Origin of the sequence: Paenibacillus sp. KS1, from assembly GCF_001680695.1 — a bacterium.
Lineage (GTDB): Bacteria > Bacillota > Bacilli > Paenibacillales > Paenibacillaceae > Paenibacillus_B > Paenibacillus_B suaedae.
The window spans coordinates 1-81,591 of record NZ_MAIS01000019.1 but is presented as its reverse complement, the minus strand read 5'-3'; the positions used below and the strand labels follow the sequence as shown (position 1 = coordinate 81,591).

Here is an 81,591-nt window from a genome sequence, read left to right as displayed (position 1 = left end):
AGTTCTTGCAACCTTCTCGGTGCTGAAAAGCGATCTTTTTGAGGTCAAAAAAATGATTTTAGAGCCAATAATGTATTGACTATTATGCAAGAAGAAAGACGGAGGATAAGACTATGTCCAAAGTGAAAGTAATGACGGTATTCGGTGTTCGTCCAGAAGCAATTAAGATGGCGCCGCTTATTCTGGAATTACAGAAGCATCCGGAACACATCGAATCCATCGTATGCGTCACGGCCCAACATCGTCAGATGTTGGACCAGGTGCTCGATGTGTTCAATATTAAGCCAGACTATGATCTGGACATTATGCAGGCGCGTCAGACGCTGAATGATATTTCCGTGCGTGTCCTTCAAGGATTGGAGCCTGTATTGCGTGAAGCGAAGCCAGATATTGTGCTTGTACATGGTGACACATTGACGACGTTCCTCGCCAGCTACGCGGCATTCATGCAGCAGATTAAGGTAGGGCACGTTGAAGCGGGACTTCGTACATGGAATAAGCTTTCTCCGTTCCCGGAAGAAATGAATCGCCAATTGACAGGCGTTTTGGCTGATTTGCACTTTGCGCCTACCGATTGGTCGGCAAGCAATTTGCGTAAAGAAAATAAGCAAGATGCATCGATATTTGTCACAGGCAACACGGTTACAGATGTGTTTCAATATACAGTACGATCTGACTACAAGCATGAGGTGCTCGATTGGGCGCAAGGCAAACGTCTAGTATTGATGACTGCACATCGCCGCGAATCACAAGGTGAGCCGCATCGCAACATTTTCCGTGCTGTTCGCCGTATTGCAGACGAATTTGAAGACATCGCTATCGTATATCCGGTACATCCAAGTCCGGCTGTACGTGAACCGGCTCATGAGATGCTGGGAGATCACCCGCGCATTAAGCTGATAGAACCGCTTGATGTGGTTGACCTCCACAACTTCTATCCGCACACGCACCTCATCCTTACCGATTCAGGCGGTCTTCAGGAGGAAGCACCGTCATTTGGCATTCCTGTGCTTGTCCTCCGCGAAACTACCGAACGACCGGAAGGCATTGATGCAGGAACACTGGAGTTGGTCGGCACGGATGAAGAGAAAGTGTATGCGCGTGCGAAGGCGCTGTTGTCGGACGAAGCGACATATGCACGTATGAGCAAGGCTGCAAACCCTTATGGGGATGGCAAAGCGTCCCAAAGGATCGTCAGTGCGATTCTTCACAGTTTTGGGGTTCAAGAAGAGCGTCCGGAGCCATTTCACACAAAGTTCACAAATTGATAGATGACACTCTTCTATGAGGGAAGGCACCAGCATACAGTGATACTGTACGGTTTACGCGGATTTTCAAAGCTTGAAAGCGAATGTATATCGTTTTCATCCTTGTTGTTACGCGGTTTTTATCAATTGACAAAGACTCGTAATCTTAAGTAAAATGAATGGGAATTATAGGCTATGAAAATGTCGAATCGTAACGATCGCCCATGGCTGGTCGCCCTCTCTATTAGTGGAGCGGGTGTCTTGCTTGCCTTGTACATACTCTTAGGCTTTTACGCGGGGAAGTGGATCGCGAATGCGTCTAATGGGTCCAAGCTCTGGCTTGGAGTAGGGAGTATCGTCGGGCTATGCCTTGGCATCGTCAATATCATCTACTTAGTAAAGAAGTTCATGGGGGAACAAAATGAATGATATGGCTTCCATGGTTCGTGCCGTTACGAGAGTAACGCTTCTCTTATTGTCTGCGTTCATCCTCGGTTGGGCTGTAGCACCGGAATATCGGACGTATACGGCTGGGCTGACACTGGGAACTGCGGCAGGGCTGGCCTATGCTCACTATTTGTCTATCAAAGTTAGACAGATTGCAGAGATGGCTGCTAGTCTAGAGAAGAGGCGGTACAGCTTTGGATTTGTAACTCGGATGTGCATCGTACTCTTGGCAGTCATGTTCGCCATTAAGTTCGAACAGCACATATCCCTTGTGGCGACAATTGTCGGATTTTTCATTACTCAGTTATTGTCGATTTTCGTTAGTATAATTTGGGCAAGCAAAAAGAAAGCGTAAGCAGTCTATTGGAAAGGGGTGAACACATTTATGCACTCAGCACCGATTATCGAGGTTATGGGACTGCACCTGGATTTGTCCATCATCTTCACGCTACTTCTTAGCGGAATCATTACCTTTATTATTGCCCGGCTCGCTGTTCGCAATCTTTCGGTTGAAAAGCCTTCCAAGATGCAGAACTTCTTGGAGTGGGTTGTCGAATTCGTGCACGGCATTATCGGTAGTGCGATGCCACTGAAGAAGGGGAAGGCATTCATCTCATTAGGGATGACGCTTATCTTGTTTATTTTCGTATCTAACGTACTAGGATTGCCGTTCGCAGTGATTACCGAAGCGCACCATCCGGTGTCTATCTTCGGTCACGAGATTGTAGCAACTAGTCAGGCGGCATTCGATGAGCTTGCAGCTAAGGGTAAACCTGAACACGTCCACTTGTTGTGGTATAAGTCGCCAACGGCTGACGTATCCGTAACATTCGGTCTGGCGTTCTTGGTCTTCATTATCGTGAACTTCCTAGGCCTCAAGAACAATCGGAAGCACTACTTGAAGCACTATATCGAGCCATTCCCAATCTTCCTTCCATTGAATATCGTGGAGAACTTGGCGAAGCCAATTGCGCTTGGTATCCGGTTGTACGCGAACATCTTCGCGGGTGAGGTACTGATATCCACGCTCATTGGAGCAGGGGTATTCGGTCTACCGTTCCTCGCGGCATGGCAAGGCTTCAGTATATTTATCGGCGCGCTCCAAGCCTTCATCTTCACGATGTTGACAATGGTATACATCGCGCAGGCATCTGTACATGAAGAACATTAACAAACTCTGCCGAGACCCATACTCGTATGGGCAACTTCGGGTGAGACATATAAACAAAGCAATTCAATAATACATGAATTTTGAGGAGGACTTTTCTAATGAATTTGATCGCAGCAGCAATTGCAGTAGGTTTGGGCGCTTTGGGCGCAGGTCTTGGTAACGGTATGATCGTTAGCCGCACAGTTGAGTCGATTGCTCGTCAACCAGAAGCTCGTAACATGTTGCAAACGACAATGTTTATCGGTGTTGGTATCGTCGAGGTTATTCCGCTCGCCGCTACAGTTATCGCGTTCTTGGCAATGTTCTCTTAATGAATAGACAAACGGTTTGGCGGGGAAGGCCGATGCCATCCGCGCCTTCGTTTTGTTAGCACGTCATGTTAACGGAAAGGAGTGACTGTAGTGAGTTTTGTTTGGGAAAATTTCGTGTGGGCGATCCTTGCTTTCTTAATCCTATATTTCTTACTTCAAAAGTACGCGTTCGGACCATTGTTCGACGTGATGGAGAAACGCCGCGAGCTCGTGCAGCAGCAATTGGATGAAGCGGCGAATAGCCGTTCACAGGCACAAGTATACGTAGAAGAACAGAAGGAAGCTCTTGCTACAGCGCGCAAAGATGCGTATGACATCATCGAACAAGCGAAACAAACGAGCGTTCGTCAAGCAGACGAGATTATCGGCGGCGCGAAGAGCGAGGCTGTTCGTCTGAAGGAAGAAGCAGCTCGCGATATCGAGAGCGAGAAGAACAAGGCAGTTGCCGCTCTTCGCGAAGAAGTGGGCAACATGTCCGTGGCAATCGCATCGAAGATCTTGGAGAAGCAAGTTGACGAGAAAGATCAAGAGCAATTGGTCGGCCAATACCTGAAAGAGGTAGGAGGCAAACAATGAGCCAGAACATCGTAATCGCCAAGCGTTATGCCAAAGCGTTGTTCGAACTTGCTCAGGAGCGTCAACTGGTCTCAGAAACGGAACAGCAGTTGAAAGATACTGCGGAATTGGTGAAAGCCAATCATGAATTGTACCTTATTCTGACGTCGCCGAATATTGGTCATGCCGAGAAGTCAGCAGTACTTAGCAAAGTACTGGACGGTCACGTATCTGATATCGTGTTGAACATGGTTCAGCTGCTTATCGAACGTGGGCGCATTGATGCACTGCGCGAGATCGCGGACAGCTATGTTCGCATTGCTGGCGAAGCACTCGGCATCCTGGATGCAACAGTGACATCCGCTTATCCGCTTGATGAATCGGAGAAGGAAGCTGTCGCTGCTGAATTCGGTCAGAAACTAGGCAAGACGATTCGCGTTCATAACGTTGTTGACGCAGCCGTAATCGGAGGCTTGCAAGTCCGCATTCGGGATCACCTGTATGACGGCAGCTTGTCCGGCAAGTTGGAACGCCTAAATAGATCATTGAAATCGCAAGCACGTTAGTTCTTATCGAGACTGTTCAAGAAGTCCGTTTTTGAACACTCATTTACTATTTAGCACGGAAGAATGGGGTGAAGCGAGTTGAGCATCAGACCTGATGAAATCAGTACACTGATTAAAAGTCAAATCGAACAATATAAATCGGAGATCGAAGTGGCGGAAGTTGGTACAGTCATTAATGTTGGTGACGGTATTGCCCGTGTACACGGACTAGAGCAATGTATGTCCGGCGAGTTGCTCGAATTCTCTAACGGCGTTATGGGTATGGCCCTCAACTTGGAGGAGAATAACGTTGGTATCGTAATTCTTGGACCTTACAAAGACATTCGCGAAGGTGACCAAGTAAAGCGTACAGGCCGCATCATGGAAGTTCCAGTCGGTGAAGCGCTGCTTGGACGCGTTGTCAATCCGCTCGGCCAGCCAGTAGACGGCAAAGGCCCAATCGCTACGACGGAATTCCGTCCAGTCGAATCCAATGCACCAGGCGTTATCGACCGTAAATCGGTACATGAGCCGATGCAAACGGGTATTAAAGCGATTGACTCCATGGTTCCAATCGGCCGCGGTCAGCGTGAGCTGATCATCGGTGACCGTCAAACAGGTAAGACAACGATCGCAATCGATACGATCATTAACCAAAAAGGCAACGGCGTGAAATGTATTTACGTCGCAATCGGCCAAAAGCAATCTACAGTTGCACAAGTTGTAGAAACACTTCGTCGTCATGGCGCATTGGAGTACACAATCGTGGTTACAGCATCGGCATCCGAGCCAGCACCGCTTCTGTTCTTGGCTCCATATGCAGGCGTCTCCATGGGCGAGTACTTCATGTACAAAGGCGAGCACGTGCTCGTAATCTATGATGACTTGTCGAAGCAAGCTGCGGCTTACCGCGAATTGTCCTTGCTCCTTCGCCGTCCTCCAGGCCGTGAGGCATATCCTGGTGACGTATTCTACTTGCACTCCCGCTTGCTGGAGCGCGCTGCGAAGCTGAGCGACGAGAATGGCGGCGGTTCTTTGACTGCATTGCCATTTATCGAAACACAAGCATCTGACGTATCGGCTTACATTCCGACGAACGTAATCTCGATTACCGATGGACAAATTTTCTTGGAAGCTGACCTGTTCTATTCCGGTCAACGTCCAGCGATTAACGTAGGTATTTCCGTATCCCGTGTTGGTGGTTCCGCACAGATCAAGGCGATGAAGAAGGTAGCAGGTACACTTCGTCTCGACTTGGCACAATATCGTGAATTGCAAGCCTTCTCCCAATTCGGATCCGATTTGGATAAGTCAACGCTTGCCCGCTTGAACCGTGGTGAGCGCTTGATGGAAATTCTGAAGCAAGGTGTCAACCAGCCGCTTCCAGTAGAGAAGCAAGTTGTCAGCTTGTATATAGCGACGAGAGGGCACCTGGATGAAATTCCAGTTGCAGATATTCAACGCTTCGAGAATGAATTCCATGCTTACTTGGCAAGTAACCAAGATAGCATCTACCAATCGATCAGCGATACGAAAGACTTGGTAAAAGAAAACGAAGACGCACTGGTTGAAGCGGTAACGAAATTCAAAAAGAGCTTCGCCGTGTCCGTGTAATAGATAGAAGTTGACTGCAACTGGGAAGCCTCAGGGCTCCCGGTGCGCATTCGAAGAAGTCCGCTTTGCCCTGCGCAAAGCGCTAAAGGCAGGTGAGATGGAAGTGGCTAAAGGAATTCTCGAGATTAAGCGCCAGATCAAGAGCGTGCAGAGCACGAAGCAGATCACGAAGGCGATGGAGATGGTTGGTGCGGCGAAGCTGCGCCGCGCACAATCGAAGGCTGAGGCAGCTCGTCCTTATGCGGATAAGCTGAAGGAGGTCGTCTCCAGCATTGCGGCTGGTACGCAAGGGATTTCCCACCCGATGCTAGAGAAGCGTCCTGTGAAGAAGACGGGATATCTCGTTATCACATCCGACGGTGGCTTGAAGGGCGGCTACAATGCCAACGTGCTTCGTAAGGTCATGGTGACGATGCAGGAAAACAAGCTGACGAAGGATGATATCGTATTATTCGTCATCGGACGCAAGGGTCGTGATTACTTCCGCAGAAGAGGATTTAATATCGTGGAGGCTGTTACGGAGTTGCCGGACACGCCTACATTTGCAGATATTAAGTCTATCGCATACAACGCCGTGAAATATTTCGAAGAGCACAAGTATGATGAACTGATTCTGTTCTATAACGAATTCGTGAACGCAATCACACAGGTGCCGGTAGAGAAAAAACTCTTGCCGCTTGATGATGAAGCGTTTAACGGTCCAGTAACATCGTATGAATATGAGCCTTCTGCTGAAGAAGTGCTCGGGCAGTTGCTGCCGAAGTATGCGGAGACACTTATTTATAGTGCGCTCCTCGATGCGAAGGCAAGTGAGTTCGGCGCGCAGATGACCGCGATGGGCAGTGCGACGAAGAACGCAACGAAGATGATCAACTCGCTGACGCTCGTGTACAACCGTGCACGCCAAGCGGCGATTACGCAGGAAATTTCGGAAATTGTAGCAGGGGCAAACGCTCAGGCTTAATCGGAAATGCATGTTTGACAGTAGGAGGGAACGAGATGAGTAAAGGACGCGTGATTAGCGTAATGGGTCCGGTTGTCGACATTGAGTTCGAACGTGGACAACTGCCTGAAATTTTGAACGCGATCAAGATTGAGCAGAAGTCGACAACTGCCGGCGCGCCTGACATCAACTTGACGTTGGAGGCATCGGTTCACTTGGGTGACAACGTAGTTCGCTGCGTTGCGATGTCTTCTACAGACGGCTTGATTCGCGGCATGGAAGCGTCAGATCTTGGCGCTCCAATTACAGTACCGGTAGGCGAAGTGACGTTGGGTCGTGTATTCAACGTGCTTGGAGAAGCAATTGATAATGCGGGCGAGGTTGTGAAAGAAACAGTTAGCCCGATTCATAAAGAAGCTCCTAAGTTTGACGAGCTTTCCACGCAAGCGGAAATTCTCGAAACAGGGATCAAAGTAATCGACTTGTTGGCTCCTTATGTGAAGGGCGGTAAGATCGGTCTGTTCGGCGGTGCCGGCGTAGGTAAGACGGTAACGATCCAGGAGCTGATCAACAACATCGCGCAGGAGCACGGCGGTATTTCCGTATTTGCGGGTGTCGGCGAGCGTACGCGCGAAGGTAACGACTTGTACCATGAAATGAAGGATTCCGGCGTTATCAGCAAAACGGCGATGGTATTCGGTCAGATGAATGAGCCGCCAGGAGCACGTTTGCGCGTTGCCTTGACGGGTCTGACAATGGCTGAACATTTCCGTGATGAAGAAGGCAAGGACGTTCTCTTGTTCATCGATAACATCTTCCGCTTTACACAAGCGGGTTCCGAAGTATCCGCCTTGCTTGGCCGCATGCCTTCCGCGGTAGGTTACCAACCTACATTGGCTACGGAAATGGGTCAATTGCAAGAACGTATTACTTCAACGAAAAAAGGTTCTGTTACATCCATCCAGGCGATCTACGTTCCTGCGGATGACTACACAGACCCGGCTCCAGCTACGACGTTTGCTCACTTGGATGCAACGACGAACTTGGAGCGTAAAATTTCCGAGATGGGTATCTTCCCTGCGGTTGATCCGCTTGCATCTTCATCCCGGATTTTGACACCTGAAATTGTCGGCGAAGAGCACTACCAAGTTGCACAAGGCGTTAAACGTATTTTGCAGCGCTATAAAGAACTGCAAGATATTATTGCAATTCTTGGTATGGATGAGTTATCCGAAGAAGACAAGCTGACGGTTGCTCGTGCGCGCAAAATTCAGCGCTTTTTATCGCAAGCACTCCATGTGGCAGAACAGTTTACGGGCATCAAGGGCAAATACGTGCCTATTAAAGAAACGGTACGCAGCTTCAAGGAAATTTTGGACGGCAAGCACGATGACCTTCCAGAAGCAGCTTTCTATTTCGTTGGTACGATTGAAGATGCTGTGGAAAAAGCAAAGACGCTGTAAGCGGCTTGACGTGAAACGGGCTGTCTATTGCTAAGGCATGGACAGAACGGAAGGAGGAAACCGCAGTTGAGCACCTTTTTGTTGGAAATCGTTACACCGGAGCACAAAGTGTTCGAACAGCAGGTGGACATGATTAGCGTCAAGGGCGTCGAAGGAGATCTCGGTATTTTGGCGAACCATATTCCGATGGTTACGCCGCTTCGCATTGGTCCAATGAAGATCAAAGAAGGCGGCAAGGAGCATTGGATTGCGGTTCATGGCGGATTTGTTGAAGTACGTAAGGACAAAGTCGTTGTGCTTGCAGAAAGCGCAGAAATGCCGGAAGACATCGATGTGGAACGTGCCAAGGCAGCGAAAGCCCGGGCGGAGCAACGTCTGGCGATGGCTGCACGGAGCAAGCAGGATTCCCTGGACTTCCGTCGTGCGGAATTGTCGCTCCAACGTGCCGTGACGCGGATTAAAGTCTCGCAAAAAGAATGGTAATCATGATATAAATCGAAGAAGAGCTGTTCCAGAACCCCTCAGGTTTTGGAACAGCTCTTTTTTCATAAGGATTATTTTTTCATCATTCATATGAACTTGATTATGGCTTCAACATAACCTCAGCCTCAGAGCGCTTCGTATGCATGCTGTAGAAGGCTTCTCCGACCAATTGTGGGTCAAAGGAGGTATTTGGCTGGACGAAGCCGCAGACGGTCAATGTGCCAGCATAGAGACCGTATTGCTTGAACTCATCATGTAGGCTGAGGGCAAGGCTGCGCAGACCAGATTTCCCGACACCGAGAGATACCAGTGATGCTGTCGGCTGCAGTGCTTGTCCACCACCCGTCAGCAGGTATGAACCTGTACCGCGCGTTTTCATGCCCGGAAGAATACATTGGGCAGTCGTCAACGCTCCTACTACGTTTACCTTGAAGTCTTCGATCATATCAGAAGGCTGTACTTCAGAGGGAAGTCCAGGTGCATGGGCAGAGGCGTTGTATACGACGGCCTCAGGCGTGCCGTACTCTGTTTCAAGTGCTGACAGTGTTTGACGAATAGCAGTTTCGTCGCTAGTAAGTGCGACAGCCCCTGTCGCTTCAATATTCATATCATGCAGGATGTCTTTCATTTGCTCTAGCGTATCCGATTCTCGCGTAATGAGAACAGGAAGGTAACCACGTTGTCCAAATGACTTGGCAATGCCAAGTCCGATGCCGCAGCCGGCGCCGACGATCCAAATCATCGGTTGTGTCATATTATCGTTCAACCCCTTGTTGTATGATCCGATGTATGGATATTGTAAACCGAATATGTAGCAGAGTTCAAAACCATTTTTCACATAGCCCGTCATTCATCGGAAAATAAATTTTGGAAAATATCATTTTATTGCTTGACGCATGTATGGGGTCTGATTATAATAAAGACAGTTAATATTGATAATCATTCTCAAATGAAGGTTATCAATTAACCTCATCAAGTGAACGTTCGGGAAGGCTGCTTCTTGGACCGTCACATCAAGTGAAATATCCTTCTTCTTGGTTCTTTTGATTTTCAGTAGGTTGGTTAATTGTAGGTAGTTTCCTCATCCTCCGTGAGCTGTGGCCGGATCGCAGCTCTCTTTTTTTTGCCCTCATTTCCACGCCCAGCTAAATGGATGGTCACTGCTCAATAGAGTGAATCTAGGTTAGGGCTGAGCTGAATTGAAAATGAGTTATATGAGTTGAATATAAGTTGGATATAAGTTGAATGTAACTTGTACTGGAATACGTCGAAGCTGGCCCGTGGAATACGGGCATTCATTGGCCCCTTTTTTGATCTGAGGATCAAAAAGGGGCTTTATTGTTTCTCTGTTTTTACTTTTGTAATGAACGAATCAAAAAGGAAAATCGTACTAACTACAGATTCGCAATAAGGAGGAATTTGTAATGAAAAAAAGATTCCCTAGGATACTTGCACTAACCCTTGCGCTGTCGATGATTGTGCCGTCAGCAGTAATGGCGTCCCCAACAGGCAATAGTAATGTCGCAGCAGTCACTCAGAGACTAGAACAGATCGCGGCGGAGAAAGCTGCTCTTCTCACTAAAATGGGGACAGTCAGTGTACAATATGCACTGATTGACAACGGCAAGATTACGGTGTCCGGCCAGGCTGGCATCAACGATAGAGAAGGGAAGGAGCCGTTGACCAAGGATACGATGTATGGCATCGGCTCAACGAGCAAAGTGTTCACGGCCGCAGCCGTCATGAAGCTGGCAGACGAGGGAAAGATTGACCTCGATGCGCCCTTGATTAACTATATCACCGACTTCACAATGAAGGATGAACGGTACAAGCAGATTACTCCGCGCATGCTGCTAAACCATTCCTCCGGCCTGCAAGGCACCAGCATGGGCAACGCCTTCCTGTTCGAGGATAATGACACTTACTCGCATGATACGCTGTTGAAACAATTATCAACACAAAGCTTAAAAGCGAACCCAGGCGCGTTTTCTGTTTACTGTAACGATGGCTTCACATTGGCTGAGATTCTGGTAGAGAGAGTTAGCGGCATGAGCTTTACAGCATTTATACATAACAATTTTACGGAACCATTGAAGTTGAGCCATACGAAGACATCGCAGGACGTACTGGAACAAGACAAGTTGGCGGGGCTCTATTTCCCTTTCTACCCAGGTCAGCTTCCTAATGAAACTGTGAATATGATTGGTACAGGGGGGATATACTCCACGGCGGAAGATTTGGTGCGATTCTCGCAACTCTTTACAGGTGAGACGAAGGGTATCCTATCTGATAAAGCGGTGCAGGCGATGGCAAATGAGGAATACAAGAAAGGTTTATGGCCAGAAGATACAGACAATAGTTTCAACTACGGACTTGGCTGGGACAGCGTGAAGCTGTTCCCATTCAATGAATATGGATTGAAGGGATTAGCTAAAGGCGGCGATACGATGCTGTATCATGCTTCCCTCGTCGTGCTTCCAGAACTGAAGATGGCAGCAGCAGTGTTGACTTCTGGCGGTTCTAGCATGACTAATGAGATGCTGGCGAACGACTTGCTGCTGCAAGCGCTGAAGGAGAAGGGGGCAATTAAAACGATAAAACCGGAGAAATCCTTCGGCAAGCCGGTAAAGGCGGGAATGCCTGCTGAGGTGGCGAATCAGACTGGTTATTATGGTACTAGAAATCAGCAAGTGAAGGTTGAGATCAAGAAGGACGGTGAATTGACTTTGCCGTTAATGACTCTCATTGATCATTCGAAAGAAAAGTATGTGTACACATCGGATGGAAGCTTCATCAATGAGAATGGAACTTCCAAGGTCAGTTTTGTAACCGAGAAGAATGGCCGCACATACATCTGGGTGAGAGAATATATGACAATGCCAGGTCTGGGACAGTTTGTACTGTCGCACTATGCAGCAGAAAAATTGGAAGAGAACAAGCTCTCTAAGGAGACTGCTGAGACTTGGGAGAAGCGAAAAGGCATTACGTTCTATCAAGTAAACGAGAAATATACCTCCATTCTGTATTTCTTGATGAAACCGACGATACAAATAGCCCTTACTGATGAACTGCCGGGTTATCTGGGGGACAAAAAAATTACAGGTCCAAACACGGCCGAAAGCGAGCTTAATATTCCGGGCATGCTAGGCGGTCGGGATCTGGCGGAATCTATATTCTTCAGGCAAGACGGAGTCGAATACATGGAGGAAGCCGGCAAATTGTATATCAGCGGTGCGAACGTTAATCCCCTCTATGCAGGAAAAAGCTCAACTGCCACGCTGCAAGCGAACGGGCACGCTAGATGGTATACAGTTCCGGATGTAGCCGTGGGCAAGACGATGACTGTTGCGCTACCGGCGAAGGGTGGATTCGTGGTCTATAACGAGCAAGGCCTACCAGTTAACTTTACAGTTGTCAGCGGCAAAAACGAAGTGACGCTGCCTAAGAATGGCACAATCGTCTTTGCTGGTACACCGGGCTCGGAATTTGGCATTACATTGAAATAAACCAAACGATAGATAATGGAACGGCGACAGCAGCATGCACGCGATAGTTGAAGTAAGCTGAGCCGCTTCTTGGATCTGCTAATCTGAAGTGCACTCTTTATAGTAGTCATTCGGTAGACAGCTCTGTGTCATATCTAATGAATTTCTATAAGGAGTGCATTTTTGGTTTTTACAAGATATAATTCCATAGCTCAGCCAGTGGTCGCATTTAGTGAGAGGAAAGAAGCACAACCGCTGATTGGTTACTCTCCTGAGACTCCAGAGCTGCTCGAGCTCCCAGATGTTCATAAAACATTCACCAGCTGATCTTCTATCGTTCTCCTTATGTGAATATGTATATAACCAAAACCGAACAACTTTTCATAAAACTGTCCAAAAGGTGGTATTAATTGCATAGACGGAGTTGGTAGGTTTTGTTATAATTGTGGCGGGTTTATTACAAAATTCTCTATTTTTTTGCAAAATGGCAGTTGCTGCGGCGGAGGGGATGACTTTTGGAACAGTACATCAACAATTACGTCATTGTGGCCATTTTTATTGCACTCGGTATTTTATTGCCGGTTGTCGCACTGACGGTAGGGAGATGGCTTAGACCAAAGAAGCCGACAGATATGAAGCAAACAACTTATGAAAGCGGTAACGAACCTGTTGGTGTCGGACAAGTCCGATTCAACGTACGGTACTATTTGTTTGCGCTCATGTTTGTCATTTTTGATGTCGAAACCGTTTTCTTGTATCCATGGGCGGTTGCATACAATCAGCTTGGATTGTTTGCACTTGTCGAAATGTTGATTTTCGTCGGATTGCTGTTGGTAGGATTAATTTACGCCTGGAAAAAGAAGGTGCTTCAATGGGACTCACTTTAGAATCAATTACGCCGGAAGAACGGCAGGAGTTGGAACGCAATGTGTTCTTTGGCACGCTTGAACAGTTGAAGGCATGGGCTCGCAGTAATTCATTATGGCCGCTTACGTTCGGTCTTGCCTGCTGCGCAATCGAGATGATGGGGACGGGAGCGTCGCACTACGACTTGGATCGCTTCGGCGTTATCTTTCGAACGTCTCCAAGACAATCGGATGTTATGATCGTATCTGGTACAGTCACGAAGAAGATGGGGCCGCTCTTGAAGCGTCTGTATGATCAAATGCCTGAGCCGAAATGGGTCATCGCAATGGGATCATGCGCGACGGCTGGAGGGCCGTACGTGAAGTCGTATTCAGTCGTCAAAGGCGTGGATCAGATAGTGCCTGTTGATGTTTATATTCCAGGCTGCCCGCCGAATCCTGCGGCCCTTATCTACGGCATCAACAAGCTGCAAGAGAAAATCCGCTATGAGGCGAAAACCGGAAAGCGGGTGACGAATCGATGAGCGAGGAACAAGAGAAGGACAAGACAGCTGAAGAACAATCCTCTGAGCAACGATCGAAGCAAGAATCAAATACGGAATCTAATACGATTCCAGAATCGAAACCAGAATCGAATCTAGGTTCAAAACCGGATTTAGATGAAGCAACAGCAAGTGAAGGAATCAAGACCGCAGCAGGAGAAAAGTCCGAAGTGAAAGCGGATGAACCGCAAGTGCCAGTTCAGGCGGCATCAGATGTGGAGACCGTCCCTAAAGTGCCAGCGCAGAAGCTAGAGACGGTCGAAGGGACAGTAGAAGAGCAGAAGGAAGCGGCAGCACTACAAGATGATCCAGTGGCTCCTGCATCTGCTGAATCCCAGGAGCATGCGGATGCGACGAAGGAGGTTTCCGTAACAGCGGAAACGGAGAAGCCGAAGCGTGCCCCTTTGACGGAAGAGGAGAAGGCTGCGCGAATTCAAGCGGCTGCTGAGGCGCGCGCGGCGCGGGCGAAGGCAGCAGAAGGCGGTGGTGAAACATCGACTACAGCCGATGCAGCAGCTCGTCCACCAAGAGCACGTGCGAAGGAAGACGGTGCAGGGGATGCTGCGGAGAATCCAGAACGGCCCGCACGAGCGCCTCGGGTTAAGGCAGATGAAGAACCGACAAAGCCGAAAGAGCCCTCACCCAAACAGCCAGTTCTTGATCAGCTCATAGTCCTGCTTAAGGCCGAAGTCGCAGAGGATGCGGTTGAAGAGGCGGCTATCAATGGAGTCAATGATCATTTGCCAACGGTAACGGTGAAAAATGAACATTGGCTGGTAGCAGCTCAGCTGCTTCGTGAACATAAAGATTGGTCGTGTGACTATTTGCGTAATTTATCCGGCATTGACCAGGAAACTCATTTAGAAGTAATCTATCATCTTATCAATTTAAGCACGAAAGCAGAGGTTGCTGTTCGTGTAAAGACAGATCGCGAGGTGCCTTCCATCGCATCGGTAACGCCTATATGGCCTACTGCGAACTGGAATGAGCGCGAAGTTTACGACTTGTTGGGCATTTCGTTTCCGGGACATCCCGACTTGCGTCGCATCATGATGCCGGATGACTGGGTTGGACATCCGCTTCGCAAAGACTACGTGCCGTTAGATTCGGAGGTGTAACCCTGTGATTCGTACAGAAGAACTATTGCTTAATGTTGGACCGCAGCACCCGAGTACTCACGGTGTATTCCGCATCGTCGTCAAGATTGATGGCGAGGTGATCAAGGAAGCGACCCCGGTAATGGGATATTTGCACCGCGGAACGGAGAAGCTTGCGGAAAACTTGAACTATACGCAAATTATTCCTTATACCGATCGTATGGATTATGTGTCCGCCATGACGAACAACTATGTACTCGTGCATGCCGTTGAGAAGCTGATGCAGCTGGAAGTTCCGGAGAGAGCAGAGTTTCTCCGACTTATCGTTATGGAATTGCAACGCGTAGCAAGCCATTTGGTATGGTGGGGGACGTATTTGCTTGATATTGGGGCGATGAGCCCGTTCTTATTTGCGTTCCGCGACCGGGAGATCATTATCGATTTGTTCAACGAACTATGCGGGGCACGACTGACATACAACTACATGCGGGTCGGCGGCGTCAAGTGGGATGCGCCTCCAGGCTGGATCGACAAAGTCCGCGAGTTTGTTCCATACATGCGCAAAAGGCTGGATGAATACAACAAGCTCGTAAGCGGCAACGAAATTTTCCTGACCCGCATTAAAGGAATCGGTACTTATGATGCGGAAACGGCAATCGCATATGGACTTAGCGGTGCCAATCTACGCTGCACGGGAGTGAATTGGGATTTGAGGAAGCAGGAGCCTTACAGCCTGTACGATCGATTCGAATTCGATGTTCCACTTGGAACCCGTGGGGACTGCTATGAACGGTATTTAATTCGTGTTGAAGAGATACGGCAAAGCTTACGCATTTTGGAGCAGGCTGTGGAGCAATTCCCGAGCGAGGGAGAGACAATGGGCAAAGTGCCGCGCGTCATACGTCCGCCTGCTGGTGAAGTATACGCTCGTATTGAATCTCCGCGCGGAGAGATTGGCTGCTATATCGTATCCAAGGGCAAGGCGGAGCCGTTCCGGTTGAAGTTCCGTCGGCCGTCCTTCGTTAATTTGCAAATACTGCCGAAGCTGCTCGTAGGCGAAACGATGACGAATATGATTACTATACTGGGCGGGATCGATATCGTCGTCGGGGAGGTGGATGCATAGTGGGGGACTTGTTGAATCAGACGCTCACGTGGCAGAATGGTCTAATTTTTATTGCATGGGGAGTTGTTCTTCTTTTCGTCGTCCTTGGCTTCGTAACCTATGCGATTTACTTCGAACGCAAGGTCATCGGCTGGATGCAGCTGCGTCATGGTCCTACACGGGTAGGTCCGCTGGGACTGCTGCAGACGGTTGCTGATATATTGAAACTACTACTCAAGGAAGACACAATACCTCGCAAGGCTGATAAAGCACTATTCATCTTGGCTCCAGTCATCACGTATGTACCGGCATTTGCGGTCATTGCGACGATTCCTTATGCCGCTAATCTAGGCTTTGCTGATCTAAATGTAGGATTGTTATATTATGCCGCATTGTCCAGCATCTCTACCATTGGTATTATTTTAGGAGGGTGGGCGTCCAACAACAAATACTCTCTGCTTGGCGGAATGCGCTCAGCGGCGCAAATGATTAGCTATGAAATTCCGCTCGTTATCTCAGTCGCGGGTATAATCATGTTGAACGGATCGCTCAGCTTGCGTACCATTGTAGAAGGGCAAGGCAACTATTTTTGGGAATGGAACTTTATCCCGCAAATTATCGGATTCATTGTCTTCATTATCGCGGGGGTATCTGAGTTGAATCGTACCCCATTTGATTTGCCAGAAGCAGAATCAGAGCTTGTTGCGGGTTATCATGTTGAATATAGCGGCTTCCGATTCGCCTTCTTCATGTTGGCGGAATACGTGTATGTATTCGCACTCTCGGCACTGACGACGGTCTTGTTCCTAGGCGGTTGGCATCCACCGCTTCCGTTCCTCGATTTCATTCCGGGGCTGCTGTGGTTCATCCTGAAATTTTCATTCTGCGTCTTCTTCCTATTCTGGCTGCGTGCAACGATGCCACGTATACGCGTAGACCAATTGATGGGCTTTGGGTGGAAGGTGCTGCTGCCGCTTGCCCTGCTTAACGTCTTCTTGACGGCGTTTTACATCGAAATTTTCAACAAATAGGCTAGGGGTGAGATCCGTGAAAGGACTGTTGAAGGGTCTAGGCGTTACATTCAAGGCGATGACGTCGAAGAAGGTCACCTACAAATACCCAGATGTTCCGCTTGAAATGCCTGACCGTTTTCGCGGCATACAGCATTTCGATCCGGATAAGTGCATCGTATGCAATCAATGTGCCCGTATCTGTCCAACGGAATGCATTACGTTGACAGGCAAACCGAATCCAGATCCAGAGAAGAAGGGCAAAGTGATCGACACGTACGATATTAACTTTGAGATTTGCATTTTGTGCGATCTTTGTACGGAAGTATGTCCGACCGAAGCGATTGTCATGACCAACAATTTTGAACTGGCGACATACAGTCGCGATGACTTGTTCAAAAATTTGAACTGGCTGAACGACAATAATGTCAATGTTCGTCAAGAGAACAACTCCGCCATGCCGAAGGGGGGCGCGAAGAAAAGTGTTTAACTTCTCTTTGGATTGGACGGGGGGGACGATAGTCTTCTTCGTGTTGGCCATCTGCATTATTTCCGGCGCGGTATTGATGCTTAACTTTACGAAGGTTGTACATATGGTCGTCTCTGTTGCCTTCTCCTTCCTAGGGTTGGCAGGGATGTACGTGCTGTTGGATGCTGAATTTGTTGCTTTTGTACAGGTACTTGTTTATACAGGCGCGATATCGATACTCATGATTTTCGGAATTATGATGACCAAGCACGATAAGCAGGATGAGGCATTGGTCAAGCCGTGGAAGGAAGCGTTAGCCGCGATAGGCTGTATTGCCCTGTTTGGAGTGCTATTCTTCTCTATTCGCAGCTCTGAGTTTCCTGTACATCAAGACGCTGCATTGGTTCAGGATAATACGCTGAATATCGGGAAGCAACTGTTCACAGAGCATGTCATTCCGTTCGAGCTGCTGTCTGTTCTGTTGACGGTGGCCTTTATCGGAGCAATTGTGCTGGCTAAGAAGGAGGCGGATGAAGGATGAGTACGATGCTTGCTTCCTTTTTAACACTTGCTGCTATATTGTTCTGTATTGGTTTATATGGTGTATTAACAAAGCGCAATGCAGTTATTGTGCTGCTGTCCATTGAGTTGATGCTCAATGCGGCGAACTTGAACTTGATTGCCTTTTCGAAATACGGGGTCGTACCGAGCCTGAAGGGGCAAATTTTCTCTCTTTTTACAATTGCGATTGCAGCTGCAGAAGCGGCAATTGGTGTCGCCATCCTTATCGCGTTGTACCGGAATCGCGGAACGGCCAACGTGGACGAATTTGACGACTTGAAGAGATAATCGGTAGGGAGGATACGACAATGGAATCCGTCTTTTCGCAATTCGCATGGGCTATCCCGGTCATTCCGCTGCTCGCGTTCCTCATACTGACGGCATTTGGCCGCCAGATGAAAGGCGCAGCCGTTCTGCTCGGTGTCATCAGCTCTCTTGCTGCGTTCATTCTGTCTGCGCTCCTCTTGTGGGAGCGGGTGTCCGGAACGATGGAGGACTATACCCGGAGCTTTGATTGGATTCGCTTCGGTGACATCCGCCTGGAGTTCGGATTCGATGTGACGAACTTGAACGCGCTAATGCTCGTCATTGTCACGCTGGTCAGCTTACTAGTAAATGTATATTCCAAAGGCTACATGCATGGTGATGAGCGGCAAACGGTGTTCTACGCCTATATTGCGCTCTTTACCAGCTCGATGCTTGGACTTGTGCTGTCTCCAAACTTACTCCAGCTCTATATCTTTTGGGAGCTTGTAGGGGTATGCTCATTCCTCCTCGTTGGATTCTGGTATGAGCGTCCTGCAGCACGTGCTGCGGCTAAGAAGGCCTTCATCGTCACACGGATCGGAGACGTTGGTTTATTTATAGCACTGCTGCTTCTGTTCTGGTACATGCCGGGTCATGCGCTTGACTTCGGATCGATCAGCAATGTGTTCAGCAATGCAGATACACTTGCACAGAGCGGCATATCTGCCGGACTGACGACATGGATTGCATCTCTCATATTCGTAGGAGCGGTTGGCAAGTCGGGTCAATTCCCGCTGCATACCTGGCTCCCAGATGCCATGGAAGGGCCGACACCGATCTCAGCACTCATCCATGCAGCTACGATGGTTGCGGCAGGGGTATATCTCGTTGCACGTACGTTTGATATTTTCCACATGTCGCCTACGGCAATGACGATTGTCGCGAGTGTTGGAGGATTTACTGCGATCTTTGCAGCGACGATTGCAATCGCACAGCGCGATTTGAAGCGCATCCTTGCATACTCAACGGTTAGTCAGCTCGGCTACATGATGATGGCGCTTGGTCTTGGGGCTGTGACCGCAGGGGTGTTCCACCTGTTTACGCACGCCTTCTTTAAGGCGCTTCTGTTCCTCGGAGCGGGAAGCGTCATTCATGCTGTACATACACAAGATATATTCAAGATGGGCGGCGTTGGCCGCAATATGAAGGTTACAGCTTGGACATTCGGTATTGGCGCACTGGCACTGTCTGGTATTCCGCCTCTGTCCGGCTTCTGGTCTAAGGATGCGATCTTGACAGCGGCTTGGGATCAGAATAATTGGCTCTTATTTATTATTGGTGCAGTTGCTGCATTCTTTACCGCTTTTTATATGGCGCGTTTGTTCTTTCTCGTATTTACGGGGGCTCCATCAGCAGACAGCGAGGCTTCCAGTGCGCATGAATCGCCATTGTCTATGACAGTGCCATTGATCGTGCTCAGTGTACTGGCTGTGGTTGCAGGATTCGTCAACACTCCGTTCGGGGGCAGCTTCGGCACCTGGCTCACAGGCGAAGAAGTAGGTGAGCACGCAAATATCATGGTGATGATTGTATCGGCGCTTATCGGTGTATTGGGTATTGGACTTGGATATGTCATGTACGGACCTGGTAGCAAGCGTCAAGATACGCTCGAACATACGGCAGCACCTGTCTATCGTCTGCTTGCCAACAAATATTATATTGATGAACTATATCAAATCGTATTTGTTCGTAGCCTATCGGGTATTGGGCAACTGCTGAAGGCAATCGATAAATGGGTAATTGATGGTCTGGTACGCTTGGTAGCATGGTTTACAGTCAGTGTTGGCCGAACATCGCTGCGTGTGCAGAACGGTCAACTGCAAACTTATGGCCTGGTATCCCTGTTTGGCTTTGTCGGATTGATTCTGCTCGTGCTGGCACTTGGAAGGAGGTTCTGGTAGATGCTGAATATACTTTCTTCGATGCCGCTGCTAACGCTGCTGACCTTCTCTCCGCTTCTTGGAGTCATTGTGCTTCTGTGCATTCCGCAGGGGCGTACACGTGCGATTCAGGTGACAGGCATTGTAACGACATTCGTGCCTCTTCTACTGGCGCTTATCATTTATGGCAATTACGATGCACTCGAGCAAGGCAAAACCATAGCAGAGCAATGGTCATGGATATCGATTCCGCTCAATTCAGAATTGATTGAAGGGCTAAGCTCATGGGCATTTACGATTCAATATCATTTGTCGATAGATTCCCTATCGTTGCCGCTCGTGGTAATGACCACGATCATAGCTTCGATGGCGGCGTTTGCTTCCTTGTATGTGAAGAAACGCTGGAAGTCGTATTTTATTCTTTTCCTGCTGCTTGAAGTTGGAATGCTGGGTGTCTTTATGGCACGTGATTTGTTCTTATTTTTCATGTTCTTCGAATGGACGCTGGTACCGACTTACTTCCTTATTGGTATCTGGGGCTATATGCATCGCGAGAAGGCTGCGAATCAATTTCTGCTGTACAATGGGCTCGGTTCTGCGCTTCTCTTAGTTGCCTTCATTGTACTTACGGTGACAGCAGGCTTTGCACCTAACCCGGACATGGCGGCGAATGGCCATTACGTATATACGGGCAATCTTGATGTCATTATGAAGAACATTAATGATGCGACTTCTTTTATATATCAAGAGCAGAGCGGCGTATATTTGTCTGACAGCATGCGGACGTTTGTCTTTTTCTTGCTCATTGTAGCCTTTGGTGTGAAGCTCCCGATCTTCCCATTCCACACATGGATGCTGCGTGTGCATGCTGAAGCTCCGGCACCTGTGGTGATGCTGCACTCAGGAATATTGCTGAAGATGGGTGCTTACGGTCTTATTCAGTTTGGAACAGCATTGCTTCCAAAGGAGACCGCATCTTGGGCTGTACTACTAGCAGTACTGGGTGTTATTAATGTGCTGTATGGGGCCATACTCGCCTTTGTGCAGACAGAATTTAGACTTATCTTAGCTTATTCTAGTATTAGTCATATGGGCTTCGTTCTGCTTGGTATCGCAGCGATGAATGACATTGGGCTTCAAGGTGCTGTTGTGCAGATGGTCTCGCATGGATTTATCTCTGCGTTGTTCTTCCTGCTGGTAGGCGCATTATTGGAGCGTACAGGAACAACAAGAATTGGCGAACTGGGTGGATTAGCGAAGGGCATGCCATTCTTGTGCGGCATCTTATTGCTGTCAGGCTTGGCGTCGTTAGGCTTGCCAGGCTTGTCGGGATTCGTAGCAGAGCTTCTGTCTCTGCTTGGTCTGTTCGGAACGATGAAATGGGCAGCCATTCTTGCTGCACTTGGGATTATATTAAGCAGTGTCTATGTGCTTCGTGGGGTACTGGCAATCTCTTATGGGCCAAGAGACGATCGTTATGCAAGCTTGAAGGATGCCAGACTTGTCGAAGCTGTGCCGATCATGGTGCTGACGGCATGCATTATTTTAATCGGATTGTTCCCATCATTCGTTACGGCTCCGATTGATAATGGCGTCGAGCATGTCATTGAATTATTCAAGGTGAGGGGGTAGGCCCATGGAAGCGACTACAGTTAAACTGCTGCAATTGGGCGATCTCGCACTGCTGGCACCTGAGCTGACGCTTGTTATTGCAGCGATTGTGATCTCGCTCATTGATTTGGCGCTGCCCCGTCGTGTGAACCGGGATATTATCGGGGGGCTGTCCCTGCTGGGCGTTCTAATTTCGCTTGGCTTCGTGGTATGGAAGTTGTATCAACGAACATTACTTAACGAGGAAGCGGCTCGATCTATGCAGCTGCTCAATCAAAGCTATCGCGTTGATGATTTTGCCCTGCTGCTCAAAATTGTATTTCTTACCGGTACGGCACTCATACTGCTAATGAGTATCGGCAATATAAGAGATAAGGAGATTCCGCATCGCGGCGAATATTATTACTTGCTGCTTCCAGCTGCACTTGGCGCGATGATCATGGCTTCATCAGGAGATCTAATTACGCTTTATGTTGGTCTGGAATTGTTGAGCATTACTTCCTACATTCTCGTTGGGTTGAAGAAGAATGACCGGAAGTCATCAGAAGGTGCATTCAAATACGCGGTACTGGGAAGTGTAGCGTCTGCATTTATTTTATACGGGATGTCCTTTGTATACGGCATGACAGGAAGTACGCAGCTTGGTGCGATTGCAAGAGGCTTGGCGGATCAAGTTCATTCCTTCGAACCGCTCATCTATGTTAGCTTTTTACTCATGCTGGTGGGCTTCGGTTTTAAGGTTGCAGCAGCACCATTCCATGCCTGGTCACCTGATGTATATGCGGGTGCGCCAACACCTGTCGCTGCCTTCTTGGCTGTTGTATCCAAAGGTGCGAGCTTGGCAATTTTGTTCCGCATATTCTATAGTCTGTATTTTGGTCTGGGTGCCAATAGGGATATGCTCATCTATCACGACTTCGCAACGATTCTTCTCGTGCTAGCAGCGGTATCTATGGTGATCGGGACAACAATGGCGCTCAAGCAGTCGAATGTCAAGCGGCTCCTAGCCTTGTCTGGTATTGCGAATGCAGGTTACCTGCTTGTGCCGATTGGGCTCGATATGTTGGATGGATCGTGGCATTCATCGAACTTCTCGGAGTTCCTATTCTACTTGTTGGCCTATTTATTTACGACGATCGGTGCGTTTGCTGTCCATACGGTTATGGAGCGCGCTGCAGGCCATGATGAAATGAAGGGATATGCCGGCCTGTATTATCGTTCTCCGTGGCTAGCTGTAGCGATGACCGTACTTGTGCTGTCACTTGCAGGAATCCCAGTTACAGCCGGATTCATGGGTAAGCTGTACATCATTTTTGGAGCAGCTGCCAGCCATGCGGTATGGCTCTCTGTGCTCATGATGGTAACAGGCGTAATCTCCTTCTACTTCTACTTCGGTTTCATACGCCAGATGTATATGCGTGCTGGCAATGAGGATGAAGTTCGTATATCGATTACTCAACGAGCAGTCATCGCCTTATGCGTATTGATTGTACTGCTGCTCGGTGTGTTCCCTGGCTTCGTCGTGAAGGTCATTCAACATGTGTTCTCTATTGGAGTAGATTTGCTGATCCGCATGTAATCGGAACACAGGTTAGTTGGAGCATGGAATGGCGTATAGGCTAGTATGTGCTAGCGGAGAATCGAGGTCTCTCACGAGAGACCTCGATTCTTTTTTTTGTAAATGTAGGACTCAGGACTCAAATTGATCAATACGAACAGGAAAGCATGTCTCCATGGCGAAACTTTATAACGTTTAACGTGTAAAGGTATATTGTGATTGAATGGATGGGAGAAGCGTCGGTTGCTTGTCTTTACCATTCATTGACGTGAATAAAGAGCAAGGTAGAGGTCGGAAGAATTGGATTCGGTGACGAATTTGGTCATCTTCTCGTGGAATCATGTTATAACACCCTCTAGCACAGGCCTTCGGAACAAGAATAGGAAGGGATTCATTATGAAACGATTGCCTCGCGTCGTCGTGACTGGCACCATCATTGTACTATCAAGCATGCTGCTGATAGAAGCATCAGGCATGCGCCAAGCGATCTCGCCGATATACGAGGTAAGGTTGGAGGAGGCGACGCAGCGAAGCTGGACGAATGAGCAGCTATCGCCATCTGCGAGTCTTGTCAGGAATGAGAACCATGAGGAGGAAGCAACCTCAACCTCATGGATTATTAAGTGGAAACAAGGGGCACAGGATGACGTATTATTGCGTCGAAGTATAGTAGAATCAGAACAGGAATCAGTAGGAATTATGGTTGTTCGACCTAAGGAAGAAGAGAAGTTGGAAGATTGGCTTCGCGATGCCAAGCGCTCGGACGATATCGAATACATCCAGCCGAATCATACGGTTCGCACGCTGCAATCGGTGATAAAGCCGAATGATACTTTATACGGGCAGCAGCACTATTTGCAGCAAATCGGAATTGAAGCGGCATGGACGAAGACAAGGAGCAATTTGTCTACTACAATTGCGCTGGTTGATACGGGGGTTGACTTTAACCATCCCGATTTGAAGCCGAATATCGTGAAGGGGGTTAACCTGCTAGATACAGGTATCCCACAAGATGATAACGGTCATGGTACTAGCGTTGCCGGCGTCATCGCAGCAGTAGGCAATAATAACAAGGGGACAACCGGAATTCTATGGTCAGCCAAGATCATGCCTATTAAGGCACTTGACGCTAGAGGCTATGGCGATGAGGATAAATTAGGTGCGGGCATTCTATACGCTGTCGATCACGGTGCCAAAATCGTTGTCATGTCGGTTGGACTGTACCGATATTCAAAGTACATGGAAGAGATTGTGAATTACGCCGAGCAGAAAGGTGTTCTACTCATTGCAGCTACTGGAAATGATGGCAAACGCTACGGAGAGAAAATCGCGGTCAAATATCCAGCTGCTTATCCTACGGTGCTCGCCATCGGTGGAAACACAAGACAGCAGCGGGTAGAGCCGCGTTCGAATACGGGGCCAGAAGTGGATCTCGTTGCACCGTGGCATGTATTTACCACAGCATTAGGTGGTGGCTATGCTGCTGAGGAAGGCACCTCGATGGCGGCTCCCCAAGTAGCTGGAGTGGCGGCATTGCTGTGGAGCCAATATCCTGAACTGAAGCCATATCAAATTCGTCAGCATTTGCGGAAGACGGCGAAAGATATCGAAGCCCAAGGCTGGGACCAGCTTAGCGGATATGGGATGCTGCGTGCCGATCAAGCGCTCTTGAATCCGGTAGAGAAGGATCCATTTGGGACGAATACAACTCGTGATAAGGCAAGGATGTTCCCGATTGACACTTCCTTAGCAGCAGAATTGAACGGGAAGAAGAAGAATAACTGGTTCGTCGTAGACGCACCCTACGATGGAACACTAGAGTTGAACGTGCAGCGAATTCAAGGAACCAGCAAAATCGGAATCACACATTTCTTAGCAGATAGTCGTTCGGGTACTGCGTATAGTCACCCTATTAGCAAGCCGCTCACCGTTCCAGTTAAAAAAGGGAAGAATGTGTTTCGGTTCTATGCGGAAGAAGCTGGCGCAGCCATATCTTACAAACTGTCGTCACGCTTTCTCATTTATGAGGATCCGTTCGAACCGAATGACAAGCAGTTTCAAGCATATGCCCTGCCTGCACGGACGCAGGATATTGTAGGTACATTCAGCCATGCTTCCGATTTGGATTGGTATACGATTCAACTGCCGACCAAGGCGACACTTCGGTTGAAACTAGACACAGACACCGTGCGTATTGACCCAGCGATAGAGATTCGCGGTTCACAGATGGAAACGCGATGGGTGGATGAACAGAAGGAAGGCCAAGCTGAATCGGTAGTTCTGCCTGACTTGCCCGCGGGCAAGTATTATATATTGGTGCAGAATGCAGTAACAGCTCGTCCTGAAGCAGTGGCGGGAGAGTATAAGCTGCATATTGAATACCTGACTCAGTTCACGGATCCGAATGAGCCGAATGATAAAGTATACGAAGCGATAACAATGAGTGAAGGAACGGAATATAAAGGTGTCTTTCATGAGGATAATGATGTGGATTGGTTCCAATGGAAAGTGAAGGAGCAGGCGTATGGGCACTTTCGGATAGGCAATGTGCCTTCGAATCGTGTGGTGACGATGTCCGTTCTGTCGAGAGAGCAGAAGGTGCTTGCCTCAGCACGCAACCGGTTGGGTGAATCCGCTGTAGAATTGGGCACTGAGCTGGAGCCGGGCACGTACTACGTTCGACTCACGACAAGCGATAAGTTCGATACACAGTTCTATTCCTTATCTGTGCAGGCAGATCCACTTGTGGCTGGGTTCCGAGATATAGGGGAGCATTGGGCTAAGGATTCAATCGTTCGAGCAGTCAAGTCAGGCTGGATTAACGGTTATCCTGAAGCGGAATTTGGCCCGGATCGGCCGATCACTCGTGCAGAGGCTGCGTCCATTCTCGCCAATGCGTTTAAGTTGAATGCGAAGGGAAAGCAGACAACTTCATTCAAGGATGTCACTTCGAAGCATTGGGCGTATTCTGCGGTATCACGAGTTGCCAATGCCGGTATTGTGGGGGGTGTTGGTGGCCAGCGCTTCGCGCCCAACCAGAAGGTGAAGCGTTCGGAGATGGCGGTAATGATCGGCAATGCGCTTCATCTGAAGGCTGGAGCGATAAGCACGGGGCCGTTTGCGGATGTTCCTGCTGTCCATTGGGCAGCTCCTATGCTGGCTGAGATGAAGCGACAAGGGTACGTGCATGGTTATGAAGGCAATACGTTCGAGCCGGATCGCGATGCGACTCGGGCTGAGTTCGCAGCGATACTCCTCGTTGCCTTGGATAGGAAATCGTAAGGAGGAGTCTAAGTGGGCGGAAATGAAACATGGACACAGGTCACCTCGTCTGTAGGTTGGAGTGGCGCGATTCAAATGATCATTACACTGATGTGCATTGCACTCGCGTGGTGGGCACTGCAAAATGTAAAGATCGATTTGTTCATTCGGCATCCGCAGGGCCCACAAGGCAAAATGGTTCATTTGATTTTAGCCATTTTGGTTGGCCGGGCAGTGGCACAGTTTTTTGTCGATTATTGGAGCTGGACACAATCACTGCGTTTTTTGTTTTGAAACCATCAATAATGGTTAAGAGGAATTGGACGGCGGTACACCGACGGGGTTAATACCGTAATTTCCTCTTGATTAAACCCCGTCCGGCAAGGGTTCAAGCACTTGTCGAATAACATCGAATGAAGATGTCAACACTGGATGATAGCCCCAAGGAAAATGTGGAAGGGTCTGTCGAAAAATATCGCTTGTCCATAGCTGTAAAGCAGTGGTATGATGTAATTTGGAAATCAAAAGAACGTACCATTTTTTACAGATATACGGATAATGGGGCGAAATAAAGCGCGGAGGGAAACATGATGAGTAAATTTATCGTCCGCGGAGGCAACCGATTGACGGGTACTGTGCGTGTTAGTGGCGCGAAGAACTCTGTACTTCCGATCATCGCTGCTTCGTTACTGGGAGAAAAAGGCGTTAGCGTAATTTGCGATGCACCTCCACTTGACGATGTGAAAACGATACACAATGTACTAGAAAAATTAGGTGCAAGCCTTACATATGCCGACGAAACCATTCGTGTGAATGCGGAGAACCTTCATTCTTTTGAAGCCCCATATGAGTTGGTACGTAAGATGCGAGCATCATTCCTCGTCATGGGCCCATTGCTGGCTCGCGCAGGACAGGCGCGTATTTCTCTGCCTGGTGGATGCGCTATTGGGAGTCGTCCGATTGATCAGCATTTGAAAGGCTTTGAAGCTATGGGTGCGGTTATCGGTCTTGGACAAGGATATATTGAAGCGAAAGTGAACGGCCGACTGAAGGGTACCAAGATTTACTTGGATTATGCGAGTGTCGGTGCGACGGAAAATATTATGATGGCCGCTACATTGGCCGAAGGTACAACAATTATTGAAAATGCTGCTCGTGAGCCGGAAATCGTCGACTTGGCGAACTATCTGAACAAGATGGGCGCAGTCGTTCGCGGTGCAGGAACAGGCGTTATCCGCATTGAAGGTGTGGATCACTTGCATGGTGCAGAGCATACGGTTATCCCTGACCGCGTCGAAGCAGGAACTTATATGGTTGCTGCAGCGATGACAGGCGGAGATGTGTATGTGGAAGGTGCGATTGCAGATCATCTTGGTCCTGTTATTGCGAAGATGGAAGAGATGGGCATTACGATTGATCCGGATGAGAATGGTATCCGCGTCCGTGCGGAACAGCCGTTGAAGGCTGTCGACGTAAAGACGCTTCCATACCCTGGATTCCCGACAGACATGCAGTCGCAAATGATGGCATTGCTGCTTGCAGCAGAAGGCACATCTGTAGTGACCGAAACGGTATTCGAAAACCGCTTCATGCATGTGGATGAATTCAACCTGATGAATGCAAACATCAAGGTTGATGGCCGTACTTCTGTCGTAACAGGCCCGGCTAAGCTAAGAGGTGCTAAGGTAACGGCAACTGACTTGCGTGCTGGAGCTGCATTGATCTGTGCAGGGTTGATTGCGGAAGGCACAACAGAAGTCGGAGGCGTTCATCATATTGATCGTGGTTATGTGCACTTAGCAGAGAAGCTGTCATCGCTCGGAGCAGATATCTACCGCGTTAAGATGAATGAAGAGCCACAAAGCGTGAAAGAAGAGAAGGAAGAAGGGACTTTTCGAGTACAGCCAACTTGGGCGTAAGCCTATCGTGAGCTAAAGCTGGAGAAGGAGCTTCCACCCGGATCATATAGACAATTGCATCGATAGAAAAGGTGTACCGGCTAGACATAAAGCCGCCTCGTAAAGAGGCGGCTTTTTTGCGTGTATATGATTTTGGGTGCAGATGTTTTGAGTATGTGCTGTTTTGCATGAAGATGTCCTGGTACGTATACGATTTTTCGAATGTATTCGCATGTGTAGATGACGAGTTGGTAGTTATCCGTATCGAACCTAGAAACCTTCTACACGTAATCAGGAAGGGATACGAGGGTATGGGTTCTGTCTTCTCTTAAAAAAGCATAGGGTAGAGAAAGAGGAGGATTGATTCTGTTCTTTTCGTGAAATGCTAGATAAGAAAGTGAGAGGAATCGTTAAAATAGAAAGAGGAGTGAGACCAATGGCAACGCAACCGATGTTATCTGCGCAGGCGCGGCGGCTCGCACGCTGGCTGAAGCCGCGCCTGCACCTTGGCGGCAGGGGCCGCTGGGGCCTACGAAGACGCCCCCTGCCGCTGCTTGCGCACACCGCCCTATGGGCTGGCGCGCTTATTGCGCTCGCGCTGCTCGTGCCGCTCCTGCTGGTGCAAGAGCACCAACAGGGGGTAAGCACGAGCGCCCGTAGCGAGCGCGCGGCGCCGCAAGCGCCGAAGGTGTCGCCGCCGCCCAGCACAGCGGCGGCGCAGCCCACGGTGCGCGTGTACCTGAGCGGCACGCGCCAAGTTGAGAGCGTCGCGCTGGAGCAGTACGTGCGCGGCGTCCTCGCAGCAGAGATGCCGAGCAGCTTCGAGCTCGAAGCGCTCAAGGCGCAGGCGATGGCCGCCCGTACGTACATTATGCGCCGCCTGCTGGCGCAGGATACAAGCGGCGCACCTGAGGGGGCCGACGTAACCGATACCGTCGCCCATCAAGCCTATAAGCCGCTCGTGGAGATGGAGCGGCTGCCGAAGGAAGCGGCGGCGAAGCTGAGCCGGGCCGTAGAGGAAACAGAGGATCAGATCATTACGTATGAAGGCAAACCGATTATGGCTGCATTTTTCTCCACAAGTAATGGATATACCGAGAATGCCGAGGATTATTGGGGAAACCCGGTCGCTTACTTGAAAAGTGTGGCAAGCCCTTGGGATGAACGGGTAGCGCCGCGATTTGCGGAGAGCACTACATATAAGGTAGATACGCTTCTATCAGAACTAGGTGTATCCGCGCAAGCATTGAAGCTGCAATCCGGTGGCGGGACATCAAATAAGTCCGGATCCGCGCAAGCCATTCGGAATCAGCTCCGGATCTTATCCCGTACCCCCGGTAAGAGAGTTGGTCAAGTTCAAGTCGGTACAGAACAGTTCACAGGTCGCGAAATTCGAGAGAAGCTAGGGCTGCGATCGAGTGCATTCGATTGGAGCATGGTGGATGGAAAACTAGTCATTACTACGTACGGTTTCGGGCATGGTGTTGGCATGAGCCAGTACGGTGCGCAAGGAATGGCCAAGGAAGGGGCTACTGCCGAACAAATCGTAACGTACTATTATAAAGGTGTGAAGGTGGACAAAGCTTCGAAGTTAGCATCGGCTAAACTAAAAGGATAGTTCAGCAAGACGCAGATCAATTATGCAGAGAGGCAGGGGAAACCCTTGTTATATAAGGAGCTAGACTTCTGGCAGAAGCATTGGTAGCTTCATATCTTAAAAATTAGCATTTCTACGTATAAAAGTACTAGCCTCGGTAACAATGGTTACTGAGGTGATCACAAATGAGTGAACAAAACCAAAATCAAAACTCAAAAAACAAAACAACGATGAATACATCTACGACAAGCACAGCAAATCCGTCTGAAGCCTCCAAATCGATGCAAGGGGCTCAAGCGGTTCACACATCCTCATGGAGAAAGCTGCTGTCGAAGAAATGGGTATTCCCCGCTTTGTACATGGCCGCAGCAGCAATTATCCTAACTCTAGTCTGGGTCTATCAAGACTTGAATCACAAACCGCTCGACCCAAACAAGGATGCGACGCAAGCGGGGCAAACAATCAAGCAAGGCGAATCAACTGCAGGCACAACAGCTGGAACCAAAGAAGACGCAGTCGAAGTAGTTGCAACCAACGAAACACTCGGTTGGCCAGTGGCGAATTCTGGTGATGTAGATGTCGTCATGCCGTACTATGACGAGAAGGCTTCGAAGGAAGAGCAAGCGGCAGCAATGGTGCAGTACAAGCAAACCTTTACGCCGAATGTAGGTATCGACTTGGCGCGTAAGGACAAGCAGGCATTTGATGTAGTAGCTGCAATGAGCGGTAAAGTAACACGTGCTGAACAGCATGCGACGAATGGATTTGTTGTCGAAGTTGATCATGGCAATGGCATGAAGACAGTATATCAGAGCTTGGCTGATGTGAAAGTAAAGCAAGGCGATGCTGTGAAGAAGGGCGACGCGCTAGCTACAGCAGGTCGCAGTGAATTGGAGAAGGAACTGGGCGTTCATGTTCACTTTGAGGTGTACAATGAGAATAAGCCGGTAAATCCGACAACGGTTCTGGTTAAAAACTAATTCAGTTAAACATGGTAACAACATCGGGCGAATGTCTTAAGGGCATTCGTCCGTTTTTTTATTTGTAGGAGGAATAGCGGATTTGAAACGAACTTTTTCTAATATTTTTTTGCTCTCGCCACTCCAATGATGATTGATCGAATTCACGGATTACCAAGAAGCGGAATTCCGCTTGACTAAGCTTTTTTTCCTGTTTTAACTTTGCTTGGATTGCCTTGTTGTTCGACTTGTCCGATGAGAGCCTTGGCAAAAATATCGGCTAAGCCAAGTTTGTCAGGCTCGGTTACAACGCATAAGTGTGCGACCCACTCATATAATGTACCAATTAAACCGAGTAGGGAGGCGGGAACGTGCACGACTACATCAAAGAACGGACCATCAAAATCGGCCGCTGCATCGTCGAAACGAAGCATACGGTTCGTACTATCGCTAAAGAGTTCGGCGTGTCAAAAAGCACGGTGCACAAAGATTTGACCGAACGGCTGCCTGAGATTAACCCCGATCTGGCTGATCAGGTGAAGCACATTCTCGAATACCATAAGTCCGTTCGTCACTTGCGTGGTGGAGAAGCAACGAAGATCAAATATAAGAAGACGACTTCAAAAAAACGTGAGGTGATGACGGCGGGTAAATCCTGAACCACCACCCCATTCCAATAACTTTTTAAAATGTGAGCTGCCCTCCAATCTGTCATTGAACGTAGCAGAGAAAGTATGATATGGTAAACGATTAGTAATTATTTTGCAGAAAACGGTCGTAATTTCTCGATTTAGACATGAAAAATGAATGTGGAGGCTCTCGAACTTATGCTTAGCAAGGATATTGGAATTGACTTGGGAACGGCAAACGTTCTCATCCATGTCAAGGGGAAGGGGGTCGTATTGAACGAGCCTTCGGTTGTAGCAATCGAAAGCGATTCAAAGCGAGTCCTCGCCGTGGGTGAAGAAGCCCACAGAATGGTTGGTCGGACACCGGGCAATATCGTACCCATCCGCCCGCTTAGAGACGGAGTCATCGCTGACTTCGAAGTTACGGAAGCAATGCTGAAGCACTTTATTTCACGAGTCGGCGGTCGCAAATGGTACTCGCACCCACGCATCTTGATTTGCGCGCCGACAAATATTACTTCAGTAGAACAGAAGGCAATCCGCGAAGCGGCTGAGAAGAGCGGTGCCAAAGATGTATTCCTGGAAGAAGAACCGAAGGCGGCGGCAATTGGCGCGGGAATGGATATCTTCCAACCGAGCGGCAACATGGTCGTCGACATCGGCGGCGGAACGACGGACGTGGCGGTATTGTCCATGGGAGACATCGTTACCGCCTCTTCTATTAAAATTGCTGGGGACAAGTTCGACAGCTCCATCATGAAATATATAAAATCCAAGTATAAGTTGCTAATCGGAGAGCGTACGTCTGAAGATATTAAGATTAACATCGGGACGGTGCGTGAAGGTGGACAGCGGGAAATGGACATCCGCGGACGTGACATGGTTTCGGGCCTCCCATATACCGTAACGATCACATCCGATGAAGTTCGAGAAGCTTTGTGGGATCCAATTTCTTCGATTGTCGCTGCTGCGAAGTCGGTATTGGAACGGACACCGCCAGAATTGTCGGCGGATATTATCGATCGCGGCGTCATTTTGACTGGCGGCGGGGCGCTTCTTGACGGATTGGACGAGCTGATGGCTGACGAATTGAAGGTTCCTGTGCTTATTGCAGAGGATCCAATGCACTGCGTCGTCAAAGGTACCGGAATCATGCTGGATAATTTGGACAAGGTCGTTAAGAAATCATTCGTTTAATCCGATATACATTGTATATGCTTTGACAGATCGGGAGGAAACGACATGATTAGAGGTTTATATACAGCTGCCTCGGGCATGATGACCCAACAACGGCGGCATGATACGGTTACAAACAATATAACGAATATCAATACACCTGGATTCAAGTCAGTAACGGGGGCAGTGCGTTCATTTCCTGAGATGATGCTGTCCTTACAGGGCGGAGATCAAGGGGCAGGTCGTACCATTGGCCGCTTGAATACTGGGGTATTCGCGGAAGAGAGCCGTATGCTGTTCAGCCAAGGCGATCTGATGCAGACGAATCAATCAGGCGACTTTGCGCTGTTGGCGGATTTGGGTGTCCCGGGCGTGGTCTTTGATGCTTCAGGCAAGGGACGGGATGCGCAAGGCAATATTGTTTATAAGCCGGAAGCATTCTTTACGGTTCGGGAAGGCAATGAGTTGCGGTTTACGCGTGATGGTCATTTTCGCTTGAATGCCCGCCATGAGCTGACGACGGCAGACGGAGCACTTGTGCTGAACCGGAATCAAGCTCCAATTGTATTGCCGGCAAATGTGTCGATAGATGATATCAAGCTGGATGGGACAGGCCGGATGTATGATGCGCGTACGAACGCTGCGATTGCAGGGGCAGATCTGCTCATTTCCCGGATCGACAATCCGAATCAACTCATTAGAACGGGTAATGGCCGCTTCCGATTGGATGCGGCAGGTGGTGGTCAAGCAGCGGCAGTCGCGTGGACCGCTGGGGATCAGCAGCAAATTCAAGTACAGCAAGGCTATTTGGAGCGTTCTAATGTAGATCCTACGCAATCGATGACGGATATGATGACGGCCTTCCGTGCCTATGAGGCGAATCAGAAAGTCGTTCAATTCTTTGATAAGACGCTGGAAAAGACGGTCAATGAGGTAGGGCGCGTCTAAGCGCTTAGAATAGGAGGAACGATATGAACCAGTCTATGATTTCTGCAGCCTCTTCGATGAATGGCATTCAGCACAAGCTGGATATCGTCGCGGACAATATGGCGAACTTAAATACGAACGGTTATAAGCGGAAGTCAGCGACATTCGCTGATGTGCTTACGAATGTAAGACAGCATGATAAAGATTACCGCCAACCAGGAAGAGCGACCCCGATGGGATATACGCTTGGCTATGGATCTTATTTGACTGCATTAAGTCGAGACTTCACGCAAGGGGCATTGAAGCAAACAGGTGTAAGCACGGATTTTGCGTTGGAAGGCAACGCGCTATTCGAGCTCGAACTGGACAATGGTCAATCTGCTTGGATTCGAGAAGGCGCTTTTCATTACACGATTGATCCGAATACGAAGGAAAAGGTGCTTGTGACGGCTCAAGGGGATAAGGTGCTGGACAAAGACGGCGCTGAGATCCGAATTGGACTGGATCAAGAGATACAGGTTAATGACAAGGGGCAAGTATTCGCGACGAAGAACGGCTTGACGATTGTTCCAAATCCGATCGCTACGCTGAAGGTAGTAAAGCCGATCAGCCCAGAACTCCTTATTCAGACAGAGAACAACTATTACGTAATGGCCCCAAATACGAACCGCAATGCTGTTGTGGAGGATCTTGATCTTACACAAAACCAAGCGGTTCACGTTCGGCAAGGCATGATTGAGCAATCGAATGTATCGCTGATCGACGAGATGAATGATTTGATTCAAGCGCAGCGAGCGTATCAGATGTCCGCTCGGGCCTTGACTTCCGGAGACGCGATGTGGGGGCTTGCGAATAACCTTCGCGCGTAAACGAAGCAGGTGAGATAATGAGTGACCAAGAAGGGAAAGACAAGAAGCTGCTCGATTATGAGTACGAGCCGCTGCAACAGGATATATCGTTAGCGCGTCTGCACCGCTCTCATTCCGGCTCGGAACCAGAGGATGCGGAGACGAAGACGGAGGCCGAATCCGGCGTTCATGAGGAATTGCCGGTAGTGGGCAAGCCTGCTCAGCAGCCAGTATTCGAAGAGCGGCGCAAGCAGCGTCTGCGCAAGGGTAAGGAAGCTGCTAGACCAGCGTCTGAGGTGGAGCAGGAAGAACCTCAGCCACCTCAGCAGAAGCCGGTTCGTCGTTCGAAGGCAGGGAAGTGGATTTTTCGACTGGCCATTGTCCCACTGTTATGCGTACTAGCCACATTCGGCGGAATGGTTGCTGGATTTGTCGTGTTAGGTAAGGGCTCTTTTACAGATGCACTGAATGTAAATACATGGACACACTTGTTCCAACTTGTGTTCGGATAGCGGAGTCCCCACTTTGTGGGGATTTTTTGCTTGTGTGATGGTAGAAAGGTCTTTGCCCGTCATCGCTCCTCCCTTGAGGGCTATAGGGAGCTGTACGATTTGATAAAGTTTCATTTTTGTTTTCGGGCATGTATAATGAGTTGGAGGAACAATGAAAATGGGGGGAACTGGGGGTTTTGAGGTTGAATTTACCGAATATGTTGACGATGATTCGATTCGTTCTCATCCCCGTATATGTGGCTTTGTTCTTCATAGGTGAGCGGTACGCCGCATTCGGAGTTTGGTTGCTCGCTGGACTGACCGATATTCTGGACGGGTATATCGCGCGCAAACATAATTTAGTAACGAATATCGGCATGATGTTGGATCCATTGGCAGATAAGCTTATGATGTTGACCGTCATGTTTTCTTTGCTATGGTCTGGAGATATGCCATGGATGGCAGCTGTAGCGATGCTGATTCGAGATGCAGGGATGATTGCATGTTCCGCTTTATTTCATTTCAAGGGAAAGAAGACAGTGCCTGCGAATTGGATGGGGAAATTGACGACAGTCTTCTATTATATTGCGATCCTGTTCGTTTACTTCCAATGGACTTATGCAGTTGAGCTCTTATGGGTGGTTATTGTATTCTCATTCCTTACATCCTTTATGTATGCGCTCTTGTTTATTCGAATCAATCGCAAGGAAGAGGCAGAAGCTGAGCATCGGGTATGATGCAGGTATGTCTCTTGTGGGACAACAGAAGAAATGTCTTATTTTTACCTTGATGATGAATCATCATTTGTTTTACGTTCAAGTTACTTGTCTTTACTTGTCTTGCTAAGACAGAATGACTTGCATGGAAGTTGCGCATTCTGATTCTAAGAAGAGAGCTCCCCGAACAGCCGAAGCTGCGGGAAGCCCCTTATCTCAACCTTCAGGCCTGCAGTCATGAAGGATGATCTTAGTATTGACGCATAGCTGTCGTCTTATACGACAGAGGAAGAGAGGAGTTTGTATTTATGTTGACAGTTGAGCAAATTCAGGAAATTATTCCACACCGTTACCCTTTTCTGCTCGTTGACCGTATTCTTGAAGTAGAAGAAGGCAAGAGTGCCGTCGGAATTAAGAATGTTACGATGAACGAGCCGCATTTTGCAGGTCACTTCCCTGGTTATCCGGTTATGCCGGGAGTTCTCATTGTTGAAGCGCTCGCACAGGTTGGTGCAGTAGCTATTTTGAAATTGGAGCAAAATCAGGGGAAACTTGCTTTCTTTGCTGGAATCGACAATTTCCGTTTTCGTGGGCAAGTCGTGCCTGGCGATACGCTTACACTTACAGTAGATATCACACGCTTAAAGGGAACGATCGGCAAGGGACAGGCAACAGCCAAGGTTGGCGATAAGGTCGTTGCTGAAGGTGAATTGATGTTCGCATTGTCGGACCGCGAGTAGAATACAGCATAGGCGGAATCATTTGCAATGAATGCAGAGAGTTCGGTTATTCTATGGATAACCGGAGCTGAACATTAGCTGTGTGCCGTCGGTGTCGAATGGACTCGGAACTCATCGAATGATGCACGGTAGAAGCATTGTGATATTCCACATGATGATGTATTCGGAATGGCTTAAGGAGGGAAACAAGTGTTTCAACAGGTAGAGAAATGGAACCGACAAATGAAAAAGTGGCTATGGCTTGTGGTCATTGTCGGACTGGTAGCTGCTATTCCTGTAGCAGTGCAGCGCGTACAGACAGAACAGTCGGCGAATAAGGTTGAAATTGTATTCAATTATCGTAATTTGGTCGATATGTCTGCGCTGATGCCCAAGCCAAATGAGTTTATTGATGAGCAGTTGGGACGCTTAAAAGATGCAGGCGTTCACACGATGGCGTTGTTCGAAAGCAATTTGTCGGATATGAAGTCCGCACGAAGATTGTTGATTTACAACTCTAGCGATGCAGCAGCGCTGCAGAAGAAGCTTCCGCCTCTGAATGAAAATTATACATATCTTTTGTTCACGTCATCTGAGAACGAACAGAAGCTTTCTCCTATGATTGAGAAGACTTTCCTTCGTTTGGGTGTAGAGGTTCGTACGTGGCAGTATGAAGGCCACAATGGATTGATCTTGGAAACTCCGGTTGAATCCGCAGTAATGAAGTCAATGCCACAGGATCCAATCACAATTCAGATGCTTGTGGATAAAGGATATACAATTATGCCGCGTTTGTCCGACAGCTCGGAATATGATCAAGAGCAAATGGATGAGCTGCTGCAATACTACAATTCATTGGGCGTAACTCGGATCCTCTTTGATGGCGATGCAGTTAAAGGCTTTAATGATGATGCAGAGAAAAAAAGTTTGACAGGCTTTGCTGATTTGTTGAATAAGCACAACATCGGTATTGCTGCCATTGAAGGCTTGAAGAAGCCGCAGCAGGGGATGAACAAGCTTGCTTATTTGACGAAATATAATGTAGTTCGACTTCATTCGATTAACGATCAGGAGTCATTCAATGAAATCGATGTATTAGCTGATCGCTTCTCGCTTGCTACGAAGGATCGCAATATTCGGATGATTTATTTGAACGCAGGTGTGAAAAAAGATATGAAGAAGTCGGAGATTGTGACTTCCATTGATAATCTGATTCACACACTGAAAGAGCCTGGAGATGCAATTGCATCGATTGAGAAAAACGGATTTACAATGGGTACAGCTGAACCATTTACGGTATTTGACGCTTCATGGCAGAAAATTGCGAAGATTATCGTAGTTATTGGCGGCGTAGCATTAATCGCGCTGATGCTTTCTTATTTTGTGCCGGCTGTGATGCTTCCTGCCTTCGTTCTGGGCTTGATTGGAAGCGCAGGAATGTACGTATTGAAGCCAGCCTTCTTCGAGCAAGTGCTTGCCCTTGGGGTGGCGATAAGTGCGCCAACGATTGCGATGGTGCTCGCTGTTCGAAGAGTGGACATGAGTCCTCCGGTTACAAGCTTCAAGGCTCGCTTTGGCAAATCGGTTGGATTGTTCTTGCGCACGACGGTGTTGTCGCTGATGGCTATTCCGTTCGTGATTGCATTGCTTAACAACATTACGTACAGCCTTGTAATAACTCAATTCCGTGGAGTCAGTCTGCTGCACTTCCTGCCGATTGGCCTTACCGCATTGTATATATTCCTCTACCGTGGAGATTCTGTTGTGAAGGAAGCCAATCGTTGGCTTAAGATGCCGGTTACGGTATTGATGGTCGTGGCTGCTGGCATCGCGGGCGTAGTTGGAATGTACTACCTATCGCGTACGGGGAACGCTGGAAACGTATCTTCCTTGGAGAAATCATTCCGTTCCTTGCTTGAGAATACGTTGGGTGTTCGTCCGCGAAATAAAGAGTTCTTGATGGCGCACCCGTTGTTCTTGATTGCGGCATTTGCAGCATACCGTTATCGGATAGCTCTATATGCGTTCATCATCGCTGTTATTGGCCAGTTGTCTATGGTTGATACGTTCGCTCATATCCATACGCCGATCATCATGTCGACAATTCGTACACTCCTTGGTCTTGGCCTTGGACTGGTTATCGGAATTATTGGCATTTTCGTATGGACTATCATTGAAAGGTGTTGGGATGCATGGCGTCCAAAGCTACAAGAATAGTACTGTCCGGATATTACGGATTCAATAATAGTGGTGACGAGGCGGTTCTGTTGTCGATACTGACCGCCTTGGAGCGTGCTGGCGAAGAAGCTGGCATGGCAATCGAGCCTGTCGTATTGTCTGGTGATCCAGAGACGACGACTCGGTTGTATGGGGTAGAAGCAGTGCATCGAATGAAGCCCGGAGCTTTGCTGGGTGCGATTCGTAGCAGCGATGGGTTGATCAGCGGCGGCGGAAGCTTGCTGCAGGATGCGACCAGTTCGAAGACGATTCCTTATTACTTAGGTGTGCTGAAACTGGCACAGTGGTTCCGTAAGCCGACGTTCATTTATTCGCAAGGAGTTGGTCCGGTAAACAGCCAGTCTTTCTATCCGTACATTCGTCACGTATTTAACCGAGCTGCTTATGTGTCTGTACGTGATCGGGAGTCTGCAGAGCTCTTGATGCGAATGGGAGTAGGGCAAGATGCGATCCATGTTGTACCTGATCCAGTAATGGGTCTTCGGTTGCCGTCATCTAAGCCTGGGCAGCCCGCACTCGATTATGGGACAGGGTTCGATGCGGCAGGCCGCCCCTATGTTGGGGTTTCCCTTCGATTCTGGAATCAAGATCGATCCGATATGGATGCGATCGCTGATATGCTGCTTCAGCTTAGTCGGATGCGGAAAGTCCATTTGCGGTTTTTGCCGTTCCATGGAGCAAGTGATGAAGAGGCATCCCGTTATGTCATGAAGAAGCTTGAGGATGAGGTTTCCGAAGTAGATGGATTGTGCGGCGGCCCATCACCTGCTGCTTCTGAAGCTGGCACAGTGATGAGCTTATGCGCTCCGCTTGAGCATCCTCAGTCCATGCTGCAGGAAGTAAGTCAATGCAGGGTGTTAGTCGGAATGCGATTGCATTCTCTCATTTATGCGGCCTCCCAAGAGGTGCCGCTTGCGGGTATTTCTTATGATCCGAAGATCGACCAATTCCTGCATCGACTGCAGGAAGAGGCGATTGGCACAACAGCCAAGCTAGATGCTGCTCGTGCTGCATCTCATATGTGCTGCTTGCTCGATGATGTAGATGGCTGGCGCGAGAAACATCAAAAAGCAATAACTTTATTGAAGCAAGAAGCAGAACAGCCGGCGCAACAAATTGTGCAATGGCTGCGTCATAAGGCGTAAGGTGGTTTGTGATATGTTAGAAATAAAGTATGTACCTAAGGTTTCGATTTACGGCATTCCCTTTTCCAAGTTGACTATGGAAGATACCGTAAAGCTTCTTGTTGATCATATTGACGCTGGGCGCTCCATTCAGGTGATTACAGCGAATCCCATCATGGTGATGGCCGCCTTGGAGAATGATAAGAATATGGCCGTCATGAAGCAGGCGGACTTGGTTGTTCCAGATGGAACAGGCATTGTCTGGGCAGCTAATAAGTTCGGTGATCCTGTCGTTGAACGAGTAACGGGCTTCGATCTGCTGCATGAGCTGCTGAAGATGGGTGAACCGCGCAAGTGGAAGGTGTATCTCTTGGGTGCAGCTCCAGAGGTGGTTCAAGCGGCAGCAGAACGGTTACAAGAACAGTATCCGTCCATCTCCATTGTCGGATACCGAGATGGCTTTTTCAAAAGTGATGAAGATGAAGAGGTTATTGCACAAGTTCGTGCGGCGAATCCTGACTTATTGTTCGTTGCTCGCGGAGCCGACACACAAGATCCTTGGATTGCAAAATATCGCCAACAGCTGCAAGTTCCCTTTATGATGGGTGTTGGGGGAAGCTTTGATGTTATTTCAGGCAAGGCCAAGCGGGCACCAATGTGGGTACAGAAGCTGCGTATTGAATGGCTGTATCGCTTAGTCAAGGAACCGAAACGCTTCATGCGAATGATGGCATTGCCTAAATTTGCTTGGAAAGTGATGCGGGATAAAGATAAGCCCACAAAAGTGCAGTAAAATGACGCTTAATCTTTCATTTTCGTAAGTTTTCACATAAATCCGGCATTGGTGTTTCCATTTTGAACGGAGTATAATTCGATCCGGTAACATAAATGGGGGTTGAAACTACCGATGATGACCGTATACGCAATTGGTGGCTGCCTGGCAGCTCTGCTGCTCGCCACAGGATTAACGCCTTTAGTGAAGAAGTTTGCGATCAAAGTAGGTGCGGTTGACGTACCGAATGCGCGGAAAGTGCATACGCGCATCATGCCCCGCATGGGTGGTTTGGCTATTTTTGCGGCGTTCGTACTGACGCTGCTTGGACTTATGTTATTTATCCCTGATACACTGCTTGGTTCATCGCGAGATGCGAATCTTGTGAAGGCACTGCTTGCCGGAGGCTCCATCATAATACTGATTGGTGCACTGGATGATCGTGTTGAGTTGTCCGCGAAAGCGAAACTGCTTGGTCAGATTGTAGCTGCGTGTGTCGTGGTATTCGGATTTGATTTAACTGTAGACTTTGTAAATGTGCCGTTTGGCGATAAATATTTATTTATTGAAACATGGGTTGCAATTCCGCTTACGATCTTCTGGATCGTTGGTGTGACGAATGCAATTAATTTGATTGATGGCTTGGACGGACTGGCTGCTGGTGTTTCCGCTATTGCCATTGCTACCATCCTTGTCATGGCGATCTTTATGGGCAATCCGGTAATCATCTTGCTCTGTGCGATCTTGCTTGGAAGTATTATTGGATTCCTGTTCTTCAACTTCCACCCAGCTAAGATCTTTATGGGGGATTCCGGTTCCTTGTTCTTAGGCTTCAGCCTGGCTGTCTTGTCCATGCTGGGCTTCAAGCAGATTGCAATCATGTCGTTCATTACACCATTGCTTATTATTGGTGTGCCGCTGTCCGATACATTCTTCGCGATTATACGCCGCTGGCTGCAGAAGAAGCCGATCTTCGCACCAGACAAAGGTCACTTGCACCATTGCCTGCGCGAACTGGGCTTCAGCCATCGCAAGACAGTGCTCATCATTTACGGGATTGCTGCATTCTTCGGATTGCTGGCGGTTATCCAATCCGTAGCCGCATCGCATGATGCGAACTGGGTAACACTCGTTGTCATCTGTGTGTTGCTCGTATCGCTCCAGCTTGGAGCTGAAGTGATTGGTATCGTAAGTAAGACAAGAAAGCCGATGCTGAACATCCTGCACCGCTTGCGCATGAAGGTACACGCTGAATCACGTTCGAAATAACGATAGCCACAAGTCTTTTATGGGGACTTTGATGAAGTAAGAACGCAATTATAATGTATGTTGTAAACAGAACCTTTGCTCTTGAGTAGGATCAGGCTTGTCCTGAATTACTCGGGGCAGAGGTTTTTTTATACTCGTCTATAGTGTCTAAATATGCATTTCAATATGATATGTACTTCTATGTCGCGCTGCTGGTTCTATATCGACCATTAGAATCCTTCCTTCTATTGAGTTAATTTTCCTATTTCTTAACAACCTCATATAGAATCGTTTATGAACTTCTTTAGTAAACCATTGAAGTGTGAAACTATTCAATTCAACTACTTAGCTATTCCCTTTTAAAAACACCTCAAAAAGAACCTCTACAAGTATCTTGTAAGTAGGTCTGTTAAATCTTTTTTTTATCATCTGTAAGTGCTCAATAATTGCCCTCAAGGTGTGCCTCTTAACTAAAGTCCTCTGAGAGTTCTACTTCCGTGAGCACCACAGTAAGTGTTCTTTCCCTTCTCTTTGTCTGTTCTCAATTCAAACTTCGGAGTTTTGACTAAAATTTAGGACGAAATTAGCCGATAACAGAAATAACAAGTAAGAACGAGCCGATGGAGGCAACTCAGCTACGGTTCTATAATAAGGAGGCTATTAGCGTTGAAGAAACTGGTATCCATACTGTTGACGCTCGCGCTTGTCGTTACGCTTATCCCGGCATCTCTCGGTACAGCAGTATCAACGGCATTCGCAGCAAGCGCCAACCACTTCGTATTTCCGAATGAACAGTATTCTCCTACATCTGCACGTATAACAAATAGTGAACGTGTGACGCTAGAAGGAACATTGAATGGCGTTAACGGAAATTCGATCTCTTATAGCGTGTACAAACTGAATAAAAATCCTGATCCAACCGCGACGGATAAATATTTAGTGGATCAGAACGACAAACGTGAAGGCCAAACAGCCAACATTATGATCAATGGTTCGAAAATCCAATTGTATAATTTGCAGTTGTATCCTGGATTGAACCAAGTTACATTCAAAGGCTTGCAAGGCATGTCGGATGTGTATGACTCCATCTTCATCGAGTATCGCAATGGTCCAACGATGTACGACATGTCCGTATCCTTGGACGGGAATGTCTATAACTTGAAAGAAGACGAGTCGACAATTGTTTACTCCGATGCTTCCCAAGGCAAAAAATCGGTGAACGTCAGCATCTCGGGTAAAGCACCGAATGCGGATAAGGTACAAATCGAAGTGAACGGACGAAGCTGGTCCTTCGGCGTTTCCAAAAGCAACGACTGGACGTTCTTTGCTTCTCCAATTGCCATTGAGCAAGGGCGGAACTTAGTTAAGATTAAAGTATTTAACGGTACACAATCGGTTGAAACAACAAGAGAAGTAGCATTCTTCAATGGTGATGTAACGTTCCACGATGTTCACATGAAGGAAACTGGCGGAACAACAAAATATGATTTATCGCAAAGTCCTACGATTACTGCCTCAACTGATGGTGTAATTTATGGTCGCGTTCTTATTCCTTACGATGCAACCAAAGCGAAGCCGACTAGCGTGGGTGTCGCATATGAAATGATTGAAACGGGCAGCGGTAACAAAACAAACGGAAATGCAACGAACGTGGTTGAGGTTTCCTCGAATCCGAAATTTGTGGAGTACTCATTTGAAATATCAGGCGCTGTCAAAAAAAATGAGCGTACCAACCTAACATTGACATCGACGAACTATGCTTTGTCTACTCCTTCATTGCAGAGTATGTCTGGATTTTCCGTATTGTTGAAGGATGCGAACCAACCATATATCTACGCAGCTAATTATTTGAGTGGATATAACAACACAATGACGCCAGGGGAAGCTGTGGCGCTGCAAGGCGGAAAGTTGGATGGTGCACAGTTATTCTCCATGCCGGCTGCGATTCAATTTTTAGTTCCTAATGGAAGCAGTCCTAGAATTTCGATTGAATCTGTAACCGACGCATTAGGCAAAAAGCAAGATCCTAATACTTACCATTTAAACCCTACGATTGTTGCTGAGGACGTAACGGTTCAAAATATCAATGGGGTGCCTACATCGATGAGTCGGGTTGTATACCTGATTGATAAGTTGCCAAGCACAGGGAAACAGACGATTGTGTTTCGTTTGGATGGCTCCAATGAAACATATACGGCAACGGTTACACTTTTGTACGGGCCATATGTAAAATACGACGGAGCATTTGACGGCCAAAAAATTTATACGGACACAACAGATGCTAATCGTCAAGATCAAGTCATGAAAGAATTGCAGGACTTGGCGGGTCAAATCTACAATATTGCCAACGAAGAAGAGCTTAAATACTCAGGGAAAGATCAAACGGTATTTTTCAGTATTAATAATACAACCTTGGAACTGGCTCCAATAAGCGGAACAAACAAAAGTAAGTTCAAATTAGTAAACCAGAAAGACGCCTTTAATGCGTTGTATATGGGAGACAACAAAATCAAATTTGTTTTCCGTTCCCAAAAATCGCATTACGAGAACACAATCACGGTAACGCTCATTCCGACTAACTTGCCGGTTATTCCAGCACCTGAGACAGACGGAATCTATCCATACAGCACAACATATCCAGATCCGAAGCCAAATGACCCTCGCTTTGAGAAAAAAGGCGGAGTTTATCTGACCCGTGAAGCGCAGATGAATGTATACGGTACATTCGACTTTGTTGATCTCGGGAAAAATAAAGCTGAAATTGAAGGAAAGCTTACTAGCTTGCGGGGCAGTGGTACTACAAAAAATGAGCTTCAAAATTATAAATTAGTCATTCAATCGCCTGTATTGAAAAACGACAAAAACCCATTAGGTAAAATCGAGTGGACACTGGAGAATATGTTCACCGACAAAAATGGGGATACGTACAATTCGAGTGCAGTAGTTAACGGAATCTCTGTTTACTACGATAATGATAAACAATTCTTCAGCTTTATTATTAAGGGTATAAATCTTCCGGGTGATGGAACTCCTGTCGCAATGAACATGACTGTATTTAACAGTGGCGAAGGTGGCCCTCGTGCAACATACCGTTTGGAAGTTGTGCCGGTAGATGTGCCTTACACGATTTTGAAGCCAGCGCTTGAAAAGCGAGTGGTTAACCAAAACTTTGTTGAAGTCATTATTGACTCGCCAGGTGCAGAAAAGGTAGTTATTAATAAAATTCCAGCAGAAAAAATTATTTACTACCCAAGCTATGACAAGACACAAAAGCCTTATGAAAATGCCTATCGTGCATTTGTCGTAGGACTTAAAGCAAATAAAGATAATAAGATTGAAATTGCCATTTCAAGAGGTAAGGATACCTTCAAAAATACGATTACGGTGAAGTACGTACCTACGTCAATTCCAGGGGCTCAGTATATGGAGCCAATGAAAAAATCACATAAGGTATTTGAAGGAATCGTAAACTTGACCTTCGAAAAAGGTGCGAATCTCGTAAGACGCGACTATAATGTGCCGCAAAACTTCAAAAACCAAGTTTTTAGTGGCCATAATCTACTGTTCGCGATTGCGAATTCATTCGATGGTGAAGTAGATCGCCGTGAGTTTGAGTATCAGCCAGCGAACTATGACTTGGCGAAGATAGAAGCAAAGAACATTTTTGAAGCAAGCTTCCCTGAACGCTTTATTAAGGCTGGTCCAGTTATTTGGATGGATCCAGGTCAAGCGGATGACATCAAGACAGAGTCTGTTTATGACCCAATTAAGTATGGTGTTGAGCCTTATCAATATCCAGGTTCGCCAATTGAGATGTTCTATAAGCGCGACTTGCGTAATGAGCTTATCATGTCTAAACCAGGTAAATTAACACTGAGCTATGATAAAAACGTAACCGATGATGGTGGTCGCACTGTGAGTGTGTTCCGTTTTGATTCGGAATTACAGCAATGGGAGAACATTGGCGGTGTTGTAGATTCGAAGAAACATACCGTAACCGTTCCAATTACGCGCTTTGGATACTATGTTGTTGGTAAGATGTCTTACTCTTATCATGATGTGGTACAGCATCCATATGCACGTGATTTCATTGAAACGATATTTGCAAAAGGCGTTATGAATCCATTTGATCCATTCTCCATGTTTGGTACAGATATGTATGTATCTCGTGGCGAATTCACTCGTATGATTGTTCGTGCGAAAGAGATGCCATTGAATTATGACGGTAAGAAACATTTCAATGACGTCGTTGTACCGGCGGCTGATAAGATGAATACGATTAATGTGAATCAGCTGTGGGACTTCCGCTATGTGGAGACGGCTGCACGTGATGGTATCGTTCGTGGTGTTTCTCCGAATGAATTTGGTGGAGATTACTCTATTATCCGTCAGGATGCAGCGGTAATGCTTGCGAAAGCTTTGAACATGAAGCTTGAGACGAAGCGTGATAAAGTTCGCAAGGATCTGTTGAAGTATTTCCAAGATGCGGACAAGATAGATTACTATGCACAGCCAGCGGTACTTGCTATCGCGAAGAAAGGCTTCATTACAGGAGTTCCGATTGACCCATCTGATCCGAAGAAGGGTTATGTATTCCAGCCATCTGCGAATATGCTCCGTGGCGACGCTGCTCTCATTATGGCGCGTGCTATGATTGATTTGAAGAAGCTGCCGAAGATGTAACATAGATTCAGCGTGTACATCTTCGGGTAATAAGGAGAGAGCCGATTTTGCTCGGCTCTCTTCCTTTATATAATAGAAGATATTCGTTTTATTAGGATCATTGATCTGGTAAACATGTAATGAATCTACCTATGATCATATTCATGGGTGATCTGTCATTCAGTGGAAAACATTAGCCAGTGACTCCTTCTTAGCTTGGCGCTATACTAGGAGATGTATTCGTTAATGCATACATATAGATGAATTCAAGTATTGCAATATGTATAGCATATCCGTGTATATGCGTTATTGAATGTAATGAGCAAGACATTGTCTGAAATCTGCGAAAAAATTTAAAAATAATTTTCCGTAGAGCGCAACTTTTTCGAAACCTGTGCGTTTAATATGATGAAGCTCGAATACAGTGGTTAATTTAATTATTGTTCCCTGTATTTCACAAAAATATACTTTACGCTAGGCAGTTGACATTGTATAATGTCTAGAGTGGTATGAGCATTTCTATTTATTTTCATTTGTTCCTAATCGATTACTAGTTTCTGTGGCATGTCCTTATGTTGCAGACTTCTTTTTAGATTACATTTCGCTCACTCTGAGGAAGGGGGTGAATCGGCGAATGAGGGAAATGAACTATCAAACTTCTACGCAACAAACTAAACAAACGAAGCAATTTAGAGGAGGAGAAAAAAAGGTTATGAAGAAAAGATTGGCCCTTCTGCTTTCCGTTGCTATGGCGTTCTCTATGTTCGCAAACGTAGCTTTCGGTGCTGACGCAGCTAAAACAACTCAAGAGAAATTTGATGCATTGAAAACTCAAGGTGTATTCAACGGTTATCCAGATGGATCCGCTGGCCTTGATAAAGACATGACTCGTGCAGAATTCGCGAAAGTACTCGTGAAATTGTTCGGTCTGAAAGAAATCCATGGTGAATATTCTTACAAAGATAAAAACTATGGTGCTAAAAACTGGGCAGCTCCATTCATCGAAGCTGTAACAAAAGAAGGCTTGATGCAAGGTAAAGATTTGGAGAAGAAGTTGTTCGACTTCAACGGCAAAATCACAGTTGAAGAAGCAGCTAAAACTTTGGTTAACGCTTTGAAACTTGAAGAAGTTAAAGACGCTCAAAACAACGCTTCTTCATGGGCTAAAGGCTACTTCCAAGCAGCAGTTGACGCTGGTTTGTTCTCCAAAGATGCAAACCCTAAAGCGAACGCAACTCGCACTCAATTGGTAGAAGCAGCATATGCAGCTGACGAACTCGTTAAAGGTCCTAAAGTTGCATCTTACAAAGTAATCGACTCCAAAAACGTTGAATTCACAATGACTGACAAAGAAGTTGTGAAAGTTACTTTGGAAAAAGCATTGGAAGCTAACAAAGAAACTGAAGTTAAATTCCAATACAAAGGTAAAGAAGTAACTGCAAAAGTTACTTACACTATTACTTCTGCTCAAAGCATCAAATCCGTTACAGCTGAAAACTTGAAAGAAGTTGTCGTAACATTTGACGGTTCTCTCGAGCAAAAATCTGCTGAGAACAAAAACAACTACGAAGTTAAAGACATGAAAATCGAGAGCGTGACAATGGCGCAAGACAAAAACTCTGTCACAATCTTGCTTGAAGAAAATGGTTCCGACTTGAAGAACCAAAAAGAAACTGAAGTGAAAATCAAAAACGTTAAGAACGAAGATTCTTCTAAAACGTTCAACGAAACAAAGAAATTCACTCCAGTTGACGTAAAAACACCTGAAATCAAAGAAGTTGTTGGCTTGGGTACGAAAGCATTCAAAATCGTATTCTCTGAGCCAGTTAAACGCGGCGATGCAGTTGCTTCCAGCAACTACAAAGTTGACGGTGCTATGGTAGCAGGTAGCGTTGACTACATGTATCCAAACGTAGTAATCGTTAAGAAAGAGTTGTCTGTTGGCACTCATAAAGTGAGCGCAAGCCAAATCTCTGACTTCTCTGGTCTGAAGAGCATTCCAGCAGACAAAGAATTCACGATTGCTGAAGATACAGCAGCTCCTGAAATCGTGTCCGCTAAAACAACTGATTTGAACGAGCTTGAGCTTGAATTTAACGAAACAGTAAAGTCTATTGAAAAAGTGTACCACAACGCTTCCGGCAACACTGGTAAAATTACTTACAAAGACAACAAAGTTAAAGTTGAATTCAGCAATAAAATGTACACTGGCGATAACACAATCTATGTAAAAGGTGCAACTGACTACAGCGGCAACAAAGCTGATCGCGAAATCAAAGTGAACCCTACATTGGATCAATCTCGTCCAGAAGTATTGAAGTTGGAAGTTAAAGAAGTTGGCGCGTTGAACAACCACCAATTGGTTCTTGAATTCAGCAAAAAGTTGGATAAAGAGTCCGCTCAAAATGCTGTTAACTATACGTTGAAAGACAGAGACGGAAAAGTCTTGAAAAACTTCAATGGCGTAGACGGTGACGGACATCCGGTTGCTAAGCCATCTTACGATGAAAAAGATTATAAAGTGACAATTAACTTGAACGGTAAATTGTCTAACCAAACTGATTACATCTTGGAAGTTGCTGGTGTTCGTGATACGGCTGCATTGCAAAACACAATGGCTCCATGGTCGCAAACATTCACTGCTAAGCAAACTGCAAAAACAGGAATCGTTCGTTCTTGGTTCTCTGAAAGCGGTGGCGAGCAAAACCTCTACGTTCAATTTAAGGACGATATGAGAACTGACGGTGACGGAAGTGTATTGGTTAAAGAGAAATATCTCTTTGATAACAAATCAATCACTGATTATGATATCAACATGGTATCTGGTGATACTATCCGCATCACTTCTAAGAGTGGTAAACTTATTCCAACAGCTGATCTGAGCGACAAAGCTAAGAAACACTACTTGTCTGTAAGCCAAGTGAAAAACGCTAAGGGTGACTACATCAAAAACGGCGATTCTTACACGCTGACATATGAAGGCTCCTTGGGCGAAGAATTTGCTAACGTCATTGCTGTTAAGGAAGCTAAAGTAGTTGACCGTAATGAGATTCAAGTTAATTTCGGCGGGAAAATCAACTATATCAACATTGAAGATTTCTCAGTATTGGTTAATAGTGCAACATTTAAACCAACAAGCCATGAGTTGAGCACTGATGGAACATCTCTTACTTTGAAATTCACAGGAGATTCCACACTGCCTTCTAGCCTTTCCGGTGGTCAATTGATCGTGAGAGATGAAGCAACAACTGCTGATGTTCTCAATGTTCGTGTTAAATCTGGCCCAACCAATCTTTCTGGTGTCAACAATGTAAGACCAGAGGCTGTTCAAGATTCACTTAATGTTACTCAACCAGATGTTACTTCTGCAACTTACCAAGCAACAATTCGTTTGACTGGTGATGTTGACATTGTGAACAAAGCTCAAGCTCTGACTCTCTTCGATGTAGCAGTTAACGAAAAAGCGACACCAGTTACATTGACTAGTGTAGATCTTGCTACTGTTAACGGTTCTGTTGATCACAGAGTATTGGTTGTTAAATTCACTGTGAACCCAGACAAAGAAGGTAAGCTTGTTAAATTGACTAAAGATGATTTCATCACTGTTAAGATGAATGATGAATTCAACTATGTGAATAAGTACATCGTTGATATGAAAGATACTACGAAACAAGTTACACTGAAAGGTTTCACTGTATCGAACTACTTCACTGAAAAGAAATAATTAATATCTTCTAAAAAGAAAGCCCTTCGGGGCTTTCTTTTTTTATACAAAGCTTACAACAATGTAACCCTCCAACTTGCTGAAAATCGCAACTTTCTTTTATCTTTATGCGTTATACTATATATGTAGATTCTACGCATAGGAGGAAAGTAGATTGAAAAGAACAACCGCCATTGCGACAATGTTATCGTTGTCCCTCATTTTAGGGGCGTCAGCCTTCCCTACGGCAAATATTTATGCTGCAGATACAAAAGCTTCTAAACAACAAAGCACCAGCAAGCAAACAAAACCTGCGGCTAAACCGACGCCAGTACATACGCTTAGTGAGTTAAAGCCAATTCGCTTGACTGCTAAAAGTGCAGTCAAGCTGACGGATGTAAACATGTATAAACAAGATGAAAGTAATATTTTGACGTATACGTTAACTTATTATAATAATGATCAGCGCAGCTTGCCGCTTATTGATTACTGGACGAAGGTTCGGACAAAAGGTGGTACAGTGTATTCTAGTGTATTGACTACAAAGGATAAAGAGAAAAAAACAGTACCAGGTTTGTCTGAGATGAGTGTTACCTATTATGCAAAAGTAGCAAAGGGTATTACCATTAATGATTTATTTTTTGATATCATAAAGTGGGATTTTAGCAAAGCTGGTTTTGAAAACAGATTGGGCTCTTTTCAAATTCCTACATGGATGACTGCATCGACTGTAGTTGGAAAAAGCAGCACAGTACGAATGAATGATATTCCTATAAAAACAAGCATTGATCGAGTAACCTCGATGCTTAATGAAGACATGAATTATGTAAATGTTGCAGTAAATGTAGAAAATTTAGGGTTTAAAGCGTTGGAGAATCCAACTTACAAATACGTAATTAAAACAGCAAGCGGAAGCAGTTACCCTCTTGTACCAGATAGCGCAAGTAAGGAGTATAAGCTGCAGCCTAGCGAGAAAAAGACATTGAATTTCATGACGGCAATTCCTAAGAGTGTCGTTATCAAAAACTTGGAGCTTCAACTACTGACAGAGGATGAGACTGCAAAAATTAATCTGCCTGTAGCAACCTTAAAGTTGCCAGCTTCGAATGCAGCCACTTCTGTTATTCCAGCGAATAAAGAGCAAGTAATAACGATCGACAAGGCAAAAGTCAGCACAAAAATTTTGAACGGTTGGGCAAATCAAAGTTTTGAAGATAATGATATTACATTGACCTTCCAATTTGAAAATTTATCGAATCGTCCAGTGACGATACCAAAATATGAATTTGTTTTGAAAGGACCAAACGGATTATCTGTTCCGATCCCTACAAAATCACTCGATAATTTGACATTGAAAGCAATGGAGAAACGACCAATCACATTGAGTGCGATGGTATCTACTGACGTACCTCTTGAGCAATTAAAACTTCAACTCAATAAGCCTGGAGATTCCGAACAAAAGGATCCAACGAAGCCTGAAACGAATCAAAAGGACTCGAATTTCAAGTTCCCTGAAGGAACTTATAAATTGCCTGATCTTCAATCCATGCGCAATCAAACGGGAATTGAATACGATGTGCAGCATAGCAAAGGCAACCTTGGAATCACAATAGAGTCTCTACAACGTCTACCTTGGTTAGACGGGGATGTACTGTCAGCAAAATTAAAAATTAAAAACAAAGAAACGAAAACAATTCAATTGCCAGCTTTAGAAGGTGTCTTTAAATTGGATACTTCCGGGGTATCTGGTAAAACACAGGTGATAAGCTCGAATGGTGCTTTAATCATCGGAGCGAGGGAAGTCGTCGATGTATACATCGTAACGAAGGTACCAAGTTATATGGACTTCTCTCAAGTCCAGACGGCACTAATGGAGAAAATAGGGGAAACGGATAGTGCCCCAATCATTCAGTTCACGAATGGAGGCAAGTTAAGCAAGTTGCCTGTCGTTGAATTTGGTAAAGTATACAATCTTACTACTCAAGGACGCAAAGCGGATATTGAAGTAAAGAACAGCAAGGTGTATGAAGGTGCCGTTGAACAAATCATCTATACGGATCTTGTTATGAAGAGCCAGGAAGAGCGCCAGACGATTTTATCTCAAATGGTAGCATACTATCGATCAGATGATGGACGTTACTATAAAGCAAATCTTTCCCAAGTACAGGGCCCTACGAGTCCGCAAGGATTGAATGTCGTAACGGCATGGGTGAAAGTACCGAAAACGGTTAATAAAACAGATTTGCAGCTTATTATCGGTGAAGGAATTACCGAGAATAAACTGACACCTCCAAAGGGTGAGTCTGATGGATATATCAATGCAGTAGCAATGGATTTGAAAGTCGTACAGCCTACGCTTCAACGAGACTTTGTAAATCTTGATCTATTCCCTTATTCGTTGACTTTATACAATTTCTACGTGACTGCTAACAGATCATCGAACTTGTCTATCGAGTTCTCTTACGATATGGCTCGCCAATTGGAATACAACATGGGAGACTACGGTCATAAGTTAGTCATTGAAATTGTAGATTCAAGTGGCAAGAGGTTTGAAAAAGAGATTGACTTTGTTAAAGAATTTACAGAAGGCAAGAATAAGTCATTCTCAACCTCTATTTCGGACGCATTCTTTGAGAAAATCGAGAACGGTGGCTTCCAGCTAACCTTGTATGATGTATTCGATAAAGAGAAGATCAAGCTAGCTAGCCATGGTAGTGCGTACAACATTAGAAATGCAAAAACAGCGGACTAAAACAATAAAGAAAACTCCCCTCGTAGAGGGGAGTTTTTGGCATAAGAAGTAGGAGGAAGAAAAAATGAACAAATTTACGAAAGTTATTTTATCTACAACATTGATAACAGGGGGAATTGTGGCAGGTTCTATTTTGGGTGTGAATGCATTCGCAGCAGATACAACCTCAGGAACATCTTCAGATCCACTTGTAACGAAGAGTTATGTGGACCAACAAGTTAAATCCCTTATCCAAGCTGAATTGAAGAAAGGCAATACAGGCAATGACACTACGAGCAAGGACAAAGATAACCCGAAGAAGGATCAGCCTGAGGGCGATACAACAAGCAATACGGAACTTAAAGTCGTAACGGTTAAAACTGGCCAGAAGCTTATTGCTAAGGCTGGAACTGAAGTTATTGTCCGCAACGGAAAGGCAGTCATCACAAGCCCGGATGAGAATGGGGTGCCGGATGTAACGGAAGGCACAGATATCAAGAGCGGGCAAGTGGTTGCGACGAACCACTTGCTGTTGTTCCCGCGTGATGGACGCGGTGTGATGCCAGATCCGCAGCAGGAGAATGGTTTGATTGTTATGGTACGCGGGGGCTATTCAGTAGTGCAAAAAGCTGAGTAATTAACATGAGCTGGCAGGGCCGGCAACATTTCCTGCGGGTGCATCCTCCTAAATGAGGCACAATAATTATTACTGATGCATATATAACGAGGGAGGATATTACCGTGAGCAAAAAAACGTTAGTGCCAGCCAGCAGAGACGCCCTGCACCGTATGAAATATGAGATTGCAGCCGAGTTCGGACTTCCGGTTTCTCATCATGGAGCGCATATTAGAATGGATACAGAGTTCGCTTCCGAACTCGGCAGCGTTCCGGTTCAACATACGACTAGTCATGCTGATTGGGGTAGCTTATCTTCGCGTGATGCTGGTTCGGTAGGCGGAGAAATAACAAAACGTCTCATTGCCACAGCACTGCAGCAAAAATAGGTAATCCAACTTTTGACGCTTTCATTGACAGGACCGGACAAATACAGTAATATGATTTTTCGAAGGCTGCTATAACAACCTTTTCCATTCGGGAAAGGTTCATTTTTTGTTTAGGCTGCTCATGGTAGAGCCATATTATAGGTTAGGAGGTCGAGTCCTATGTCATTGAAAGGACGCCACTTGTTTACGTCCGAGTCCGTTACTGAGGGACACCCGGATAAAATATGCGACCAGATTTCGGACGCGGTATTGGACGCCTTTTTGGCGAACGACCCGAATGCTCGGGTTGCATGTGAAGTATCCGTAGCCACGGGATTAGTTCTCGTCATAGGAGAAATCAGCACAAAGGCAGATTATGTTGACATTCCATCTATCGTACGCAACACGATCAAAGATATCGGGTATACGCGCGCGAAGTACGGTTTCGATTATAATACCTGTGCAGTATTGACCTCGCTTAACGAACAATCTCCAGACATTGCTCAGGGGGTTAACGCTGGCATTGAAACACGTACTGAAGATGCCAAGCAAGAAACCGAGAATATCGGTGCAGGCGACCAAGGCTTGATGTTCGGCTTTGCAACGAACGAAACGCCAGAACTCATGCCGCTTCCAATCGCATTGTCACACCGTATTGCTCGTCGTTTGTCCGAAGTACGCAAAGACGGCACACTGCCTTACCTTCGTCCAGATGGTAAGACACAAGTGACGATTGAATATGATGGAGATAAGCCAGTTCGTGTAGATACGATTGTCGTGTCGACACAGCATGCTGAAGATACAACATTGGAGCAAATCCAACGTGATATCAGAGAGTTGGTTATTACTCCGGTCGTGCCTAGTGAATGGCTTGACGATAAGACGAAGTACTACATTAACCCAACTGGCCGCTTCGTAATCGGCGGACCACAAGGTGATGCAGGCTTGACTGGTCGGAAAATCATCGTGGATACGTACGGCGGATATGCACGCCATGGCGGCGGTGCATTCTCTGGTAAGGATCCAACGAAGGTTGACCGTTCTGCAGCTTATGCAGCGCGCTATGTTGCGAAGAATATCGTAGCAGCTGGCTTGGCAGACAAATGTGAAATCCAATTGGCTTATGCCATTGGTGTAGCTACTCCAGTATCCATTAACGTGGATACTTACGGAACAGGCAAAGTAAATGAAGAAAAGATTGTTGAACTGATTCAATCTCATTTTGATCTTCGCCCTGCAGGCATTATTAAAATGCTTGGTCTGCGCAAACCAATCTACAAGCAGACTGCTGCTTACGGACATTTTGGCCGTACTGATTTGGATTTGCCTTGGGAACGTACAGACAAAGCAGATGCTCTGCGGGAGCAAGCGGGTTTATAATCTAACCCTTTATTATTTGAGCGCTTATACAAGACCTCTTTCTGGGCTATCAGGCTTAGGAGGAGGTCTTTTTTGCGTACCGGTGGTGATGAATCTAAACTATTTCCTCCTTTTTACCGACAAATAGAGTACAACTGTCTTCGGAATGAAAGGAGCATATAGAATGAAGAAATGGATTGCGGCTACAATGGCCTTTGTCCTTTTTTTAGGAGTGTTCGGATGGGGAGGTGTGCCCGAAGTGCACGCAGCTACCCCTCTTGCGATAGTCAGCTCATTGCCAGCTAACGGTGCGCAGGAAGTCTCGATCAATCCATCAAGCATACAATTTACGTTCAACGAAAAAGTATCCATGACGAATGGGTACATTACGGTAACGAATGAAAAAACAGGAGCACAGCAGCGCTTTGCTGAAACAAGTGCGAATGGAATCGGAAAAATAGTAACAACTGATAACGTAACATTCCAGCTGGAAGGGTTGCAGCCTTTTGAAGCAGGAACAAGATATGTTGTAAAAGTTGATGGAAAGCTCTTTTTGGGCGAAGCCTCTAGAGAGCTGTCCACACCTGCAGAATGGGCATTTTCAACTAAATCCCAGCAGGAAGCGGCATCATTCTCGCCACAAGGCCAAGGAATTGCTTTGCCTGCGGATGCGCAAATTACGTTTAGCCGTCCTATCCAAGCGGGCCAAGGCAGCATCAAGATCAATAAGTTCAGTGATAACAGTGTCGTGAAGACAATCGCTGCGAAGGATTTCGTAGTGAATGGACTTACAGCAACGACGAAACTAGATGGATTAGAAGCTGGAACAGCGTACTATGTCACGATGGATGCAGGTGCATTTCTCGATTTGGATGACGGAACTCCCGTAGCAGGCTTCTCAGGCAAGACGTATTGGAACTTTACAACGACGCCTGGTGTGGATACAAATCCACCGAAAATAACAAAGCGCTCGCTGGATGGGACAGCTGTGCCCCCGCAGACGCGCTTGGAACTTACATTCGATAAGTCTGTCTATCAAGTGACAGGCAATATTGTGATTAAATCAGATGGACGCCAGGATATTGTGCTCCCTGTTACCTCAGCAATAACGGGAGGCGGCTCTGCGGTTATTCAGTCCACGAATGTTCTGACTTTGGAACCAAATCGTACATATGTAGTTTCCATACCGAAGGGAGCATTCCGAGATGCTGCTGGTAACCTGATGGATGCTGTGGAATGGACGTTCCGAACGCAATCAACGGATACAACCGCACCAACGATAGTCAGCTTCGATCCATCGTCCGGCAGTGTGTCTGTACCGGCGAACAAGACGCTAATTATAACCTTCAGTAAACCAATCGTATATACGGGCAAAGGCGTGGACTTGCGGCGCAAATCCTATTCCTATTCTGAATCAGCCAGCGCCTACGTACGCAATTCGAAAGAGTTGTGGATTTACCCTGCCTCTAATTTGCAGGAAAACACCGTGTATACGGTCAGTATTGCAAGGGGAGCCGTTAAGGATGCAGCCGGCAATGAATTTGCAGGTTTGTCTGAATGGACATTTTCTACGGCAATTACGGATCGGAATCCGCCAGCAGTAGAAGATGTGACGATGTACAACAACTCGTTAATTCAAATTCGGTATAACAAGACGCTGGATAGCAACGCGAATCCGCCTTCCAACGAATTCACCGTACTAGTGAATAACGAGGAGCGGCGTGTCAGCAGCGCGTATACCTCTAGCAATTATGTCTATGTGTCACTGGAGAGCGGCGTTGCAGTAGGTCAAGACGTCAAGATTAGCTATGCGGCACGCTTCCGCATGGTGCGTGATACGGTAGGCAATGTAGCTTCCAGCTTTAGCTCCCGTGCCGTTGAGAATAAGGTAGATACGACGCTGACGAAGCTGCGTGATGGGTATATTTCCGGCTCTACTTTATATTTATATTTTACAGATTCTCTGAAAAGCGTTTCTTCCAATGCAGACGGTCAATTTACTGTCACATATAATGATTCCACTGTAGGAATTGATAAACTATCGCATAACAGCAGCTCTTCTACCGTGACCTTATCATTAAACCGTTCGGTATCAAACGGGGATATTGTCAAGGTCAGCTACACGCCAGGCAATTATCCACTAGAGGATACCCGTGGTAGCAAGGTAGGGACGATCGAGGAATTTTTCGTTCGTAACAGTTATGACAATAAGCCGCCGGAACTGAAAGAGGTAACGGTGCTTGGAACGAAGATGATTCTGAAGTACAACAAACCGATGGATAAGAACAACATTCCGATGAAGAACCAGTTCTCGGTACTCGTGAATGAGAAGGCACGTTACGTCACGAAGGTCGAGATTAAGGAAAACCGGGTGGAACTGACTTTGCAATCGGCGGTACTGAAAACAGATAATGTAACCGTATCGTATGTGAGAGGGAATCCGCCGCTGCGCGATTGGAATTACAACTATGCTTCCAACTTGAACCTTGTATCTGCTTCAAATTCGACAGATAGTGAAGCTGCGACTGTCCAATCGATAACCTGGAAGTCCCCTTCGATCATCTTGACGTTTAACAAGCGGCTTGAATCGATGTCGGTGTCCTATTATCCGCAGTTTCTGGTCACGTCAGGTAACCAGGCGATGAGTATTAAACAAGTAACAGTCAGCGGAACGCAAGTGACGATCGAGTTAATGTACCCGCCAACAGATGGAAGCAACTTAAGTGTGACCTACAATACAGGTTCCAAACCACTTCAATCAGAGGCCGGAATCGAAATCAAGACATTCTCCAACTTGAAAGTAGGGGCAACGGGTACAGGTGGAACAACAGCAGGGTCGCTGGATAGTTACTTTGTAAAAAGCGACAAGGACAGCTCCTTCGGAGACTATGCGTATGTTCTGCTTCAGAATACAGCTCAAATTACTACTGACCGGACAAGCAGCGGAGTAACGGTCAATCGTTATACGCTTGATACTACTAAGGTGAAGACGGCATTTGAGTTTGCTGGCCAATCTCTGGATTCGGATAAGCAGCTTCGATTCGAAGTGCCATCCACAGAAGCGGGCGCGCGGGTCGTAGTGCCGTTAGCAGCTTTTGAAAAGGCATATTCGCGAACCGATGCGATTTGGTTTACCGTGAAGTATAAGGAAGCTGTATACGGAATATCGCTTAATCGCGATACGATGAGCAAGATCATCCAAAGAACGCAAGGATCAATCACGAATTCTTCACTTCTCTTTGAAATCGATCCGGTCAATGAAACAGCGACGATTACGAATGAGCTTGCAAGTGTACAAGCGACAGCAATGGTGAAGGCTTATCAATTCGCGCTGTTCAATGTAGTAAACAATGGCACTGGTAGCGCGCTGAATATCGATACCGTTGTAAAAATGAAGTCTTCCCAGTCAGTAACTGCCAGCCGGGCAGCATTAGTAGAGTGGATGAAGAATTACTCGAAATTAGGATACTTGCCAACCAAGGTGTCTCGTGCAGGATTAGATACCGTAGCCATTACAAACATGGTTGGCACAAAGATTATTCTCTTTACGGTAGGGAAGCAATCCTTCATCGATTTGCAGGGACATTGGGCACAAGCGGATGTGACTGCCCTCGTATCCAAAATGATTATGAGTGGACGCAGCACCACCAAGTTCGAGCCGAACAAGCCGATTACGCGTGAGGAATTTGCTGTCTCGATTGCTCGAGCGCTAGGTCTTGAACCAGATAGTGAAGCTGTCAAGCGTTTCCGCGATGTGAATCAAGGAGATATGACCGGAGCCTACATTGGTGCGGCCATCCGTGCAGGTGTAATTACGGGCTTCCCAGATGGAACATTCAAGCCGAAGCAATTTGTGACACGCGAGCAGATTACGCTTATGATGGTTCGTGCTGCACAAGCAGCAGGATATCGGATGTCCGCTGCATCGACAGATGTGCTGAAGTCATTCAAGGACAATAAAGAATTTACACGTGCAGGCGCAACAATCGTGGCACAGGCCGTACAGGATGGACTCATTCAAGGGGTTAGCACGGATCGCTTCCAGCCTAAGGGTTCAGCAACACGTGCACAGGCAGCCATTCTACTAGTTCGATTATTGAAAAAAGTAGATTATATTACGTTGGATTAATAAATAACAAGAAGGAAGTCCTGTCTACTAACGGCGAATAGCCCGGAAGGCAGGGCTTCTTTTGTTTTCATCTTGGCTTTGATCAGGCATTATATCGTAAAATCCACCAAATACGTAACAAAATCGCAACTTTTTGTCGATTTTGGTAGTCTATATAATAGTAGAGTTGACACGCGAACATATTGACATTTATACATAATAGGACGAAATGGGAGAGAGACACATGGGCAAATCAAATCAAACTGTCCGCCACATCAACACAAGACGGATGGGGAAAAAGGCGGCAGCAGTCGTGCTATCCAGCGCACTGTTCATTCAGCCTGCATTTGGATGGGGAAACTATGTTTATGCGGATGCACCAATAGATTCGACTAGTGGGGATACATATGCAGCACCATTGAATTCATTGCAAAAGCTCAGCGAAGAGATACTTACCTCAGGTGCTAGATTGGTTACCTACCAATACGCGCTGCAGCGGGGCACGAAAACGTATAAGACTCGAATGAATGTGATTGAGGCCGACTTAAGCAATCCCTATATTAAGCTGGACGTCATGACAGGGAAGGACGGCAAGACAGCTACCGGGAACCCAGTCACGAAGATGACGAAGGAAACTGGGGCAGTTGCTGGTGTAAACGGGGACTATTGGATGATGGGCTCCGACCAAGTTCCAATGGGAGGTTCCATTTCAAAGGGAGAGATGATTACAAGCCCTGCGGAGCTGACAGGCATGTATGCCTTTGCCGTCACGAAGAGTGGTACGCCTACCATTGATCAATATCGCTTCACAGGAAATGTGGCCTTGGCGGATGGCCAATCGTTCCCGCTGTCCGGCATCAATAAGATGAAGTACGATAAAGAGCCTGGGAAACAGCATAGTCATATCAATGCGATGTACATCTACACAAGCGCTTGGAAAGGAACGAAGCGGCCGAATGATACGACCACAACGCCTACAGAAGTACTTGTACGCAATGGGGTCGTAGAGCAAATCTCTGATATGGGTGCTCTGCCGATGGAGGTTCCTGAAGATGGCGTTATTTTGCGTGGACACGGGCAGGCTGCGGAATTCATGCGCCGCACAATGCAGGTAGGCACATCTCTCAAGATTGATTACAAACTGTTGTCTCAGTCGACAGGCCAATCCGTAGATCCGTCCTCCTTCCAAATGATGATAAGCGGTCATACGCTGCTCGTTGAGAACGGCAAGGCATCCAGCTTCACGCGTGATACGAGTGGCATTAGCGGCAGTGGTGTAACAGCTCGTACAGCAGTCGGCTACTCGAAGGATGGTCGTTACGCTTACATCGTAACAGCTGAATCGAACAGTGTAAGCTCGGGCTTTACATTGAAGGAATTCCAGCAGGCGCTTGTACAGGCAGGTATCTGGAAAGCGGTAAACCTGGACGGCGGTGGTTCCACAACGATGACGAATCGGCCATTAGGCGATTTCGATACGAAGCTGACACATGAAACCAAAGAAGGAGGTAACAATGTTCGTTCTGTTGTTAACGGTCTCGGTGTGTTCACGACAGCTCCAGCAGGCAAAGTGAAGAGCATGACCCTAAGTGGAGAAAAAACGCTATTTATCGGGCAGCGTGCAACATACAGCATGAAGGCCTATGACGAGCATTACAATCCGGTAGATGCTTCTAACTTGGATGTGAAATGGAGCGCTGCGGACGGCAAGATGAAGTGGGATAAGGATGCCTTCGTCGCTCAATCCTCAGGCAAGGCTACCATTGTAGCTACATCCGGAGGAGCGAAAACGACTGCAGAGGTAACGATCATCGGAGCGAAGGACTTATCAAGCCTGCAAATCGCTACCAGCTCAGCTCCACTAAGTTCCGGTGCAAGTGTTCCTGTTCCCGTGAAGGCGACCTTGCTGAATGGCAATCAGGCGACAGTACCTTCATCTGCTGTAAAATGGGAGATTCGCGGCTTCAACGGTAAGGTTGAGGATGGCGTGCTTAAAGTGAATTCGGTTCCAGAAGGAACGAAGGTTGGCTATGCCATTGCAAGCTATGATGGCTTGAGAACAATGATACCTCTGACACTTGGATCGGAGAAATTAATAGAGAATTTCAATCAAACAAATATGAGTGTATCCTTCTCTGGATTGCCGAAGGGCAGCACGAAGGGGCAAGTCAGCATCGAAGGCGGATTTGGCGGCCGCGGTGCGAATGACAAAGTATTGAAGCTGTCCTATGATATGAATGCAGGCGGCAGCGCTGATAAGTTTGCCTATGCAGAATTGAATGGTTCTACAGGCATGGAACTTCCTAATGGCACTAGCGGTCTGAAGTTCGACGTCTATGGAGACAAGAGCTTTACCAATTTGCGACTAGAGATCCATGACGCGAATAAGAAAATTCACTATGTAAATGTAGCAGAATCGATTAATTGGGAAGGTTGGAAGACGGTAGAAGTTGATCTATCGTCACTGGGAGTTTCTTATCCAGCTAAGCTGAAACGATTGTATTTGGTCAACTTCAAGGAAGATCAGGACGAACGTGCAACAGAAGGAACAGTGGCGTTTGATAACTTGATCGCACAGCTCCCTGCTGGTTCATCGGATATTTTCCCTACAGCTACAATGGATTTGACTGTGAACAGCAAGTCTTCCAAGGTGAATGGTGCTGTGAAGAAGCTGGACGTGGCACCAATCGTGTTGAATGGTTCTACCTACGTTCCGGTACGAGTTGTGCTTGATGCATTTGGGGGCGAGGCGCTCTGGAATGGCCCAGCACAGACGGTTACTGTAATGCGCGGCGAACGTTTCCTTGAAATGATCGTGAACCAAAAAGCATTCGTTCGCAACGGCTCTCGACTTGCATCGGATGTCGCACCTATTATTCGACAAGGACGGACTTTAGTCCCGCTTCGCTTCGTATCGGAACAATTAGGCCTAACTGTAAAATGGGAGCAAAATACGAAGTCCATTACTATCCATTGATGTGGTATCATTAAGGATGAAATTCCATTCATCCTTTTATGAACGAGGAGACCGAACGTTAGTGGATAATCAAGTCGATGTCATTGATCGCGTCATTAAGAACGCCATCAAAGTGATGGAAGAGAGCAAATATCAGATTTACGAAATATTGGATTCGTCTCGGAATGAAGCGATTGCTATGAACGCAGAACTGCAGATGGTTATGGATCAGACTGCTGAAATTTGTGATAAGGTGGACGAGCTGGAGCGGAACTATCGTCTAGCTCGTCTGCGTTTGACAGATGTGAGCCGTGATTTTGTCCGGTACACCGAGGAAGATATCAAGCAGGCCTATGAAAAGGCGACGCAGATGCAGCTTGAGCTGATGATGTATCGGGAGAAGGAAGGTTACCTGAAGACACGGCGGGACGATATTCAGAAACGATTGCGCGCGATTGAGGGCTCTGTGGAACGAGCAGAGACAATTGGCTCTCAGATGAGCGTTGCGCTTGAATATTTATCCGGTGATTTGAGTCAGGTAACACGTATTTTGGAATCCGCCAAAACTCGGCAGCTGCTCGGATTGAAGATCATTCTGGCACAGGAAGAAGAACGGAAGCGGATCGCACGTGAAATTCATGACGGCCCTGCACAGTCTCTTGCTAATCTAGTGCTTAGGACGGAAATTGTAGAAAGAATGCTAAATAAGCAGGAATTTGAAATGGTGCAGAACGAAATAGTAGATTTAAAATCGCAGGTTCGTTTCGGCTTAGAAGAGATCCGCAAGGTGATCTTCAATTTACGTCCAATGGCATTGGATGATTTAGGGCTTGTACCGACTCTGCGCAAATTTATACATGACTATGAAGATAAGCACAGAATTAAGACTTCATTCGAGGTTAGAGGGCAGGAACGTCGGCTGCGTTCTGCGATGGAAGCAGCTATTTACCGGTTGGTTCAGGAGGCTTTCACCAATGCAGCGAAGCATGCGCATCCATCTTACGTTACATGTGAATTGACGTATGACGAAGAGGAAGTACGTGTAATCGTTCGTGACAATGGCTTTGGTTTCAAGGTAGAGTCTCTGGAAGAAAAATCGAAAGAGCACGCTCATTTTGGCCTGCTGGGCATGCAGGAGCGGGTGGAGCTGCTCGAAGGCCGTATGGAAATTCATTCGGCGGAGAACCGTGGAACTCGCATCGTGATACAAATTCCGACGAATGTGGAGAAGAGAGAGGAGTAAGCAACCTTATGGAGAATCGTAAGAAGGACATAGAAACAATAAAAGTACTCCTTGCTGACGATCACCAGCTCTTTCGTGAGGGCTTGAAGCGTATATTGAATATGGAGGACGATCTGGAGGTCATTGGCGAATGCGGCGATGGCATTCAGGTGCTGGAATTTTGCAATAAGGAAGTGCCGGACGTTGTTCTAATGGATATTAATATGCCTATTGAGAATGGCGTGATTGCTACAGAACGATTGCGTGATATTTTTCCGGATGTGAAGGTGATCATCCTTTCGATACACGATGATGAGAGCTACGTATTCGAAACGCTGCGGAAAGGGGCTTCCGGATACCTGTTGAAAGACATGGAAGCGGAGTCTTTAATTAATGCTATTCGTTCGGTTGTGACAGGGTACGCTTACATCCATCCGAAGGTAACGGGCAAGCTTATCCAGCAGCTTCGACGGATGACACTGCTTGATGGTAACGGAATTGTGAGCAGTCAATCGAGAGATGCAGGCGTGAAGTTCATTGCTGCAGAAGATAATCCACTGACAAGACGTGAAGCCGAAGTGCTTCGCTTGATGGCGGAAGGCAAGAGCAACAAAATGATTGGTGAATTCCTATTTATTAGTGAGAAAACCGTTAAGAATCATGTCAGCAGCATCCTGCAGAAAATGGAGGTTGATGATCGAACCCAAGCGGTCATCAATTCCATTAAGAACGGTTGGGTAACCTTATAGCACACCGTCCCTAGAACTGAATCACAAGGCTAGCTGGCGTTTGTCCGTCACCTCGGCATCTATTGCGGCATACACTTGGTAGTAAGGAGGTGGCCGCATGATCGCAATGCTATGTTGGATTGTGGGATGCTTCGGACTCGCGGTAGCAGCCGTTCATCTGGCTCATCAATGGAGGCAGCTCGTACGCGGCGCTAGACCTGCGCCTTGGATGCATGTCGTGCTTGTGACGGAAAATGATGAACGCCATATCGAATGGGTGATTCGTGCGTATAGTTGGTTTGCTTGGCTGAAAGGACGCAAGCTGCATTTCACGTTTGTCGATAGCGGTTCCACGGACGCTACGTTTCCGATTGCTTCACGTGTAATGAGCGTCTACGATGTGAGCTGGAACTTACTTGTGATTCAAAGGAATGAGCTGGAGGCAACACTGCAGGGCTTGAAGCAGCGAGCAGCGGAAGAGACATTAATTGTAATTGAGCCACGGAGTACAGAGGATTGGCGGAAAATTCCCTTCAAGGCTCGAAGTGCCTTGTAAGCGGTGTTGTTCGGGGAAATATGGAATATATTGAACCGAAAATACTACAAATACAGTTAAACTTGGGAAGTTTACTGAAGTTTAGGGTTGTCAGAATCCGTCGATTCGTATACAATTTTATACAAATACGATAAGGCGCTGGGCATGAAGCACATGCCACCCGATTCCACGGGTGGGGTGTGCTTTTTTTGCGTAATTTGAGCAGATGCGCATCCAGATATCAAGCAGCAAGCATGCTCCGGTGAGCCGTATGGCGAAGGAGAGGGAATGGTCATGCAAGTAAGAATTTATGCCGTGCGCACGGAGTACGGATGGCACTCGGGGATCACTGTAGATTGGCGCATAGATGTGCGCTATTGGTTAGCAGGGGAAGGGAGTCTGCCCCGTGGATCGAAACTCGTTGTTTTGCATCAGCAGCTGCCGATTCAAGTTGGCATCGCTGTATTGGAACATTTCATGCCAAGCGAAGCTATGGAGCGTTGGGGAGAGCAGGGCTGGGTTCGTTATTTTGCTGATATTCTTTCCCCGTGTGTGGAGGAGTTTGAAGAAGAAGCTAAGCGGAGGCTGATGCAGGAGCATCTAGCTGTTGCGATTATCGAAGCGCCATATTCGGAGCCGACCTCCAAGCTGTTCGTCATGGAAGAGCAGAAGCCTATGTATCGGGTCGCAGAACAATCCGTGGCCTATGCAACAACACAATGGGATGCGAATTCATCTGGGCTGCCTGCTTCTTTCCTTGGGGAAGGTGTGTCTCAGGCAGGAGTATGGTCCGCATTGCATGCTGATGCTTATCGTATCGCCTATGGAATTCGTGGTCGATTGCTTTTGGATGAAGAATTGATTCAATTCCTGCGGGATGCGGGAGCGGAACATTTAATTGCGAGCAGATATTCGCTCATCCAGTGGGGGTGGCTGCATGGCTGGGTGGAGCTGAGGGCAGGGATGTCATTTACTCGCCGGGATGACGGCGGTAAACTGCCTACTGCTAGCCGTATTTCCCCGCTGAAACGAGTCATGCGATCCCTCTATAAAGCCTCGGTTACGATTTGCTGCGGACGCTGTGGGAGTTCAGAGGGTTTAAGCAGCTCCACTTGCTCGACTTGCCATTCTTTACAATGCTGGACGTGTACACAATGCTTGAATGTGGGGCGCTGCCGGTCTTGTGCTATTTTGATTGCTGGCAAGCTGTATCGAGGTGACGACAGTGCCGCAGCGCTTATTTCGAATCGGGAGGAGCAGTTAGAGAAGTGGGGGCTTGCTCCAGCGCAGTTAGAGGCGAGTAGACAGGCATTGGATTATATTGATAGAGTTCGTGCGAGGAACCAATTTGCTGGGCTGTCTGAGATGAATACATCTGGACGTAGAAGTACGGTACAGGGAACAAGGGGCAATTTGCGTAAGGGCGCCTTTTTATTATGGGCTGTAACTGGGGCTGGAAAGACGGAGATGATTTTTCCGCTCGTGGAGGACACGCTGCTGCATGGTGGACGTGTATTGATTGCCACACCGCGACGTGATGTTGTACTGGAATTGAAGCCGAGGATAGAAAAGGCGTTTCCTGCACAGAAGGTCGTTACGTTGTATGGAGGGAGTCCGGAACGGTGGCGACATGGTGATATTACTATCGCGACCACCCACCAGCTGATTCGTTTCGAGGAGGCCTTCGAATTAGCTATTATCGATGAGCTGGATGCATTCCCTTATCATAATGATCCTATGCTGCAACGTACAGGAGAACGCGCTTGTACGCCCGGAGGTGTGTTCGTCTATTTATCTGCGACACCACCAGAGGCGATGCAGCAGGATGTTCGAAGAGGCAAGCTCTCTCATGCGAGGGTGCCAGTACGTTTCCATCGTCATCCACTTCCTATCCCGATAAGGATCACAATGCCTTCGGTTGCTCAGTGCTTATCTGCACATGGGCTGCCAGCACTGCTGCTGGCATGCATGAATCATTCCGTACGTAGAGGTGCCCAACTGTTTGTATTCCTTTCTCGTATTCGTCAAGTAGACCCGCTTGTGCGCCTGCTGCGTGAACGTATTCCCGGTGTCCATATCGATGGAACGTCAGCGGCAGATGAGAGTCGAGGGGATAAGGTAATTCAATTTCGAGAACGGAACATTCGTGTGCTCGTCACGACAACGATTCTGGAACGAGGTGTAACGGTACCGATGAGCGATGTATTCATTCTCGACGCGGACGATCGCTTGTTCGATGCAGCTTCACTTGTACAGATGGCAGGCAGAGCAGGGCGTTCGAAGGATGATCCTGCAGGATTGGTCGTGTTTGGATCCCAACAGTGGAATCGATCACAGCGGTCAGCAGTTCGGCAGATTCGGGACATGAATCGGATTGCAGCCAGAAAAGGATATTTGTTGCCAGGAGCGGACAGGAGACAGCGAATTGGGTAGCAGAATGAGATGTGGGGACTTGCTGGAGAAGATGTATGGCAGGATGCTTAGTCCGAGTCAGCAATCTTGTATCATTTGCAAAAGATCCATTCGGATGAATAATACGGCTTTACGTCCACTTTATCCTTACGAACAGAGCCTTATGTCTCTGGTCTGCTATAAGTGTGTCAATCTAATCCCATGGATTCGCGCATTAGGCTGTGCAGATTGCGGACGGGCGATCCGCTGTCCAGATTGTCAGCGTCATCCTTTGCGAAATGACGGTCTAAGAGCCAATCGAAGCTTGGTGCGATATGACGAACAAATGAAGCAATGGCTGTCTCAGTATAAATTCAAGGGAGATCGGGTGTATGAGCTGCTCATGGTCAGGATGATGCAGCTTGCCTATGAACCGCTGCTGTCCACCGTGTGGGAACGGCGACGAAGCATTAGAGGTGGTGGGATCACTGCGTTGTTCCAGGGCAAGCGGGAGGCGATTCTGCCAGATCTCATTACATATGTACCATCTACTCGGGAGCGCATCCAAGTTCGCGGATTCAATCAGGCAGAGCAATTCGCACGGGCGCTGGGAAGAGAATGGGGAAGGCCGGTCGTAGAGCTTCTGGCGCGCACACAGGATGCAGAGAAGCAGAGCAAGCAATCTCGAATAGGTAGGGAGCGCAGCATATCTCATGCGTTCGAGCTGCATCAATGGGCGGGGAGAAGCCTGCAGGAGGTCTGGAGTGCTTTTATGGCAAGAGAAGGGAGCTCTGTGGCTGAATTGCGTCTACTTCTTATTGATGATGTATACACAACGGGAAGTACGTTAAGAGCCTGCTCACGCGAACTATCTTCCTTATGCAAGTATCTTGACTGTCCGGTCTCGATTGTCAGCTATACGTGGGCGAGGGCATAGAGGAAGAGGAGCGCAGTACGACAACCCGTATAGGGGGTGAGCAGCGGCGATTACGGTTTGGAAGGCTGAGGAATGAGCTGCGGCCACAGCTTGCAAGAGACTGCTCCAACTGCTGTGTAAAGAGGGCAAGGCTTATGGATAAAAATTTGCTCGTCATCTGCCGAATATTGATATATGATGAAGAAATGAAGCATCGAAGGAGGCGAATGACATGGAGCTGAGCAATTGTCTGCGCTGCGGAAAACTTTTTGCCAAGGCATTCCGGGATCTCTGTCCAAACTGCTTGAAAGAAATCGAACAGGAGTATGAACGCTGTGCTGCTTATCTGCGTGAAACGCGTCAAGCCACGATGCAGGAGCTGAGTGAAGCAACAGAAGTAAGCGTTCGTCAAATCACGCGTTTTATTAAAGAAGGACGCATTTCTACATACCAAGCACCGAACTTGGCCTATGAATGTGAAATTTGCAGCCAGCCGATTCGCGATGGGAATATGTGCGAATCTTGTCGAAGTCGCCTTGTGAAGGAGTTAACACAGACAGTAGTCGGTGCAGAAGAGGTGAAGGAAGCTCCTCGCATAGGGGATGGCGCCTACCGGGTCATTGATACGAAACGGGATCGTGATTAATTCAAATTTGGAGTTTGTCAATAACAAACCTCTCTGTAATGAGATTTTTTAGATTAAGTTCATAATATTCATGACATTACATCTAAATAATTCTTGACACTGCGCCGATAATCTTAGTAAAGGTTATCGGCTTTTCTTATTGATAAGATGGAATGAAGCAGTAATGGAGCAGTCAACAGGCAATATTGAAAGATGTAATGGGTGCTTCATCAATGATGGATAGCGATATAAGTTTGTCTTATGGAACGAGGTGAATGGGATGAAAATTAATGAAACACAGCGTCTTGGCGCGATCCAATATTCTCAGAAACAACAGGCAATGAATCGTGCATCACAGAAGCCTTCCCGTAAGGATGAGCTGATCATCTCGACTGAAGCGCAGGAAATGCTAGAAGCACAGAACCGAGTAAACGATCCTGCACGCAATGCGCGCATTGCAGATTTGAAGAAGGCGGTATCCACCGGAACCTATCATGTGGAAGCGGACAAGATTGCAGAGAAGCTGCTTCCGTTGTTCCGTAAAGAGAACGAATGAGCGGAGGAACAGGTGTGAGTGTGCAGCAAATCATTGGATCACTAACTCTTCTGAACGATTTGCACAAGCAACTGCTTGATATTGCAGAAGAGAAGAAGCAAGTGATCATCAAGAACGATGTGGATGGCTTGTCGCAGCTGATGACGAAGGAATCCAGACTGTTGAAGCAGGTTGCGGAGGCCGATGAGGAGCGGCAGCAGGCAGCACAGGAGTTCATACTGGAGAAAGGCATACGATCCCAGTTGAATTTGACGGTGACAGAAATTGCTCGACTTGTATTCCAAGCGGAGGAACGCGTGGAATTGCTGAATATACAGCGGGATTTGTCCGAAACCCTACATAAGCTGAAGGAAAGCAATGTTATTATCCAGGAGCTGTTGCAGCAATCGTTATCCTTTGTTGAATACTCCTTGAATCTGTACATGAGCCGACCAGAGGATGAGGTTGTATATCAGCATCCAGCACAGGCCAGCTCGAGCACACCGCGCAGTATGTTCGACACAAGAGCGTAGAAGCAAGGATGAAAGCAAGGTATAAAGGTACAACTTTACCTATTAGATTACAGATAGAAAGCTGAAGTGTGAAGCTACGGAGAAAGTGAGGAAGCGAGCGATGCGTTCGACTTTTCATACATTAGAGATTGGTAAGCGGGGCATTATGGCCCACCAGACGTCCATTAGCACAACCGGCCACAATATTACGAATGCGAATACGCCTGGCTATTCCCGTCAAGTGGCAAGACTGACGGCTGCACGTCCGATTGATTATCCGGGCATGTATAACTTATCTAAGAACCCGAACCAATTAGGAATGGGTGTCGAGGTGGATAGTATCCGCCGAGTGCGTGACTTCTTGCTGGATATCGAATATCGAAATCAGAATACGGTGCATTCTACATGGAAGGTGAAGCAGGAGACGCTTGGCAACATCGAAGGTGTGTTCAATGAACCTTCTGATAACAGCTTGGCGAAGAGTGTATCGGAGTTCTGGAATGCTTGGCAGCTGCTCAGTAAGAATCCGGTTAATTCCGATCTCTCCGCGCGCACCGTTGTACAACAAAAAGCGGTTGCATTGACAGAAACGTTCAACCATATCTCGAACCAGTTGAACACGTTGGAGAGTAACTTGACTGAGCGAATAAATGTAAAGATTGGCGAAGCCAACAACTATATAACTCAAATTTCAGACCTGACACAGATGATTAAGCGCATCGAAGGTCTTGGCGACAATGCCAACGATTTGCGGGACAAGCGGGATTTGCTGGTCGATCAGCTATCCGGACTTGGGAACGTGAATGTTGTTGAAGGGGAAGAAACGTATCAAGTAACCTTTGGCGGCACACTTGTCATTGATAATATGGCGATGACGCCAATTACGGACGGCGACATTGGAGCATTAACAGATGGTGAGATTAAAGGCTACGTGGAATCGAGAGATATTCATGTTGCTGAATATAAACGTCAATTGGACATTATCGCGAATACGATTGCCAATGGCCCAGTAGAGGTTACGCTGCCGGCGGGAACTATCTTGCCTCCAGGGGTATCCATACCGAATGCGGTGGTGGATCCATCTAACCCACGTAAGCTGCTGAATGATACGAAGTACACGGTAAACGGTTTGAATGGTTTGCACAAGATGGGCTATGCCCTGCAAGAGCCAGCTAAGCAAGGCGGCGAGTTCTTTGTATCGCAGAATGGTGGACCTATCACTGCAAGCAATATGAGAGTAAATGCGGACATTTTGAGTGATGTGAAGAACATAGCGGCTTCGATGCGCACAGAAGTACGCCAAGGCCCAAATGGAACTACGCAAGAAGTACCGCTGCAAGGAAACGGCGATATGGCTTTGCTTATTGCCAGTTTGGCGGAGAAGGTATATAGCTTTTCGGAACCAGGAGCAGTTACGAAATCCGCGACGATTAACAGCTATGTGCAATCCGTCGTGGCGCAGCTCGGTACGGACGCCGATCATGCAACGAAGATGGTAGAGAACAGCTTGTTGCTGGCGGATCATGCAGACAGCTTGCGTCAAGCAGTTAGCAGTGTATCCATGGATGAGGAAATGTCGGACTTGATCAAATTCCAACATGCATACAGCGCTTCATCCCGGATTATTACTACGATGGACGAAATGTTGGACAAGCTCATTAACGGCACCGGCGTCGTTGGCAGATAAGGAGGAAGAGTAACATGCGTATAACACAATCAATGATGAGCAGCTCCATGATGAAGAACCTACAGAACAACTATAAGCGTCTGGATAAATATCAAGAGCAACTCATGACGAACCGCCGCTTGAACCGTCCTTCTGATGACCCTGTCGGCGTGGCGAGTGCCCTTCATTATCGTGCGGAGATTAGTTCGACGACACAGTTTACGGAGAATGTGGAAGATGCGGATTCGTTCATGAAGTTTACAGATACTGTAATGAACGAAGCAACACAAATTGTACAGAAGCTGTCTGAGCTGGCTGTACAGGGTGGTACAGATACGGTTCCCGCTGATGCTCGCGAAAATATTGCGCGGGAAGTAGAGCAGTTGTACACACATTTGGTTTCTTTAGGGAACTCCCAATTTAAAGGGCGCTATATATTCAACGGGCAACGTACGAATCAGCAGCCTTATCCGGAAGATCCAGCTAACGAAAAATATACATTAGATGCTGGTGTAGTTCAGTATCAAGTAGGTGCAGGGATATACGTGGATGTTAATATGTTAGGCGATAAGGTGTTCGGGAAGTTTGGGGATGCCGACAACTTATTTACAATTGTTAATGATATGAAGACAGCTCTGCTTAGTGACAATACAGGTGGGATTGCAGGCGCAATTCCGAAGCTACAAGGAGCTTTGGAAAAGTTGGTCATTGGACAAGCGGAGGTTGGGGCTAAGCAAAATCGATTGGAATTTACAACAAGTCGTCTGGAAGATCTTAACATGAATTATGTTTCATTACAGTCTGCTACCGAGGATATTGATATGCCAAAGGTAATAACGGAATTGAAGACCGCAGAAAGTATATTCCAAGCGTCTCTCGACACAATTGCCCGTATTTCACGTCCAAGCTTGCTAGATTTCTTACGATAGGGTGATGTGATGTGAATATACCTCATATCCAGATAAATCAGCAATTCTCAAGGGTCGGGCTAGAGCGTGAGGCGGGTATATTAAATATTGAAACACCGCCTCCTCAACTAGAGATCTCTCAACAACAAGTAGTCGTTCGTATGGATCATAGTGATAGCAAATTAGAAATTGATTCACGGAAAGCGTGGTCAGCCCTGGGGAAAGCAAGATTTGAGGAAGTGACGGATCGAATTGCTCAAGAATCACTTCAAATCTCCATGCAGAATATTGCTAACTTGGCTAGTGAAGGCGATCGTATGATGGCATTTCATAAGAAAGAAAACGCATTTTCCGAGATTGCTAGAGAGCGGATGTTCAGACAGTACCCAATTGAAATTTGCGGGCCGCCGAACTACGATAATGTCGAGGTGGAGTTTACTCCAGGTGAATTGAAGACAGAGTGGAACCCTGGAGGTGTACAGCTTAATTTCGAGAGCACCAAGCCGAAAATTGATTATTATCCTGGCAAGGTAAATCCGTATTTGATTCAAAAGAATTATATCTTTTTCTCAAGTAGCGGTAAGCAATTGGATGCAGTAGTATAATGAGGATGAAGTAGCTATATAGAACGCAAGATGTTCTTTATAGCTATTTTATTTTGGGAGGGATATAAATGGAAGTTAAGTCTTCACGTCTTGGAATATTACAAGTAAAAGAGGAAGATATCATTACGTTTCAGAACGGCATTTTAGGGTTTCCAGAATCGAAGGAGTATGTATGGGTGCATTCTATTGAGCCTGATTTGCCAATCGAGTGTTTGCAGTGCACAATAGACGAACAATTTTCATTTATGATCGTCGATCCATTTTTGTTTGCTCCAGAGTATGTGTTCGATCTCAGTGAAGGAATCAAGCAGTCGCTGGAAATTACTTCAAAAAACCATGTTATTGTCCGGGTTATCCTTACAGCAAGACCAGACAATAGAACCACTTTAAATTTAAGAGCGCCTCTTATTATGAACGTAAATAATAACCGCGCCACACAAATTATTTTAGACGGCCCTCAATATCAGTTGCAATATCCAATAGGGAGGGGATAACTATGCTGGTTCTGACAAGAGCCAAGGGTCAGAAGATTATGATTGGACAAGATATTGTTCTAACCGTAGTAGAGGTGAATGGTGATCAGGTTCGACTTGGGATTGCAGCTCCTTCAGATGTCCCCGTCTATCGAGAAGAAATTTTTCAAAGTATTAAGGAGCAAAATGGGATTGCTGCAAATTCAAATATCTCGAAGGAGCAACTCCAAACTATTGAAGAATTATTAAAGAAAAAAAGTTGAATAAAAAAGTCAATTAGCTATAAATTTCGACTAATAGATGCCGATATATATATTAGAAGGTCATACGAATGATTCTATCGGCCGAAGAACTACGTTGACCAATAGGGTGTGAGCAAGGAAGCGAACACCATAACACGATTCCAGGGAGGAACTTAATCATGCGTATTAACCACAACATGGGTGCCTATAACGCGCACCGCCAATTGACTACCAACAACACTCAACAAGGGAAATCCCTTGAAAAATTGTCTTCCGGTTACCGTATTAACCGTGCAGCGGACGATGCAGCAGGTCTTGCTATCTCCGAGAAAATGCGCAACCAAATCCGCGGTTTGGAGCAAGCTTCCAAGAATGCTTTGGATGGTATCTCCTTGATTCAAACTGCTGAAGGTGCATTGAACGAAACTCATGCAATGTTGCAACGTATGGGTGAATTGTACACTCAAGCTGCAAACGAAGTGTTGACTGATGAAGACAATAAGAAAATCGATTCGGAAGTAAAACAATTGACAGAACAAATCTCTGCAATTGCTAACCAAACAAGCTTCAATACTAAAAACTTGTTGGGAGACAGCGCTCCAACTGACATTACATTCCAAGTTGGTGCGAACAAAGATGAAACTATCAAGTTGACATTGTCTAAAGCAACTGCTGCTGAGCTTAAAGTTGATAATTTGACAGCACTTGATGGCAAAAATGCTACAGCAACTGGCAACCTTGAAAAAGTTCAAACGGCGATCGACTCTGTTTCCAAGATTCGTTCCGACTTGGGTTCTGTACAAAATCGCTTAGAGCATACAATTAACAACTTGGGAACAACTGCTGAAAACTTGCAAGCTGCTGAATCCCGTATCCGTGATGTTGATATGGCTAAAGAAATGAGCGAGTTCACGAAGAACAACATTCTTCAACAAGCTGCTACAGCAATGCTGGCGCAAGCTAACCAACAACCACAAGGCGTACTTCAATTGCTTCGTTAAGATTTTTCTGGGAAGCCGGCCGGTATCAACCGGTCGGCTTCTTTAATATTCGATGAAAACAAAAAAAGGGGTATTGAAGATGAGGGTGGCGCAACATTTTACCGTATGGCCAACTCTTTCGCAAATTCAGACTGTGCATATTGAAAAATCGGATCAACATTCTCTGCAGGAATCAAATTTTATCCCTATCGGGATGCGGAAACTTGACAGTGTCGTCGAGCAGGGGAATAAAGCTTTGAAGAGCGTAGACACCTACTTAAAAGTGTCAGTTCATGAAAAAACCAAACAGATAGTTGTGAAGATAATTGATACAGCTACGGACGAAGTGATCAAAGAAATACCACCTGAAAAATTTTTAGATCTTGTTCACAGTTTGTGCGAGCAACTTGGAATATTTGTTGATGAAAAGAGATAGGAGGGAAGGAGAAAATGATTAATCCAATCCGTCTTTCTGGAATGTCATCCGGTTTAGATACAGATAAAATGATTAACGATTTGATGAAAGCAGCGCGGCAACCTGCCAATAAGCTGAAACAGCAAAAACAAACGCTAATGTGGCAGCGTGAAGAATATCGAAACATGAATTCCATGATGTCTAGCTTTAAAAATTTGGCAGATAAGTTACGCTTTTCTTCTACATTTAATAAATTATCAGCTTCAAGCAGCAACAATTCCGTAATTACTGCATCGGCAAATTCGTCGGCAGGGAATGGAAGTTATGTTGTAAAAGTTGATCAACTTGCGACTTCCTCCACTAACGTCGGAGATGCATTTAGTTCGGCAGTAGATTTAAAAGCGAAGGGCTTAACAACAGGGGAATTTTCAATTACGGTAGACGGGAAGGAGCAGAAATTCGAAATTAATGCTGATTCTACGCTCGAGTCCGTAATGAATAGTGTGAATAAGGCTAATATTGGCGTACGCATGAGCTTTGATAGTATAAACAAAAGGTTCATGTTAACGTCGGCGAGTACTGGGGATATCTCTACTTTCTCCATAAACGATAGTTCTGGATCGCTTTCTACAAATTTCAATATACAAGCAGCTAATACTAATGTAGGTCAAAACGCTAAGGCAACAATAAATGGCGTAGCTATGGAGATGGCTAATAATTCGTTTGAATTTAATGGTGTGAAATTTGATCTTAAAGGTGTTTCCTCATCAGAAGTAACGGTTACGGTAACTAGAGATACGCAGGATCTGGTGTCCCAGATCAAAGATTTCGTTGAGAAATATAATGAAATTGTGGATAAAATTCAAGCGAAAACAACAGAAAGACCAAACCGGAACTATTATCCACTAAGTGACGAGGAAAAGGAAAGCATGAAAGATAGCCAGATTCAGTTGTGGGAATCTAAGGCTAAAGCGGGTTTGTTATATCGGGATGATATTTTGCAAGACGCGATGAATTCACTCCGCAGAGATTTAACGAGTCCCATAAAAGACATTTCTGGCGCTATTAAATCTTTAAAAGATATCGGAATAACTTTTAAACCATTTGTTCAAGGAAACACGAAGGATTTAGCAAAAATCCAATTAGATGAGCAAAAGCTTCAGGATGCAATAAATTCAAATCCTGACGAAGTCATGAAATTGTTTACCAAGTCTAGTAATCTAGACTCCAAAGATCCGAATTACAGATCAGAAATTGGATATGGTGAGCGACTGTACGACACCTTGGGCAACTCAATGAAAAAGATTACAAAAAAAATCGGATCGGGTTCGGTTTCAGATGCTGTCGATGGCAGTATTTTTGGTAATAGATTACGTGATATGAACAAAAAGCTGGATTCCCTTGAAGACAAGCTTAAAATGACAGAAAATCGTTACTATAAGCAATTTACTGCAATGGAAAAGGCTATTCAGAAATTAAATAGCCAAGGTTCATGGTTAGCGCAACAATTGGGACAAGGCTGATTATAACAATCCGGAAATTATTTGTGTAAAGGGAGATGCTTCATGATACCGATGAATTACCAACAACAATACTTGAAAACCAAAGTAGAGACTGCTAGCCCAGGTGAATTGACACTCCTTTTATACGAAGAATTGTTTAGGAAATTGAGTATGGCCAAAAAATCATTTCATATGAATCAATTCGATGAAATGATGCCTAAAGTTCATGGAGCGCGTGAAATATTATTTGAGTTAATCTCTACATTGAATATGCAATATGATATTTCCAAACAGCTATATGCGTTATATGAATATTATTTGTATTGCATTAATCAATTTATTATCTCTAAGAACGAGAAATTTCTTGAAGAAGTTATCCAATTTGCAAAGGATTATGCTGAAACATGGAAGCAGGCATTACAAATTGCCAAAAAGGGTAACAGCTAATGAACAAGTATGAAGTAGGAAAACGTATCATTGATATTTACAACTTATTTCTGAATACAATGAAGGCAGAGTTATATTTGCAGCATGAAGAAGAGTTGGATGAATTATATGAATTATTGCAACTTGACGGTGAAGTAACGGAATCTTTACTCGAACTCTATAAAGAAATATTGATTCTAAATCAACAGGTGGCACAACTGCTTCAGCAACTCCAGTCAACGAATCGAAAGATGCAACAAGTATCGTATAATTCATATGCCCAAGCTACGGATTCTTATTTTATGGATAAAAAAGGGTAAATATACTTTAGTTTAATGAAAGTGGAGGAGTTATTGTGAGAAAGGTTAAGCACATATTGGCTATTGTGCTCACATTGCTAATTGTAACTGCACAGATCCCTATCCAGGGTGCATATGCAGCGAGTGATTATGTAACAATGACTAGAACAATCAATCCAGCTAGTATTCTGGTAGGAGAGGAAGCAGAGGTTCAACTTGGCATACAAGGTACGCCGCCGGTAAACGTCGTAAAACCAAATGATGTAATTCTTGTTATTGACAAGTCAGGAAGTATGGGCCCTGACTATGGTCCAAATAACGGCGAGAATAAGATGAAAAATGCAGTTGATGCTGCCAAAGGGTTTGTAGATTTAATGGATTTCAAGAAGCATAGAGTTGGGGTGGTTGATTTCAGTACAAAAGCCGACTCTTTTGAATTAACTTCTGATCCTCAAGCTGCAAAAAATTACATTGATACTATTAAAGCAAATGGCAGTACGGCAACAGGGGATGCAATTGATAAAGCAATCAAGTTGCTAGAAAATCATCGCCCAGATGCACAGCCTGTAATTGTCCTGATGACAGATGGTGCAGCCACAGTAGGCGGAGATGGCTTGGATGCATACAAATATGCATTGAAAAAAGCGGAACAAGCCAAAGATGCAGGTATTGTATTTTATACGATCGCATTGCTTTCACCGAAGGAAGATCCTATAACTAGTGCCCCTAACAAGTTGATGATGGATATGGCAACGACTGCACATCATCATCATTTTGTTCTGGGATCAACGGGATTATCTGAAATTTATTCAGCCATTGTAAAAGAAATTGGTCTTGCCAGTGCATATGATGTGACTGTAACTGAAGTTGTAGACGACGCATTTGAAATTGTACCAGGTTCATATGAACATAATATACCTAAACCACAGGTTAACGGCAACACCTTGATATGGAACTTTTTGGAGTTAAAAACAGACAAGCTTCAGTTTACCTATAAAATCAAACATAAATCCGATAAGGGGGCTGGAAAGTTCTCTGTCACAAACTCCAAATCTATTATCACATACAAGGATTATACTGGTGCACCTAGAAACTATTCACCAGATAAGACGGTTCTTGAAGTCAAGTACCCAGCACCAACGATAACAACCGTTACTCCAGATAAAGCCAAAATTGCTGGCGGAGAAAAAATAAAGATTGCTGGAGAGCATTTTAGACCAGGATTAAAAGTAATAATTGGAGGCATCGAAGCTTCCGATGTATCATTGGTTAATGATAAAGAGATTGATGCAACGGTTCCTGTAGGCAAGCAGGGACAGACAACATTACAAGTAATCAATGATGATCGCCAAGCAGCGACTGCACCCTTTAATTACCTTGCAGATCCTGAAGTTTCAAAGATTGACCCAACATCTGGCCCGCTTGCTGGCGGTACTAAAATAATGATTACTGGCAAATATTTTTTACCTGGAATTAAAGTGAAAGTTGGCGAGAATTATTCCCCAACTGTGACTTATCATAGTGATGTTTACTTGCACGCAGTTACACCTGCCGGAGTAAAACCTGGCTTGGTTAATATCACAATTGAAAATCCAGATGGCACACAATCTGAATTGAAAGATGCATTCCGATATAATGAGCCGCCGAAATTGGAATTAAAATCGGTTTCCCCAGCTGAAGGGATAACTATTGGGAATGAGACCGTTACTTTAGAGGGCCAATTATTCGAAAAAGGCACTAAAGTATTTTTTGGAGATAAAGAAGTTGAGAAAGTTACTTACTACTCGGGAGAAAAGTTAACTATTCAAACGCCAGTTTGGGCAAAAGAAGATGCTATTGACGTAAAAGTCGTTAATCCAGACGGTAGTGAGTCAGTGCTCGCACAAGGCTTCAAATATCTTTTACCTCCGCCTCCGAAAGCACCTTCTGTAAGCAGTATTACGCCAAAGAATGGTCCAATGGAAGGCGGAACAATGGTTTATATTGACGGTAGTGATTTTGTAGAGGGTGTTAAAGTCCTATGGGGTGGAATTGAACTTCCAACAACTTTCATAGGGAAGAATAGACTCTCAGTTCGTACGCCAAGCTGGAACGCTCCAGAGAGCATCTCGATTAAAATAACTAATCCAGATCTTCAATTCGTTGAAGTTCCAAACGCATTTACGTATGATGCACCACCTGAGTATCCAGCTCCAGTTGTTACGGCTGTGAACCCGAATCATGGGCCGATGGCAGAACCAACGATTATTTATGTTGACGGTAAGGATTTCCAAAAAGGTGCAAAGATGTTCTTTGTGCATAATGGAAAAGAAATAGAACTTAGTGCAAACTATGTAAATGCTGGTCGTATGTCGGCCCGTACTCCAGTGGTAGACTTTAATGGAACTGTTACTATTAAAGTGGTTAATCCAGATGACAAATCAGGCGAACTAGCGGATGGCTTTACCTATGATGCTCCACCTGTATATCCGGATCCTGTGATTCAAAGCATTACACCGAACAGCGGCAATAAAAATGGTGGTGTCCTTGTAGAAATTGTCGGCACGGACTTCCAAAAAGGTGCAACTGTTACTTTTGGTACGACAACAGTAAAATTGGCTGCATTTATGAGTCCAACTACAGTAAGGGCTTACGTTCCTGCTGTAACTGATGCTGGAAGTGTTGATGTAACTCTAACTAACCCAGATGGGAAGTCGTCTACTCTACCAAACGGATATACGTATGAGGAATTCAAACCGGAGATTACGAAAGTGTCCCCTAATCATGGACCAATGTCTGGTGATACAATCGTTTATATTGACGGCATGTATCTGGAGAAAGGACTTAATGTAACCTTTAATAATAGTCCAGTAAACTACACATATGTAAATAGTTCCCGTATTTATCTCCGTACTCCTGCAACGACAACACCAGGAAAAGTTGAAATCGTGATAACGAATCCATCAGGGGCTTCAACAAATGCGGAATTTACTTACGACGAACCGCCTGCACTACCGAGTCCGACATTGCGTTCTGTATCTCCATCTTCTGGAGCATTATCTGGAGGTACGATCATCTATATTGACGGTTCAAATTTCGTTAAAGGAATAAAAATTGTATTTGATGGAGTAGAGTATCCAGCTGATTACGTCAATTCTGGAAGAATAAAATTTAGAGTTCCTGCTGCAGGTGCTCCTGGAGTAGTAAGCTTTAAAGTTATAAATCCAGATGGAAAAGAATCAGATACTTCATTAAACTTTGAGTACAAATAATGAGAAAGGGATCTTCTTAGGGGAAGATCCCTTTCTTTAAGCAATAGATGGTTTAAGGAGTGAAAAGAGTGAAACAAGTTACGCTACTGCCTGTTTACATGAAACAATTCTCCTGTATTGGTGGGGATTGTGAAGATACATGCTGTTCAGGTTGGAGAATTGACATTGATAAAGCGACATACAAAAAATACAAAAATGTCAGGGAACCTGGAATGAAAACCAAGCTTAGTCAAGGACTGACAAGGAATAGAGCTCAAGCAAATACGTCTGGAAGCTATGCCTACATAAACTTGGATAGTAATTGCATGTGCCCGCTATTGAATGAAAAGGGGCTTTGCGGGATTCAGGAGAAGTTAGGCGAGCATATGTTATCATCAGTATGCGCAACTTATCCAAGAGTATTAAACAGTGTAGACAGTATTGCCGAAATGTCTGCAAAACTATCTTGTCCAGAAGCAGCAAGATTAGCATTATTAAATCCTGGGGGCATTGATTTTGAAGAGCTTGAACAAGATATTAAATCCGAATGGATTGTTGCAAAAAGTATTGGAAAGCAAGAGCCAACTTTTAAGAAAGAATTGCTCTGGAAACTTAGGGTTCTTGCGATAGATATTATTCAAAATCGTAAAATGGCGATTAGCGATCGATTAATTATGCTAGGTTTGTTTACTGACAAATTGCAAAAATATCTTGGAGAGGAACAGTACGATCAAATAAGTGAACTGATTAAAGAATATTATGTGAAAATGAATCATGAAGGTTATATTGATAGTTTTAATCAAATTAAAATAAACTTGAAGCTTCAAACTAGAATAATTACAGAATTGGTACAAATAAGAGCAACTATGGGTTATTCTACGGATAAAACCACGGTTTTCCATAATAATATGGTTGCAGGACTAACTTTAGGGAAAAACGAAGATGTTGATATACGAGAATTAATTGAACAGAATTTTTCGTTAAATTATAAAAATCACTATCAACC

Annotated in this window: 68 protein-coding genes; 67 read left to right on the top strand and 1 reads right to left on the bottom strand. The window is 46.1% G+C overall.

Going from position 1 to position 81,591, the window contains the following annotated elements; genetic code table 11:
- Positions 1–113 precede the first annotated feature (113 nt).
- The 11 genes from wecB to BBG47_RS08865 all read left to right on the top strand — a co-directional run bounded on the left by wecB (position 114) and on the right by BBG47_RS08865 (position 8,779).
- A complete protein-coding gene (wecB, locus tag BBG47_RS08915) occupies positions 114–1,268 on the top strand; it encodes a non-hydrolyzing UDP-N-acetylglucosamine 2-epimerase (protein ID WP_065291441.1) in 1,155 nt (384 codons plus the stop codon).
- Between the two features lie 174 nt (positions 1,269–1,442).
- Positions 1,443–1,676: an AtpZ/AtpI family protein gene (locus tag BBG47_RS08910; RefSeq protein ID WP_044353145.1), complete on the top strand. Its 234-nt coding sequence runs from the start codon at positions 1,443–1,445 to the stop codon at positions 1,674–1,676.
- Complete coding sequence (locus BBG47_RS08905; RefSeq protein WP_065291440.1) at positions 1,669–2,049, top strand: ATP synthase subunit I; 381 nt, start codon at positions 1,669–1,671, stop codon at positions 2,047–2,049. Before BBG47_RS08910 ends, BBG47_RS08905 begins: the two co-directional genes overlap by 8 nt.
- Positions 2,050–2,079: 30 nt before the next feature.
- Positions 2,080–2,865, top strand: coding sequence for a F0F1 ATP synthase subunit A (atpB, locus tag BBG47_RS08900; protein ID WP_065291439.1), 786 nt, complete (start codon positions 2,080–2,082; stop codon positions 2,863–2,865).
- A gap of 98 nt (positions 2,866–2,963) precedes the next feature.
- Positions 2,964–3,176 (top strand): F0F1 ATP synthase subunit C, encoded by a 213-nt coding sequence (gene atpE, locus BBG47_RS08895; RefSeq protein WP_021257177.1) that lies wholly within the window; start codon positions 2,964–2,966, stop codon positions 3,174–3,176.
- Between the two features lie 90 nt (positions 3,177–3,266).
- Positions 3,267–3,752: a F0F1 ATP synthase subunit B gene (gene atpF, locus BBG47_RS08890; protein WP_005544831.1), complete on the top strand. Its 486-nt coding sequence runs from the start codon at positions 3,267–3,269 to the stop codon at positions 3,750–3,752.
- Positions 3,749–4,297, top strand: coding sequence for a F0F1 ATP synthase subunit delta (locus tag BBG47_RS08885; RefSeq protein ID WP_065291438.1), 549 nt, complete (start codon positions 3,749–3,751; stop codon positions 4,295–4,297). The genes atpF and BBG47_RS08885 overlap by 4 nt, the downstream gene beginning before the upstream one ends.
- Before the next feature lie 78 nt (positions 4,298–4,375).
- The gene (gene atpA, locus BBG47_RS08880; RefSeq protein WP_021257175.1) at positions 4,376–5,890 is read left to right on the top strand and encodes a F0F1 ATP synthase subunit alpha; all 1,515 of its coding nucleotides are present in this window, start codon (positions 4,376–4,378) and stop codon (positions 5,888–5,890) included.
- 103 nt (positions 5,891–5,993) lie between these two features.
- A complete protein-coding gene (gene atpG / locus BBG47_RS08875) occupies positions 5,994–6,854 on the top strand; it encodes an ATP synthase F1 subunit gamma (RefSeq protein WP_028533393.1) in 861 nt (286 codons plus the stop codon).
- Positions 6,855–6,889: 35 nt separating this feature from the next.
- Positions 6,890–8,296, top strand: coding sequence for a F0F1 ATP synthase subunit beta (atpD, locus tag BBG47_RS08870; protein WP_065291437.1), 1,407 nt, complete (start codon positions 6,890–6,892; stop codon positions 8,294–8,296).
- A gap of 66 nt (positions 8,297–8,362) precedes the next feature.
- Positions 8,363–8,779, top strand: coding sequence for a F0F1 ATP synthase subunit epsilon (locus BBG47_RS08865; protein WP_005544821.1), 417 nt, complete (start codon positions 8,363–8,365; stop codon positions 8,777–8,779).
- Between the two features lie 100 nt (positions 8,780–8,879).
- Here the strand turns inward: BBG47_RS08865 and BBG47_RS08860 are convergent, their stop codons facing one another.
- Positions 8,880–9,533 (bottom strand): SDR family NAD(P)-dependent oxidoreductase, encoded by a 654-nt coding sequence (locus tag BBG47_RS08860; protein ID WP_065291436.1) that lies wholly within the window; start codon positions 9,531–9,533, stop codon positions 8,880–8,882.
- Between the two features lie 670 nt (positions 9,534–10,203).
- Between BBG47_RS08860 and BBG47_RS08855 the strand changes: the two genes are divergently transcribed.
- From BBG47_RS08855 to fliB, 56 genes are all read left to right on the top strand, one after another.
- Positions 10,204–12,285 carry a serine hydrolase domain-containing protein gene (locus BBG47_RS08855; RefSeq protein ID WP_065291435.1) on the top strand — a complete coding sequence of 694 codons (2,082 nt, stop codon included), beginning with the start codon at positions 10,204–10,206 and terminating at the stop codon, positions 12,283–12,285.
- A gap of 494 nt (positions 12,286–12,779) precedes the next feature.
- The gene (locus BBG47_RS08850; protein WP_005544817.1) at positions 12,780–13,151 is read left to right on the top strand and encodes an NADH-quinone oxidoreductase subunit A; all 372 of its coding nucleotides are present in this window, start codon (positions 12,780–12,782) and stop codon (positions 13,149–13,151) included.
- On the top strand, positions 13,136–13,654 hold the full coding sequence (locus BBG47_RS08845) for a NuoB/complex I 20 kDa subunit family protein (RefSeq protein ID WP_021257170.1): 519 nt from the start codon (positions 13,136–13,138) through the stop codon (positions 13,652–13,654). Before BBG47_RS08850 ends, BBG47_RS08845 begins: the two co-directional genes overlap by 16 nt.
- Positions 13,651–14,790: an NADH-quinone oxidoreductase subunit C gene (locus BBG47_RS28910; protein ID WP_083189177.1), complete on the top strand. Its 1,140-nt coding sequence runs from the start codon at positions 13,651–13,653 to the stop codon at positions 14,788–14,790. The genes BBG47_RS08845 and BBG47_RS28910 overlap by 4 nt, the downstream gene beginning before the upstream one ends.
- 4 nt (positions 14,791–14,794) lie before the next feature.
- Positions 14,795–15,895 (top strand): NADH-quinone oxidoreductase subunit D, encoded by a 1,101-nt coding sequence (locus BBG47_RS08835; RefSeq protein ID WP_021258898.1) that lies wholly within the window; start codon positions 14,795–14,797, stop codon positions 15,893–15,895.
- On the top strand, positions 15,895–16,905 hold the full coding sequence (nuoH, locus tag BBG47_RS08830) for an NADH-quinone oxidoreductase subunit NuoH (RefSeq protein ID WP_021257167.1): 1,011 nt from the start codon (positions 15,895–15,897) through the stop codon (positions 16,903–16,905). Before BBG47_RS08835 ends, nuoH begins: the two co-directional genes overlap by 1 nt.
- A gap of 16 nt (positions 16,906–16,921) precedes the next feature.
- Complete coding sequence (nuoI, locus tag BBG47_RS08825) at positions 16,922–17,374, top strand: NADH-quinone oxidoreductase subunit NuoI (protein WP_021258897.1); 453 nt, start codon at positions 16,922–16,924, stop codon at positions 17,372–17,374.
- Positions 17,367–17,894, top strand: coding sequence for an NADH-quinone oxidoreductase subunit J (locus BBG47_RS08820; protein WP_065291434.1), 528 nt, complete (start codon positions 17,367–17,369; stop codon positions 17,892–17,894). The genes nuoI and BBG47_RS08820 overlap by 8 nt, the downstream gene beginning before the upstream one ends.
- Positions 17,891–18,202, top strand: a complete 312-nt coding sequence (nuoK, locus tag BBG47_RS08815; protein WP_021257164.1) for an NADH-quinone oxidoreductase subunit NuoK — start codon at positions 17,891–17,893, stop codon at positions 18,200–18,202. Before BBG47_RS08820 ends, nuoK begins: the two co-directional genes overlap by 4 nt.
- Positions 18,203–18,222: 20 nt before the next feature.
- Positions 18,223–20,121, top strand: a complete 1,899-nt coding sequence (gene nuoL, locus BBG47_RS08810; protein WP_065291433.1) for an NADH-quinone oxidoreductase subunit L — start codon at positions 18,223–18,225, stop codon at positions 20,119–20,121.
- Positions 20,122–21,732 carry a complex I subunit 4 family protein gene (locus tag BBG47_RS08805; protein ID WP_065291432.1) on the top strand — a complete coding sequence of 537 codons (1,611 nt, stop codon included), beginning with the start codon at positions 20,122–20,124 and terminating at the stop codon, positions 21,730–21,732.
- Between the two features lie 4 nt (positions 21,733–21,736).
- Positions 21,737–23,290 (top strand): NADH-quinone oxidoreductase subunit N, encoded by a 1,554-nt coding sequence (locus BBG47_RS08800; protein WP_065291431.1) that lies wholly within the window; start codon positions 21,737–21,739, stop codon positions 23,288–23,290.
- Positions 23,291–23,665: 375 nt separating this feature from the next.
- Positions 23,666–26,551, top strand: a complete 2,886-nt coding sequence (locus BBG47_RS08795) for a S8 family serine peptidase (RefSeq protein ID WP_065291430.1) — start codon at positions 23,666–23,668, stop codon at positions 26,549–26,551.
- A gap of 12 nt (positions 26,552–26,563) precedes the next feature.
- Positions 26,564–26,824: a DUF1146 family protein gene (locus BBG47_RS08790; protein ID WP_254659788.1), complete on the top strand. Its 261-nt coding sequence runs from the start codon at positions 26,564–26,566 to the stop codon at positions 26,822–26,824.
- A gap of 296 nt (positions 26,825–27,120) precedes the next feature.
- Positions 27,121–28,449, top strand: coding sequence for a UDP-N-acetylglucosamine 1-carboxyvinyltransferase (gene murA, locus BBG47_RS08785; RefSeq protein WP_175400504.1), 1,329 nt, complete (start codon positions 27,121–27,123; stop codon positions 28,447–28,449).
- 415 nt (positions 28,450–28,864) lie between these two features.
- Entirely contained in the window at positions 28,865–30,046 is a 1,182-nt protein-coding gene (gene spoIID, locus BBG47_RS08780; RefSeq protein ID WP_083189176.1) for a stage II sporulation protein D, read from the top strand.
- A gap of 164 nt (positions 30,047–30,210) precedes the next feature.
- On the top strand, positions 30,211–31,005 hold the full coding sequence (locus tag BBG47_RS08775) for a M23 family metallopeptidase (protein WP_065291428.1): 795 nt from the start codon (positions 30,211–30,213) through the stop codon (positions 31,003–31,005).
- A gap of 350 nt (positions 31,006–31,355) precedes the next feature.
- Positions 31,356–31,643 carry a sporulation transcriptional regulator SpoIIID gene (spoIIID, locus tag BBG47_RS08770; RefSeq protein WP_021257153.1) on the top strand — a complete coding sequence of 96 codons (288 nt, stop codon included), beginning with the start codon at positions 31,356–31,358 and terminating at the stop codon, positions 31,641–31,643.
- Positions 31,644–31,811: 168 nt separating this feature from the next.
- Positions 31,812–32,810 carry a rod shape-determining protein gene (mreB, locus tag BBG47_RS08765; RefSeq protein ID WP_021257152.1) on the top strand — a complete coding sequence of 333 codons (999 nt, stop codon included), beginning with the start codon at positions 31,812–31,814 and terminating at the stop codon, positions 32,808–32,810.
- A 45-nt stretch (positions 32,811–32,855) separates the two neighbouring features.
- Entirely contained in the window at positions 32,856–33,737 is an 882-nt protein-coding gene (locus BBG47_RS08760; protein ID WP_065291427.1) for a flagellar hook-basal body protein, read from the top strand.
- 23 nt (positions 33,738–33,760) lie between these two features.
- The gene (locus BBG47_RS08755) at positions 33,761–34,585 is read left to right on the top strand and encodes a flagellar hook-basal body protein (protein ID WP_065291426.1); all 825 of its coding nucleotides are present in this window, start codon (positions 33,761–33,763) and stop codon (positions 34,583–34,585) included.
- Between the two features lie 17 nt (positions 34,586–34,602).
- Entirely contained in the window at positions 34,603–35,076 is a 474-nt protein-coding gene (locus BBG47_RS28905) for a DNA-directed RNA polymerase subunit beta (protein ID WP_083189174.1), read from the top strand.
- A gap of 182 nt (positions 35,077–35,258) precedes the next feature.
- Positions 35,259–35,792: a CDP-alcohol phosphatidyltransferase family protein gene (locus BBG47_RS08745; protein WP_021257148.1), complete on the top strand. Its 534-nt coding sequence runs from the start codon at positions 35,259–35,261 to the stop codon at positions 35,790–35,792.
- 287 nt (positions 35,793–36,079) lie between these two features.
- A complete protein-coding gene (gene fabZ / locus BBG47_RS08740) occupies positions 36,080–36,511 on the top strand; it encodes a 3-hydroxyacyl-ACP dehydratase FabZ (RefSeq protein ID WP_065291425.1) in 432 nt (143 codons plus the stop codon).
- 189 nt (positions 36,512–36,700) lie between these two features.
- Positions 36,701–38,707: a DUF5693 family protein gene (locus tag BBG47_RS08735; RefSeq protein ID WP_065291424.1), complete on the top strand. Its 2,007-nt coding sequence runs from the start codon at positions 36,701–36,703 to the stop codon at positions 38,705–38,707.
- On the top strand, positions 38,683–39,873 hold the full coding sequence (gene csaB, locus BBG47_RS08730) for a polysaccharide pyruvyl transferase CsaB (protein WP_094183144.1): 1,191 nt from the start codon (positions 38,683–38,685) through the stop codon (positions 39,871–39,873). The genes BBG47_RS08735 and csaB overlap by 25 nt, the downstream gene beginning before the upstream one ends.
- A 13-nt stretch (positions 39,874–39,886) precedes the next feature.
- A complete protein-coding gene (locus BBG47_RS08725) occupies positions 39,887–40,645 on the top strand; it encodes a WecB/TagA/CpsF family glycosyltransferase (protein WP_065291423.1) in 759 nt (252 codons plus the stop codon).
- 114 nt (positions 40,646–40,759) lie between these two features.
- On the top strand, positions 40,760–41,893 hold the full coding sequence (locus tag BBG47_RS08720) for an MraY family glycosyltransferase (protein ID WP_065291422.1): 1,134 nt from the start codon (positions 40,760–40,762) through the stop codon (positions 41,891–41,893).
- Between the two features lie 645 nt (positions 41,894–42,538).
- The gene (locus BBG47_RS08715) at positions 42,539–46,555 is read left to right on the top strand and encodes an S-layer homology domain-containing protein (protein ID WP_065291421.1); all 4,017 of its coding nucleotides are present in this window, start codon (positions 42,539–42,541) and stop codon (positions 46,553–46,555) included.
- A 613-nt stretch (positions 46,556–47,168) separates the two neighbouring features.
- Positions 47,169–50,258, top strand: a complete 3,090-nt coding sequence (locus BBG47_RS08710; RefSeq protein ID WP_065291420.1) for an Ig-like domain-containing domain — start codon at positions 47,169–47,171, stop codon at positions 50,256–50,258.
- 154 nt (positions 50,259–50,412) lie between these two features.
- Entirely contained in the window at positions 50,413–52,989 is a 2,577-nt protein-coding gene (locus tag BBG47_RS08705; protein WP_083189173.1) for a hypothetical protein, read from the top strand.
- 64 nt (positions 52,990–53,053) lie between these two features.
- Entirely contained in the window at positions 53,054–53,605 is a 552-nt protein-coding gene (locus tag BBG47_RS08700; RefSeq protein WP_065291419.1) for a hypothetical protein, read from the top strand.
- 104 nt (positions 53,606–53,709) lie between these two features.
- A complete protein-coding gene (locus BBG47_RS08695; RefSeq protein WP_083189171.1) occupies positions 53,710–53,973 on the top strand; it encodes an alpha/beta-type small acid-soluble spore protein in 264 nt (87 codons plus the stop codon).
- 159 nt (positions 53,974–54,132) lie between these two features.
- Positions 54,133–55,332 carry a methionine adenosyltransferase gene (gene metK, locus BBG47_RS08690; protein WP_065291418.1) on the top strand — a complete coding sequence of 400 codons (1,200 nt, stop codon included), beginning with the start codon at positions 54,133–54,135 and terminating at the stop codon, positions 55,330–55,332.
- A 163-nt stretch (positions 55,333–55,495) separates the two neighbouring features.
- Positions 55,496–59,440, top strand: coding sequence for an Ig-like domain-containing protein (locus tag BBG47_RS08685; protein ID WP_065291417.1), 3,945 nt, complete (start codon positions 55,496–55,498; stop codon positions 59,438–59,440).
- A gap of 223 nt (positions 59,441–59,663) precedes the next feature.
- Positions 59,664–62,396 (top strand): stalk domain-containing protein, encoded by a 2,733-nt coding sequence (locus tag BBG47_RS08680; RefSeq protein WP_065291416.1) that lies wholly within the window; start codon positions 59,664–59,666, stop codon positions 62,394–62,396.
- 61 nt (positions 62,397–62,457) lie between these two features.
- The gene (locus tag BBG47_RS08675) at positions 62,458–63,618 is read left to right on the top strand and encodes a sensor histidine kinase (RefSeq protein WP_065291415.1); all 1,161 of its coding nucleotides are present in this window, start codon (positions 62,458–62,460) and stop codon (positions 63,616–63,618) included.
- A gap of 8 nt (positions 63,619–63,626) precedes the next feature.
- Positions 63,627–64,346, top strand: a complete 720-nt coding sequence (locus BBG47_RS08670) for a response regulator (RefSeq protein WP_021257133.1) — start codon at positions 63,627–63,629, stop codon at positions 64,344–64,346.
- 97 nt (positions 64,347–64,443) lie between these two features.
- Positions 64,444–64,881, top strand: a complete 438-nt coding sequence (locus BBG47_RS08665; protein ID WP_065291414.1) for a glycosyltransferase — start codon at positions 64,444–64,446, stop codon at positions 64,879–64,881.
- A 273-nt stretch (positions 64,882–65,154) separates the two neighbouring features.
- Complete coding sequence (locus BBG47_RS08660; RefSeq protein WP_065291413.1) at positions 65,155–67,293, top strand: helicase-related protein; 2,139 nt, start codon at positions 65,155–65,157, stop codon at positions 67,291–67,293.
- Complete coding sequence (locus tag BBG47_RS08655) at positions 67,286–68,188, top strand: ComF family protein (RefSeq protein ID WP_065291412.1); 903 nt, start codon at positions 67,286–67,288, stop codon at positions 68,186–68,188. The genes BBG47_RS08660 and BBG47_RS08655 overlap by 8 nt, the downstream gene beginning before the upstream one ends.
- A gap of 211 nt (positions 68,189–68,399) precedes the next feature.
- A complete protein-coding gene (locus tag BBG47_RS08650; protein WP_065291411.1) occupies positions 68,400–68,813 on the top strand; it encodes a TIGR03826 family flagellar region protein in 414 nt (137 codons plus the stop codon).
- Positions 68,814–69,072: 259 nt separating this feature from the next.
- Positions 69,073–69,348 (top strand): flagellar biosynthesis anti-sigma factor FlgM, encoded by a 276-nt coding sequence (gene flgM / locus BBG47_RS08645; RefSeq protein ID WP_065291410.1) that lies wholly within the window; start codon positions 69,073–69,075, stop codon positions 69,346–69,348.
- Positions 69,349–69,362: 14 nt separating this feature from the next.
- Positions 69,363–69,860, top strand: coding sequence for a flagellar protein FlgN (locus BBG47_RS08640; protein WP_065291443.1), 498 nt, complete (start codon positions 69,363–69,365; stop codon positions 69,858–69,860).
- Positions 69,861–69,960: 100 nt separating this feature from the next.
- Complete coding sequence (flgK, locus tag BBG47_RS08635) at positions 69,961–71,526, top strand: flagellar hook-associated protein FlgK (RefSeq protein WP_065291409.1); 1,566 nt, start codon at positions 69,961–69,963, stop codon at positions 71,524–71,526.
- A gap of 14 nt (positions 71,527–71,540) precedes the next feature.
- A complete protein-coding gene (gene flgL / locus BBG47_RS08630; RefSeq protein ID WP_065291408.1) occupies positions 71,541–72,434 on the top strand; it encodes a flagellar hook-associated protein FlgL in 894 nt (297 codons plus the stop codon).
- Positions 72,435–72,445: 11 nt separating this feature from the next.
- The gene (locus BBG47_RS08625; RefSeq protein WP_065291407.1) at positions 72,446–73,018 is read left to right on the top strand and encodes a DUF6470 family protein; all 573 of its coding nucleotides are present in this window, start codon (positions 72,446–72,448) and stop codon (positions 73,016–73,018) included.
- Between the two features lie 68 nt (positions 73,019–73,086).
- Positions 73,087–73,512 (top strand): flagellar assembly protein FliW, encoded by a 426-nt coding sequence (fliW, locus tag BBG47_RS08620; RefSeq protein ID WP_065291406.1) that lies wholly within the window; start codon positions 73,087–73,089, stop codon positions 73,510–73,512.
- Positions 73,513–73,514: 2 nt separating this feature from the next.
- Positions 73,515–73,754 carry a carbon storage regulator CsrA gene (gene csrA, locus BBG47_RS08615; RefSeq protein ID WP_065291405.1) on the top strand — a complete coding sequence of 80 codons (240 nt, stop codon included), beginning with the start codon at positions 73,515–73,517 and terminating at the stop codon, positions 73,752–73,754.
- A 158-nt stretch (positions 73,755–73,912) separates the two neighbouring features.
- Positions 73,913–74,734, top strand: a complete 822-nt coding sequence (locus tag BBG47_RS08610; protein ID WP_065291404.1) for a flagellin N-terminal helical domain-containing protein — start codon at positions 73,913–73,915, stop codon at positions 74,732–74,734.
- Between the two features lie 79 nt (positions 74,735–74,813).
- On the top strand, positions 74,814–75,149 hold the full coding sequence (locus BBG47_RS08605; protein WP_065291403.1) for a flagellar protein FlaG: 336 nt from the start codon (positions 74,814–74,816) through the stop codon (positions 75,147–75,149).
- Positions 75,150–75,163: 14 nt separating this feature from the next.
- Positions 75,164–76,651 carry a flagellar filament capping protein FliD gene (gene fliD / locus BBG47_RS08600; RefSeq protein ID WP_065291402.1) on the top strand — a complete coding sequence of 496 codons (1,488 nt, stop codon included), beginning with the start codon at positions 75,164–75,166 and terminating at the stop codon, positions 76,649–76,651.
- 42 nt (positions 76,652–76,693) lie between these two features.
- Entirely contained in the window at positions 76,694–77,077 is a 384-nt protein-coding gene (gene fliS, locus BBG47_RS08595) for a flagellar export chaperone FliS (RefSeq protein WP_083189168.1), read from the top strand.
- Positions 77,077–77,376, top strand: a complete 300-nt coding sequence (locus BBG47_RS08590; RefSeq protein ID WP_065291401.1) for a hypothetical protein — start codon at positions 77,077–77,079, stop codon at positions 77,374–77,376. The genes fliS and BBG47_RS08590 overlap by 1 nt, the downstream gene beginning before the upstream one ends.
- Positions 77,377–77,411: 35 nt before the next feature.
- Positions 77,412–80,606: an IPT/TIG domain-containing protein gene (locus BBG47_RS08585; protein WP_065291400.1), complete on the top strand. Its 3,195-nt coding sequence runs from the start codon at positions 77,412–77,414 to the stop codon at positions 80,604–80,606.
- A gap of 68 nt (positions 80,607–80,674) precedes the next feature.
- Positions 80,675–81,591 (top strand): flagellin lysine-N-methylase (gene fliB, locus BBG47_RS08580; protein ID WP_065291399.1); only part of this gene is annotated, 917 nt, incomplete at its 3' end.

Coding starts and splice junctions, on each gene's coding strand:
- BBG47_RS08885 (WP_065291438.1), top strand. CDS start 3,749: ATGAGCCAGAACATCGTAATCGCCAAGCGTTATGCCAAAGCGTTGTTC.
- BBG47_RS08845 (WP_021257170.1), top strand. CDS start 13,136: ATGGGACTCACTTTAGAATCAATTACGCCGGAAGAACGGCAGGAGTTG.
- BBG47_RS08680 (WP_065291416.1), top strand. CDS start 59,664: ATGGGCAAATCAAATCAAACTGTCCGCCACATCAACACAAGACGGATG.
- BBG47_RS08720 (WP_065291422.1), top strand. CDS start 40,760: ATGATGACCGTATACGCAATTGGTGGCTGCCTGGCAGCTCTGCTGCTC.
- BBG47_RS08590 (WP_065291401.1), top strand. CDS start 77,077: ATGAACAAGTATGAAGTAGGAAAACGTATCATTGATATTTACAACTTA.
- BBG47_RS08700 (WP_065291419.1), top strand. CDS start 53,054: ATGAACAAATTTACGAAAGTTATTTTATCTACAACATTGATAACAGGG.
- spoIID (WP_083189176.1), top strand. CDS start 28,865: ATGGCAACGCAACCGATGTTATCTGCGCAGGCGCGGCGGCTCGCACGC.
- BBG47_RS08665 (WP_065291414.1), top strand. CDS start 64,444: ATGATCGCAATGCTATGTTGGATTGTGGGATGCTTCGGACTCGCGGTA.
- csrA (WP_065291405.1), top strand. CDS start 73,515: ATGCTGGTTCTGACAAGAGCCAAGGGTCAGAAGATTATGATTGGACAA.
- wecB (WP_065291441.1), top strand. CDS start 114: ATGTCCAAAGTGAAAGTAATGACGGTATTCGGTGTTCGTCCAGAAGCA.
- atpD (WP_065291437.1), top strand. CDS start 6,890: ATGAGTAAAGGACGCGTGATTAGCGTAATGGGTCCGGTTGTCGACATT.
- flgK (WP_065291409.1), top strand. CDS start 69,961: ATGCGTTCGACTTTTCATACATTAGAGATTGGTAAGCGGGGCATTATG.
- fliW (WP_065291406.1), top strand. CDS start 73,087: ATGGAAGTTAAGTCTTCACGTCTTGGAATATTACAAGTAAAAGAGGAA.
- BBG47_RS08775 (WP_065291428.1), top strand. CDS start 30,211: ATGAGTGAACAAAACCAAAATCAAAACTCAAAAAACAAAACAACGATG.
- nuoL (WP_065291433.1), top strand. CDS start 18,223: ATGGAATCCGTCTTTTCGCAATTCGCATGGGCTATCCCGGTCATTCCG.
- BBG47_RS08650 (WP_065291411.1), top strand. CDS start 68,400: ATGGAGCTGAGCAATTGTCTGCGCTGCGGAAAACTTTTTGCCAAGGCA.
- BBG47_RS08795 (WP_065291430.1), top strand. CDS start 23,666: ATGAAACGATTGCCTCGCGTCGTCGTGACTGGCACCATCATTGTACTA.
- metK (WP_065291418.1), top strand. CDS start 54,133: ATGTCATTGAAAGGACGCCACTTGTTTACGTCCGAGTCCGTTACTGAG.
- BBG47_RS08725 (WP_065291423.1), top strand. CDS start 39,887: ATGTTAGAAATAAAGTATGTACCTAAGGTTTCGATTTACGGCATTCCC.
- mreB (WP_021257152.1), top strand. CDS start 31,812: ATGCTTAGCAAGGATATTGGAATTGACTTGGGAACGGCAAACGTTCTC.
- BBG47_RS08605 (WP_065291403.1), top strand. CDS start 74,814: ATGAGGGTGGCGCAACATTTTACCGTATGGCCAACTCTTTCGCAAATT.
- BBG47_RS08660 (WP_065291413.1), top strand. CDS start 65,155: ATGCAAGTAAGAATTTATGCCGTGCGCACGGAGTACGGATGGCACTCG.
- BBG47_RS28905 (WP_083189174.1), top strand. CDS start 34,603: ATGAGTGACCAAGAAGGGAAAGACAAGAAGCTGCTCGATTATGAGTAC.
- BBG47_RS08755 (WP_065291426.1), top strand. CDS start 33,761: ATGAACCAGTCTATGATTTCTGCAGCCTCTTCGATGAATGGCATTCAG.
- nuoK (WP_021257164.1), top strand. CDS start 17,891: ATGAGTACGATGCTTGCTTCCTTTTTAACACTTGCTGCTATATTGTTC.
- BBG47_RS08670 (WP_021257133.1), top strand. CDS start 63,627: ATGGAGAATCGTAAGAAGGACATAGAAACAATAAAAGTACTCCTTGCT.
- BBG47_RS08710 (WP_065291420.1), top strand. CDS start 47,169: ATGAGGGAAATGAACTATCAAACTTCTACGCAACAAACTAAACAAACG.
- BBG47_RS08910 (WP_044353145.1), top strand. CDS start 1,443: ATGAAAATGTCGAATCGTAACGATCGCCCATGGCTGGTCGCCCTCTCT.
- fabZ (WP_065291425.1), top strand. CDS start 36,080: ATGTTGACAGTTGAGCAAATTCAGGAAATTATTCCACACCGTTACCCT.
- BBG47_RS08905 (WP_065291440.1), top strand. CDS start 1,669: ATGAATGATATGGCTTCCATGGTTCGTGCCGTTACGAGAGTAACGCTT.
- BBG47_RS08805 (WP_065291432.1), top strand. CDS start 20,122: ATGCTGAATATACTTTCTTCGATGCCGCTGCTAACGCTGCTGACCTTC.
- BBG47_RS08855 (WP_065291435.1), top strand. CDS start 10,204: ATGAAAAAAAGATTCCCTAGGATACTTGCACTAACCCTTGCGCTGTCG.
- BBG47_RS08760 (WP_065291427.1), top strand. CDS start 32,856: ATGATTAGAGGTTTATATACAGCTGCCTCGGGCATGATGACCCAACAA.
- atpE (WP_021257177.1), top strand. CDS start 2,964: ATGAATTTGATCGCAGCAGCAATTGCAGTAGGTTTGGGCGCTTTGGGC.
- BBG47_RS28910 (WP_083189177.1), top strand. CDS start 13,651: ATGAGCGAGGAACAAGAGAAGGACAAGACAGCTGAAGAACAATCCTCT.
- fliD (WP_065291402.1), top strand. CDS start 75,164: ATGATTAATCCAATCCGTCTTTCTGGAATGTCATCCGGTTTAGATACA.
- csaB (WP_094183144.1), top strand. CDS start 38,683: ATGGCGTCCAAAGCTACAAGAATAGTACTGTCCGGATATTACGGATTC.
- atpB (WP_065291439.1), top strand. CDS start 2,080: ATGCACTCAGCACCGATTATCGAGGTTATGGGACTGCACCTGGATTTG.
- flgM (WP_065291410.1), top strand. CDS start 69,073: ATGAAAATTAATGAAACACAGCGTCTTGGCGCGATCCAATATTCTCAG.
- BBG47_RS08860 (WP_065291436.1), bottom strand. CDS start 9,533: ATGACACAACCGATGATTTGGATCGTCGGCGCCGGCTGCGGCATCGGA.
- murA (WP_175400504.1), top strand. CDS start 27,121: ATGAGTAAATTTATCGTCCGCGGAGGCAACCGATTGACGGGTACTGTG.
- fliS (WP_083189168.1), top strand. CDS start 76,694: ATGATACCGATGAATTACCAACAACAATACTTGAAAACCAAAGTAGAG.
- BBG47_RS08610 (WP_065291404.1), top strand. CDS start 73,913: ATGCGTATTAACCACAACATGGGTGCCTATAACGCGCACCGCCAATTG.
- BBG47_RS08800 (WP_065291431.1), top strand. CDS start 21,737: ATGGAAGCGACTACAGTTAAACTGCTGCAATTGGGCGATCTCGCACTG.
- flgL (WP_065291408.1), top strand. CDS start 71,541: ATGCGTATAACACAATCAATGATGAGCAGCTCCATGATGAAGAACCTA.
- BBG47_RS08685 (WP_065291417.1), top strand. CDS start 55,496: ATGAAGAAATGGATTGCGGCTACAATGGCCTTTGTCCTTTTTTTAGGA.